This window comes from Streptomyces sp. NPDC002896 (genome assembly GCF_040295225.1).
GTDB lineage: Bacteria > Actinomycetota > Actinomycetes > Streptomycetales > Streptomycetaceae > Streptomyces.
On the sequence record NZ_JBEOVA010000001.1, the window covers coordinates 1 to 115,343 of the forward strand.

Below are 115,343 nucleotides of genomic sequence, written 5' to 3' on the forward strand. Positions count from 1 at the left end.
TTGATAGGCCAGATATGGAAGCCCAGTAATGGGTGGAGTTGACTGGTACTAATAGGCCGAGGGCTTGTCCTCAGTTGCTCGCGTCCACTGTGTTGGTTCTGAAACCACGAACAACCCCATGCCATGGTCACGGCGTGGTGCGGTAGTTACAGTTTCATAGTGTTTCGGTGGTCATAGCGTGAGGGAAACGCCCGGTTACATTCCGAACCCGGAAGCTAAGCCTCACAGCGCCGATGGTACTGCAGGGGGGACCCTGTGGGAGAGTAGGACGCCGCCGAACTATTTTTGAGAAAGCCCCTGTACCGGTTTACCGGTACAGGGGCTTTCTGTATTTCTGGGTGTCTCCGGCATTTCTGGGTGCCTCACGACTTTCCTCAGAGACGGCCGGCGGTCTTGAGGGCGAGATATGCGTCCGCCAGGGCCGGAGCCAGGTCTTCCGGAGTCGCGTCGACGACCGTGACGCCGTGGCGAATGAGCCGTTCGGCTGTGTGACGGCGTTCAGCCTGGGCTTGGGCGGCCGCTGCTGCTTCGTACACGGCCTCGGCGGTTCCTCTCGAGATCGCCATCTTTGTGATGTGCGGGTCGGCCACAGAAGCGACCAGGACTGTGTGGCGTCGGGTGAGGCGCGTGAGCACAGGCAGCAGGCCCTCTTCGATGGGTGCAGCGTCCAGACTGGTGAGCAGGACGATGAGGGATCGGCGCGGTGCGGTGCGCAGGGCCGTGGAAGTGAGACCACGGGCGTCGAGCTCGACCAGCTCTGGTTCCAGCGGGGCCATGGCGTCGACGAGGGCAGGGAGCAGCTCGCCTGCGGCTCGGCCCTGGACCAGGGCACGTACGCGGCGGTCGTATGCAAGGAGATCCACCCGGTCCCCGGCTCGGGAAGCGAGCGCGGCGAGGAGCAGGGCTGCGTCCATCGAGGCGTCCAGGCGCGGGGCGTCGCCGACTCGTCCCGCTGAGGTGCGGCCCGTGTCCAGGACGAGGAGGATGTGGCGGTCGCGCTCCGGGCGCCAGGTGCGGACGGCGACCGTGGACTGGCGGGCCGTGGCGCGCCAGTCGATGGAACGGGTGTCGTCTCCGGGGACGTATTCGCGGAGGCTGTCGAACTCGGTGCCCTCGCCGCGGGTCAGGACGCTGGTGCGGCCGTCGAGTTCGCGTAGTCGGGCCAGTTTCGAAGGGAGGTGCTTCCGGCTGGTGAAGGGCGGCAGGACGCGGACGGCCCAGGGCACCTTGTGGCTGCCCTGGCGGTTGAACAAGCCGAGGGGGCCGTAGGAGCGGATGGTGATCCGGTCGGCGTGGCGGTCGCCGCGGCGGGTGGGGTGGAGGCGGGTCGTGACGCGGCGGCGTTCTCCAGGCGGGACCGTCAGTGCGTGGCGTGAGGATTGTGCCTCTGTTCCGGGCTGCCAGCTGCTGGGGGGCCAGGCGTCGCGGATGCGGGCGCGCAGCGGTCGGTTGGATGGGTTGGTGACGGTGAGCGTGACGTCCGCGGGCTCTCCGAGGCGTACAGAGGTGTCTCCTGATCGCGTCAGGACCAGACGTCGTACGGGCGCGGCGAGGGTGAAGTCGCAGGCACAGGCGAGCGCCAGGGAACCGTTGACGGCCAGGATGCCCGTCCAGCTGGGTTCCCAGATGCCGACGGGGAGTGTGCCCAGCGCCGCCAGGAGGGCGGCGCGTCCGGTGAATGCCATGGGTCCTCGGCTCAGCGGGGTACGGGGACGTGGGCGAGGATCGCGTTGATGACGGAGTCGGCGGTGACGCCCTCCATCTCGGCCTCGGGGCGGAGTTGGACACGATGGCGGAGAGTGGGGAGGGCCAGGGCCTTCACGTCGTCGGGGATGACGTAGTCGCGGCCCGTCAGCCAGGCCCAGGCGCGGGCGGTGGCGAGCAGCGCCGTAGCGCCGCGAGGAGAGACGCCGAGCGTGAGTGACGGGGACTCGCGGGTGGCGCGGCAGATGTCGACCACATAGCCCGTGATCTCGGGGGATACGGACGTTTTGGCGACGGCCGCGCGGGCGGCCTCCAGGTCCGCGGGCCCTGCCACAGGGCGTACGCCGGCGGCGCGCAGGTCGCGCGGATTGAAGCCTTCCGCATGGCGGGTGAGGACGCCGATCTCCTCCTGGCGGGAGGGGAGGGGCACGGTGAGCTTGAGGAGGAAACGGTCCAGCTGGGCCTCGGGGAGCGGGTAGGTGCCCTCGTACTCGATCGGGTTCTGTGTGGCTGCGACCAGGAACGGCTCGGGGAGCGGGCGCGGGATGCCGTCGACCGTGACCTGGCGCTCCTCCATCGCTTCCAGCAGGGACGACTGGGTCTTGGGAGGGGTGCGGTTGATCTCGTCGGCGAGGAGCAGGTTGGTGAAGACCGGGCCCGGCTGGAAGGAGAACTCGGCGGTGCGCGCGTCGTAGACCAGTGAGCCGGTGACGTCGCTGGGCATCAGGTCCGGGGTGAACTGGACGCGCTTGGTGTCGACGTCGAGGGCTGCCGCGAGCGCGCGTACGAGAAGGGTCTTGGCGACGCCGGGTACGCCTTCGAGGAGGACGTGGCCGCGGCAGAGCAGGGCGACGACGAGGCCCGTGACGGCGGGGTCCTGGCCGACCACGGCCTTGGCGATCTCGGTGCGCAGGGCCTCCAGGGACGCTCGGGCGCTGCCCGGATCCCCTGCGTGACCGGCGTTGTCAGTGGTCGGGTCCATCATGAAGTGCGTACCTCTCTTTCGAGGGCGTCGAGTTGGTCGGCGAGGGTGATGAGGGCTGCGTCGTCGCGGGGTGGCGGCCCGAAGAGAAGCGTGTGCAGGTCCTGTCCGCTGCCGTTGAGTTGGGCGGAGAGGGCCGGGAGGAGTGCCTCGGGCGCGTGAGCCTGGGCGAGGGGTACGCCGAGTAGGGGCGCGAGGCGGGTGCGGGTGGCGGCGCGAAGGGCTGTGGCGGCGCGCTCGCGGGCGTTCGCCTTGCGGTAGAGGCGGGCGCGGCCTTCGGCGGTTTCGGAGGCGCGGATGGCCACGGGGAGGCGTTCGGGGACTAGGGGGCCGAGGCGGCGGCCGCGCCACAGGGCTGCGACGACGGCGGCGATGGTGAGCTGCAGGGTGCCCCAGAGCCAGCCGGAGGGGATCAGGTCGAAGAAGCTGCGGTCGCCGGCATCGGTGGCGGTGTCGTCGGAGAGGGAGGGGAGGTACCAGACCAAGTGGGGGCGGGAACCGAGGAGTTGCAGGGCGAGCGAGGCGTTGCCGTGCTCGTCGAGACGGTCGTTGTAGAGGATGTCGGGGGCGCCGATCACGACGGTGTCGCCGGTGCCGTCGGCGGCCGGGAGGCGCAGGAGCGTGGGAAGGCCGTCGTCGGGGTAGCAGCGGTCGGCGCGGGGCGCGGTCGTCGTGTAGCGCACTCCGCCGGTGTCGGCGTTGCCCGCTCGGCGGGCTGCGGGCAGGTCGCAGCCGGGGGCGAGCGTCGAGTCGAGGCTGGGGGCGGGGTCGGCCGTGACCTGCGGGGCGAGTGTGCCGAGCGAGGGATCCCCGGGGGCGACCAGGACGGTGCGTCCGCCGGAGTCGTCGGTGGCGGCGCGGAGTTCGCGCTGCTGGCGGCCGGTGAGCAGATCGGGGACGGCTACGAGGACAGTGGTGTCGGGGCCCGCGGCGGCCCGGGCCTCGTCGGTGGTGGTCACTACACGCGTGGACACGCCCCGGTCGGCGAGGAGTTCGGCGACGGCCCGGCTTCCGTAGGGGTCGGCGGAGCGCGGGTCGAGGCTGCCGTGCCGGTCCCCGGAGCGGAGTACGGCGAGTGCGACCGCGGCCGCGAGGAGCACCACGATCGCGAGCACGACGCCTCGGGCGCGTGTCCACCGCTGGCGGACGGTGGGCGAGACCGAGGTGGGCGGAAGGGTGGCCTCGGTCATTCGGCGGCCCCGTGGTGGGTGGTGCTGTGGGGCGTGCTCTGCGCGCTGTTGGCGCTCCCTGCCGGCGTTGCGTTCCCTGCTGTGGCGGTGAGAACCGGCTTGGTGCGCTCCAGGTCGCGGTCGAGATCGGAGATGCGGTGGTACGCCGGTTCGTCCGCGGTGCGGCCGCCGTATGTGACGTCGTCGAACTCGCGGGCGGCAGCGCGGAGTCGGTCGGTGTGCGAGGGCAGGACGCGCCCAGCTTCCGCGGCGGCCTCGTCGGCGGTGCGGCCGGGGCGGGGATCGAGCAGGGCCCGCTCCTCCAGAGAGCGGACGACGGCACGCATCCGTTCCTGGACGGCCTGGCTCCAGTGGCCTTGGGCCGCATGGGCTTCGGCGGCTGCGCGGTGGTCTGCCGCGTTGCGCGGCCGGTCGTCGAAGAGCGGCGCGGAGGAAGCAGGAACGCGACGCGGCGTGCCGAGGTGCCACCAGAGGGCGGCGATGAGCGCGACGACGGCCAGCGCGATCACGAAGAGGCCGACGCCGCCGCCGGGTGTCGCGGCGGAGGCGGCGCTGAGGAGGCCGTCGATCCAGTCCCAGAAAGCGTTCAGGGCCCGTTGCAGCAGACCGGGGTCGTTCTCGTGGTACATCGGCCGGGACAGCTCACGCTCGGCCGCCTCGCGCGCGGGGTCACGCGGGGTCGTCACCGGCGGTTCGTCGTCGGCGCGTGGCAGCAGAAGAGCCGCCCTGAGAACTCCCCCCGTCACGCTCACTTCATCAGCTCCCTGGTGTGCCCGGTGCGCCGGGAGCGTACCCCTGGACGCCTGCGGCGCGGGCGAGTTCGAGGTCGAGGGCCTCGCGGCGGATGCGCTGGTCGATGTAGAGGAGCACGGTGACCCCGGCGGTGATCGGGAACGTGAGCGTGGATCCGATCACGGAGCCGATGCCGCTGATGATGAGGAACGTCCAGCCCACGTCCCCGGCCGTGGTGTCGAGGAAGCCGGTGATGCCGTTGCCGCTCAGCGCCCCGGCGAGGAAGGCGAACGGGATCACGATGATCGACGCCACGATGTTGGCGATGATCGTCGCAAGCAGCTGGATGCCGAAGACCCGCCACCAGGAGCCACGCACCAGCTTGGCCGAGCGGCTCATCGACTTCACGATGCCCTGCTTCTCCAGCATCAGGGCGGGCGAGGCGAGCGAGAAGCGGACCATCAGCCAGAGGACGACCACCCCGGCAGCCAGTGCGCCCAGCACGACCAGAGCGGAACCGGCTTCGGCGGCTCCCGCGACGGCGACGAGGAGGCCGGGCAGGACACCGATACCGAGGATCGCGAGGGCCATGAGGGGCAGCAGGAAGGTCAGGCCGAACAGCTTCAGCAGCTGTGGCCTGGCGTCCCTCCAGGCTTCCTGGAGGCTGACCGGCTTGCCGAGTACGGCGCGGCTGGTCACGGTCGTGAGCAGGGCGGTGGCGACGATCGTGCCGAGCATGCTGATCAGCACGATGACGCCGGAGTTCAGCAGGGCATCGCCCATCGCCCGCGTGATCTCGTCGAGGGTGGCGCTCGGGTCCTCGAGGGCCGCGGTGCTGCTGTCGTCCAGGACCAGCCCCTGCAGCAGCACGACCACGATCTCGGTTACGACGGCCACGGCCAGGGAGATGCCGAGCACCGTGCGCCAGTACGTGCGCATGGTCGAGACGGCGCCGTCGAGGATCTCACCGACGCCGAGCGGGCGCAGCGGGATGACGCCGGGCTTGGCCGCGGGTGGAGGGCCGCTCCAGTTGCCGCCCCAGCCGCTGCCCGCGGGGCCGCCGCCGTAACCGCCGGGGCCGCGGGGAGGCTGCTGACCGCCCCAGCCGGAGCCGGCGCGCGGTGGTGTCTGGCCGGGGTTCTGCGGACCGGGAGCGGACCACTGGCCGGGCGGGGGCTGCTCCTTGGACCACTTGGAGGGGCGCTTGTCGTCCGCCGGATCCGAATCCGTGGGGCCGTTCTGGCCTGCGGCGGCTTCGGTGGGGCGAGAGGCGTCCGGTTCCTGTCCGTCGGAGGGGGCAGATCCGGGCGAGGCCCAGCCCGGAGTGTCGTTCATCGTCGCTCCTTCACGGTGCCCGTCCGCGGTTGCGGCGGCAGGTTGGCAGCCATCGTGCCACGGTGCGTCCGGCGGTGGACCGGGCGGACCAGGCACCTTCTCGGCTGCACACCTTCAATTGTCCGTCGGTTAAGGGGCAGACTGGTCGAATGGCTGATCAGTACGCGCAACCACATGAGGAACCAGGGCCCCCTCAGACGCCGGCGATCCGCTGGGAAGAACCACCGGAGGGTCCCGTACTGGTCCTGCTCGATCAGACCAGGCTGCCGGCTGAGGAAGTGGAGCTGGTGTGCACCGATGCCCCGGCTCTGGTGCAGGCGATACGGACGCTCGCCGTGCGCGGCGCACCGCTGCTCGGCATCGCCGGGGCGTACGGTGTCGCGCTCGCCGCCGTACGCGGGTTCGACGTGGACGAGGCCGCCGATGCTCTGGCGAGCGCTCGGCCCACCGCGGTGAATCTCGCGTACGGGGTGGGCCGGGCCCGTGCGGCGTACCAGGCCGCACTCGCGGGCGGCGGCAGTCAGGAGCAGGCCGGCGCGGCCGCACTGGCCGCAGCGCGGGCGCTGCACAAGGAGGACGCCGAGGCGAGCGCTCAGATGGCCCGGCATGGTCTGACGCTGCTCGACGAGCTGCTGCCCGGCGGCAACCACCGGATCCTGACGCACTGCAACACGGGTGCGCTGGTGTCGGGCGGTGAGGGTACGGCGTTTGCGGTGGCGCTGGCGGCGCACAGGGCAGGGCGGCTGCGCAGGCTGTGGGTCGACGAGACGCGGCCGCTGCTGCAGGGCGCGCGGCTTACCGCGTACGAGGCGGCGCGCAGCGGTATGGCGTACACGCTGCTCACGGACAACGCGGCGGGATCGCTCTTCGCGGCGGGAGAGGTGGACGCGGTGCTCATCGGCGCGGACCGCATAGCGGCGGACGGTTCGGTGGCGAACAAGGTGGGGAGCTATCCGCTCGCGGTGCTGGCCCGCTACCACCATGTGCCGTTCATCGTGGTCGCGCCCGTGACGACCGTGGATCTGGACACCCCGGACGGCGCCTCCATAGAGGTGGAGCAGCGGGCCGGTCATGAAGTGACGGAGGTCATGGCGCCGCAGGCGCCGATGGCCGGGACGGAAGCAGGAGGCGGTATTGCGGTGGCACCCCTGGGAACTCAGGCGTACAACCCGGCGTTCGACGTGACGCCGCCCGCACTGGTGACGGCGATCGTCACCGAGCAGGGCGCCGTGTCGCCCGTGACAGCCGAGGGTCTGGCCAGCCTGTGTGCCAGGTCACGCCAGGTAACGATTAGCTAATGGGATGATGTCGTTTATGAAGGGACGAGTCCTTGTCGTCGACGACGACACCGCACTGGCCGAGATGCTCGGCATTGTGCTGCGTGGTGAAGGTTTCGAGCCGTCGTTCGTAGCAGACGGCGACAAGGCGCTGGCCGCCTTCCGTGAGACGAAGCCCGATCTGGTGCTCCTCGACCTGATGCTGCCCGGCAGGGACGGCATCGAGGTGTGCCGCCTGATCAGGGCCGAGTCGGGCGTGCCGATCGTGATGCTCACTGCCAAGAGCGACACTGTGGACGTGGTGGTCGGACTGGAGTCCGGTGCCGACGACTACATCGTCAAGCCGTTCAAGCCGAAGGAGCTCGTGGCCCGTATCCGGGCACGGCTGCGCAGGTCGGAGGAGCCGGCGCCGGAGCAGCTCGCCATAGGCGACCTGGTCATCGACGTGGCCGGTCACTCCGTGAAGCGGGACGGTCAGTCGATCGCGCTCACGCCGCTGGAGTTCGATCTGCTGGTGGCGCTCGCCCGCAAGCCCTGGCAGGTGTTCACCCGTGAGGTGCTGCTCGAGCAGGTGTGGGGCTACCGGCACGCGGCGGACACCCGTCTCGTCAACGTGCATGTGCAGCGGCTGCGCTCGAAGGTCGAGAAGGACCCCGAGAAGCCGGAGATCGTGGTGACCGTACGTGGCGTCGGTTACAAGGCCGGACCAAGCTGATATGTCCCGGGACAGTGCCGCTCCGGCGCCCGGGATGCCGGGAGCCCGCTCGGGGCGGCCTGTCGACCGGAAGACACCCGCCTCACGCCTCGCGCGGCTGCTAGAAGGCGGGCTGCTGCTGCAGGGCGGGATGCAGGGCAGCCCCGTGCTGCGCCTCTTCACGCGCTGGGTGCGGCGTCCGCTGCTGCCCGCGTTGCGGCTGTGGCGGCGCAACATCCAGCTCAAGGTGGTCGTCACCACCCTGCTGATGTCGCTGGGCGTGGTCCTGCTGCTCGGCTTCGTCGTCATCGGGCAGGTGCGCAACGGTCTGCTGGACGCCAAGGTGAAGGCGTCGCAGAGCCAGGCCATGGGCGGTTTCAAGGCCGCCGAGAGCGCCGCCTCGCCGACGAGCGGCGACCAGGACGCAGGCACCGCGAACGGCCGTACCGAGCCGAACACCGCGGTCTGGATGAACAGCCTCGTTAAACAGCTGGCCAGTGGTGGTCAGAGTGCCTTCGACGTGGTCACGCTCAGCCCGGCCGCGTCCGGTGACGCCAGCGCGCGGGCCCCTCGCGCCTCGGGCGGGGTGGGCGCGCTGGCGAGCGTGCCGGAAGAACTGCAGGACCGCGTCGAACAGGGCACCGGCGCGTTCCAGAGCTACACGCGCATCGTCTACGAGAGCGGTCAGGAGTCGCAGCCCGGACTGGTCATCGGCAAGCGGCTGAACGACCCGCACGGCGATACGTACCAGCTCTACTACCTCTTCCCGCTCACGCAGGAGGAGAAGTCGCTGAGCCTGGTCAAGGGCACGCTGGCGACCGCCGGGCTGTTCGTCGTGGTGCTCCTTGGCGCCATCGCCTGGCTGGTCGTACGGCAGGTCGTCACCCCCGTACGGATGGCGGCCGGCATCGCCGAGCGGCTGTCCGCAGGGCGCCTCCAGGAGCGTATGAAGGTCACCGGAGAGGACGACATCGCGCGCCTCGGTGAGGCCTTCAACAAGATGGCGCAGAACCTCCAGCTCAAGATCCAGCAGCTCGAGGACCTCTCCCGCATGCAGCGGCGGTTCGTGTCGGACGTTTCGCACGAACTGCGCACGCCCCTGACGACCGTCCGGATGGCCGCCGACGTCATCCATGAGGCGCGCGAGGACTTCGATCCGGTGACGGCGCGCTCCGCCGAGCTGCTCGCCGACCAGCTGGACCGCTTCGAGTCCCTCCTCGCGGACCTGTTGGAGATCAGCCGCTTCGACGCGGGTGCGGCGGCCCTGGAGGCGGAGCCGATAGACCTGCGGGAGGTCGTACGCCGCGTGGTCGGTGGGGCCGAGCCGCTGGCGGAGCGCAAGGGCACTCATATCCGGGTCGTCGGCGACGGTCAGCCGGTGGTGGCGGAGGCCGATGCCCGGCGCGTGGAGCGTGTCCTGCGCAATCTGGTGGTCAACGCCGTCGAGCACGGCGAGGGCAGGGACGTCGTGGTGCGGCTCGCTGCGGCGGGCGGCGCGGTCGCCGTCGCCGTGCGGGACTACGGCGTCGGGCTGAAGCCCGGCGAGGCGACCCGGGTCTTCAGCCGCTTCTGGCGTGCGGACCCGGCACGCGCGCGTACCACCGGCGGAACGGGACTCGGACTGTCCATCGCCCTCGAGGACGCGCGGCTGCACGGCGGCTGGCTGCAGGCGTGGGGCGAGCCGGGCGGCGGCTCGCAGTTCCGGCTGACGCTGCCGCGTACCGCGGACGAGCCGCTGCGGGGTTCCCCGATTCCGCTGGAGCCCGACGACTCGCGGCGCAACCGCGGTCTGAACGACGCGGGGCTGCCCCTCGGGAGCAGCAGCAAGCTCGCCACGGTGCCGGCGCAGCACTCCCCACTGGGCGCCTCCCGGGCCGAAGGCTGGAGGAGCACGCCCTCTGCCACGGCCACGGGCGCGCCGATCTCTCCGCGGCTCGCTGGGGGGCCCGCGTCCGCTCCGGCCGCGGATCCGACAGCGCTTCCAGGGAGCGGCGCGCGGGTCGTGCCGCGGCCGTCCGGGGACGTCGGCGGTATGGCGGCTGCCAGCCGGAAACCGGCTGGTCAGGATGGACAAGGCGAACCGGCCGACGAGGCCGGGAGCGGAGAAGTGGTGCCCGGTGCATGAGGGCCGGATGGATCCCGTCGGCGATGCGACGGGCCCGGTGAGCAAGGGGGGGCCTTCGGTGGGCACCGAGAGCGTCAGGCGTGGGCCTCGGCGGCAGCCGCTGCGTGCCGGGCTTGTCCTGGCCTGCAGTGGCGCCCTGCTGGCGGGCTGCGCGTCCATGCCGGACAGCGGGGATGTGCGCGGAGTCCAGGCCACGCAGGGACCGGACACGCCGGTCCGGGTCTTCCCCATGCCGCCGCGGGACGACGCCGGGCCCCCGGAGATCGTTCAGGGCTTCCTCGAGGCGCTGACCAGCGACGACCCGCAGTTCGAGGTGGCCCGCAAGTATCTGACGGCGGAAGCGTCCAAGAAGTGGCACCCGGACCGTTCGACCGTGGTGCTCGCCGACGGCCCGAACACGAAGACGGACCACGGCGGCAACGACGCCGCAGGCGGCCTCACGTACACGCTGACCGGCCAGAAGGTCGCGGCAGTGGACGCCCAGCACGCCTACGAGCCCGTTGACGGCCCGTACCGCCAGACACTGCACCTCACCAAGGTGGACGGCCCCGAGGGCCAGGAGTGGCGCATCGACATGCCGCCGGACGGTGTGGTGCTCGGTGACTCCGACTTCCAGCGGATCTACCAGCCGGTCGACAAGTACTACTTCGCGTCGGACTCGTCGTCCGACGGTGACGAACGGCGGGAGCTCGTCGCCGATCCGGTCTACGTCCGCGGCCAGATCGACCCGCTGACACAGACGGTCAAGTCGCTCCTTGCAGGGCCCACCCACTGGCTCGAACCGGTGGTCCGGTCGCGCTTCCCCAGCGGTACGCAGCTGAAGAAGGGCACCAAGTCGCTGTCGCCCGACGACCAGGACAAACTGAAGGTCCCGCTGAACCGGGAGGCGGACCGCGTCGGGCAGGCGCAATGCACGGAGATGGCCGCGCAGCTTCTGTTCACCATCGACGATCTGACCCCGTCAGGCGTCGACGAGGTCGAGCTGCAGCGCTCGGACGGATCGCAACTGTGCGTGCTGAACCAGGCCCAGGCGGAGAGCATCGCACCGCAGCGCACCACCGGACACCCCGAGTACCAGTACTTCCTCGACAAGAAGCACCGCCTGGTACGGATGGGCGGCAGCGGCAAGAGCGCGGGATCCAAGCCGGAGCCGGTGCCAGGCCCGCTGGGCAACGGTGATCAGGCGCTGCGGTCGGTGGCGGTCTCTCGGAACGAGGAGCGGGCGGCCGGTGTGTCGCTGGACGGGCGTTCGCTGTTCGTCGGATCGCTCGCCTCGGGCGCATCGCTCGGGGATGCGGTAGTGACGAGCCGGGCCAAGTCGGAGAGCGACCGGCTGACGACGCCGAGCTGGGACGGCCGGGGCGACCTGTGGGTGGCCGACCGCAATCCGAAGGACCCGAGACTGCTTCTGCTGGAGAAGGGCGCAGGAGAGCCGATCGAGGTGCGAACCTTTGGGCTCGACGGCGGGCGCATCGAGGCGGTGCGGGTGGCCGCCGACGGCGTACGGGTCGCGCTGCTCGTGAAGGAGGACGGCAAGACGTCCCTGCGGATCGGGCGGGTCGAGCGCGAGGGCGGGTCCGGAGAGCGGCCCGAGGTGTCGGTCGTCGAACTGCGCGCGGCAGCGCCGCAGATGGAGGTCACGGCCATGTCGTGGGCGGGCGGCAGCCGCCTCGTCGTGGTCGGCCGCGAGTCCGGCGGTGTGCAGCAGATCCGGTACGTCAAGTGCGACGGCCTGACACCTTCGGGCGGAGTGCTCCCCGGCCTAAACGGCGTGAAGGAAATCGCCGCATCGGAGAACGACCAGCTGCCGTTGGTGGCGCACTCGGACGACGGGATCGTACGGCTGCCGGCGGGGGCGGCCTGGCAGACGGTGGTCGAGGACGGGACGGCGCCGGTTTATCCCGGGTAGCAGACTGGTTCGCCCGGGATAGCAGGCTCGTTTGCTCTGGGGAGCAGGCTGGTGTCCGCTGCGGTCCTGACGGTAGTGACTCCGAGTTGTCCACAGGGTGCTGCCCGGGGTTATCCACAGGGGTGGCAGCCCCGTCTCCGCAGGGGCACAGTGGACTGCATGCGGGGGTGGTGGCAGGACCTCACCGACCTGGTGCTGCCGGCCGAGTGCGGAGGCTGCGGACGGCCTCGTACGGCGCTTTGCGTGCAGTGCCGTGAGGCGTTGTGCGGCCGCGCTCCGTGCCGGGTGCGGCCGGTGCCGGAGCCGGCGGGCCTGCCCGTTGTGCATGCGGCCGCTCCGTACGCGGATGCGGTACGGGCGGTGCTGCTCGCACACAAGGAGCGGGGCGCGCTGGGTCTCGCCCGTCCGCTGGGCGAGGCGCTGGCGGGAGCGGTGAGCGCTGGAGTACGGGAAGCGCAGGGGGCTGCGAGGTGTGTGCACAGAGGGGGTGACGAGCATGTGACCTGTGGACGGGCCGGACATGGGTGGACCTGGGCCGGGCCGGTTGGTGCCGAGCAGGACGCGGCCATGGAGGCGCCCGGCCGTGAGTGCGGGCCGTTGCTGCTGGTGCCCGTGCCGTCGGCGCGGCGGGCTGTGCGGGCGCGTGGGCACGATCCGGCGCGGCGGATCGCGCTCGCCGCGGCCGGCGAGCTGCGCCGCGCGGGGATCCCCACCGCGGTGCTCGCCGTACTGCGCCAACGGCGCCTGGTGGCCGATCAGTCGGGGCTGAACTCCCGGCAGCGGCTGGCCAATCTCACGGGCGCCCTCGAGGTGGCCGCCGGAGGCGGACGGCTGCTGCGCGGAGGCGGACGGATCGTCCTGGTGGACGACCTGATGACGACGGGCGCGTCGCTGACGGAGGCCGCGCGGGCCGTTCGCGCCGCCTGTGTGGATGGACAGACATGTGCGGATGGACAGATCAGAGCGGGGAGGACGCGTGGACCGGGCCGGGTGGCGAGAAGGGGCGGTGAAGGAAGAACTGGGCAAGCATCGATGGGAGCTGCCGGGGTAATGCTCCGGAGGAGCGCACCGGTGAACGTGATCAGCGCCGCCGTCGTCGCTGCCACCCCCGATTCCTTCGAATAATCCGGAACCGCCAAACAACGTGCGTCGTTGCAGGAAGTAAGCGGGTTAATTCACCTGAATGGAGGTACGCCGCGGTAGAGGGTGACGACATCCGTCCGGGCGAGATATGTTCGGGTGTGAGGAATGGCGGTCGCGATCCGAATGCCTGGCCGTGGGGCTTTCCTGCAATCACCCCGGCCGGTGGGATGGAGATCTTGCCCATGGGGGAGGAGGAGGTGGAAGTCACCGAGTCCGAGGCTCCCGGGGCGTCCCGGGGCCTGGTGCAAAAGGGAGATGCTCCGCGCCGACGCGGAGCGATCCGGGAACGGAGTTCTGCGTGGACATCGTCGTCAAGGGCCGCAAGACCGAGGTGCCCGAGCGGTTCCGGAAGCACGTGGCCGAAAAGCTGAAGCTGGAGAAGATCCAGAAGCTCGATGGCAAGGTGATCAGCCTCGATGTCGAGGTGTCCAAGGAGCCCAACCCCCGACAGGCCGACCGCAGCGACCGGGTGGAGATCACGCTCCGCACCCGCGGTCCGGTGATCCGAGCGGAGGCCGCTGCCAGTGACCCGTACGCGGCACTGGACATGGCGGCCGACAAGCTGGAGGCGCGGCTGCGCAAGCAGCACGACAAGCGGCACACGCGACGCGGTACGGGCAGGCTGTCGGCAGCCGAGGTGGCGGACCAGGTCCCCGGTGCGGCGACGCTCAACGGGGACGGCACGCTCGTCAGGGAAGAAGAAGAGTCGGACGGCGTGCCGACGAAGAAGATGGGCTCCCTTGAGGTCAAGGGTGAAGGCCCGCTCGTAGTGCGCGAGAAGACCCACGTAGCGGCCCCGATGACGCTTGACCAGGCTCTCTACGAGATGGAGCTGGTCGGGCACGACTTCTATCTGTTCGTCGACTCCGAGACGAAGGAACCGAGCGTCGTCTACCGGAGGCACGCCTACGACTACGGCGTCATTCACCTCTCCACCGACCCCATGGTGGCCCAGCCGCCGTCGGCCGAAGCGGGCGGCGCACTCGGCGGCTGATGTTCCCCGGTGACCGCAGGACCGGTGCCCCTGGTGTGCGCGTGCGCCCCCGGGGGCACCCGTGTGCGACCCCTCCGATACAGCGCTGTCGCCCCGTTGTCGTCCGGGCATGAAATCATGGCGGTCAATCCAACCGGTGGGCATCCGCCACGGGTTGGCACAGGGACCCACCTGGCAGCACACACCGGGCACCTCAGGAACACAGGCCACGGCCTTCAGGGGGAGGAACGATGGCGGACAGCTTCGGACCGATGCATGACGAGGACGCCGACGACGGCGCCGTCGCCATGGGACCGGACGGGGGCTCCCCGCGCAAGGAGCCCATCAGGGTCCTTGTGGTGGACGATCACGCCCTCTTCCGCCGCGGCCTCGAGATCGTGCTCGCCGCCGAGGAGGACATCCAGGTGGTGGGAGAGGCCGGCGACGGTGCGGAGGCCGTCGACAAGGCCGCCGACCTGCTGCCCGACATCGTGCTCATGGACGTCCGGATGCCCAAGCGCGGCGGCATCGAGGCATGCACCTCCATCAAGGAGGTGGCCCCCAGCGCCAAGATCATCATGTTGACGATCAGCGACGAGGAGGCCGACCTCTACGACGCGATCAAGGCGGGCGCCACGGGCTATCTCCTCAAGGAGATCTCCACCGACGAGGTGGCCACCGCGATCCGTGCCGTGGCCGACGGGCAGTCGCAGATCAGCCCGTCGATGGCCTCGAAGCTGCTCACCGAGTTCAAGTCGATGATCCAGCGCACCGACGAGCGGCGGCTCGTGCCCGCCCCGCGGCTGACCGACCGCGAGCTCGAGGTCCTCAAACTCGTGGCGACCGGGATGAACAACCGCGATATCGCCAAGGAGCTGTTCATCAGCGAGAACACCGTAAAGAACCATGTGCGCAACATCCTGGAGAAGCTGCAGCTGCATTCCAGGATGGAGGCGGTGGTGTACGCGATGCGGGAGAAGATCCTGGAGATCCGGTAGCGGATCTCCGCTACCGGTGTCTCGCGCGGAAGAACGCCGTCAGGCGAGCCCGCGGGCCAGCTCGGCCGACAGCGGCTCGCGGAGCTCCTCCGGATCCAGCCGCTCCACGCGTACATCGGTGCAGCCCACCCAGCTCGCGGCCTCGATCAGTGCCTCCGCCACGGCGCGGACGGCCTTGCGGCCCTCCAGCGACACCTGCCTGGCGATCAGCGTGCGGCCCTGGCGCGCCGGGTCCACGCGTCCGACCAGCCGCCCTCCGGCCAGGACCGGCATCGCGAAGTAGCCGTGCACCCGCTTCGGCTTCGGCACATACGCCTCCAGGCGGTGTGTGAAGCCGAATATCCGTTCGGTGCGCGCCCGCTCCCAGATCAGCGAGTCGAACGGGGAGAGCAGCGTCGTACGATGCCGGCCGCGCGGCACCGTCTCCAGTGCCGCGGGGTCGGCCCAGGCGGGCTTGGACCAGCCCTCCACGACCACCGGCACCAGGCCCGAGTCCGTGATCACCGCGTCGACCTGCTCGCCCTTGAGGCGGTGGTAGTCCGCGATGTCCGCGCGCGTGCCGACACCGAGCGACTGGCCGGCGAGGCGCACCAGGCGGCGCAGGCACTCCGTGTCGTCCAGCTCGTCATGGAGCAGATCGTCGGGGATCGCGCGCTCCGCGAGGTCGTACACCCGCTTCCAGCCGCGGCGCTCCGTGCACACCACCTCGCCGTACATCAGCGCGCGCTCCACGGCGACCTTCGCGCCGGACCAGTCCCACCACTCGCCGCCGTTCTTCGCGCCGCCCAGCTCCGTGGCGGTCAGCGGCCCCTCGGCGCGCAACTGCTTGATGACCTGGTCGTACGCACCGTCCGGCAGGTCGTGGTACCAGTGCGGGCGGGCGCGGTAGGCGCGGCGGCGGAAGGCGAAGTGCGGCCACTCCTCGACGGGCAGGATGCACGCCGCGTGCGACCAGTACTCGAAGGCGTGCGGGGCACCGTCGGCGCCGGGTGTCCAGTAGGCGTCCTCCACCGTCTGACGCCCCACGGAACCCAGGCGGGCGTACGGGATGAGCTCGTGCGAGCGGGCCAGCACCGAGATCGTGTCGAGCTGGACCGCGCCGAGGTGCCGCAGCACGCCTCGCACGCCCGCCCTGCGGTCCGGGGCGCCAAGGAATCCCTGTGCGCGCAGGGCGATGCGTCGGGCCTCGTCGGCGGAGAGTTCGGCGGTGGGACGCGGCGGAGTCGTCATGCCCGCACGATAGGGCGTGCCACTGACAACGGGTCCTGGGTCGCGTGGTTCAGGATCGAGGGGCCGCCGCCGGGGCCGGGAGATAGGGCGCCGTCGAAGGCAGGCCCAGATCCGACGGGACCAGCGAGCCGACCCAGCAGTCGCGGCGCACGCCCTTGTTGTTGATCGCCGAGCGGAGGGTGCCCTCGATCGTGAAGCCGGCCCGCAGGGCCACAGCGCGCGAGCCCTCGTTGCCGACCTCCGCCCGCCACTCCACGCGGTCGATCCCCACGCTCGTGAACGCCCACCGCGACACGGCGAGCGCCGCCTCGGTCACATAGCCGTTGCCCCGGTGCTCCTTTGCGGCCCAGAAGCCGATCTCGCCGGTGCCCAGGGAGCGCATGTCGATGCCCACCATTGCGACCAGCTCGCCGCCCCGCGGAGTGCCGTCCCGCAGGAAGACGCCCAGCGTGAACCGCAAGGCGTCCCGCCAGCCGTCGGGCACCAGCTGCCCCACGAACCCGTCCGCGTGCTCCCGCAGGTACGGCGACGGGATGGTAGTCCAGCGCTGGATGTCGGGTTCCTGGCAGGCCGCATACACGGCGTCGGCGTCGTCGGGATCGACGGTGCGCAGCAGCAGGCGGTCGGTGGTGAGCGTGACGGGTTCCATCGGCCGATTCTGCTCGGGCGTCCTCAAGGACGCCACCACATTCTCGGGCGGCCGTGTACGCGGAGATCGGGCAGCCGTGTACGGGCATATCGGAAGGCCCGCGCGGCGGGCTCCCGGAGGGCGGGGTGATCCGATCGTCGCAATCGGCAGCGGGATCGCGGCACCTTCGAAGCGCCCCGCCCGTTGTCCTAATGGCTGTCGTCATGGCAGACCTCCCGGCGCGGCGGGGTCCTCGCATACGATGGCGGTTGCTCAGTAGTCAACCGAAACCGACCGTGCCAGGCCCGACCGGCAAGGAGACCAACCCCCGTGTCCGTCCTCTCAAAGATCATGCGTGCAGGCGAAGGCAAGATCCTGCGCAAGCTGCACCGCATCGCGGACCAGGTCAACTCCATCGAAGAGGACTTCGTGGGCCTCTCCGACGCCGAGCTGCGCGCACTCACCGAGGAGTACAAGGAGCGCTACCAGGAGTGGGTCGACAGCGAAGGCAAGAGCGGGGACAGCCTCGACGACCTGCTCCCCGAAGCCTTCGCCACTGTCCGTGAGGCCGCCAAGCGCGCCCTCGGCCAGCGCCACTACGACGTGCAGATGATGGGCGGCGCCGCGCTCCACCTCGGCTATGTCGCCGAGATGAAGACCGGTGAGGGCAAGACCCTGGTCGGCACCCTGCCCGCGTATCTCAACGCGCTGTCCGGCAAGGGCGTGCACCTGATCACGGTCAACGACTACCTGGCCGAGCGCGACTCCGAGATGATGGGCCGCGTCCACAAGTTCCTGGGCCTGTCGGTGGGCTGCATCCTGGCGAACATGACGCCGGCACAGCGCCGCGAGCAGTACGCGTGCGACATCACGTACGGCACGAACAACGAGTTCGGCTTCGACTACCTGCGCGACAACATGGCGTGGTCGAAGGACGAACTGGTCCAGCGCGGACACAACTTCGCGATCGTCGACGAGGTCGACTCCATCCTCGTCGACGAGGCCCGTACGCCGCTGATCATCTCCGGCCCCGCCGACCAGGCCACCAAGTGGTACGGCGACTTCGCCAAGCTCGTCACCCGCCTCAAGAAGGGCGAGCCGGGCAACCAGCTCAAGGGCATCGAGGAGACCGGGGACTACGAGGTCGACGAGAAGAAGCGCACCGTCGCCATCCACGAGTCCGGCGTCACCAAGGTCGAGGACTGGCTGGGCATCGACAACCTCTACGAGTCGGTGAACACCCCGCTCGTGGGCTACCTGAACAACGCCATCAAGGCCAAGGAGCTCTTCAAGAAGGACAAGGACTACGTCGTCATCGACGGCGAGGTCATGATCGTCGACGAGCACACCGGCCGTATCCTCGCCGGCCGCCGCTACAACGAGGGCATGCACCAGGCGATCGAGGCGAAGGAAGGGGTGGACATCAAGGACGAGAACCAGACGCTCGCCACGATCACCCTGCAGAACTTCTTCCGCCTCTACGACAAGCTCTCCGGCATGACCGGTACGGCGATGACCGAGGCCGCCGAGTTCCACCAGATCTACAAGCTCGGCGTCGTCCCGATCCCCACCAACAAGCCGATGGTCCGCATGGACCAGTCGGACCTGATCTACCGCACCGAGGTCGCGAAGTTCGAGGCGGTCGTCGACGACATCGCCGAGAAGCACGAGAAGGGGCAGCCGATCCTCGTCGGCACCACCTCGGTCGAGAAGTCGGAGTACCTCTCGCAGCAGCTGTCCAAGCGAGGCATCCAGCACGAGGTGCTGAACGCCAAGCAGCACGACCGCGAGGCCGTGATCGTCGCCCAGGCCGGGCGCAAGGGCGCCGTCACGGTCGCCACGAACATGGCCGGCCGTGGTACGGACATCAAGCTCGGCGGCAACCCCGAGGACCTCGCCGAGGCGGAGCTGCGCCAGCGCGGCCTCGACCCGGACGAGCACATCGAGGAGTGGGCCGGGGCCCTCCCCGCCGCCCTGGAGAAGGCCGAGCAGGCCGTCAAGGCGGAGTTCGAGGAGGTCAAGGACCTCGGCGGGCTGTACGTGCTGGGCACCGAGCGCCACGAGTCCCGGCGCATCGACAACCAGCTGCGCGGCCGCTCCGGCCGTCAGGGCGACCCGGGCGAGTCCCGCTTCTACCTGTCGCTGGGCGACGACCTGATGCGCCTGTTCAAGGCCCAGATGGTCGAGCGCGTGATGGCCATGGCGAACGTTCCGGACGACGTGCCCATCGAGAACAAGATGGTCACGCGCGCGATCGCCTCCGCGCAGGGCCAGGTCGAGCAGCAGAACTTCGAGACCCGGAAGAACGTCCTCAAGTACGACGAGGTCCTCAACCGGCAGCGTGAGGTCATCTACGGCGAGCGGCGCCGCGTCCTGGAGGGCGAGGACCTGCAGGAGCAGATCCAGCACTTCATGGACGACACCATCGACGCGTACATCGAGGCGGAGACCGCCGAGGGGTTCGCGGAGGAGTGGGACCTCGACCGGCTGTGGGGCGCCTTCAAGCAGCTCTACCCGTGCCGGATCACGATCGAGGAGCTGGAGGAGGCGGCGGGCGACCGCGCGGGCCTCACCGCGGAGTTCATCTCGGAGTCCATCAAGGACGACATCCTCGAGCAGTACGAGGCGCGGGAGGCGCAGCTCGGCTCCGAGATCATGCGTGAGCTGGAGCGCCGCGTGGTGCTGTCGGTCCTGGACCGCAAGTGGCGTGAGCACCTCTACGAGATGGACTACCTCCAGGAGGGCATCGGCCTGCGCGCCATGGCGCAGAAGGACCCGCTGGTCGAGTACCAGCGCGAGGGCTTCGACATGTTCACCGCCATGATGGACGGCATCAAGGAGGAGTCCGTCGGCTACCTGTTCAACCTGGAGGTCCAGGTCGAGCAGCAGGTCGAGGAGGTCCCGGTGGAGGACGCGGCGCCGGCTCCGTCCCTCCAGAAGAGCGGCGTGCAGGATGCCGTGCCTGCGGGTGCCGCCTCCTCGGGCGGCGGCGCCCGGCCCGAGATCCGTGCCAAGGGGCTCGACACGCCGCAGCGGCCGGACCGGCTGCACTTCTCCGCGCCCACGGTGGATGGGGAAGGCGGGATCGTCGAGGGCGACTTCACGAATGGGGATGCGCCTGCGCCGCGGTCTGAGTCGGATGGGCTTACGCGGGCGGAGCGGCGTAAGCAGCAGAAGGGTGGGCGGCGTCGCAAGAAGTGACGGTGTCTGCGACGCGTTAGCAGTGTGAGGGGCCGGGCGCTTGGGCGCCCGGCCCTTTGCGTGTCCTCGTCCTCGTAGGGCCCGCCTATGGCTGTCTGGGCGCGCCTGAGAGGACGAGTGCCCGCCGTCGTGGGCTGTGCCCACCCTCCCCCAGCTACCGCTGGGAGGTGCCCAAGCTCTGCGGAACGGGTGCCCACAGCGGAGTCCTGCGGAACTCCTGCCCACGGCGGCGCGGACTGCAGACACCCGCGCGGCGCAGGGTGCCCCAGAGGTCCGTAGCGGGCTATGTGTCGGTGGGACGGGGCATGCTCGGGATGCCGAGGTCTACTGCTGTGCAGCGCCAGCGTTGGTCGGGGCCGCGTTCCAGGCGGAAGGCCATGGCGCGGAGCTGTTCGCCGGCGCCGATGCGGGCGAAGGCCTCGATGGCTCCTGGGCGCGGCTCTTCGTAGCCGATGTCGCGGACGACGGGGCGGTACCTGCCGGTGCGCAGCGGGGAGTGCTCGGCCAGCCAGACCAGTTCGTCGTAGGCCCTGCCTGCGGTGCGCCCGAGCATCGAGTGCACCGGGCGCTGACCGCTGAGCACGGCCAGCAGGAGGTCGGCGAAGCGATCCGTGGGCCGGGGCGCCGGTCCCGGTGGGGTCACCCTCGGCGGGGCTCCGCCGGGACGCCGCGTATCGCGACGGCCGGGCGGGCGTGTTGCGGCGCCGGGCTTGTTGCGCGTCGACCTCGTCATCACCTTGTTCACAGTGGGGCGCCCCGTCCGTTCCGGCCCGGTGGATACCGGGCAGTAGCTTCGTGTGGGGATCTTGTACGAGGCGGTGGGAGCCGCCCGCAAGGAGCGGCAGGGGGCGGCGGAGGGCGTCCGGGAATTCACCTATCAGGGTGACGGGCGGGCGATACGGCCGGTAAAGGCCTGGTCGGAGCCGGGTTCGCGGGGTGTCCGGGAAGCCGCCGTGTCGACGCCGAGCGGGTCCCTCACCCCGCCACGAAGGGGGACTCCCGGCACGTATCCTGAAGGTCTCCCCGCGGCCCGGCGGCATGAATTCCGACTACGAAAGCGGCCAGTATGCGCGTCTACGTCCCCCTGACCCTTCACGGTCTCGCCGAGGCGCACAAGACGGGCGAGCTGGGCCCGGGACCGCTGACGGCCTACGCCGTGACGCCCGCGCTGCGTGAGTGGTACCTCTCCGACGACATCGAGGAGCTCGAGTACGCGGCGCTGAACCGCGCGGCACTCGCCTCGCTCCGGCAGATCGCCACCGACCCGGGAGCCACGCGGCGCCGGGTCGTCGTCGCGGCCGACGTGCCGGACGGAGCCGCGGTCGCCGACCCCGACCGCGGCCTCGACCCCGCCGCGCTCGGTGAGGTCCGGATCGCGGCCGCGGTGCCGCTGGCCAAGGCGGCGGCGGTGCACGTGGACGCGGACGACGCCGAGGCGGACGTGTCCGCGGCGGCGGACGCCCTGGGCGCGGCGGACCAGGGGGACGACGACGCGCAGTTCGTCGTGGACGGCGCGGAGGACCACGAGCTGCTGTGGTACGCGACGCAGGAGATCCCGAACCTCATCGGCTGAGCCGCGGTGCCGGGAGCGGGCACGAAGGGTTGTCAGTGGGGGCGGGTACGTTCTTGGGCATGGGGAAGCACGCAGCGCACATCGTGTGGGACTGGAACGGCACGCTGTTCCACGACAACGACGCGGTCATCGGCGCGACGAACGCCGCCTTCGCGGAGATCGGCCTGGAGCCGATCACGCTGGAGCAGTATCGCGAGCTGTACTGCGTGCCGATACCCCGGTTCTACGAGCGGCTGATGGGCCGGCTGCCGACGGAGGCGGAGTGGGAGGTCATGGACGAGGCCTTCCACCGGCACTACACCGAGTGGCGCGCGGCGTGCAGGCTCGCCGACGGTGCGGAGGTGCTGCTCGCCGACTGGCAGTCGGCGGGCCACAGCCAGTCGATCCTCAGCATGTACGGGCATGACGACCTGCTGCCGCTGGTGAGGGGGTTCGGCATCGAGCCGCACTTCATACGGATCGACGGGCGGACCGGGCCCTCCGGGGGCAGCAAGGCGGAACACATGGTGCGCCATGTGGCCGCGCTCGCCGGGGTGGAACCGGCGCGCACGGTGGTCATCGGGGATGCGGCCGACGATGCGACAGCTGCCCTGCGGGTGGGGGCGCGGGCCGTCCTCTACACCGGTGGTTCGCACAGTCGGGGCAGTCTGGAGGCGGTGGGGGTTCCTGTTGTGGACAGCCTTGCGGAGGCTGTGGCGGAGGCCGAGCGGCTGGCCGCCGGGGGTTCCCCGGCGGCCTGAGGGTGCCCGGTGCTTCCGCTGCGCGGGGCTGCCGTACGACGTTTACGCACTGGTTGTGCCCACCCTCCCCGAGCTACCGCTGGGAGGCGCCCGCAGCCCTGCGGAACGCCTGTCCACAACGCCGACGGCAGTCAGCTCACCGGTGCCTTTGCCCTCAGCACCGTCAGGAACTCTCGCATCCAGCCAGGGTGGTCCGGCCAGGCTCGGGAGGAGACCATGGTGCCGTCGACTACGGCCTCGGCGTCCTTGAAGGTGGCGCCTGCCGCCTGCATGTCGGGTTCCAGGGCCGGGTACGCCGTGACGCGGCGGCCGCGCAGCCCGTCCACGGCCGCCGTGAGCAGCGGGCCGTGGCAGATCTGCGCCACCGGCTTGTCGGAGTCGAAGAACGACTTGAGGATCTTGCGGAGCTCGGGGTCGTTGCGGAGGTACTCCGGGGCCCGGCCGCCCGGGATGACGACGGCCACGTACTGACCGGGGTCGACATCGGCGAAGGCGAGGTCTGCGGGCCATGTGTAGCCCGGCTTCTCCGTGTACGTGTCGAAGCCCGGCTCGAAATCGTGGACCACGAACTGCAGCTTCTTGCGGGTCGGGGCCGCGATGTGAACTTCGTACCCCTCCTCGCGCAGGCGCTGGTAGGGGTAGAGGACCTCCAGTGACTCCGCTGCGTCGCCGGTCACGATAAGGATCTTGGCTGCCATTGCGCTGCGCTCCCCTCGCTCGACCTTCCCGGCTGAGCCGGACGTGTCGCTCGGACGTTTCGCCCAACGTGCCTGCGGTGTCCGTATTTGCCAAGGGGCCGTGCGTCGTTTCGGGTACCTCCATCGTGCGCCGTGCGCACCCCGTCCGCACCACCGCCATCCACATTCCGCGCCGCTTCGCTCCTGTGCAGAACGTCAAACTTCCCCCGCTGGTTTTGTACACATACGGCTCATGACGGGGCACCCGTACAGAGCGATAGCCTTGGTGCCGTGATCAGCGCGATATCCCGCGGGGGCGTCGTCGCCCCTGCCCTGCGCCCGGAGCACACGGAGGACATCCGTGCCCGGGCGGTCGCTGGTCCGCACGGAGGGGGTGGGCCGGCGAGGCCGGCGAAGCCATCGGGACCCCTGGAACACCCGGGATCACCGAGGTCATCCGAATGCTCAAGATTGGCTCATAACACCCCTCTCATCTCTCATCGCGGCATAACGTCGACTCCGACCGGAGACCCCGCGTCGTGGCGTTGCGTCGCATCACTTCCTTCTACGTCACGCAACGGCGCGCGACAGGAGCCAGAGGACAATGCAGACCAAGCTGGACGAAGCCAAGGCCGAGCTGCTCGCACGGGCTGCCCGGGTAGCTGAGAACAGTCCGGTCGGGGGGTACCTACCGACTGGGGAAACCGAAAAGGGCACACCCGACCAGGAGACAGTGCTCGCGTTCCTCCAGCGCTACTACCTGCACACCGCACCAGAGGACCTTGCGGGCCGCGACCCGGTCGATGTCTTCGGAGCCGCTTTCTCCCACTACCGACTGGCCGAGAACCGCCCCCAGGGCACGGCGAACGTCAGGGTCCACACGCCGACCGTCGAGGAGAACGGCTGGACCTGCAGCCACTCCGTCGTCGAGGTCGTCACGGACGACATGCCGTTCCTGGTCGACTCGGTCACCAACGAGCTGTCGCGCCAAGGCCGCGGCATCCATGTCGTCATCCATCCGCAGGTGGTCGTCCGCCGCGACATCACGGGCAAGCTCCTCGAGCTCCTGCCCCCGGGTACCCCCGGGCACCCCGGCCTCGCCGTACTGGCCGCGGCCTCCGAGGCCGCCCGTGGAACCGACCGCGACGTCGCCGCGAAGACCCCCGCAGGCACGCCTCAGCCCCTGCCGCACGACGCGGTCACCGAGTCCTGGATCCACGTCGAGTTCGACCGCGAGACCGACCGCGCCGATCTGAAGCAGATCACCTCCGACCTGCTGCGCGTCCTCTCCGACGCCCGCGAGGCCGTCGAGGACTGGGAGAAGATGCGCGACGCCGCGCTGCGCATCGCCGACGAGCTCCCCGTCGAACCCACCGCCGACGACCTGCGCGACCAGGAGGTCGAAGAGGCCCGGGAGCTGCTGCGCTGGCTCGCGGACGACCACTTCACCTTCCTCGGCTTCCGTGAGTACGAGCTCCGGGACGACGACTCGCTCACCGCCGTCGCCGGCACCGGTCTCGGCATACTGCGATCGGACCCGCACCACGCCGTCGAGGACCACCACCCGGTGAGCCCGTCCTTCAGCCGGCTGCCGGCCGACGTCCGGGCGAAGGCGCGCGAGCACAAGCTGCTGGTGCTGACCAAGGCGAACAGCCGGGCGACCGTGCACCGGCCGTCGTACCTCGACTACGTCGGCGTGAAGAAGTTCGACGCGGACGGCAATGTCGTCGGTGAGCGCCGCTTCCTCGGACTGTTCTCCTCGGCCGCGTACACCGAGTCCGTGCGGCGTGTGCCGGTCATCCGGCGCAAGGTCGACGAGGTGCTGCGCGGTGCGGGCTTCTCGCCCAACAGCCACGACGGCCGCGACCTGCTCCAGATCATGGAGACCTATCCGCGCGACGAGCTCTTCCAGACCCCGGTCGACGAGCTGCGCTCCATCGTGACGAGCGTCCTGTACCTGCAGGAGCGCCGCCGGCTGCGGCTGTACCTGCGCAAGGACGAGTACGGGCGCTACTACTCGGCCCTCGTCTACCTGCCCCGCGACCGATACACCACGGGCGTCCGACTGCGGATCATCGACATCCTCAAGGAGGAGCTCAACGGCGCCAGCGTCGACTTCACCGCCTGGAACACCGAGTCGATCCTCTCCCGGCTCCACTTCGTCGTCCGCGTGGCGCCCGGCACCGAGCTGCCGAAGCTGAGCGACGCCGACAAGGAGCGCATCGAGGCACGGCTCGTCGAGGCCGCCCGGTCCTGGGCCGACGGCTTCGCGGAGGCGCTGAACGCCGAGGTCGGCGAGGAGCGCGCCGCCGCGCTGCTGCGCCGGTACGGCAGCGCCTTCGCCGAGGGCTACAAGGCCGATCACTCTCCGCGCTCCGCCGTCGCGGACATCCTCCACCTGGAGGGACTCACGCAGGAGGGCAGGGACTTCGGGCTCTCCCTGTACGAGCCGGTGGGCGCCGCGCCCGGCGAGCGGCGCTTCAAGATCTACCGCCTGGGCGACCAGATCTCCCTCTCCGCGGTGCTGCCCGTGCTCAACCGCCTCGGCGTCGAGGTCACCGACGAGCGCCCGTACGAGCTGCGCTGCTCGGACCGTACGACCGCGTGGATCTACGACTTCGGGCTGCGTATGCCCAAGGCGGCGGGCGCGACCAACGGCGACTACCTCGGCGAGGACGGCCGCGAGCAGTTCCAGCAGGCCTTCGCGGCCGTCTGGACCGGGCAGGCCGAGAACGACGGATTCAACTCCCTCGTCCTGCGCGCCGGAATCACCTGGCGGCAGGCCATGGTGCTGCGCGCCTACGCCAAGTACCTGCGCCAGGCCGGGTCGAAGTTCAGCCAGGACTACATGGAGGACACCCTCTGCAACAACGTCCACACCACCCGGCTGCTGGTCTCCCTCTTCGAGGCCCGGATGTCCCCGGACCGGCAGCGCATGGGCACCGAGCTGACGGACGCGCTCCTCGAGGAGCTGGACGGCGCGCTCGACCAGGTCGCCTCGCTCGACGAGGACCGGATCCTGCGCTCCTTCCTCACCGTCATCAAGGCGACGCTGCGCACGAACTTCTTCCAGGAGGCCGGGGGCGGCACGGCGCACGGGTATGTCTCCATGAAGTTCGACCCGCAGGTCATCCCGGATCTTCCGGCGCCGCGTCCGGCGTACGAGATCTGGGTGTACTCGCCGCGGGTCGAAGGTGTGCACCTGCGGTTCGGCAAGGTCGCGCGAGGCGGCTTGCGCTGGTCCGACCGGCGTGAGGACTTCCGTACGGAGATCCTCGGCCTGGTGAAGGCGCAGATGGTGAAGAACACCGTCATCGTGCCGGTCGGCGCGAAGGGCGGATTCGTCGCCAAGCAGCTGCCGGATCCGTCCGTGGACCGCGACGCGTGGCTGGCCGAGGGGATCGCCTGCTACAAGATCTTCATCTCGGCGCTGCTCGACATCACCGACAACCTGGTGGCGGGCGAGGTCGTGCCGCCGCACGACGTGGTGCGCCACGACGGGGACGACACCTACCTGGTCGTCGCGGCCGACAAGGGCACCGCGACCTTCTCCGACATCGCCAACGGGGTCGCCGAGAACTACAACTTCTGGCTCGGCGACGCCTTCGCCTCCGGCGGCTCGGCGGGCTACGACCACAAGGCCATGGGCATCACGGCCCGCGGCGCCTGGGAGTCCGTCAAGCGGCACTTCCAGGAGCTGGGCGTGAACACCCAGGCCGAGGACTTCACCGTCGTCGGCATCGGCGACATGTCGGGTGATGTGTTCGGCAACGGCATGCTGCTGAGCGAGCACATCCGCCTGGTCGCCGCCTTCGACCATCGGCACATCTTCATCGACCCGACCCCGGACGCGGCCGTCTCGTACGCCGAGCGGCGCCGCCTCTTCGAGCTGCCGCGCAGCTCCTGGGCCGACTACAACAAGCAACTGCTGTCGGCAGGCGGCGGGGTCTTCCCCCGCTCGGCCAAGTCCGTCCAGCTCAACTCGCACATCCGCAAGGCGCTCGGCATCGAGGGCAACGTCGCCCGGATGACCCCGGCCGAGCTGATGCAGCGGATCCTCAAGGCGCCGGTCGACCTGCTGTGGAACGGCGGCATCGGCACGTATGTGAAGGCGTCGACGGAGACGCACGCCGACGTCGGCGACAAGGGGAACGACGCGATCCGTGTCGACGGCGCCGACCTGCGGGTGAAGGTCGTCGGCGAGGGCGGCAACCTGGGCCTGACCCAGCTCGGCCGTATCGAGTTCGCCCGCCAGGGCGGCAAGATCAACACCGACGCGATCGACAACAGCGCGGGCGTGGACACCTCCGACCACGAGGTGAACATCAAGATCCTGCTGAACTCGGTCGTCGCGGACGGCGACCTGACCGTCAAGCAGCGCAACCAGCTGCTCGCGGAGATGACCGACGAGGTCGGCCGGCTCGTGCTGCGCAACAACTACGCGCAGAACGTGGCCCTGGCCAACGCCGTCGCCCAGGCGCCGGACCTGCTCCACGTCCACCAGCGGATCATGCGCCGGCTGGGGCGTGAGGGCCGCCTGGACAGGGCCCTCGAGTTCCTTCCCACCGACCGGCAGATCCGCGAGCTGCTCAACACCGGGCGCGGGCTGACCCAGCCGGAGCTGGCCGTCCTCCTCGCCTACAACAAGATCACCACAGCCGAGGAGCTCATCGGGACGACGCTGCCGGACGACGCCTACCTGCGGCGGCTGCTGTTCGCGTACTTCCCGCAGGCGCTGCGCGAGAAGTTCCCGACCCAGATCGAGGCGCACGCCCTGCACCGGGAGATCGTCACGACGCTCCTGGTCAACGACACGGTCAACACGGGCGGTACGACCTTCCTGCACCGGCTGCGGGAGGAGACGGGCGCGTCCACCGAAGAGATCGTGCGGGCGCACATGTCCGCGCGGGAGATCTTCGGCCTGGCCGAGGTGTGGGACGCGGTCGAGGGCCTCGACAATGTCGTCGCCGCCGACGTGCTGACCCGTATCCGGCTGCACTCCCGTCGCCTGGTCGAGCGGGGCACGCGCTGGCTGCTCAACAACCGGCCACAGCCGCTGCAGCTCGCCGAGACCATCGACTTCTTCAGCGAGGGCGTGGCCCAGGTCTGGTCGGAGCTGCCGAAGCTGCTGCGCGGCGCGGACGCCGAGTGGTACCAACGCATCTTCGACGAGCTGACCGGCGCGGACGTCCCGGAGGAGCTCGCCCAGCGCGTCGCCGGGTTCTCGTCCGTCTTCCCGGCGCTCGACATCGTCGCGGTCGCCGACCGCATGGGCAAGGACCCGATGTCTGTCGCCGAGGTCTACTACGACCTCGCCGACCGGCTCGGCATCACCGAGCTCATGGACCGCATCATCGAGCTGCCGCGGGCCGATCGGTGGCAGTCCATGGCGCGTGTCTCGATCCGCGAGGACCTGTACGCGGCGCACGCGGCGCTCACCGCGGACGTGCTCGCCGCGGGCAACGGGTCCTCCACGCCGGAGCAGCGGTTCAAGGCGTGGGAGGAGAAGAACGCGGCGCTGCTGGCTCGGGCGCGGGCGACGCTGGAGGAGATCCGGAGCTCGGAGAGCTTCGATCTGGCGGTGTTGTCGGTGGCTATGCGGACCATGCGGACGATGTTGCGTACGCATAACTGAGTTCTGACCGGGGTGCCCTGGGCCTTGCGGCCCGGGGCACCCCCATTCGCGGCGTTATCGTCTGGTTCGTGGTCATCCGCAGAAGCGTGCAGGGCGTCGTTCTGCTTGTGCTCGTGCTCATGCTCGCCGTCGTCGTGCGGCTTCCCTGGGTCGGGGATCTCGGGATCCATGCGGCGACGACCGAGCGGCTGCGGCACAGTCTGTTCGATCCGGGCAATCCCCTCGTCGACGAGGACACCCCGAGCCCGTACTACTCGCCGTGGACCCTGCTGCTCGGCTGTCTCGCCAAGGTCACCGGGCTTTCGGTCTTCGTCGTTCTGCGGATCGGCGCGCTGATCAGTCTCGCGCTGCTGGTGACGGGGGTACGGCACTTCGTCCGGACGTTCAGTACGCGCCGCGCGGCCGTGCCGCTCGCCATCCTCTGCCTGCTGTTCCTGTGGGGCACGCAACTGTTCGAGTGGAGCGGCTTCCTCGGGCTGGGCTCCCTCGCCCTGACGATCTCCTATCCCAGTACGTTCGCGCTGGCCCTGGCCTTCCACTTCTGGGCGCTGCTGCGGAAGGCGCTGCCGGGACCGGCGGGCTGGTGGACCTTCGCCGGACTGGGCCTGATGTGGGCGGTCATTCTGCTCAGCCACCAGTTCTCGGGTGTGGTGGCGTCGTTCGGCGCCCTCGCCGTGGTGCTGGGGGCACGGCCCTGGCCCGGCCGGAGTGCGTGGGTCAGGCTCGGTGCGGGGCTTGTGCTGGGCGTCGTGGTCCTCGCGCTCTGGCCGTACTACGACTTCTTCGCGCTCTTCGGCACCCAGGATCTGGACGCCATCCACCGCTCCCTCTACCGCGACGTGCTGCCCCGCTTCTGGCTCGTACTCGTCGGCGTCGCCGCACTGGCACTGCGGTGGCGCCGTGATCGCCGCGATCCGCTGGTGATCTTCTTTCTGCTGGGTGCACTGGTGTTCACTGCCGGCTGGCTGACCGGCCACTACTCATGGGGGCGCGTCCTGCCCGCCGCCCTGATCCCGGCGCAGCTGGCCGCCGCGCTGGAGGTCGCGGAGTGGGGCGGCAGTCGTGCGGGGGCTCCTGCCACGCGACCGACGACGCTCTTCGCGGCCGTCCTCGCCGTCGCGTTCCTCGCCGGCGCCTGGACCCAGGCCGGGACGCTCGGTTACGCGATCCGCCCCGGAATGCTGCCCGCGGCCGTGGCGGACAAGTACCGCAAGCCCTGGGACGGCTACCACTGGATCACCCCGTGGGTGTCGTACGGAGACGTGGTGATGGCCAAGACCTTCCCGGCCCGGCAGATCCCCGCGTACGGCCCCTACACCGTGGCGCCGGGCTACCCGGACTTCTTCCTCCCTGACCAGCAGCAGCGCCTGGACGCGGTGAAGCGCTACTTCGCCGCCGGCACACCGCGCGCCGAGCGCCTCGGCATACTGCACCGCTACGGCGTCCGCTGGGTCGTGCAGCGCCCGGCCGACGGCGGCCTGCCCGCCGGTGACCCGGGCTTGCGGCGGGTGACGTCGGGGCCGGGCGGACAGATCCTGTACGAAGTCCTCGGCTGAGCCGAGGAACCGTAGCCAGGCCCCCCTCAGGCCCCTCAGGCTCCCTCGGGCCCCCTCAGGCCAGCGCGCTCGCGACGGTCCGCGCAGTCCGGCCCACTCGCGTCCGCGCGGCCCGCCGTGCCAGCGGCCGCGCGACGTGTGCGGTGACGCCGAGGGGCGCCCAGCGGATCTGCAGCCGTCCGGCGGCGCGGCCCTCGGGCTCCACCGTCACCAGGTGCGGGGCGGCTCCATGCCGGTAGTCGACGCGGGTGGTGAGCGTAGGGAAGGACAGCGGGGCGAGCAGCAGTCCGGTGTTGCGCTGGCGCTGCTGTTCGAGCTGCAGCACGGGGTGGCGGGCGCCGTCGAAGCCGTGCAGGGGCAGCGTGGCGGCGGCCAGATCCAGACGTACGCCGCCCTCGAAGACGCCGGGCCGCACCGGGTCCAGGCGGAACGGTGTGGTCAGCCGGCGGCGCCCGGGGGTGACGACGAGGGTCGCGATGTGCGGGCCGACCGGAAGCCGCAGCCCCGGATCGTAGGTGCGGATCCGCAAGTCGACGCAGGCCCCAGGACCGCCCTCCACCGGCGTGACGTCCGTGATCTCGTGGCGGAACCGTGCGGTCTGGAAGGACCGCGCCTCAAGACCCTGGTCGGTGAGGTCGAGTTCGCGTCGCGCGGACTCCGTGTCCGGCACCCGCTCGCCCCAGTAGATCCGTCCCGCGTCATCGGCGGTGACCGTGCGCGGCGCCACCGCGTAACCGAGGGCCCGGGCGGCGAGCCGGGCGTCGGCGAGGCGTCCGTCGCGTACGAGCTGGAGCACGATCCGTTCGTCGCGCGGCAGCCGCTCGTACGCCCCCGGCGCGAGCGTTGCCAGATACGGGTTGACGATCTCCGCGAAACCGGCCAGCCACTCCTCGTCGCGGTACGGCAGGTCGCCCGCGTACATGCGGAAGTCGTGCTTGAGGAACTTGTGGTCCTTGTCCACGCGGACCGCGTCGTGCCCGCTCTCGGCGAGGAAGCCGTCGATCAGCGTCTGGACGTGGATCCGGTCCCGGACGTTGCCGAGCATGTGCCGCTGGTTGGAGATCGAGGCGGCTTCGGCGTCGGCGTACGGATCTATGTACCAGCGGTAGACCGGCTCAGGGACGATAGTGAACGACCTGGCCAGGCAGTACGCCTGCGCCGAGAACAGCTGGTCCTCGTAGTGGATGCCCTCGGGGAAGCGCAGCCCGTGCCGGTCCAGGAACTCGCGCGCGTACATCTTGCTGGTCGACAAGTGCTCGAAGAACAGCCGGGGTTCGGCCTCGATGCCGGGCACCGTCCGCCGCTCGGCGACCAGACGGGGCATCCACATCGACTTGGAGCCGGTGTCGACACGGATCCGCTCGACCGCGCCCAACGCGAAGTCGATGTCACGTTCACGATGCGCTGCGAGCAGCAACTCGACGGCATTGTCGGTGAGTTCGTCGTCGCTGTCGAGGAACATCACATACGGGGCGCCGGCGATGTCGAGCGCGCGGTTGCGCGGTGCGCTGCAGCCGCCGCTGTTCTCCGGAAGCCGCAGGCTGATGATGCGGTCGTCCTCGGCGGCGAGCGTCCGTGCCACCTCGGGTGTGTGGTCCGTCGAGTGGTCGTCGCTGATGACGATCTCGATGTTCGCGTGCGTCTGGCGGCGTACCGAGGCGACGGCGCGCGGCAGTCGCTCGGCGTCGTTGTAGACGATGACGACGACCGTCACGTCGGGAGTCGTCGACGGGGTGGCGGGGCTGGGGCTCATCGGCGTGCGGCCTCCTCGGGCGTCGGCGCGGGCGTGCGCTCGTCGACGGGCACGACGGGCGGCAGGGACTCCTCGCTCTCGCCGAGGAAGACCCGGCGTACGACCCGCTCGGCGGCGTGCCCGTCGTCGAACTCGCAGAAGCGGCGGCGGAACGCGGCCCGTGCCTTCGCGGCGGTCTCGTCGCGCCAGGCGCCCGAGGTGAAGATCTCCGCCAGCTCGTCCTGGGTGCGGGCGATCCGGCCCGGCGCCTCCTCCAGCAGGTCGAAGTAGACCCCGCGGGTCCGCGCGTAGATCTCCCAGTCGTCGGCGTACACGACGATCGGGCGGTCCAGGTTCGCGTAGTCGAACATGATCGACGAGTAGTCCGTGACCAGCGCGTCCGCGGCGAGCGCCAGCTCTTCCACCGGGTCGTACGACGACACGTCGATGATCCGGCCGCTTCTGCGCAGCCAGGCGGGCGGGGCTGCGGCGCCGCTGTAGAAGTAGTGGCCGCGCACCAGGAGCACGGTGTTCTCGCCGAGCCGTTCGGCGAGCGAGGTGAGGCCGAGGCGCGGGGTCCAGTTCGCCTCGTAGTCGCGGTGCGTGGGCGCGTACAGGATCGCCTTCCTGCCGGGCGGGATGCCCAGTTGGTCGCGGATGGCGAGGACGTCGTCGGCGCCGGCCCGGTAGTAGACGTCGTTGCGCGGATAGCCGTAGTCGAGGGTTCTGTAGTGCGCGGGATAGGCGTGCTCCCACACCTCCGTGGAGTGGCTGTTCGCGGAGACGCTGTAGTCCCATTTGTCGACACGGGACAGCAGGCCGCGGAAGTTGAAGCCCTTGGCGACCACCGGATACTCCCGCTGGTCCAGGCCCATCCGCTTGAGCGGGGTGCCGTGATGGGTCATCACGTGGACGGACTCGGGGCGTTTCACCACGGCGCCGGGGAAGTTGACGTTGTTGACGAAGTACCGGGCGCGGGCCATGACCTCCCAGTAGCGCCGGGTGCCGGGCACGACATGGTCGGTGCCGGGCGGCAGCAGCGGCGCCCTCGCGGCGGACACCGTCCACACCGGGTGGATGTGCGGGGCGAGCCTGCCGAGCTCGGCGGCGATCGCCGCGGGATTGCAGGCCACGCCGCGGTCCCAGTACGCCGAGAAGACGGCGAGGTGCGGGTCGATGGGTCGGCGAAGGTCCTGGTGGTAGCGGAAGTCGCGGACCTTGGCGCCGACTTTGGCCCTGACCTTCCGCTTCTGTGCCGCGAGCGCGGATCTGGCCTTGCGCTGCCTGTGGTTGGCGGCCTGCAGCAAGCGGTACTTGGCGTAGGCGTCCTGTTCGAGGAGTGAGCGCTGGAGGCCGCCCAGTCCCGCGGGGCGGGCATGGCCCTGCGGGCGCCAGGCGACCGCGCCCTGCGACGCACGGTGGAAGAACTCCCGTACGACCGGCTCCGGCTGCCCGCCGCGTGCGATGATCCGCAGCCACTCGGAGACCATCAGGTCGTAGACGGCGGCGCGCAGCGCGGCGGCTGCTCCGCGGTCGGCCATGAGCCGCTGCACGGCCTCGTACTGGCCGATCTGCGCGTACAACTCCTCGGCGGCGGGCGGCGGCAGACTCCCCGGCCTCAACTGGCGGTGGTCCAGGCATACGCGGTCGAGGCAGGCGACGTTCGTGGCGTGGAGCAGCGTGGCGTAGGCGGCGAAGAGCTCGTCGTCGGCGGAGGCTTCGGCCTCGGGGCCTGTCGCGCGGGGGCCGTTCGGGTGTGGCGGGCGGAACTCGTCCGCGTGCGTGCGCCAGAATTCCGCGCGCAGCGCCCGGTTCCCCAGCAGCGGTGCGACTCGCGACAGGCCCGGGAAGTCCGCGAGGGCGAAGGGTACGGGGCCTGCCTTGGCCAGCACCCGGCTGTCCCGCCCGGCCGCCCCCGGGCTGTTCCAGGTCGAGCGGACGTGGTCGAAGAGCAGGACGTCCACCGAGTCGGGAAGTCCGTCGGTGTGTTCGGCGACGGCACGCTGGGCCCCCGGAGGCAGGGCGTCCTTGCCATGCACGAACTGCAGCCAGCGGCCCGCGGCCTGCCCGGCGCCCGCCGCCCGCGCCGCGGCGTCGGTCGTGTCCTGGGGGAGGGCGACGGGGACGATACGGGGGTCGCGGGCGGCATGGACCTCGGCGACCCGCTGGGCGGACGCGCCGACCGCCGCGACGATCACTTCGACGTCGGCGCCGGGGTCGTCCCGGCAGATCCCGTCCAGGCACTCGTCGAGATGACCCTGGACATTGCGTCCGTACACGATGACGCTCAGGCGTGGCTGCACACGGACTCCTTGCCTCGAGCGGTGCTCCCCGGCTCCCCATAGCGTAATAAGTCATCGCTTGATGCGACAAAAGGTATACATACGGTTGGGGCTGGGAGGCCGTCTCAGGCGGCCTTCTTGCCGCCGGTGCCGCCCGCGCCGCCCGTGAAGGCCTCGTACTCCTCGAGCACCTCGTCCGTCGGCCCGTCCATGCGCAGCTCGCCGCGCTCCAGCCACAGCACGCGGTCGCAGGTGTCGCGGATGGACTTGTTGTTGTGGCTGACGAGGAAGACCGTGCCGGCGTGCTTGCGCAGCTCGCGGATGCGGGCCTCGGAGCGTTTCTGGAACGAGCGGTCGCCGGTGGCCAGCGCCTCGTCGATCAGCAGGACGTCGTGGTCCTTGGCGGCGGCGATGGAGAAGCGGAGCCGGGCCGCCATGCCGGAGGAGTACGTGCGCATCGGAAGGGTGATGAAGTCGCCCTTCTCGTTGATGCCCGAGAAGTCGGCGATCTCCTGGTAGCGCTCGCGGACCTCCTCGCGCGACATGCCCATGGCCAGCCCGCCGAGATACACGTTGCGCTCGCCGGTCAGGTCGTTCATCAGGGCCGCGTTCACGCCGAGGAGCGAGGGCTGGCCCTCCGTGAAGATCCGCCCGTTCTCCACGGGCAGCAGCCCCGCGACGGCCTTGAGCAGGGTGGACTTGCCCGAGCCGTTGGTGCCGATCAGGCCGATGGCCTCGCCCTTGTACGCGGTGAAGGAGACGCCCTTGACCGCGTGCACCTTGCGGACGCCCGCAGCGCCGGCCGCCCGGCCGGGCCGCAGGATCCGGCTCAGCGCGGCCGTGGCGCTGCCGCGGCCGGTGCGCACCCCGTTGACGCGGTAGACGATGTCGACCCGGTCGACGACGACGGTGGGGATCAGAGGCTCGCCAGGGCCCGCGGATCCGTCGGCGCGCGTGTCGGCGGGTGCGGTGTCGAGTGCGGTGTCGGGTGCGGTGTCGAATGTGATGTCGGGTGTCTCAGCCACGGCCGTACTGCTCCTCTGCCTGCCAGAAGTAGATGAACCCGCCGACGCCGGCGAGCAGCGCCCAGCCCAGGGCCCACGCCCACACGTGGTGCGGGAGCTGGCCCGCGTGGAAGCTGTCGATGAGCGCGAACCGCATGAGGTCGATGTAGACGGCCGCCGGATTGGCCTCGAGGAGGATGCGCACGGCATGCGGCAGGTGGGTGTGGTTCAGGACCTTGTCGATGCTCCACATGACACCGGACACGTACATCCAGGTGCGCAGCACGAACGGCATCAGCTGGGCGATGTCCGGGGTCTTGCTGCCCATCCTGGCCATGATCAGCGCAAGGCCGGTGTTGAAGGTGAACTGCAGCAGCAGTACGGGGATCACCAGCACCCAGGACAGGGTGGGCGGCACCCCGAAGACGAGCAGGATCACGACCAGCGCGCACATCGAGAACAGCAACTGCTGGAGCTGCTGCAGGCAGTACGAGATCGGCAGCGCCGCCCGCGGGAAGTGCAGGGCGCGTACGAGACCGAGGCTGCCGGAGATCGCCCGGGTGCCGGACATCACCGAGCTCTGCGTGAAGGTGAACACGAAGACGCCGGTGACCAGGAACGGGATGTAGTCGGGGACGCCGCGCTTGGTGTTCATCAGCACGCCGAAGATGAAGTAGTAGACCGCCGCGTTCAGCAGGGGCGTCATGACCTGCCAGACCTGGCCGAGCTTCGCCTGGCTGTACTGGGCGGTGAGCTTGGCGGTGGCGAACGCGGTGATGAAGTGGCGCCGGTCCCACAGCTGGTGGACGTAGGCGGGCAGCGAGGGGCGCGCGCCGCTGACGGTCAGGCCGTACCGGGCGGCGAGGGCGGCGGGATCTTCGGCCGGCTGCGCAGCGGGAGGCGCGTTCCGGGCCGGCTGGGGTGTGGCATCGAGGACCTGACTCACGTCCGCTGCTTTCACTCGGGTGTCAGGGAGGGTGAGGCGCGTGCGACCGATCGGGACGGTCGCGTCTGGACGGTCACGTCTGGACGGGCGCGCGTCGGGACAGGGCGCATACGTCGGAACGGGACCGTTTCGTCGTGACGCTGAGAGTAGGCGGCCTCGACGTCGGAACGCAACCGTCTCGTCGTAGCGTCCTATGCTGGTGCCCATGACGACGAACGACGCCCAGCCGCGCCGCAGAGCTCCTGCCGGGGCCGCCGTGCTCCGCGAGGACGTGACGGAGGCCATCCGCGCCGCCGTCTTCGAGGAGCTGGCAGCCGTGGGCTTCGCCCGTATGTCCATCGAGGGCATCGCGCGCCGCGCGGGGGTCGGCAAGACCGCCGTCTACCGGCGCTGGCGCTCCAAACTGCACCTCGTACTCGACCTGGTCTCGGCGGTCGCGGTGCAGGGGCTGCCGATGCCGGACACGGGGTCGCTCGAGGGCGACCTGCGGCTGCTGTACGAGGTGACGTCGCGCGCCCTGCGCCACCCCGTGGCCTCGCAGATCATTCCTGACCTCCAGGCGGAGGCAGCCCGCAATCCGGACATCGAGCAGGCCCTGCAGAAGGCGCTCCGCGAGGGCCAGCACGGCGTCGCGAGCGGCATCCTCAGCTCGGCCGTGGCCCGCGGTGAACTGCGCGAAGGCGTCGACGAGGACCTCGCCCTCGACCTGATCTCCGGTCCGCTGTACTGGCGGTCGGTGGTGGTCAGGGGCGACCTGTCCAAGGGGTATCTGGCCGGCTTGACGAAGGCTACGGCGGCGGCGCTGCGCGCGCTGTGACGCGCATGCGGCGGCACCTGGGCAGGAGTGTTCGGGTTGCTGGGCCTCGGCCGAAGGGGCTCAGCCGCGGCGGGCCGCCTCCGGGTGCAGCCGTACCCATCCCTCCCACGCCGACGTGATCATGTCCCGTACGTCGTGCTTCGCCTTCCAGCCCAGTTCCGCCGCGATGCGGTCGGCGGAGGCGACGACCCGGGCCGGGTCGCCGGGGCGGCGGGCCGTCACGGTCGGCGGGGTGCCGTATCCCGTCACCTCGTTGATCCGGTCGATCATCTCGCGTACCGAAACGCCCTCACCGCGTCCGATGTTGAGCGTCAGATCGGCGCCGGGCGTGGCGGCCAAGCGGCGGGCCGTGGCCACGTGGGCCTCGGCCAGGTCCACCACGTGGATGTAGTCCCGTACGCACGTGCCGTCCGGCGTCGCGTAGTCCGCGCCGAAGATGCGCGGCGATGCGCCTTCCGTCAGCTTCTCGAAGACCATCGGGACGAGGTTGAAGACGCCCACGTCGGCGAGTTCGGGTGCCGCGGCGCCCGCCACGTTGAAGTAGCGCAACGACGCCGTCGCCAGTCCGTGGGCGCGGCCCACCGCGCGCACCAGCCACTCGCCCGTCAGCTTGGTCTCGCCGTACGGGCTCATCGGGAGGCACGGCGTCTCCTCGGTCACCAGGTCCACGTCCGGCATCCCGTACACCGCGGCGGACGAGGAGAACACGAACGACGGGACGGACGCCGCCACCACGGCCTCCAGCAGGACCCGCAGGCCCTCCACGTTCTCGCGGTAGTAGCGCAGCGGCTCGTCGACGGACTCGCCCACCTGCTTCTTCGCCGCCAGGTGCACGACGCCGGTGACGCCGTGCTCGGCCAGCGTCCGGTCCAGCAGGTCGCGGTCCAGGGTCGAGCCGGTGACGAGGGGTACGCCATCGGGGACGCGTTCCGCGATTCCGGTGGACAGGTCGTCGTAGACCACGGCTCGCTCACCGGCCTGGGTCATCGCGCGGACGACGTGTGCCCCGATGTATCCGGCGCCGCCGGTGATCAGCCAGGTCATGGTCGATGGTCACCTGTCCCGTCGTGTCGTTCGGCTGTCGTGTCGTACGCCCGCTGTGTCGTTCGTACGTCGTTCGTACGTATCAGTGAACCCGTATCAGTGAACCCGTATCAGTGAACCAGTCTCGCCGCTCTCCGTCGCACGACCTCTGCCACCCCTCGCAGCCCGGGCGCCAGCCGCAGCGCGAGGGACCCCGAATGGGTGGCGTACGGCTGTACGAGCAGGACGCCGTGGCGGCGGCTGGGCAGGACCGATCGGCGTAACAGGCCGGGGCCCGCGGTCGCGTGGGCCGTCGTCTCGCGCTGCGTGCCGTCGTGGAAACGGAGCCGCAGACGCAGGTCCCAGACGCCGGTGCCCAGCGACGCCAGGTCCACCAGCGCTTCGGCGGACCAGGAGTCCTCGTCGTCCGGATCGCGGACGAACGAGGCCGTCCGGCGCAGACTGGCTCTGCCGCACTGCCGGTCCAGGAACTCGACGTCGACCGACTCAGGGCCCGCGTCCGCCACCCGTCCGTACAGCTCGTGCAGACGCAGCCGCAGTCGAGTGGCACGCGCGCGTGGCCGCAGTTCCGCGTCGACGGCCACAGGAAGGACGCGCATCGGCCGGACCAGCAGATGGTCGAGGCTCACCTGGGGCAGGTCCGGTGACCACACCGGGGTGCCGTCCGCGGCACGCGCATAGGGGGGCAGCAGCCGTGCCGGGCGGGAGGCCAGCTCCCTCAGCCGCGGCAGGTCCCGCGGCTCGTCGGATGCGAGGACGACGCGCGCGATGACGCGGCCGGGGGCGGGGGCCGGCTCGAAGTCGGCCGTGTCGAAGGTCTCCAGGTACGCGCGCGTGAGGGCCCACCAGGCGCGCCGGTACCCGGTTCCGTGCAGCTCCAGTTCGCGCGCGTACATCCGCAGCGGGTGGTCGAGGGAGTGGGCGCGGGCGGCCCGCGCCAGCCTCTTCTCGCCGGCGGCCAGCAGGATCTCGACCGCCTGGCCGTGTGCCGCCGTACGCGCGCGCCAGTTGTCGACGCCCGAGCGGTCGAGGGAGATCGACAGCTGTGCGGCCGCCCGGCGGACGTGCCATACGTAGACCGCGTCGGGGACCAGCGCGATGCGGGGGGCGGCCGCGAGCACGCGGGCGCTGAAGACGACGTCCTCGTACGGGAACTGGCCGTCGGGGAAGCGGATCGCGTGCTCGCGCAGGAAGACGGTGCGGTACAGCTTGCCGACGCAGAGCGCGTCGCGGACCAGCGCCGGGCGCCGCTCCGGACGGGCGACGACAGCGGGCCTCACGTGGAGCTCGGGCAGCCAGGGGGTCTCTCGGGAGCGAACCCCACGGCCGGGCGGCAGTTCGCGGCGCACGCACAGGCCCGACGCGACGTCGGCGCTGTGCTCGACGGCGGCGTTCAGCAGGGCTGTCACGGCGCCGGGCGGCAGTACGTCGTCGCTGTCGAGGAACATCACGTACGGGGACGTGCACGCGTCGATGCCGTCGTTGCGGGGAGTGCCGCAGCCGCCGCTGTTGGCGTCGCGGCGGATCACCCTCAGACGCGGGTCCTCGGCCGCAAGCCGCTGCAGGATGTCACCGCTGCCGTCCGTCGAACAGTCGTCGACGGCGATCACCTCGCGGACGGCGGGCCCCTGGTCGAGTGCCGAGCGCACCGCGTCCGTCACGTGGGCCGCGTCGTCGTAGCCGATCACGACGACGCATACCTGTGACGTGTGAGGAGGCGCCAGGTCCATAGGTAGAAATCTTAGGGCTTCGGTGCATTTATCCCGTATCAGGCCCCGGTGGATCGCCACAGCTGCCGGAAGGACAGCACCGCCGCGGCGGCGAGCAGCCCGTTGCGTACGAGCATCACCAGGCAGCCCGTCCAGGTACAGGCCGTGACCTGCGCGTACAGCACGGGATAGGCCAGCGCGCTCACGCCTGCAGCGGCCGTGAGCAGTGCCGCCACAGGGCGCTGTGTCGTGTGCCGCGAAGTGAGGCACACCGCGGCCAGCCCGAGCAGCCACACCATGTACTGCGGGCTGATCACCCGGCTCGTGACGGTGAAGAGCAGGACGGCGCAGAGTGCCGCGTCGTACGGCGTGGCCTCCGTCCAGCGGCGGGCGCGCAGCCGCCACAGCAGGAGCAGGCCGAAGGCCGCCGCGGTGAGCATCAGCGACAGGGCGGCCACCGTGGACACGTACGGGCCGGTGAACTCCATCGCCCCGAACTGGTACCGCACCTCGCCGGGCCACCCGGCCCGCCGCGCGAACGCGAGCGCCGTGCCGCCCAGCGACTCGATCTGCACACCGCGCGCGCCCTGTTGCCGCAGAAAGGAGAAGGGATGCTCGAAGGCGAGGGCCAGGACCAGCAGCAGCGCACCCGCCGAGACGGCCGCCGCCGTCCAGGCCTCCCGTGTGGTACGCCCACGTGGCGTGCCCAGCAGTGTCAGGGCAGGCCACACCTTCACGAGCGCCCCCGCGGCGGCGAACGCACCGCACGCGCGCGTGGAGCGCGAAAGGGCCAGGAGCGCGAACACGCCGAGGGCGGTGACCTGTACGTCGTACCGGGCGAGCGGGATGTGCAGCAGCAGCGGGAGGCCGGCGATCCAGAGGGTGGCCCCGTGGAGGCTGCGTCCTGGCAGTTTCCCGGCGCACGCCAGCGCGATCGCCACCAGCGCGTCGGCCGCCAGCGTGAGCGCGACGAAGGCCCCGAAGTAGGTGAGGGACGGCAGCGGGGGTGACAGCGGTGAGGACGACAACAATGCAGGCGAAAGCAGCACCGGCCCGGCGCCCGGTGGGTACTGCCACATCGGGTCGTCCGCCGGAAAGCCGCCGTGCGTCAGGGTGACGTACCAGCGGAAGTACAGCTCGCGGACCTCACGGGAAACGGCTCCCCGGCCCAGCAGGCTGCTCTCGTCATGCAGGAGCAGCCACAGCATCAGCCCGCGCGTCGCAAGCCAGGTGACGGCCAGACAGGCGACTCGGAGCGGGCGCCCGGGGCGCACCGGGTGCGGCTCGTGTGGGGCGGTGGTACGGGGCTGGAGCATCGGGCGCGTCATCGCGGGAAGAGTAAAGCGTTCACCTGCCTACCGCCCGATAAGCCGTCAATACCGAGAAAAGGTGAGCTAATAGCACAAAATCTGGACTATGTCTGCACAAGCGACCACGTCTCGCAAGGAGCTCCCCGACACGCGGCCCTTCCCGGCCCCGCTTCCCGCGCGGCTGGAACGGCGGTGGGGCCGCCGGCCGTCCGTGCAGCCGGAGCAGCGCCCGGAGCAGCGCCCGGAGCAGCGCCCGGAGCAGCGCCCGGATGAGCGCCCGGATGAGCGCCCGGATGAGCGGCTTCCGGGCGGTCAGCCACCGGTTGTGCGGGCCTCGGGTGGGCAGCCACCGGGTGCGCAGGCCTCCGGCGGGCAGCCACCGGGTTCGCTGCCCTCGGGCGGGCGGTCGCCCGGTGGGCGGTCTCTCGGCCGGTGGTCTCTGGACAAGTCCACGCGTACGGCTGACGGGGATGCGGTGCTCGCGTCGCCCACCGGACGGGTTTCGGCACCGCAAGAACCAGGGCCAGGAGCCACCGAGCCACAAGGGGCCACCCCGCGGGTCGCCGCGCCACAGGCCGCCACCCCGCAGGCCGCCAACCCGCGGGTCGCCGCGCCACAAACCTCGACGCCGCGAGTCACCGGGCCGCAGGCCGCCGCCCCGCGAGTCACCCCGCAACAGGGCGCCGAAGGCACCGGCTCACAGGTGACAGCGGGGCGGGCCACGGCCCCACGGGCCTCTACCGGGAGAGTCGCCGCCCCACAAGTCACCGCAAAGGGCCCCGACACCCGGCGTCGTCCCGCCGCGCGAGTCACCCGCGCGCGGGTCGACGTGACGAACCGCGCCGCCGTGCGGAGCGGCGCCGCGATCCAGCGGCTCGGCCTCGTGCTGCTCCCGGCCCTCGCCATGTTCGGCGTGGGCCTGTGGGGGCTCGAGCGCGGCACGATGTGGCGCGACGAAGCGGTCAGCTTCGAGGTCGCCCAGCGTTCACTGCCGCAGATCTGGCAACTGATGCACACCGCGGACGCGGTGCACGGCCTCTACTACCTGCTCATGCACTTCCTCCTCGGCGGCGATCCCGGCGAGTTCGCGCTGCGGCTCCCCTCCGTCTGTGCGGCCGCCGTCGCGGCCGGTCTCGTCGCCGCCATCGGTGCCCGTCTGGCACGCCCGCGTGTCGGCCTGTGGGCGGGCCTGCTCTACGCGGCGACGCCGATGGCCGGCTACTACGCGCAGGAGGGCCGCTCCTACGCCATGGTCGCCGCCGGAGCCGCCCTGGCGACGCTGATCCTGGTGCACGCGGTACAGGGCGCCGTCCACGCGCGCGTGGGCTGGTGGTGCGCCTACGGCGCCGTCGTCGCGGTCACCGCGCTGCTGCACGAACTCTCGATCCTGCTGCTCCTCGCGCACGCGGTGACGCTGCTCGTCTCCCGGGTGCCGCGACGCGTCTGGTACGGCTGGGCGTGTGCCGCGGCGGCCGCCGTACTGGCCCTGCTGCCGCTCGTGCTGGCCTCACTCGGTCAGTCCGGTCAGGTCGCGTGGCTCACGGCGCCCGACGGGGCCGACGCGGAACACCTGCTGCGCGCCTTCGCGGGCCCCGACCAACTCGTCCTGGCGGTCCACCTCGTGCTCGCCGCAGTCGCCCTGCGCGCGCCGCTGCCCCGGGTCGGCGCAGGACGCACGGCCAGGGACGCGGCACCGACCCGTAGGGGCCGCACGGCCTCCCATGTGCTGCCGATCCACGAGGGCGAGACAGCACCGCCGGTGCCGCCGACCCGCGATGACGTGGCGGCCGCGCGCGTACCGTCGGCTCGCGATGACGTGGCTGTCTCGCGCGTATCGTCGGCTCGCGCAGGCCGCACGGCTGCGCGCACGTCGCCGTCCCGGTTCGGCGGCCTGTCGCTGAACGCGGTGGCCCTCCCGCTCGTCCTGCTCCCGCCCGCCGTCCTGTTCGCCGTCTCCCAGTTCTGGCCGCTGTACGACTCGCGCTACGTCCTGTTCGCGCTGGCGGGCGCACCCCTGCTGGCCGCCGCCGGGGCGGAGCGCGTCGTGTCGTATGCGGGCCTCATGATGAGGACGCGCTCCCGAGCGCACGGCAGGGCCGCCACGCGGGGCGCAGCGACGACCAGGAGCAGCCGGACCACGAGCCGGACCACGCGGAGCAGCGGGGCCTCCAGGAGCAGCCGGACCACCAGGAGCGGCGGGGCCTACAGGAACAGCCGCACGACCACTCGAGGCCCAGCCACCCGAGGCTCAGCGGCCACCCGAGTCAGGTTCCCCGCCTGTGCCGGAGCCCTCGCCGGTGTCCTCGCCATCGTCGCCGGCTTCTGCTGGCAGCTGCCGCTGCACCGGCACGACCGGGCGGCAGGACACCGGCCGGACGACCCGGCGGCCATGGCGGCGGTCGCGGCGCGGGTGCTGAAGCCGGGCGAACCGGTGCTGTTCCTGCCGTCGGCGGGCCGGCGCACCGCCGAGGCGTACCCGCAGGGCTTCCGAGGGGTGTACGACGTCGCCCTGCAGGCGCGCGGACGCGACTCGGGCACCCTCTACGGGGTGGAGGAGGGCCCGGAGGAGCTGTGGCAACGGCTGGCCATGCTGGACCACGTGTGGGTGCTCGCCGAGTCCGCCGCACTACGGCCCCAGTGGTCCCCGAAGAGCCTTACGGAGCGGGCCAAACTCGTCGCTTTGCAGCAGGGGTTCATGCCGCAGGGCGAGCTCGAGAGTCCGGGAGGCGTGCTGATGCTGTACGTCAGGCGACCGGCGGAACCGGCCCCGGCGGGCCCTGTCTACCCGGAGCCGCAGTCACCGCCCATGGGACCGCAGGACCAGGCGCCCCTGCCCTCGTCCGTGCCGTAGAAGCCCGCGGGCCGGCCGGCCGAGAGAGAAGGGGCCGGGCCGGAGCGAACCACCGAAACCGTCACTCCGTCACTCGCGGACCGGGCTGTCACTCGCAGACCGGGACACCCTCCAGCGCCGCCGCGTCCAGGGCCAGCGTGAGGCGGTCCAGGCGGGCGCGGAGGTCGCGCATCTCGCCGAGGTCGAAACCGGTGGCCGAGGCGATCCGGCGCGGCACCATCAGAGCCTGTTCACGCAGGTCGGCGCCTGCCTCGGTGAGGTCGACACGGACGGACCGCTCGTCCTCGGAGCTGCGCTCACGACGTACGAGACCGGCCGCCTCGAGCCGCTTCAGCAGCGGCGACAGGGTCCCCGAGTCGAGTCGCAGATGCTCGCCCAGCCGCTTCACCGGCAGCTCGCCGTGCTCCCACAGCACCAGCATCACCAGGTACTGCGGATAGGTGAGCCCCAGTTCCTTGAGCACCACGCGGTAGACGCTGTTGAAGGCCCGCGAGGCGGCGTTGAGAGAGAAGCAGATCTGCCGGTCCAGGCGGAGGAAGTCCTCGGCGGACACGTCGGACAGGCCTGCCGGGGCCTTGGCCTCGTCGGGCAGGGCCTGCAGAACCCCCTCGGAAGCGGAGATCGGCGTTTTGGTCATGCCCCCAGGATAGTCCAAGGCGAGCCATTCAGTTGTGCACAACTTAATTGTGTGCTCTAGTTGTCCTCGCAAGGCGGCCGCCCGAGGCCGCCGGGACACCGCACCCCGGCCAGACACCGGACAGACAGAGGGATGGTTCTGATGGACGCGCTGTACACCGCCGTCGCCACCGCCAACGGCCGAGAGGGCCGTGCCGTCAGCTCCGACGGCCAGCTCGACCTTCCGCTGGCCATGCCGCCGGCCCTCGGTGGCAACGGCCAGGGCACCAACCCGGAGCAGCTCTTCGCCGCGGGCTACGCCGCCTGTTTCGCCAGCGCCCTCGGCCTCGTCGGCCGCCAGGCGAAGGTCGACACGAGCGACGTGTCGGTGACCGCCGAGGTCGGCATCGGCAAGGACGGAACGAGCTTCGGGCTCGCCGTCACCCTGCGCGTCGAGCTCCCCGACGCCCTCGCCGGCGAGACGGGCGAGCTGCTCGTCAAGCAGGCCCACGAGGTCTGCCCCTACTCCAAGGCGACCCGCGGCAACATCCCCGTCGAGCTCGTCGTCGAGTAAGGCGAGCAGACAGCCCTCCTGAGCCGCCCGCCTGAACGGCCCACCTGAACAACCCACCCCAACGGCCCGCCCGAACAGCCCACTGCGTGCTGCCTCACCGGGCCGTGGGCACCCCCGTCGACCCGTGCCAGGAGCTCCCCGGTCCGCGCGTTCCGCGCCACCACCACCGCTTCCGCCGGCACCCGCTGGCCCTCGGCGAGCAGCAGCCACCGCACGTGGTACCGGCGCACGATCGCGGTGCGCTCCGCGCGGGTCGACGCGGGCGCCAGATAGGCGCGGACGGCGGCCCTGCGCCTGGCTCTCTCCCGTTCGTCGAGGGCGGGATCGGGCCAGGCCGGGGCGACCAGGTTCGGCCCGTAGGCCGGGAGCGAACGCACCGGCCGGTAACCGTTAGTCAGAACGACCTCTCCCGGCCCGATGTGCCGCGCCGCCCACTCGTACGTGGGCCAGGACGGCGGATGGCTGAAGCCCACCGGGTCGAGCGAGCGCGGTACGACCGCCCCGGCCTGGGCCGAGAGAAATCCGACGCACGCACCGACGACCGCCACGGAGGCAAAAGCTCGCCGCCACCGTGGCCACGGCCGCGGCGCGGCCAGCTCCACGGCGAGCGCGAACTGCAGCGGCACCAGCGTCAGTCCGAGGATGCGGCCGTACGTGTAGTGGCCGCTGACCCAGCCGTACGCGACGACTGCGCATTCGAGGGCGAACATCAGGACCAGCGGATCACGGTGGTTCCGGCGCCACCGCAGCCAGAGGGCCGGCAGGCCGATGCCGGCCAGCCAGAACTTCTCCGGCATCCGCGTGTACAGGCGATGGTGGATCGCGTCCACGCTGTGGTCCCCGATCAGCGAGAAGACGCCGAAGTAGGGCCAGATCACCGCGACCGCGGCCGCTGTCGCCGCCGTGACACCCCACGCCATCCGCCTACCGCCGCGCCCCCGGCAAGGCGACGCGAACGCCACCACCCCTATCACCGCCCCGACCGACGTGATCGGGTGGATCAGCAGGATCAGCCCGCACAGGGCGCCCAGTCCCGCGTACCGCCAGAGAGAACCGGCAGTGGGCCGCGCCGCGAGTGAACCCGCCCATGCCCAGGCGAAGAAGGCGAGCCCGATGGCGAACGTGGACGGGTACGCGAGGTTGCCCGTCATCGACAGCAGGCCGAGGTAGCCGCTCCACCAAGCCTGGTGCGTGCCCCACAGCAGAACCATCGCGCCCAGTGCCACAACCGGCGCCCACGGGCGGGGCGTCAGAACGCGGACGAACCGGCCGATGCCGCCGAGCAGGACCAGCAGGTTCACCGGACCCGCCAGCTTCACGACATCCCGGCCTGCGAGGCCGGTCGCCCGCGCGAACACCGCTTGCAGGACGGCGTACGGGGAGTAGTAGGGGCTCCCCGCACCCGGCAGGTCCGCCATGGGGTGCGCGGGATGCAGCAGATTCGCCCTGAGCCGTTCCACGACGGCCGCGTGCTGCCCGAAGTCGCAGCACATGGGGACGCGCCAGTAGGCCAGCGACATGACGAGCCAGAACAGCCCGCCGGCGACGAGGTACGGGCTCGACCGCCGCATGTGACCGCTGCTGCGCGGAGCGGTGGCGCCGCGAGCGGCCCGCCGTTCGGCAGGTGCGGTGCTCACAGCTTCCGCAACTGCCGCCGTACGCACATACGTCGACGCGTCACCGGTCATCGCCGCATCGACGGCCGGACCGCGGACCGCCAAGGACTTGCGACGCCGCACACCGCCTCAGCGCCCCGTCTTGGGTCTGACCAGTGCCCGGGCGACCACCGGCGGCAGCAGCTCGAGCGCGAGGCGGCGCGCGCCACGCGGGCCGGGGAGCGCGCTCATCACGCGGATCACCGGATCGCCGTCGATCTTCTCGTCCGCCGCCACGCGGTCCACCCGGTCCGCGGCCCAACTGCGCACCGCCCGCTGGAACGGCTCGGGGTCTCCCCATGTCGCGTACAGCTTGGCCGCCGACAGGCACACCGGCCTCAGGCCCTTGGTGAACACCGCCTCCCAGGCAGCGGCGGCCACCCCCGGCACGTGCTCGGTGCGGTAGTCGTCGATCGCGACGACACCGTCCTTGCTCAGGACACTCCGGGCGATGTCGATGTCGCCGCTCACGTCCTCGTACGTGCGTGAGGCGTCGATGTGCACGAAGCGGCAGCTGCCCGACGCGATCCGTGATGCGAGCGCGGTGGTCCTGCCGTGCACGATGACCGGCAGGTTCTCGTGGAACGCAAGGTAGTTGGCCTCGAAGGCCTCACGCGTCAGGGTCTGCCGGTAGAAGGCCAGGGTGTCCCGGCGGCTGTACAGCCCGTGCGACTCGACGCCGAACAGGTCGCACACCGTGAACGTTTCTCCTGGGCGCAGATGCTCTCCCAGCAGGATGGCGCTCTTGCCGAGGTAGCACCCCATTTCCACGAGGTCGCCCGCCTCGGTCGCGGTGGCCTCCAGCAGGACGCGGAACAGGTCCTGGTCGATGGCGCGGAACCAGCCCGGCACCTCGTTGAGACTGCGCGCTGTTCCTGGTGCGGTCTGGGTCGTCATGGTGGTCAACTCGCTTCGCTGCTGCGGCCGGACGGCTGGCCCATGGATGGCTCCCCGCCAGTCCGGCGCTCGATCGGGTGAAGCGAACAGACACAGGAAACCGGGGACTCGGGCAGTGAAACGAGGACGAGGCCTCGGGATTACGGGGCCTATGGGCCTTCCGGGTGAATACGGAAAGTGATTTGCCTACCGGGGCACGAGGAATCCGCTGGAGACTGAAGAAACGTATCGCTTAAGTATGTTCATCAGTGCAGCGCAGGGTCGTATCCATCGCCACGTACGGTGCTACGTTCCTCGTCCATGGGCATGAGTTTGCGAGGGGCACCGGATTTTCTCGAGCTGCGGAGGGCGCGATTGGTCGTCGCCGGGGCGGCGGTGACGGGCCTGCTCCTCAGGCTGTTCTTGCTTCTTACAACGCCGGGGACGGCGGACGTCCGAATCTTCCACGGATTCGCAAAGGCTGTTGGTGAATTCGGCCCCGTTCGCATCTATGCGCAGCCGCTGCCCGGACTCCCGCTGTACAACCATCCGCCGCTGACCGGATGGATGTTGCTCGGCATGGACAAGCTCGAAGGGCTGGGCATCCCTTTCTCCGTACTCATTCGCCTGCCGGCGACCCTGGCCGATGCGGTCGCCGCCGTGCTCGTCTTCGAAATCATCCGGCGACGTGCCCGGGTGCGCACCGCGACGGCCTGTGCCTGCGTCGTGGCGCTGAGCCCGCTCCTGATCGCTATTTCCGGCCATCACGGCAACAACGACCCGGTAGCGGTGATGTTCGCGCTCGCCGCGGCCCATCTGCTGGCGGACCGCAAGCGGCCCCTGGCGGCGGGCATCGCTGCAGCGGTCGCAGTGAGCATCAAATTCGTTCCGGTCGTGACCATCCCGGTGCTCCTCGTCGTGGCGGCGCGCGCCGGACGGCCGGTGTTCGTGCGTTTCTGCGCGGGGCTCACCGGGCTTATGGCCCTTGTCTGGGGGCCTTCCGTGCTGACGGTTCCTGAGGCGCTCAAGGAGCACGTCATCGACTACAGCGGCGGCCGCTGGCACCTCTGGGGCCTCGTCAGGTTCGCCGACTGGCTCGACATGCCGGGAGCCATCGCCTTCGCCCGGGGCTCGGGACACCTGCTCCTCGTGCTGCTCTGCGTGGCGGTAGGGGTCTGGCTCGCCTGGTGGCGGCCGGCCGAGGCTCCCGTGGTCGTGGGGTTGACCTTGGCGCTCCTGCTGCTGCTCTCGACCGGTTCCGCCATCCAGTACCTGGCCTGGCCCGCAGCAGGCCTGTGCGCGGTCGGCCTGTGGGAAGGAGCGGCGTACAACGCGGTCCTCGGGGTCGTCGCCTACCTCGTGTACACAGGACGGTTCGCCACGAGGTGGAGCGAGGCGGCCCTGCTGGTCGCCGCGTTCGGCTGGCTCGTCCTCGCGGCGGGCATCGCCAGCGGCATCCACAAGCTCCTCATCCGCCCGCGCCCCACGGCTGCAAACCACCTCCAGGCACTCAAGAAGGTGGGTGCGCCCCGTTCCGAGAGAGCCTCCGAGATCGCTGAATACTCCGCCAAGTGAACGCAGTCCGAGCGAAGATGGTGAATCACCAGTGACGGAAAACCCGACTCCCAGGATCGGAATCCTGGTCGTCGCGTACAACGCCGAGTCGACCCTGGAGAAAACCCTCGACCGCATCCCCGCCGACTTCAGGTCACGCATCGCCGAAATCCTCATTCTCGACGACGCCAGCCAAGACCAGACCTTCACCGCCGGTTGCCGCTGGTCGCAGCTCGAGGGCAGACCCAGGAGTGTCGTCATGCGGCACACCAAGAACCTCGGGTACGGCGGAAACCAGAAGGCCGGTTATGCGCTGGCCATGGAACGGGGCCTGGACATCGTGGTGCTGCTGCACGGCGACGGCCAGTACGCCCCCGAACTGCTGCCGGAGATGGTCGCGCCCATTGAACGCGGCGAGTGCGAGGCCGTGTTCGGGTCGCGGATGATGAACTCCAAAGAGGCCCTCAAGGGCGGTATGCCGATGTACAAGTGGCTCGGCAACCGCATCCTCACCCGCTGCGAGAACCGGCTGCTCGGGTCGGACCTCACGGAATTCCACTCCGGTTACCGCGCCTACAGCGTCGACGCGCTGCGCAGGCTGCCCGTGGACCGGAACACCGACGACTTCGACTTCGACACCCAGATCATCGTCCAGCTGCTCAATGCGGGAATGCGGATCAAGGAGATCCCCATCCCCACCTACTACGGCGACGAGATCTGTTACGTCAACGGGATGCGCTACGCCAAGGACGTCATGAAGGACGTCCTCGAGTACCGGCTCGCGCTGAAAGGTTTCGGCACCTGCCCGTGGATTCCGAAGCCCGCCGAGTACGCCTTCAAGGAGGGCGACGGCTCCTCGCACTCGGTCATCCTCGAGAGGATGCGCAAGCTGCCACCGGGCCGCGTCCTCGACCTGGGCTGCTCCGGCGGGCTGTTCGCGCAGCGCCTCGAAGCGCTCGGGCACAAGGTGACGGGCGTCGACTACATCGAGGTCCCGGGCGTACGCGAACGGTGCTCGCGATTCGTCCTGGCCGATCTGGAAGAGGGACTGCCCGAGGAGGTCGGCGAGGGGTACGACTACGTCGTCGCCGGCGACGTCATCGAGCACCTCTCCCGGCCCGAGCAGCTGCTCTCCCAGATGAGGGAAGTGCTGCGCCCCGGCGGACAGGTGCTGGTGTCCGTGCCGAACTTCGGCCACTGGTACTCCCGGCTGCGCGTCGCGCTCGGAGTCTTCGACTACGACCGCCGCGGCATCCTTGATGAAACGCATCTGCGCTTCTTCACCCGCGGCAGCCTGCGCCGGACGGTCAGGGCGGCGGGATACGACGTCCTCGAAGTCACCGCGACGGGCGCACCCTTCTGGTCCGTTCTCGGCGGAGGGCCCGTCTCGCGGACGCTCGGCGCGGCGTCCAGGCTCCTGACCCGCGTCCGGCCGACCGTCTTCGGCTACCAGTACGTCGCATCGCTCACCCCGCATGCGGCCCAGACGATCATCGCGGGGGAGCACATCGATGTCCAAGACCTCCTCAACCGTCAGTTCACCCCTGCCGACAAGGCCCAGGCAGGCGTCTGACGCTTCGTCCGAGATCCGTCCCGCCCCCGAGGCGGAGTCCCGGTCCGGGCTCCGGAGCGACCGACCCGTCAGGAGAAAGCCCTTGACCCTCCCGAGTCTTGCGCTGCTGCTCTTCGCCGTCTTCTCGTCAGCGGGCGGGCAGATCCTGCTCAAGCACGGCATGCGGGCGGCGGCGGCCGGCGCCGAGCGCCGGGGCGGATCCATCGCCGTGCACGCCGCGACCAGCCCGTGGGTGGTGCTCGGCCTGACCGTCTTCGCCGTGTCGGCGGTGGCCTGGATGTCGACCCTGGCTCGGGTTCCGCTCTCCATCGCCTACCCGTTCAACGCCCTGGGGTACCTGCTGATCGTGCTGGTGAGCGCGACGGTGCTGCACGAGCGGACGTCGCTGTGGACCTGGGCGGGGTCCGTCATGGTCGTGCTCGGGCTCATGGCGGTCATGGCGGGCCAGCAGAGCTGACGGCGTCACATTCCAGATACGGCCCACCTATGTGAGCGCTCTGCGCAGAAGGAGAACCGCACGATGTCGATGCAGTCGGCCGTGACGAAGACAATCAGGCCAGTCATTGGCGAGAGGAACTGGCAGGCGCTGCGCCGCTTCAGGCGGAGGTTGTCCGGTGCTGCGAGTGATGTCCCGACCGCCGCGCCAGCCGGTGCGCAATCCGGTCTCGCCGCCATCTCCGACGACCTGTGCAAGCTTGCACAGCACTTCAAGACGGACAAGTGGGGCGACCATCGATACGCCCAGCACTACCAGCGGCATTTACAGCACCTGAAGAACGACGCGATGAACCTTCTCGAGATCGGTGTCGGCGGCTACAGCCGGGCCGGCCAGGGCGGAGCCTCTCTGCGCATGTGGAAGCATTTCTTCCCTGATGCGCAGATCTTCGGGATGGATATCCAGGACAAGTCGTTTGTCGACGAGGATCGGATCACGACGTTCATCGGGGACCAGTCCGACCCTGATTCGCTGATCGCCGTCGCCGACAAGATCGGCACGCTCGATGTCATCATCGACGACGGCAGCCACCGCAGCCCGCACGTACTCACGACGTTCGAGACGCTCTTTCCCCTGCTCCGTGACGGCGGCATCTACGCAGTCGAGGACACGCAGACGTCGTACTGGCCGGAATGGCTGGGCAGCGAGGACCGGGACGACCCGAACACGAGCATGTCGATGCTGAAGCGACTGGCTGACGGCCTCAATTACGAGGAGTTCGTGGACGTCGACTACCAGCCGACGTATACGGATCTCAACGTCGTCGGCGTGCACTTCTACCACAGTCTCGTGATCATCGAGAAGGGTAGGAACGCCGAAGGGACGAACAAAAAGCGGGTGTTGAAGGAGCGCTACAGCCAGGGCTGAGCTCCTTTCCCGGCCCACCGCCCCATTCTGGCCCGCAACTTCTCGCACCATTCGCCAGTTGTAAGAACGAATCAATATGCCCAAATGAGAGGTCTGCTCGGATGCGTCCACTGACGATCGAGGGTGCGTGGGCGTGGGAGCCCCGGGTGTTCCCGGACGAACGCGGCGCCTTCCACGAGTGGTTCAAGGAAGGCCCGTTCCATGAGGGGGCAGGACGGTCCCTGGCCCTCGCCCAGGCCAACTGCTCGGTCTCGCGCAGGGGCGTGCTGCGCGGCATCCACTACGCCGACGTCCCGCCCGGCCAGGCGAAGTACGTCAAGTGCGTGCGCGGGGCAGTCCTTGACGTGATCGTCGACATCCGCATCGGCTCACCCACGTTCGGACGGTGGGAGGCCGTGCGCCTCGACGACGTGGACCACCGCAGCGTGTTCATCGCCGAAGGGCTCGGCCACGCGTTCATGGCGCTGAGTGACGAGGCGACGGTGGTGTATGTCTGCTCGACCCCGTACACGCCGAGCCGTGAGCACGGTATCCACCCGCTCGACGAGCAGCTCGGCATCGCCTGGCCGGAGGAGTTCGAACCCCTCCTCTCCGACAAGGACACCGAGGCGCCCACCCTCGCGCAGGCGGAGTGCGACGGGCTGCTGCCGCGCTACGAGGACTGCCTGGCGCTGTACGCGAGCCACAGCCCCGCACTGCTCGGAGGGTGAGGCATGACGGTCAAGGTCAGCGTCGTCGTCCCGGTCTACAACCCCGGCCCCTACATCGAGGACTGCGTCGCCTCGCTGCTGCGCCAGAGTCTCCCGGACGACGAGTACGAAGCGATCTTCGTGGACGACGGCTCGACGGACGAGACACCGGCCCGGCTCGACGAACTCGCCGCCCAGCACCCGCACATGCGCGTCATCCACCAGGAGAACTCCGGATGGTCGGGCAAGCCGCGCAACGTGGGGATCGAGGCGGCGCACGGCGAGTTCGTCATGTTCGTCGACAACGACGACTGGCTGGGCGACGAGGCGCTCGAGCGGATGTACGCGTACGGGGTCGAGCACCAAGCTGACGTCGTCATCGGGAAGATGGCCGGCAAGGGCCGACCCGTACCGCTGGAGCTGTTCCGCGTGAACCGGCCCCGGGCCGACGTCATGAACGCCCCGCTGATCGACAGCCTCACCCCGCACAAGATGTTCCGCCGGTCGTTCCTGGACGAGCGCGGGCTGCGTTTCCCGGAGGGGCGGCGGCGGCTCGAGGACCACGTCTTCGTCACCGAGGCGTATCTCACCGCAAGCAGTGTCGCCGTCCTCAGCGACTACGTCTGCTACTACCACGTCAAGCGTGAGGACGCCTCCAACGCCGGTTTCCAGCGCATCGACCCGGTGGGCTACTTCCGTAACTTGCGGGAAGCGCTCGACGTCGTCGAGAAGTACACCGAGCCCGGACCGCTGCGGGACAAGCTGTACCGCCGCTGGTTCCGCAACGAGATGATCGAGCGGATGCGCGGCGGACGGCTCCTTGCCTGGCCCGAGGACTACCGCCACGAGATGTTCCGCGAGATCCACAAGGTGGCCGTGGAGCGCTTCGGCCCGGGCGTCATGACGGGGATGCTGCCCACACAGCAGGTCGTCGGCGCGTTGATCAAGGCGGACCGCTACCGCGACATCGAGGCACTCGCCCGGTGGGAGAAGGACATCAGGCCGCATGCCGAGCTGACCGGCCTCGAGTGGGAGGGCGGCACGCTGCGCCTCGCCTTGATCGGCGAGATGCACGTCGGCAGGCAGCCGATGACCTTCCTCGGCAAGGGGGAGGAGGGGCTGCTCGACATCCCGATCGAGACGGCGGGCAGGGACGTCGTGGCGCTGCAGGACGCCGACATGTCGGCCCGTACGGGCAAGGCGAAGATCGATCTGGTGGTACGGGAACGCTCCACGGCCGCCGAGTTCTACCAGCCCGTCGAGTTCACCAGGCAGCGCCTGGACGTCCCGGAGACGGACCGGTTCCGGCTGGTGCTGCGCGCGACCTCCACGATCGACCCGCAGTCCGCGGCAGGCGGCGCGCCCCTGGCGCGCGGCATCTGGGACGTCTTCGTACGGGCCCACGTCTGCGGCTGGACCAAGGAGACCCGCCTGGGCGCCGTGCGCAATGAGGCCGCCAGGGCCGGCCGCCGCGCCGCCTTCCTCGGCGAGCCCGCGCGGCTCGTCCTGCCGTACTGGACCGAGCCCCACGGCAATCTGTCGCTGGACGTCGGCCAGGTGACCTCGCGATTCGGGTACGACCTCGCGGACCTCGGCGTCCGGGAGGTGCGCTTGGACGGCGCGGATCTGGTGGCGCAACTGCCGGTGCAGGTCACCGATGAGATCGAGGCACTGCTCCACCTGTCCGAGAACACGGGCGCAGAGCGCACGGTGAGCACCCGCGCGGTGGTGACCGCCGCCGAAGGACGCTCCGGGTCGGTCGTGCGCGCCGGGCTCTCGGACCCGCAACTCACGGACGGGAACTGGCGCCTGGAGCTGAGCCTGTGTGACGAGCCGGGGCGCCGCACCAGGCTCCCGCTCGTCCTGACCGTCGACCCCGGAGGCGCGCTCTCCCTGCGCCGCCCCCACGAAGGCGCCGCCCAGCAGCCCGTACCGCCTCCCCGGAGGCCTCGGCCCGGTCTGCTCCGGCGGGCGATGCGCAAGGCCCAGCGGCTCACCGCCCGCTGAATGCCGAATTTCGCAGGGCTGTTCCACCACACCATCCAGCACGAGGTTTCCCATGCTCAAAGTCAGCGTCGTTGTACCCGTCTACAACGCCGGCCCTTATATCGAGAAGTGTGCGGAAACGCTTCTTCGGCAGAGCATCGGGCAGGACGATTACGAGGTCGTCTACGTCGACGACGGCTCCACCGACGACTCGGCGGAACGCCTCGACCGGCTCGCGGCCCGCCACGCCCATGTGCGCGTCCACCACCAGGAGAACTCCGGCTGGCCGGGCAAGCCGAGGAACGTCGGCGTGCGGATGAGCCGCGGCGAGTACGTGCAGTTCGTCGACCAGGACGACGAACTGGGCCTCGAGGCGCTGGAACGGCTCTACGCGCTCGGCAAGCGGAACGGATCCGACATCGTCCTCGGCAAGACGGCGGGCACCATGGCGGGGCCCAGCAACGTCTTCGCCCGCACGGTCGACAGGTGCACCGTCGAGGACCACGCGCTGTTCGAGAGCCTGACCCCCCACAAGATGTTCCGGCGCGCGTTCCTCCTCGAGAACGAGATCAGGTTCCCCGAGGGGCGGTGCCGGCTCGAGGACCAGCTCTTCATGGCCCACGCCTATTCCGTGGCGAAGTGCGTCTCGGTCGTGGGCGACTACCCCTGCTACTACTGGATGCGCCGCGAGGACGGCAAGAACACGAGCAGCAGAGGGCTCGTCGTCGACGAGTACTTCGGTTACCTGCGGAAGGTCGTCCAGACCGTCAAGGCCCACACGTCACCAGGCCCGGTGCAGGACAAGATGCTCCGCCGTACGTACCGGGTGGAGATCCTCCGCCAGGTGAGCGAGCCGTATGTGCTCAGCGGCCACCGGCAGATCGAGGAGCGCTACGAGGCCGTACGGAAGCTCGTCCTCGAGGAGTTCCCCCCGTCCGTCCGTGACGGGCTTCCCGCCGTGGCGCGGCTCAGGGCGCACCTGCTGGAGCAGGGACGTCTCGACGCGCTGTGCCTTCTGGCCGGCCGCACCAAGCAGGTGGCGCCGCGCGCCGAGCTCGGCAGGCCCCGCTGGCACGACGGCGCGCTCACCGCGCCCGTGCGGCTGGAGCTCGTCCATGCCGACGGCGAACCGCTGACGCTCGTGGAGCGCCAAGGGGGGCTGCTGCTCGATCCGGTGCTGACCGAGGGGATCCCCGGTGCTCAGGAGTGGGAGGTCGGCGACCTCCTGAACGCCGCGTACGGGGAGATCCGGCTCTCTCACCGCGGGCAGCACATCGGCTGGTATCCCGAGTCGGACTTCGAGGTCCGGCTCGAGAACGCGGGGCGCGGCCGGAAGAAGGCCGTGGTGTCCGGGACGATGCGGATCGATCCGCTCACCGCGGCGGGCGGCGGCCCCCTGGACCGGGGCGTGCACGACGTCTCCGCGTTCTTCCAGGTCCTGGGGCTCGGCCGCAGTGCGGCGCTCCGCGGGGACTGGAAGAGCCAGCCGCTCGCCGGGCAGGCGGTGCAGCTGGGTACGCCGTCCCGCGCGGTCATCCCGTACTGGACGGCCGGACGCCAACTCGCCCTCGACATCGGCGAGTTCTACCACCGGCTGAACGCTGTTCCGGGACGGGTCACGCTGAGGCAGCGCATCCGCATTCCGGGACCCGTTCGGCGGCCGCTGGGGAAGGCGCTGCGTTACGTACGGCGGTGACAACGGAAGCGCCCGGTCCCTGCCCACCTCCGAGAGGCGGGCTGGAACCGGGCGCGGCTGCCGGCCGCCGCCCGCTCGCTCATGGCCCCGACAGACCGCGATCGAGGAGACGGGTCTCAGGCCGAGGCGCTGGCACCGGGGTACGCGGCGGTCAGAGCCGCCCGCCAGTCGCGCAGCGGCTCGAGTACCGCCTCCGCCCAGCGCCCGTGGCCGAGCACGCTGTAGGCCGGGCGCGGGGCGGGGCGGACGTAAGCGGTGCTGTCCGTGGGGCGCACGCGTGACGGGTCGGCGCCGGCGAGGCGGAAGACCTCACGCGCGAGGTCGTACCAGGTGGCCTGTCCTGAATTGGTGCCGTGGAAGACGCCGATCGCGTCGGGGCGCGTGCCCAGCGAGACGAGCCGCTCGGCGACATCGCGCGCCCATGTGGGCTGCCCGACCTGGTCGGCGACGACGTCGACCGTGTCGCGCTCGCGCTCCAGGCGGAGCATCGTGCGGACGAAGCTCGGTCCGTGGGCGCCGTAGAGCCAGGCCGTGCGGACCACGGCCGCGCGGTCGGGCAGCAGGCTCAGCACGGCCTCCTCGCCCGCCAGCTTGGTACGGCCGTAGGCCGTGCGCGGGCCCGTGGGGGCGTTTTCCGCGTACGGGGTGGTGGCGTCTCCGGGGAAGACGTAGTCCGTCGACACATGGAGGAGGCGTGCGCCGTGCTCGCGGCAGGTCTCGGCGAGCAGTTGCGGGCCGTCGGCGTTGACGCGACGGGCCTCCGCCTCCAGGGACTCGGCGTCGTCGACCGCTGTCCAGGCCGCGCAGTTGACGACGACGTCCGGTGCCAAGGCCTTGATCGCGAGGCGGACCTGCGCGGGGTCGGTGATGTCCAGCTCGCGGCGGGTGCGGGCGGCCAGCAGCGCGCCCTCCGCGGCCAGCAGCTCGGCGACCTCGCGGCCCAGCATGCCGCCGGCGCCCGTGACCAGCCACTTCATCGCTGAGCCCCGACATATGCGCGCGCCTTGAGGGGCTCCCACCAGGCACGGTTGCCGCGGTACCAGGCCACGGTCTCGGCCAGGCCCTCCGTGAAGGCCTTCCGAGGCCGGTACCCGAGCTCCGTACGGATCTTGGTGCAGTCGACCGAGTAGCGGCGGTCGTGGCCCTTGCGGTCCTCCACGTACTCGACCATGTCCCAGCCGGCGCCGCACGCGGCGAGCAGGTGCTCGGTCAGCTCCCGGTTGGAGAGTTCGGTGCCGCCGCCGATGTTGTAGACCTCGCCGGGGCGGCCACCGGTGCGGACGAGTTCGATGCCCTGGACGTGGTCGTCGATGTGCAGCCAGTCGCGGACGTTGAGCCCGTCCCCGTAGAGCGGGACCTTCCGCCCGTCGAGGAGGTTCGTGATGAAGAGAGGGATGACCTTCTCGGGGAACTGGTGGTGCCCGTAGTTGTTCGAGCAGCGGGTGACGCGGACGTCGAGGCCGTGCGTGCGGTGGTAGGCCAGGGCCAGCAGGTCGCTGGACGCCTTGGAGGCGGAGTACGGGGAGTTGGGCGCGAGCGGCTCCTCCTCCGTCCAGGAGCCGCGTTCCAGGGACCCGTACACCTCGTCCGTGGAGACGTGCACGAAGCGCCGGGGGGCGTTGTGCAGGGCAGCGTCCAGGAGAGTCTGGGTGCCGAGGACGTTCGTACGGACGAATTCGCCGCCGCTGAGGATCGAGCGGTCGACATGGGATTCGGCGGCGAAGTGCACGATCTCGTCGTGTTCGCCCACGAGTTTGTGCACGAGGTCGGTGTCGCAGATGTCGCCGTGCACGAAGGCGAAGCCGGGGTGGCCGCGGACCGGGTCGAGATTGGCCGGGTTCCCCGCGTAGGTGAGGGCGTCCAGGACCGTGATCGTCACGTCTGCGGGGCCGCCGGGGCCGAGAAGCGCCCGGACGTAGTGCGAGCCGATGAAGCCGGCACCGCCTGTCACCAGGATCTTCGTGGTCGTCGAGGTCGTCATGAGCAGATCTGAACCTTGCTGTGGTCGCCGAGTACGAGTCGGTGGGCGGCGGGCACGCGCGGGGAGGGGGTCACGTCGACCTGACGGCCGATGAGCGAGGCCTCGATGCGGCGGACACCGCGCACGGAGGCTCCGGTGAGGACGATCGAGTACTCGATCTCGCTGTCGTCGACGGAGCATTCGGCGGCGATGGAGGTGAAAGGGCCGACGTACGAGTCCGTGACGGTGGCGCCCGCGCCGATGACCGCGGGACCGACAATACGGGAGCGCCGCACCTGGGCCCCCTTCTCGATACGCACCCGGCCGATGATTTCACTTGCGGAGTCGACGTCCCCGGCCTGTTCCGGCTGGAGGACTTCCAGTACCGAGCGGTTCACCTCGAGCATGTCGGTGACATTGCCGGTGTCTTTCCAGTAACCCGTGATGGTGGTCGAGCGGACGTTTTTCCCGTTCTCGATGAGCCACTGAATGGCATGGGTGATCTCCAGCTCGTCACGGGCCGACGGCTGGATGGAGCGTACGGCCTCGTGGACCAGCGGCGTGAAAAGGTACACGCCGACGAGTGCCAGGTCGCTCTTGGGCTGGAGGGGCTTCTCCTCCAGGGCGACGACATTGCCGGAGAGATCGAGCTCGGCGACACCGAAGGCCGACGGGTTGCTGACGGGCGTCAGCATGATCTGGGCGTCGGGCCGCTCTTCGCGGAACTCGTCGACGATATCCGTGATCCCGCCCACGATGAAGTTGTCGCCGAGATACATGACGAAGTCGTCGTCGCCGAGGAAGTCCCGGGCGATCAGCACGGCGTGGGCCAGGCCGAGCGGACGTACCTGGTGGATGTAGGTCACCCGGATGCCGAACCGCGAGCCGTCACCGACCGCCTCGCGAATCTCGCCGGACGTCTCACCGACGACGATGCCGACATCGCGGATACCGGCTTCGGCGAGGGATTCGAGCCCATAGAAGAGCACGGGCTTGTTCGCGACCGGCACCAGCTGTTTGGCGGAGGTGTGGGTGATCGGACGAAGCCGGGTGCCCGAACCTCCGGCCAGGACAAGTGCTTTCATGGGGCGCATGGCCATTCAACGACTCCCTGATTTCTGAGTTGTGCTGGACGTGGCTCGCTCCGATTCCTCGACGGGCGGTTGTTGCGGAACGACCGCAATCGCCTGCGCATGAACGGATTCCGCGGCGCGGGCGAGACGCTGTACCGCCCTGTTGAAACGCGTCATCGAATCCGGCTCGTCGGGGCCGAGCAGATAGTTCTTCAGCTCCGCACGGGTTTCCCGCATGGCATCGGGCTCCTTTCCGGCCGCGATCAGCAGCACGTCATGCATGCCCGCCGCATCCGGAGTGAGAACGAACGCGCCCCGGGCGGCCGTATAACGGCGGCAGAATTCCTCCTCGCCCAGCCCGGCGCCGTCCACGATGGCGTACGGCTTACCGCTCGCCACGAAATCGGACACGACGCTGGAGATGTCGGAGACAAGGAGGTCGCACTGGTTGAAGCAGGAATACAGATGCGGTCCTTCCGCGTCGATCACGACGTGCCGGCCCGGGGCGTGAGCGGCCCAGAACAGCGCGTCCCGGCGATCCGCGAGTCTTTCCAGGACGCCGGCTTCCTCCGGGGTCAGCAGGGAGTCACGCGCGCGCTCGGCCTCGTCCGCCCGCGCCCGGCCCGGTGCCTGGGCCGAGCGCCACTGCGCCTCGACGCGAGTGCGCTCGGCGATGAGCAGGGGCTCCGCGGGGGCGGGAAGACGGGTGGAGTTGGCCTCCTGCAGCAGGGCCATGATGCGCTCGTGGGCCCGCTGGGCCTTCGGGTCCCGCACGCCGGTGTAGGGGTGCGGCTTGTACAGGACGCGCACATCCACGGGGGCGGAGAGCAGCGCCTTGATGATCAGCTCGCCCGAATCGGTGATCGAGGTGACGCCCGGCTCCGGCTCCCAGCTCTCCCAGGTCGGCGCGTACAGAACCGTCAGCAGCGAGGGGCGCGGTCCCTCCTCGGCCCGCTGGACCGGGGCCAGCTGCGGCCTGCCGACCTCGACGATCTCGTCGTCCCGTACGCCCACGGCCGCCGCCGCCCAGCGGTCGCGCCCGGCCCGGCCCGCCGTCCACACCTCGTCGTAGACCTTGGCGTACGGGTTGACCGACGCCTGCTTGTCGCTGTCGCCGTGGCCGAGGAAGACGTGCTTGGCGGTCGGGATGCGGAGCATGTGGATGTTCGGCCCGACATTGGCCGCGTAGAACACCACGCGCGCGGAGCCGAAGTCGAGGCTCATCACGTCGTTCGCGTTGGGCAGGCACATCACCGGCAGCGTGGTGGGGGCCAGGTCGGCGAGGATGTGGCGCTCGCGCAGGACCACCATCGCGCGGGCGTCCAGCGCCTCCAGCGTCTTCAGCCACATGTCGACCTGGTAGGCGGAGGACTTCATGCCGGAGAAGTACATGACCACCGTGGGCCGGTACTCCTTCAGCCAGCGGTCCGCGTGTGCGAGGACCCGTTTGCCGGCCGGCGTGGTCCGGGCCTCCAGAAAGGCCGGCAGCAGAGCCGCGGCATAGGCGATGACCAGGGTGACCGTGGCGGCACACCCCACCGTCGCCGCCGCCCTGCTGCCCGTCGCGACCCACACGAGGAGCCCCCCGACAGCGGGCACGTCGGCATGCATGACCTTCTCGAACGCCCGGAGCGTGAGCAGCGGCGACGGGGTGTCCGGGATGCGCAGCTGCCCCATGTCGATGTTCCGGGTCACCACGGGGAGCTTGCGGGCCCGCCTGATGAGCGTCAGGAGCAGGCTCTGCGGCGCCTGGAAGACGTAGAAGAGGACGAGGGTGGTGGCCGCGAGCAGGACGGGGGCGTCCACGCGCGCGAGTAGCGCCACGAGGAGCAGTTGGCGGACGGTGAAGCGCAGGGTCAGGCCGAGGCGGGCCGTGCGCACCGCCGTGAAGAGCCAGGTGCCGGCCGCATTGAGGCGCCAGTCGGCGGCGTAACTCACGGCCGCGGCGCATCCGAAGAGCCAGGGGTCGCCCAGCGCGGCCGCCACGGCCAGCGCCGGATAGGCGAGCAGGAAGGCGACCGAGGAGACGGGGCGGTCCGAGAGGAGTTTCGCGATCACCGGGCAGCGCTCCCCGCGGGCGACTCGAGGCGGACGTCGACGACCTGGCCGGTACGGCTCGACAACAGCACGTCGATCGACGTCCGCGCGACCGCATCCGACGTCAGCAGCGAGTCGGCGGGCTCCTCGCCGAAGGCCCGTACCCGCATCGGTGTGCGGGTCCGCTCCGGGTTCACGCAGTTGACGCGGACGCCGTCGGCCGCCCACTCGTCGGCCAGCGCCTGCGTGAGGTTGACCATGGCCGCCTTCGAGGACGAGTACAGGCTGTACTCGGAGCGCCCGCGCGTATAGCTGCTGGAGGTGTACAGCAGCAGGTGGCCGCGGCTGGCGGCGAGGTACCTGTGTGCCGCCTTGGCGATCTGCACAGGCGCCAGGTAGTTGACCTCGAGGGCCTCGCGAATGCTCGCGTCGGAGCACTCGTTGAGGCGGCCGGTGCGCAGGACGGCGGCGGTGTTGACGACGTAGTCGATCCGGCCGGCCACCGCATACGCCTCGGCGAGCGCCTTCTCGACCTGTTCGGCGTTCTCGACGTGCACACCGGTGGTACTGCGCCCGTGCGCGAAGACCGTGGCGCCGTAACCCTCCGCCAGGGCCGCGATGTCGGCGCCGATGCCGTACGAGCCTCCGAAGACGACCAGCGCCTTGCCCGCGAGCAGCCGGCGGTAGGCATCCTCTCCGCTCTGCGGCGGCACGGTGTGCGAGGAGAGCTGGAAGAGCTTGTCGGCGATGTGGATGTCGACCGGCTCGGTCACCTTCATGTTGTGCGCGTCGCCCCGGACCACGTGGATCGGCACGTCCGGCAGGTAGTTGAGGACGACGGAGCAGTCGTCGGTCGCACGGAAGGACGGGTCCGCGGCCGCGATCCGGTAGGCCCTGCGGATCGTCGACAGACGGAAGGCCTGCGGCGTCTGGCCGCGGCGCAGCCGGCTGCGGTCCGGGATATCGGTGATGTACTCGCCGTCCGCGCCGTGCGTGCGTGTGACGATGATCGTGTCCGCGGTGGGGATGGCCACGTCGACGGCGTCGTGGGTGTCGAGGGCGGCGATGCAGTCGGCGACGATGCGCTGCGAGAGCAGAGGGCGCACGGCGTCATGGAAGAGGACCTTCTGGTCCGCCCCTTCGGGAAGGCGGGCCGTCAGGAAGGCGATGGCGCGCTCGGTGGTGTCGTTGCGCGTGGCCCCGCCCTCCAGCACGCACACGACCTTGGTGAGGCGTTTCTTCACGACGATCTCCTCGGCCCGTGTCACATATCCGGGCGCCATCATCAGCAGGACGTCGTCCACGCCCGACGCCTCCTCGAAGATGCCGAGAGTGTGCTCCAGGACGCTCCTCCCCGCGATCTTGACGAACTGTTTGGGGAGGGCGAGGCCCACGCGCTGGCCGGTGCCTCCGGCGAGGACGACGGCAGTGGTACGCATCGGTGCCATGGGGAGGTACGTGATCCTTCCGTGCTGAGCGGCCGGCTCGGACCGACGGCTCACGGCTCGAGGAGCGGCGAGCGACGGGTGGCGGCCTGGGATTCGGTGGGCAGTTCGGAGACGGAGGTCCCGGCGGCGGGGGCGGGCCGGCGGTCCTGGAGGGGCACGAAGGGCGGGAGGCCGTCGGTCTCGCCGAGGAAGACGTGTCGTACGACGCGCTCGGCGGCGTGCCCGTCGTCGTAGGGGCAGAAGCGCCGGCGGAAGGCGGCGCGGTGCTGGGTGGAGCGGGGGCTGCGCCAGGTGCCGGTGGCGAAGACGTCGATGAGTTCGTCCTCGGTCTGCGCGATGGGGCCGGGCGGGAAGGCTCGGAGGTCGAAGTAGGTCCCGCGGGCTGCTTCGTAGGCCTGCCAGTCGTCGGCGTAGACGACGATGGGGCGGTCCAGGTTGGCGTAGTCGAACATCAGCGACGAGTAGTCGGTGACCAGCACATCGCTCGCCAGACACAGGGATTCGAGGCGCGGGTGGTCCGAGACGTCGATCAGCTGTGACGTTTCTGCACTGACGTCGACAAGGTGTGACGTTTCTTCACCTGCGACAGATGTGTCGTAGAAGTAGTGGGCGCGGGTCAGCACCGTGAAGCCGGGGCCGAGGGCGCGCAGTACCCGCTCCAGGTCGAGCGAGCGGCGTTGGGTGCGGCGGTAGTCGCGGTGGGTGGGGGCGTAGAGGATGGCGACGGAGTCGCTGGGGATGCCGAGGGTCCGGCGGAGTCGGGCGACGTCCTGGGCGGTGGTGTGCTGGTAGATGTCGTTGCGGGCGTAGCCGTACTCGAGCGTGGTGTAGCGGGCTGGAAAAACGTTTCTCCAAACGAACGTCGAATGAGGGTTGGAGGAGAGCAGGTAATCCCACTTGTCGGCGTTGGCCATGAGCTGTGCGAAGTCCATGCCCCGTGCGGCGGCGGGCCGGTCCATCAGGTCGAGGCCCATGTGCTTGAGGGGGGTGCCGTGCTGGGTCTGGAGAAAGACCTGGCCCCGGCGCTTGACCAGTCTGCGGTCGAAGTTGACATTGTTGACGAGGTACTTGGAGCGGGCGAGCGCGCTCCAGTACGCAGCTGTGCCGGGCGTGAGGCATCTCGTGGCCGGAGGCACGGACTTGTGGTGCCCGGGACGGGCGATCCAGGCGGTGCGGATACCGGGCACCAGTTCGCGGGCCTTCTCCTCGATGGCCGCGGGGTTGCAGCGGTAGCCGCGGTTCCAGTAGGCGGAGAACACGGCGTGGTTCTCGCGCAGGGGCAGGCGCAGCTGGATGCGGTAGTGGATCCGGAGCGCGACGGCCCTGAGCGCGCGGCGCAGGGCTCCGGCGAGGCGGCGGGCGCGGAGCCGGAGGGCGGTGAGGGCCGTCAGTGCGCGGTAGGTGCGGTGCGCGCCCAGGCGTACCAGTGTGTGCCGGACCCTGGAGCGCCACCTGGCAGGAGCCGCGCCGGGAGTGTGGTGGCGGCGGCAGTGGGTGCGGGCCTGGCGCAGGAACGCGGCGCGGCGGCCGCGGGGGAGCCGGCCGCGGGCCAGGAACACCGTGCTGAAGTGGTCAAGCATGCGTGCGAAGACGACAGGACGCAGGCCCGCGTGCTCGGGGTGTGCGTCGAAGTGGGCGAAGACCCGGTCGTACTGCTCGAAGATCTCGAAGTGCCGTGGGCTCGGGGTGCGGGTGATGGCTCCGTGCCTGCGCTGCCGGTAGTGCACGCAGATCCGGTCGAGTGCGGCGATCGTCTCGGCGGTCAGCAGGACGGGGTAGGTCCACGAGACGTCCTCGTAGTAGCCGGGCGCGAAGGCGAAGCCCCCGCGCTGGAGGAACTCGCGGCGGTACGCCTTGTTCCAGACCACATGGAGCAGCTTGACCAGGCCCGGCCTGTCCGCGAGCCGGAAGACGGCGGGGCCTTCCTCCGCGAGTACGGCCGCGAACCGGTCGCGGGCCGTCCTGCCGGTCCAGTACGTCCGCACATAGTCGTAGACCAGGACATCGGGCTGGTCCGTGTCCTTGATCCGGTCCGAGATCGCCTGCAATGCGTGAGGGGTGAGTGTGTCGTCGCTGTCCAGGAAGATCACGTACTCGCCGGTTGCGCGCTCGAGACCGGCGTTGCGGGCCGGACCCAGGCCGAGGTTCTCCGGCAGATGGACCGCGGTGACGCGCGGGTCGCGGGCCGCGAACTCGTCGACGATGGCACCGCTGCCGTCGGGTGAGCAGTCGTCGACGGCGATCAGCTCGAAGTCCGTGAAGGACTGGCTCAGTACGGACTCGAGGCATGCGTGCAGGTAGGCCTGCACGTCATACACGGGGACGATCACACTGAACCGAGGCAAGGTACGTCCATAGGTCGTAAACGGCATATAGCGCTGAAACGACCGATAGAGTGAGTGAGTTACGCCGGATTGCGGCATACGGGGGAATCGGAGGGGGAGACGCGCGCCGGCCCGTGTCACTCGCAGGCGGTAGCCCGGCCGGTCTTCCGCGTTGGAGCCGTCCGAGAATTCGCGCCGGCTGCGCCGCCGTGAGCTTCGTGGGCGCGCCCGGCCCGTCGGACGACGGTTCGTCGGGCCCCGTGCCGAGGCAGGGCTCCCGGGAGCGGGGGGCTCGGTGCCGCCGCCCGGGCTTGCGGATCGCGGGCCGTCGCTCAAGCACTCATTGCCGGGCCAGTCGGTCAGAAAAGTCATAGCCGCCCGAACAGTGCTTACGGTGCGTAACGGGGAATCGTTTCTGCCTAACCCACCGGAGTGGATAGCGCTCAAACACCGGAAACTCCCGTCAGGGAACGGCGGTTGAAGGCAGGCCGACGCTCTCGTTCCCGAACGGAGACTGTCCATGAGCGGGTCCAACCTGTCGATCCCGGCCGCCCGGCCCGTGATCGGCAATGCCGAAATCGAAGCCGCCGTACGGGTGCTGCGCAGCGGCCGTGTCGTCCAGGGGCCCGAAGTGGCCGCCTTCGAGGAGGAGTTCTCCGACCTGGTCGACGGCCGCGCCTGCATCGCCGTCAACTCCGGCACGTCCGCACTCCAGCTGAGCCTGATGGCGCTCGGCATCGGACCGGGCGACGAGGTCGTGGTGCCGTCCTTCTCCTTCGCCGCCACGGCCAATGCCGTACGCCTGGTGGGCGCCGAGCCCGTCTTCGCGGACATCGACCCCCACACCTTCTGCCTCGATCCGGTCGCCGCGGCCTCAGTGATCGGACCGCGCACCGCGGCGCTGATGCCTGTGCACCTGTACGGACACCCGGCGGCCATGGACCGGCTGATGCGGCTGGCCGAGCGCCACGGGCTCGCCGTGGTGGAGGACGCCTGCCAGGCGCACGGTGCCGCCTTGCACGGCCAGCCTGTCGGAACGTTTGGGCAGGCTGGCTGCTTCAGCTTCTATCCGACGAAGAACATGCACTCCCTCGAGGGCGGCATGATCACGACCGGCGACCCCCAGATCGCCCGGGTGCTGCGGCTGCTGCGCAACCAGGGCATGGAGCAGCGGTACGCGAACGAGATCGTCGGTGCCAACATGCGGATGACCGATGTCGCGGCGGCCATCGGCCGTGAGCAGTTGAAGCAGCTTCCTGCCTGGACCGAGCGGCGGCGGGCCAACGCCAAGGTGCTCGACTCCCTCATCCACGGGTTGCCCGTGCCGCAGGTGGCGGACGGCGCCCGGCACGTCTACCACCAGTACACGGTGCGCATTCCCGACGGCCGCCGGGAAGCGGTGCAGCAGGAGCTGGAGCGGAAGGGCATCGGCAGCGCGGTGTACTACCCGACGCCGATCCACCGGCTCACGCCCTATCTGGACCCGGGCCGGCCGCCCCTGCCCGAGACCGACCGCGCGGCCGCCGCGGTGCTCTCGCTGCCGATCCACCCCACCCTCGGGCAGGCGGAGCTCGAGCGGATCGCCCGGGACGTGAGTATCGCCGGAGGTGCCCGGTGAGTACGCACACCCTGCGGGCGGGGCTCATCGGCCTCGGGGCGATGGGACGCCACCACGCCCGGGCGCTGTCCTCCCTCGACGGCATCGAACTCGTCGGCGTCATGGACCCGGCGGGAGACCCCACGGGCGCGAGCCGGGGCGCTCCCGTCGTCGCCACCCTGCCCGAGCTGGTCGCCCTCGGCCTCGACTACGCCGTGGTCGCCTGCCCCACGGCACTGCACGAGGAGATCGGTCTCGGCCTGGCAGCGCACGGCGTGTCCGCGCTGATCGAGAAGCCGCTCGCGCACTCCGCCGCGGCGGCCCGCCGGCTCGTCGATGCCTTCGACCAGGCCGGACTCGTCGCGGGAGTCGGGCACATCGAGCGCTTCAACCCGGCGCTGCAGAGCCTGCGGTCACGTCTGGAGGCGGGCGAACTCGGCGAGGTGTTCCAGGCGGTCACCCGTCGGCAGGGACCCTTTCCGCACCGCATCGCCGACGTGGGCGTGGTGAAGGACCTGGCGACCCACGACATCGACCTCACCGGGTGGCTGACCGGCTCCGAGTACGCCTCGGTGACGGCCCGCACCGTCTCCAAGAGCGGCCACCCGCACGAGGACATGGTCGCGGTCGTCGGTGACCTCGCCGACGGCACCATGGTCAGCCATCTCGTCAACTGGCTGAGCCCGCTCAAGGAGCGGTTCACCGCCATCACCGGCGAGCGCGGCTGCTTCATCGCGGACACCCTCACCGCCGACCTCACCTTTCACGCCAATGGCGCCGTGCCCATGGAGTGGGAGGCCCTGAGCGCCTTCCGCGGCGTTTCCGAGGGCGACATGGTCCGGTACGCCATCCCCAAGCGCGAACCGCTGCTCGTCGAGCATGAACGGTTCCGCGATGCCGTCGACGGCAAGACCACGGACATCGTCACTCTCAGCCAGGGGCTCAGGACCGTCGAGGTCGCGGAAACGGTCCTCGACTCGGCACGACGGCGGGTCTCCCTGCCGTTGCGGAGCCCGCACCCCGCCCTGGCCGTGGTCACACAGCGCTCGTGACAGCCGCGCACCCGACGCCCGGTGTCCCTCCCCGGCCCGCGCAGGCCCACCACCGAAAAGAAGTGTGAGGTTTTTCTTCGTGTATCAGGATCTGAAAGTCGCGGTCGTGGTGCCGGCGTACAACGAGGAGAAGTTGATCGCCCGGACGATCAACACCACGCCCGACTTCGTGGATCACATCGTGGTGATCGACGACGCCAGCAGCGATGCGACGGCCGCCGAGGCGATCGGCACGGGTGACGCGCGTCTGGTGCTCATCCGGCACGAGGACAACACGGGAGTCGGCGGAGCAGTCTGCGACGGGCACAAGGAGGCACTGCGGCTGGGCTGTGACGTGTCGGTCGTGATGGCCGGCGACGGACAAATGGACCCGGCCTATCTTCCCGTCCTGCTCGACCCGATCTGCGACGGGACCGCTCTCTTCACGAAGGCGAACCGCTTCTACTCTCGCGACTCCTATCGCGGGATGCCGAAATACCGGATTCTCGGCAACGTCATCCTGTCCTTCATGACCAAGCTGGCGTCCGGGTACTGGCACCTGTTCGACCCGCAGAACGGCTACACCGCGATCCACCGGGCAGCCCTGAAACGGTTGAACCTCGACCGTGTGGCGAAGGACTACTCGTTCGAGAACGACCTTCTGATCAACCTGAACATTCTTCGGATCCCTGCCTGCGACGTACCGGTTCCCGCGGTCTACGGGGACGAGGTGTCAACCATGCGTATGCACAGAGTCATTCCCGCGCTGATCGCCCAACTGACCCGCGGCACCTGGCGACGCATCCTTCTGAAGTACGTCGTCTTCTCCTTCTCACCGATCGCTCTTCTGCTCATGGCGGGACTTTTTCTGCTCGTCTTCGGCAGTGCGGCGAGCACCTGGGTGCTGATCCACACCCTCGGGCCCGGCAGCGCCAGCGCCGGAAGCGTTCTGCTCGCGTCCCTGCCGATCCTCACCGGAATTCACTTTCTCATCGGCGCTCTCATGCTCGACATCCAGGAGAGCCCGGACCGTCTGGCCGCCACTGCCGGGGGCCTGGACTGGAGGAATCGATCCAGCTCTCGGGGCGGCACTCTCGTGACCCCGACGGCGAGCGGCAGCACCTCGCCTTCGATCCCGCCGTCTCGCCGCTGACTTACGCCCGCGGCCACGAGGCGCCCCGGGAGCCGGGCACCGGCCGGCTCCCGGGGCGCGTGTGTGTGGTGGCCGCGGTGCGGCGGTTCATCTGCCCTGGCCCGTAGGCCGGGGCAGAGACGATCCTGCTCGGTTCGCCAACGGCTCGGAGACCTCCGTGAGGACGCCGTCCTTCTCCGCGTGCAGGACGCCGGTGCGCGGGCACTCCCAGATCCCGGCCGGGCCCGGGAGTTCACGCAGCCGCTCGCCCGCGCGCCCGACCCAGCCGATACGGCGGGCCGGGACGCCGGCGACGAGGGCGAAGTCCGGTACGTCGCGGGTGACGACGGCACCGGCGGCGACCATCGCCCAGCGGCCCACGCGGACGGGGGCCACGCACACCGAGCGCGCGCCGAGCGACGCGCCCTCGGCGACGGTGACCCCCACGGGCTCCCAGTCGCCGCCTCGCTTGGGCCGCCCTTGGGGGTCGACCGAGCGCGGGTTGTGGTCGTTGGTCAGCACGACCGCAGGGCCGACGAAGACGCCGTCGCCGAGCTCCGCCGGCTCGTAGACGAGGGCGTGGTTCTGAATCTTGACCCCGGCGCCGATCCGGACGCCGGGGCCGACATAGGCGCCCCGGCCCACCACGCAGTTCTCGCCGAGCACGGCCTGCTCACGGATCTGGGCGAGTTCCCATACGGCGGTGCCGGGGCCCAATGCGGCCGACTTGTCGATCTGCGCACCGGCTGCGGCCCGGACCGGCACGACCTGCGCTTCACTGTTGTGCTTCATGTGCTGTGGAACGACCCAACGGGCGTCCGGGTGCGGGGAATCGGCGTTCGCCGCCCATCGCGCTCACGTGGCTCGGCAGCCGGTCACGTCGGCCACGATCTCGGTGTCGTTCCAGCCCGTACCCAGCGCGGTTCCCGCCCCGCCGTTCGCCCAGGTGGTGGTTCCCCCCAGCGGATCCAGATGGCGGTACCAGAAAATCGTGCCCGTGCTGTTGCGGGCCAGCAGGATGCCGGCACCGAAGGAGGCGAGTTTGGTGAACCCGCCCCAACCGGTTCCGACCGTGACTCCCGTGCCGTTGTTGGCCCAGCTGGCACTTCCCTCGGTCGGGTCCAGGTGGCGGTACCAGCGCAGTTGCCCGTTTGCCGCCGCGCCGTACAGGACGCCGTTTCCACTGGCGGCGATGCGCTGGAAGCTGTTCCATCCGGTGCCGATCTGGCGGCCCATGGCATTGTTGGCCCAGCTGACCTGGCCGGCTGCGCCCGTGTACCGGTACCAGTAGAGCTTTCCGTCCGAGGCCATCGCGTAGATCACGCCGTCCCCGCCGCCGAGGACGGTGGTGAACGACGACCACCCCGTGCCGATCACCGACCCGCTGTTGGGGTGCCAGTCGGCCGGGTTGGGGCCGTCGTAGTTGTTGTCCTTGTGCCACAGCAGAGCGCCGGAAGGCGTGATGGTGAAGATGACCCCATCGCCCCCGGAGAAGGTTTTCGTGGCACTCCACGTCGGACTGATCACCGTCTGGTTCCACGTGGCGTTGCCCGTCATAGGGCTGCCGTGGGTCCAGCGTCGCAGTTTGCCGTTGTCGTCCACGTGGTAATTGCTGACCGCCGGGTCCGTGCAGGTCGTAGCAGCGTGGGCAGGCGTGCCTGGCGCGCTGAGCGTGAATACTGCGGCCACGAGCGCACTGCACGCGGCCCTGCGAATGCGTCGTGTTCTGTCGCTTTGGAACATCCGATTCTCCACGAGTGCTGGGATCGCCGACTGTCAGGGGCAGACCGGTGCCACTTCGAGGCTGGTTCCGGCTGCGCTGGTCAGGACCACTCGGAAGCAGTGCCCTAGATCGCCGAATAGGGTGCCGAACCCATGCTGCTGGTATTGCAGCGGGCCGACGTTCTGCGGGAGTGAGGTGAAGCCGTTGTTCAGATCCACGTAATGGATCTGGTAGCTTCCCAGGCCGTCCTGCTGGGTCACGTCGTAATTGATGCCCGTGACATCCTGGACTTCCTGTGCGGTGGCGCACAGCCGGGCCACCCCGTCCTGTGCGCAGACCGTGTCGCCGGCGTATGCGGGGGCGACAGGCAGGGCAACTCCGATAAGGACAAACGCGAGCACTGGGATTTTTCGCATGCCCGTCCATTTCCGTCTTTAGGACCGTGGTCGAGTTCTGTTACCAGTCGGATGGGTATTGGGCGCATACGGGGCCGAGAACGAGGCAGTCGGCTTCCCCGGCCCCTTCAGGGCACACATGGAGAGTGAAACAGTGTCCGAGGTCGCCGTAGAAATAGCCGACGGCCGCCTTCCCTGGATCCACCGGAACCGTGTGGTGACCTGATTCAGGTCCCCCGTTCACGTCCACGTACCACACGGTGTAGGTCTCCGGCTCGGCACCGCTGTTGGTGATGTCGTACTGGATACCGGAGACATCCTGGACCTGTCGTGCGGTGACGCAGGCCTGCAGGCTGCCCAGCTCTCCGCAGTCGCTGGTCGCCAGCGCCTGCTCTTTCTCCTTCCCACCCTCTTTTTCCTTCCCACCCTCTTTCTCTTTCCCGTCCTCTTTCGCGGGCTTCGCGCAAGCGGCCGAGGCGGGAAGGCTCAGCCCAATCGTCGCGGCCGCGGTGCCGATCAAAACGGCGCGGCGCGAGATCTCGTCCATTTCCTCTCCTCTCCCTCTCTCCTCTCCGTCAGCGAACGGACGCCAGCCTGCGAGCTGCCGCGGGGGACGCGGCCGCTGGGGCGAGCGGAGGGTTGGTGGCCACCGCCCATGTGAAAACGTTCCGCAGGATCTGCTGAATCGCGGCATCGTTCGGGATAGCGCCGTTGAAGGAAAGGGAACTGGCTGTGAACACCCAGCCGTTGTTGGGCTTGGGCAGGTAGATCATTTCGGCGCCGCCGCCGGAGTTCAGACCTTCGGCGATGAGTACCGATCCGGGCACCGAACCGGGCCGGCGGTCGACTTCCCAACCGCTGGCCGCGCTGTTGTAGGCGACGCTGCCGAAGTTGCTTCCCACGCTGAGGCCGGTGCCGGCCAGGAAGGGATGGTTGTTGCGCACCTGGTACGGCGAGAACGTCATGAACGACGGGGAGTAGAAGTTCACGCCCAGGATCTGCGATTCAGGCAGAGGCGGAGGCGGTACGCCCTGCCTATAAATATCCCGCGTGCCATCGGGTCGACGAAAGATGACCGCAAGACCGTTCGCCGTGTACTGCATCCGCTCGTAGATTCCGTTGCCGCCCAGATAGATGATGCGGCCGCCGGCGTTCTGGAAGTTTACGACGTTGTCCCGCGCGGTCTGGGTGAAATACTCGGGATGGGTGGTCAGCACCAGCGCCTTGTAATTCGCGACGGACAACCAGCTGGCGCCCGTCGTATGCAGGTCACGGTCGGTGTAGCAGTCGAAACCGATGTCCTGCGGAGGTGCGGACATCCACTGAAGGAGCAGCAGGTCGCTGTACAGCAGGTGGTCGATGATGCCGGTCGCGCTGATGAAGGAGTTGTCCCAGGAGGTTCCCATGTTGGGGCGCTGAAACGAGACGGTCCGCTGTACACCGGATTGACCAGCCGTGTATTGGTTGTGCCCGCCCCAGTAGTTGTAGGCGTTATATGTGTTCGTGGGCACCAAGACGGCGACCTTCGGCGGCGATAGCGGCGGTGGCGGCGATGACGGCCGCACCACGAACATCACGTTGTGTTCCTTGCCCTGGGGTGATTTCAGCTGTGATGCATACACACCCGAAGGCCAGACGCCCGGGTCCGTCCCCACGCTCACCGAGAATGATGGATTCCACCCGCACCCAGCGCTGTGGTATCCGCTCTGCAGCAGCTGGAACTGCCCGGTCCGCGTTGTGGGCGAGGTGACGACCCCGGGGTCGGGAGCAAGGCGAAGAGTGGAGGACGTGTACGAGGAGAACGTCGTGGAAACGTGAATGCTGAGACTCGAGCCCTGCGGAGTGGACAGCGTGGTGGGATAACCCTGCAGCGCCGCAGAATTCTCGCGGGTGAAACCGCTCCCGACCACGGCGCCGGACCCGCTGGCAAACTGGACACCGCTGGTGTTCACGGTCTCGGAGTTGAGGAGTCGGTACCACTGGAGTTGCGTGTCGGGACCGGGCGGGTTGGTGGTGCTCGTCGCGACCTTGTAAATGGCGCCCGAACCGTTGGAGAAGATTGCCCTCTCGAACGGACCAAGAATGCCGAGGTCAATGGGGGCCCCGCCGTTCGCCCAGTTGAACCCTCCTGAGCCGAGATATCGAAACCAGCGGAGCGCGCTGCCGTGCCGTGTTCCGTAAATGACCCCGTTCGGGTCGGCGAACAGCTGGGTGTAGGTCTGCCACTTCGTGCCGATCGTGGACCCGGAAGCCGCCGCCCAGCTGAAGGAGCCGTTCGTGCCGGTGTATCTGTACCAGCGCAGGTTTCCGTTGCCGTCCTCCGCGAAGAAGACGTTGTTCCATCCGCCGATGACGCGAGGGAAGTTCCACTGGGTTCCGATGCGCGTGCCGCTTGCCGAGTGCCAGGTCCCCGCACCGGTGTTGATGTTGCTCAGGATGTATCGGTACCAGAGCATGTCCCCGTTCGGCAGGATCGCGAAGATCTGTCCGTCGGCGGCGGCCAGCACCAAACGGAATTTCTGCCATGCCGTGCCGATGAGCCGGCCGGTTCCTGAATTCGCCCAGGAGGCAGGGGTGCCGGTCGTCCAGTTGATGTGACGATACCAATAAAGGTTTCCGTCGGACTGAATGGCGTAAATGATTCCGTTGCCGCCGGGCACAAAACTCAGGAACCGCTGCTGAGGGTCGTAAGCCACGTCGCCTGATGCCCCCTTCAGGAAACCTTGATTACGTTTCAGGTAAACCGTCCTGGGCATGTTTGTGCGTCGTTGATCCCGGCGCAAGAATCGACACGATCCCGTCGGGTTGGGGCTGGTCCGAATGGCATAAATGGAGAAACGATTCGCCGCACCATGTCCGCTCTGCCATATCCAGCTCATTGGATATATCCGCCGCCCCCATTCGGCCGCAAAAGCGCCCTGACACGACTGCGGCCCTGGCCACCGTCCTCGGACGGAGCCAGGGCCGCAGTACCGTACGTCAGCCTTGTGTTGCGTCAGTCTGTGTTGTGTCAGCCGTGCGAGCGGCGTGCCTGGCGAATCATCCGGGTCACGACCGGGGGCAGCAGATCGACCGCGATCCGGCGCGGCAGAGAGCGGCCCTTCCGCCTCTCGGGGGGTGCGGGGATGCGGGAGACGACCACGTCGGGTGCCGTGATCCTCCCGCGTGCGGCACGCACAACGCTGTGGCCCGCCAGATGCTGGATCTCCGGGCGGCACTCGGGGATGGTCCGCAGCTCCTCCAGAAGCGCCTCCCTGAGTGGTGCAGGGTCGCCCCAGGTGCCGTAGAGCTTGTTGGACGACAGCATGACGGGACGCAGGCCGTGACAGAGCACCGCTTCCCAGGTCGCGGCCGCGACACCCGGGGTGTGGTCGGTGCGGTAGTCGTCGAGGACGACGATGCCGTCCTCGCGCAGCGCCTTCTTCGCCGTCACGATGTCGCCTCTCACGTCCTCGTACATGTGCGAGGCGTCGATGTGGACGAACCGGCACGAGTCCTCGGCGACCATGGAGGCCAGGACATCGGTGCGTGCCTCGACCAGCTCCGGCAGGGTGTCGTGGAAGGCCAGGTAGTTGGCCTCGAAGGCGCGACGGTTCAGTGTCTTCTGGTAGAAGGCCTTGGCCGCCTTCTTGGTGTAGCCGTCATCGGAGCCGAAGAGATCGCAGACGGTCATCTTCTCGCCGGGGCGCAGGAACGCACCCATGACGATGGTGCTCTTGCCGAGGTAGCAGCCCATCTCAAGGAGGTCCCCGGGGGGATTGTGCGGGGTCTCGCGCCCCAGGAACCAGGCGAAGAGGCGCTGGTCGAGCGGCCAGAACCAGCCCGGTACCTCCTCCAGGGAGCTGGGCAGGGGCGGGGTGGCCTCCTGGCCGGTGGTCGCTTCGCTGCTGGTCATCGTCATCGTGGTGTTCTCCGACAGGATGAAGGTGATTAAGGGGCGGGGATCGTCGGGGGTGGATGGGCCGGCGGGCTCAACGGCCGACCGGCGGGGCTGCGGTGGCCGTCACGCGCCGTCCCGGAGGGCGGAGAGTGGGGCCTCGCGGGGCTGTCGCAGGTCCTGCTGGGGAATGGCCGACAGGGGGTACTCCCGGCCGAGCATGACCAGGGACACCACGCGCGCGGCCGCGTGCCCGTCGTCGTATGTGCAGAACCGCTCGCGGAAGTCGCTGCGCAGGGCCCCGGAGCGCTCGTCGCGCCATGCTCCCGAGGCGAACAGCTGCGCCAACTCGGCAGTGCTGGTGGTGACATGGCCCGGCGGTGCGGCGAGCAGATCGAAGTAGGTGCCGCCAGCCGCCTGGTACGCCTCCCAGTCGTCGGCGTGGACGATGATCGGGCGGTCCAGATTGGCGTAGTCGAACATCAGGGACGAGTAGTCGGTCACGAGGGCGTCGGAGGCGAGCATCAGGTCCTCGACCGAGGGCTCGTCGGTGACGTCGAGCAGGAGTCCGCGCTGCTGGAGGTCACGCAGCTGCAGACCGCGGATGCGAGCCTTCGCGTACCGGGGGTGGAGCCGGACGAGCAGGGTGACCATGGGGCCGAGCTCCCGCACCAGGCGGTCGAAGTCCAGTCGCGGCACGTACCACTGGCGGTGGTCGCGGCGTGTCGGGGCGTAGAGCACCACGATGTTGCCGTCCGGGATGCCCAGCCGTCTGCGTACGGCGGAGGCGGCCCGCTGCTTGTCGCCCCTCACGAGCGCGTCGTTGCGCGGCGCGCCGGTCGGCAGCGAGGTGAAGCGGCAGGGGTAGGCGCGGTCCCAGATCTGCTCCGCGTACGGATTGGAGACCAGGCTGTAGTCCCAGCGGTCGGCACCGGAGAGCATCGTCCGCACGTTGACGCGGTGCGTCGCGGCCGGGTGGCCCACCAGGTCGACGCCCTGGTGGCCCAGCGGCGTCCCCACGTGGGTGTGGACATGGATCTGACCGGGGCGCTTCACCAGTCCCTGCGACCAGTTGACGTTGTTGACGAAGTACGTTGCGCGGCTCATCACCCGGTGGTAGCCCGGTGTGTCCGGGGTGACGTAGTCGACGCCCTTCGGCAGCCCCGCCACGGCGCCCGGCCGCACCACCCACACCGAGCGGATGTGCGGGGCCAGCGTCCGGGCCGCCTGGTGGATGGCCGCCGGATCGCCGAGTACACCGCGGTGCCAGAAAGCCGAGTACACGGCGAGGTTCGGGTCGAGCGGGTGCAGGCGCTGGGTCCGCGCGATGGTGCGCTTGAGCTGTCCTACGGTGGCCTTGCGCAGCTCGCGCTTCTTACGTTGGGACGCATTCCGCAACCCCTTGGCCAGTACGCACATCTGGTAGACCGAATAGGGGCTGCCGGCGAGCAGCCGCCACTGGACGCGGTAGGCGTCGTCGGGAGGGGTGAAGCCCTCCGGCTTGTAACGCCGGTAGAACTCCGCCGTCCTGCGGTAGAAGTCCGGCTGGTCCTCGGGCAGTACCCGCTCGGTGAGCCGCATCGTCGCCAGGAAGTGGTTGATCATCCGCTCGAAGAGCAGCGGCCTCGTCTCGTCCAGCTCGGGGTGTTCGTCGAGGAACGCGAACAGTCCGGCGTACTGCTCGAAGATGTCGAAGTGCCTGCGCCCGGGGGTGCGGGTGATCGCGCCCTGCCTGCGCTGCCGGTACTCGACGCAGACCCGGTCGAGACACGCGATGCGGCGGGCGCACACCAGCGTCTGGTAGGTGACCGGTGCGTCCTCGTAGAGGCCCGGCTGGTACGTGAAGCCGTGGCCCGTGAAGAAGTCCCGCCGGTACGCCTTGTTCCAGGCGACGAGGAACAGGTGCAGGTACTGCGGGCTGCCCAGGATGTCGAACGTGTCCGTCCCCGCCGACGCCAGCAGGTCCGCGGTCGCGCTCCGGCCGCCCCAGCCCCACCACTGGCTGCGCACATGGTCGAAGACGAGCACATCGGGGTCGCCGGTGACCGTGAGCCGTTCGTCGATCGCGCGCAGGGCGTCCGGCGTGTAGCAGTCGTCGCTGTCGAGGAAGAGCAGATAGTCGCCGGTGGCGTGGCCGACGCCGGCGTTGCGCGCCCGGCCGAGACCGACGTTCTCCGGCAGGTGGACCGCGGTGACGCGGGGGTCGCGGGCCGCGTACTCGTCGATGATCGCGCCGCAGTTGTCGGGTGAGCAGTCGTCGACCGCGATGACCTCGATGTCGGTGAACGACTGCGTCAGGATCGAGTCGAGGCACGCGCGCAGGAAACCCTGCACCTTGTGGACGGGGACGATGATGCTGAAACGGGGCACGGGCTCTTCCACGGGTCGTGACGGACGGGTCGGGCAGCTCGGCGGAACTCAGTGCTGCCGTGCGGGCGGTGGCCGGGGCGAGCCCCCGGCGCGGACGAATGCGGTCACGGGACCTGTTCCACATGCTTCGGTGAGGTGGTGGACGGCAGTGCTCTGGACGCCCGGGGCGGGACGACGCCGCCCACCGTGGCCCGCACGGCGGGGATCAGCGACAGACAGAGCACACCGATGAACATGGGTGCGGTCATATAGCGGAAGCACGGCGCCGGGTTGGCGGCGAGCACGGTGAGCTGCACGCCGAGGGTGACGCCCGCCAGGGCGAGCAGCGGACGGCAGCGGCGGGCCCGGGTGAGCAGGGCGACAACGATGTAGGTGGCGTAGGACCAGGTGGCGCCGCGCCAGAAGAGCCACTCCAGCTGCGGGACGCCGAACGCGGCGCGGCCGAAGGTGGCGGCGTGGTTGAGGGCCTCGGACGGTGGCCGGGCCTTGAGCACCGGCAGGTACGGGCTGTCCTTGGGGAGCCCCCAGTTCCAGACGGCGAATCCCCACAGGTCGGCGCGGATCGCGGTGTCGTAGGTCCACGTCCTGGCGCCCTGGTCCGGCGGCCCGGGGAAGACGGCCCAGGCGATGTGGGACCGGCACAGCCGTGCGCCGATGATCTGCTCGGGGGCCTTGCGCAGGGTGCGCCACCACAACTGCACCAGCGGCTCGGTGAGTCGCTTTGCCGCGGCCTGGTTCAGGGCGGGGTTGTAGTAGAACAGGTCGGAGACGTAGCAGTTGGACCCGGGGCCGCGCCAGTGCGAGAGCGGCGCCACCTGGGCCATCAGCCGCAGGTCCTCGGGGGTGAACAGGCCGGGTTTCCGCGAGTAGGCCACCGCGAGGTCGGCGTAGTGCAGGTTGTAGACGAACGTCTTGCCCGCCGGCTCGACGCCGGCCGCCGGATAGATCACGAGCATGAGCGCCATCGTCAGGGCCGTGGTGGCGGCGGCCAGTGCGGCGATCAGGCGCCGGGCCCCGGGCAGCGCCAGGAGCAGGGCCAGCGCCGCGACCACGGACACCGGGAATCCGTTGTTGCGGAAGAGGCCGACGCCCAGGAGCCCGGTGCACAGCAGCAGAAGCTCCGAGCGGCGCAGACGGCCGTTCCATGTGCCGTGCATGCGCCTGCCCAACAGCCGTACCGCCACCGCGAAGACCAGCACCGCACAGATCGTGAACGGCACGTCCTTCCACACGAAGACGATGAACGACCCGAGCGGCGGGGTCACGGCGCAGGCCACCGCGGCCGGTGCGCTCCACCGCCCTCGTACACCGAGGGTTCGCAGGCCTGCGCAGGTATAGGCGAGCACCGCGGACATCGCGATCGTCTGCAGAAGCGTCAGCGCCCAGAGATCCCCCGTGGTGTTGAGGGTCAGCCAGACCAGTGAGCTGTAGAGCACGGAGTGGTCGGAGCGCCAGTGGTCGGTGGTGACCTGCCAGACGTAGACCACCGAGTCCTTGGTGATCAGGCCCGGGAAGAAGGCCGCCCACCACAGCAGGTAACAGGCCTGGCAGGCGAGGAAGACCACGAGCGGCAACCGCAGCGCCGGAGGTACGCGGGACCAGAGGGCCCGGGCCTTCGCGACCGCCGCCACGGGGCCCCCACCGGAACGAAATCGCTGTACCTGAAATGCTTGCCGACTGCCTGACGCGGCCAACCACCCCATCGGGCCCAGCCGTTCGCGACCGACGGGCCGCGAGGTGCCGGTGGCCGCGGTTGAGGCAGCGGACGAGGTGTCTGACATGGCGGAGTTCTCCTGGGCGTCGGACCGGAGCAGCGAGCGGAAAGTGAGCAGAAGGACGAGGGCGGCGGTCCAGGCCGCGGCCGTGAATGCGAGCTCCGCGCCCCGCAGCGCGTCGCCGGTGAGCGCCGGGAGGGCGAGAAGCAGACACGAAGCGCATGACCAGGCCAGCACTTGGGCCCCGCGGCGGCCGGCTGCGACCGCGGCGTTGCCGAGCAGCAGGGCCAGCAGGAACCCGGTGGAGCCGAAAGCCAGCAGCACGAAGTCGGCGGTGTGCAGCAGCGGTTCGGCGGCGAACAACATGACGTTCGCCATCGGGCCCAGCAGTGCGCACAGCAGCATCCAGCCCGACGCGACACCGGTGACCAGAGCCGCGCTGGTCAGCAGGGCGCGGCGGAAGCCGGCCGGGTCGTGCCGGGTGTGGGCATGGGTCAGCCGCACCAGCAGTGATGCCTGCAACGAGGCGACCAGGAACTGCGGGATACGCACCAGCACGAGCCCGTACAGCAGCGCCGAGGCGAGCGCGGCCCGGTCCGGAGCGAGCAACCTCACGGTGATCACCGGGGCGTTGGCAACGCCCTGGCTGAGCAGTGTGGAGATGATCAGTGCCCCGGCACCCGCCCCGAGTTCCCCAGGCAGAGGACTGGGTCCTGGCGCGGCGCGGCGCAGCACCGCCGGCAGCACTGCCAGCGAGGCCAGTACGGGAGCGGCGGTGAGGACCAGCGCGTACGCCAGGGCGGAGCTGTTCCCGGTGGCCGCGAGCACAGCGGTCAGTGCCAGCCGCAGCATCGCGTCGAGGGCCAACTGGGCGCCGTACCCGGAGAACACCCCCAGACCGGCCAGCACACCGCGCGTCCCGTGCGCGCAGGCGAGCCCGAGCAGGGCCCCGCCGAGCGCGGTCACCAGAGTGCGGTCCCCGGCGAACAGCGCGTCGGCGAGCGGAGAAGACGCGAGCATGAGCAGGACGAGGGCCGCGCAGGCCAGTCCGAGCGTGCCCGCCGCCCCCCGCCGCACCAACGGGCCCGTACCGACAGCCCGTGCGTGCCGGTCCGCGATCGCCCGGGTCAGCTCCTGCTCCAGCGGAAAGAACAGGCCGATGCCCACGGAGAAGACGATCGCCCAGAAGCCGGAGAACGAGTCTCCGGCTTCCTGGCCCAATGCCCGCCCAGTGAGCGCCAGTTGTCCGTACGAGGCCGCGGCATTGATGAGTGTCCCGGCCCCGACCACCGCAGTGCTGCTGAAGGAGGTGAGTGCACGGGGGTGCACGACGCCGCTCGTCTCTCTGCCCTCGCTGCTGTGTGTTCCGGCGACCTTGGCTGGCTCTCGTGTCGCCGGGAATTCCGCACTGTATCTACAGCAAGAGGGGAAAAAGGTGAGAGTGGTAGTGAACCATTCGAATGGCTCTGAAAAAGGGTGACTTGAGTGCCCGGCGGCTCGTTGACGCGTAGGGCCGGGGTTCATCGTGAGCCCGCTTTCCACAGCAGGAGTTCGCTGCCGCGTGCGGCGACCCGCTCGTATCCGGGGCCGAACGGTGTCCGCTCCGATGCGCGGTCGACGAGGATCCAGTCGACGTCGTAGTGGCGCAGGATCGCGTCGCGCCGGGCCGCCGTCGTGCCGGTGGCGAAGAAGGCGCGGGTGGCCGTCCAGCGGCGCTTGCGTTCGGCGGCCGGCACCGCCGGGTCCGGAAAGACCGGGGCGACGGTGTACACGCCGTATCCGGGGAGCATGCGGACCGGATGGTGGGCCATGACCATCACCACGTCCCCCGGGCGCATGTGCCGTACCGCCCACTCGTAGCCCGGCCAGGCGTCGCGTTGCTCCACCCGCGATGTGAGCGCCGTCGGCAGGGCGCGCTCGGGCACGACGAACAGCAGCACCCCGGCCTGCGCCCAGGCGCCGACGAGCAGGCCGGCCGCGGTGAGCACGGCGAGCACCGCACACCGGGCGCGGGCGCGGACCGTCACCAGGTCGACGGCGAGGGCGATCTGGAGGGGCACGAGCGCGGTGGACAGCAGCCTGCCGCACGTGTAGTGGCCGCTGAACCAGCCGTAGGCCACGCCGGCCGCGCTGAGGAGGAACAGCAGCCACAGGGGGTCCAGCCGGTCACGCCGGGCCCGCAGCAGGAGCGAGGGGAGACCCAGGAGGGCCAGCCCGTACCAACCGGCCATGTGCTGGTAGACGGTGAAGTGGAAGGAGTCGAGCAGGCCACCCGTGCCGGCAAGCCGCAGGACGTTGTAGTAGGGCCACAGCAGGACGGCGGTCAGTGCTGTCGTCCCGCACACCGCCAGGCGCCCGAGCATGTGCCGGTCCAGGGCCCGCAGTCGGCCGGCGGCGAGCGCGACGATCCCGAGTACGGCTCCGACCGCCGTGATCGGATGCGAGAGCACCGTGAGGGCGAGCAGCAGCCCCAGACCCGCGTGCCCCCACAGGCCAAGGGGCGGACGCGTGGTCGCGGACCGGCCCAGGGCGCGCGCGGTCAGTGCCCAGACGTGGAAGGTCAGCCCCGCGGTGAAGATGGACGGGAAACTGATGTCCATGGCCAGGTTGAGCAACGACAGGTTCCCGGACCACAGGTAGAGCCCGGGCCCCCACAGGAGCAGCAGAGCGGGCAGAGCCAGTGCCGGCGCCCACGGTGAGGTGCTCAGCGTCCGTACGAAGGCTCGGACTCCGGTGAGCAGCAGCGCGGTGTTGACCAGGGCGCACAGCGGCAGGATTCCCGTCGCCCTGACGTCGGCCGCGCGTGCCGCCAGGGCCGCGGCCACCGTGTACGGCGAGTAGTAGGGGCTCGAGATCGGCAGGTCGATCAGGACACCGCCCGGGTGGAGCAGATTCACCCGCAGCCGTTCGATCGTCGCGGCGTGCTGGCCGAGGTCGTTGCCCCAGGGCACCTTGAAGCAGACGGGCAGGAGGATCGCGAGTACGACGGCCGACACGACCCCGTACGGTGCGACGCGCCGCCGGGTGCGGCCGGGGTGCGGCTGAGAGCCGCGGATCAGGGACCGGATGCCGCGCTGGCGGGGCGGGCTGGTGCGAGTGGGTTCGGTCTGGGTCATCGACGCTGGCGCTCGTCCTTTTCAGGTGTTCCGGCACAGGGCGGCTTCGGCGGCGTACGGGTCCGACGGAAAGCGGAACGACGTGCGCTGCCACGAGCCGGTCAGGTTGCGCCAGAAGCGCTCCGGCGACATGGGCTGCCGGACGGAGTCCTGCAGTTCGGCGAGCGGGCCGCAGCTCAGGGCGTGCCGGGCGGCCGCGACCGCGCCCCGGTCAACGCCGGGCGGCAGGGGGGTGCCGGGATCCGTGTAGTCGGCGATGATCCAGGCGTCGGGCAGACGCTTGTCGTGCCCGGCCTTGCCGATATGGGTCCGCTCCAGGTGGGCGGCCAGGGGGTACGCGAGCCCCTGCGGGTCGATCGAGAGACCGTCCAGCGGGACGACGAGACCGCTGTGGCCGAGCATCACGCGGGTGGCTGCCACCCGGGCGTGGAAGCGCTCGGAAAGCGGCAGCTCCAGATAGGTGCGGTTGAACGAGGTCTCGAGGACGAGAGTGGGCTCCGGACGGGCGGCGGCTCGCTCGACACGCGCCGTGAACGGTGTGCGGATCGCCCGGTGGTCGCGCTGCTCCGTGGGGTGCCGCACTCCCGTGAGGTGCTGGTATCCGGTGTGCTGATCGAAGATCTTGAAGTGGGACGACTGCCCGGGTGGGCGCCACAGCAGCAGACAGCACACCGCCCAGATCCCCAGGGCTCCGGCGACCCTCGTGGTCCGCCGGCCCGGTGGCAGTGCCCACAGCGGCAGCATCATCAGCAGAAGCCCGGGCAGCAGCATCCGGCCGTGCATGAAGTCACCGCCGACCCGCACGACGTACACCACACTGAGCGCGCCGGACACCGCGGGTGCGGACACCAGGAGCAGCAGGCGCCGCGACAGGACGCGCCGGGCGGGCAGGACCAGCACGGACAGCAGCAGTGCGGGGATCCACAGCTGGTACGGGAGGACGAAGTTGGCGGCGTAGACGAGGCCGCGCAGCCAGACGGCCTCGGAGGCCTCCTTGGCGAGCCCGGGCAGCGGTACGAGCACGCCGTAGTAGCCCGCGCGGAAGACCTCGTACGCCAGCGGGAGCGCCAAGGCCGCGGCCGCCTGGGCCAGCGCGCTGCGCACGCCCGGGCGCAGCAGCGCGTACCAGACGACCAGGAAGACACCGGTCACCAGGGCCAGATCGGGGCGCACCAGCGGACCGAGCCCGAACGCCGCGGCGGTGAGGGCCCGTCGGCGCCCCGAGGCCGCCCTGGACGCGCCGGTGACCATGAGCCACCAGCACCCGGCCGGCCAGAAGGTGATGAGGCCGGTCTCCAGACCCGATGTCGCGTAGTCCCATACGGCCGCCACGGGCAGGAGCACCAGCACACCGACCGGGACCAGGCGGGCCCCGCCGTGCAGCCTGCGGGCCGCATCGCCCGCCAGCAGCCAGCCCGCCACCGTGGTGACGAGGCCCAGAACGACCGCGAGCAGAGCGGGGTCGGTCCCGGTGACCAGTCCGCCGAGTGCCAGCAGCCACTGCCACAGCGTTCCGGTGGAGGTCTCCGCGCGTTCCCCGATGTTGTGGACGGGACCGTTTCCGGCCAGGATCTGCCGGACGGCGCGCGTGTAGATCAGGGCGTCGTCGCCCACCCAGCGGTGGCTGTATCCCAGAGCGAGCACGGCCGCCGCCGGGACCGTGATCACCAGGGTGTTCCACCAGCGCAGCCTTCGGGCGGCGGCGGGCGCGACCTCGGCCGGCGAGGACGTTCGCTGGGCGATCACGGATGCGGATCGTGTCCCGGCCGCGGCCGACGACTCGGCTACGGCCGACGACTTGGTCAGATCGGGCATGTCAGGGTTCCCGGGCAGGCACGACACGACTCAGTGCCGCACCGGTCCGGTGGGCGGCCGGGGCGGGAATGCGCTCGTGCAGCGGAACGACGGGCGGCAGGGCCTCGGCCGGCTCACCGAGCAGGACCCGGCGGACCACGCGCTCCGCGGCCCGCCCGTCGTCGAACTCGCAGAACCGCTCACGGAACGCGGCGCGCAGCCGCCCCGTCCGCTCGTCCTCCCACTCGCCGCTGAGGAAGACCCGCGTCAGCTCGTCCTGGGTGCGTGCCACGGCGCCCGGCGGCTCGGCGAGCAGATCGAAGTACACGCCGCGCGTCTCCCGGTAGACGTCCCAGTCGTCGGCGTACACCACGATCGGGCGGTCCAGGTTGGCGTAGTCGAACATGATCGACGAGTAGTCCGTGATCAGCGCGTCCGCGGCCAGGCACACCTCCTCGGGCGAGCGGTGCGCCGTGACGTCGATCAACGCGCCGGAGTGCTTGGCCTCTTCGAGGCCCGCGGTGCCCTCGTAGAAGTGGTGGGCGCGCAGGAGCACGACGAACTCGTCGCCGAGCGCGGCGCAGAACGCGGCGAGGTCCAGCTGCGCGGCGAAGTCCTTGCGGTAGTCGCGGTGGGTCGGCGCGTACAGCACGGCGATCCGGTCGTCGGGGACACCGAGGCGCCGCCGGATCGCGGCCACGTCCTCGGCCGTCGAGCTGTAGAACGCGTCGTTGCGCGGATAACCGACGTCGAGGCTCTCGTACGCACCCGGGTAGGCCCGCTCCCACACCTCGGTTGAGTGGCGGTTCGACGAGATGTTGAAGTCCCAGCGGTCCACGCGGTGCAGCAGCTTGCGGAAACTGCCGGAGGCCGCGGCCGCCGCCGGGAACTCCACCTGGTCCACGCCCATCCGCTTGAGCGGGGTGCCGTGCTGCGTCTGCACATGGACGGTGCCGGGCCGCTTGCGGACCGCCATCTCGAAGTTGACGTTGTTGAAGGTGTACTTGGCCGTGGCCATCACCTCCCAGTAGCGCGGACTGCCGATCACGACGCTCTCCACGCCCTCCGGCATCTGTGCCGCGTTGTCCTCTGCGACCAGGAAGACCGTCCGGATGTGCGGGGCCAGGCGGCGGGCCGCGGTGGCGATGGCGGCCGGGTTGCAGGTGTAGCCGCGGCCCCAGTACGAGGAGAAGACGGCGAGGTTCTCGTCGACCGGCCGCGTGAGGAACGCCTGATACGGATCGTCGTACCGCCGCCGGAGCCGCCGGATGCGGTCCCGGGCGGGCTGCACCGTGCTGTCCAGCCCCCGCTTCGTGCCGCGCAGTGCGCGGAACGCCACGTGCGAGCCGGACGCCAGCAGCGCGTGCTCCAGTCCGAGGTGCCCGCGGGGCCGCTCGTGGCCGACAGGGCGGTGCTGCCGGTAGAGCCGGCTCGCCCGCTTGAAGTACCGGCGCCTCAGGGCGGCGTCCGGCAGTCGCCACGGGGACGCCGCGGTACTCAGCACCTCCTGCGCCATCCCGTCGAAGAGCCTGCCGAGCAGCGGCGCGTACGGCTTGAGCTCCACGGCCTGCCGCATCACGGCGTCGAACCGGTCGAGCAGGTCCAGGTGGTGGGCGCCGGGCGCGCGGTTCCTGCTGCCCTGGCGGCGCAGCAGATGGCGTACGCAGACCCGGTCGAGCAGGGCGATCCGCTCGGCGTGCAGCGCGGCCGCCACGATCCACTCCATGTCGGTGAACATGCCGGGCGGGAAGACCAGTTCGTGCCCGGTCACGAAGGTGCGCCGGCAGGCGGCGCTCCAGGCGGGCACCAGCACATCGGGCAGGGCGGAGTGCTGCTCCACCGGCACGGCTCCGGCCGGCGCGCCCTTCCACAGCCGCTCGAGGGCCGGCCCCTTGCCGCCCGCGTACCAGTGCACCCGCTCGTGGTCGAAGAGCAGCAGATCGGGGTCGCCGGTCTCCTTCAGCCGGGCGTCGATGGCCGCCAGGGCGTCGGGTACGAGTGTGTCGTCGCCGTCGAGGAAGAGCAGGAACTCGCCCTCCGCGGCGGCGATTCCGGCGTTGCGGGCGCCCGCCAGGCCGTCGGCGGGCGGCGACTGGACCACCTTGATCCGCGGATCGGCGTCCGCGCGTGCGGCCACGATGGATCCGCACAGTCCTTCCGGGTCGCTGACGACGGCGATCAGCTCGATGTCGGCGAAGGCCTGGCCGAGCACCGAGTCGAGACAGCCGGGCAGGCGGCCCCCGGTCTCATGGGTGGGAACGACAACGCTGAAGCGGGACAAGTCACCCTCACTCGATCGGGATTCACGCAAATCGGGATTCACGCGGGGCCGGCGGTCAGAAGCACGGATGCCGACGGCTCCTGCCGCGGTCCGAAAGCCGTGGGGACCGCCGCCGGCTGCCGCCTCTCCAGGGGCACGACGGACGGCAGGCCCGCCGTCTCGCCGAGGAACACGTGCCGTACGACCCGCTCGGCGGCGCCCCCGTCGTCGTACGGGCAGAAGCGCTCGCGGAACGCGGCCCGCCGCTGGGCGGCATGCGGGCTGCGCCATTCGCCGGTCGCGAAGATGTCGATCAGCTCCTCCTCGCTGAACGCGATCGCGCCGGGGGAGAACCTCCGCAGGTCGAAGTAGGTGCCGCGGGCCGCCTCGTAGGCCTCCCAGTCGTCGGCGTACACCACGATCGGGCGGTCCAGGTTGGCGTAGTCGAACATCAGCGACGAATAGTCCGTCACGAGGACGTCGCTCGCCAAGCAGAGGGACTCGACGCTGGGGTGGTCCGAGACGTCGATCAGCCGGGACGAGCCCTCGGCCGCGAGCGGCGTGCCGTGGAGGTGGTGGGCGCGGGCGAGCACCGTGAAGCTGGGGCCGAGCGCATGCAGCATCCGGTCCAGATCGATCCGGGCGTGCTGGATGCGGCGGTAGTCCCGGTGGGTGGGGGCGTACAGGACCGCGACCGAGTCCCGGGGGATGCCGAGGGTCTCCCGCAGCCGGGCCACGTCTCTGCCCGTCGCCCGCTGGTAGACGTCGTTGCGCGGATAGCCGTACTCGAGCGTGGTGTACGCGGCGGGGTGGACGCGTTCCCAGACGAGCGTCGAGTGGCGGTTCGCGGACAGCACGTAGTCCCACTTGTCGCAGTTGGCGAGCATCCGCCGGACGTCCGTGTCGCCGACGGCCGCGGGCCGGTCAAGCAGGTCGAGGCCCATGTGCTTGAGCGGGGTGCCGTGCTGGGTCTGCAGGAAGACCTGGCCCCGGCGCTTGACCAGCCTGCGGTCGAAGTTGACGTTGTTCACCAGGTACTTGGAGCGGGCGAGCGCCGTCCAGTACGCGGCCGTGCCGGGCGTGAGGCGGCGCGCGGCCGTCGGAACCGTGTGGTGGTGCGCGGGGTCGGCGATCCAGGCGGTGCGGAGGCCGGGCACCAGTTCGCGGGCCTTCTCCTCGATCGCCGCCGGGTTGCAGCCGTAGCCGCGGCGGCCCCAGTAGGCGGAGAACACCGCGTCGTTCTCGCGCAGCGGAAGGCGCCGCTGGATGCCGTAGTGGACCTGGAGCGCGGCCCCCCTGACGGCCTGGTCTGCGGCCGAGGCGATGCGGCGGACGCGGCGCTGGAAGGCCCGTGCGGAGCAGACGGCCCGGTAGGTGCGGTGCGCCCCCATGCGGACCAGGGCGTGCCGGATCCTGGTGCGGGCGGGCGGAGTCGCACCCGGAACGCGGTAGCGGCGGCAGTACGTACGGGCCTGGCGCAGAAACGCGGCGCGGCTGCCGCGCGGCACCCGGCCCCGCGCCGTGAACACCGAGCTGAAGTGGTCGGTCATCCGGCGGAACACATGGGGCCGCCACTCGGCCAGTTCGGGATGCGCGTCCAGGTAGGCGAAGACCCGGTCGTACTGCTCGAAGATCTCGAAGTGCCTGCTCCCCGGGGTGCTGGTGATCGCGCCCTGCCTGCGCTGCCGGTAGTGCACGCACACCCGGTCGAGCACCGCGATCGACTCGGCGGTCAGCAGCACCGGGTAGGTCCAGGAGACGTCCTCGTAGTAGCCGGGCGCGAAGGCGAAGGCCCCGCGCTCCAGGAACTCACGGCGGTAGGCCTTGTTCCAGGCCACGTGCAGGACCCGCAGCAGTCCCGGCCGGTCCGCCAGGGTGCACACCGGGGGGCCCGCCTCGGTGAGCTGGGCCCTGGCGCTGTTGGGAACCGTCGTGCCGGTCCAGTACGTCCGCACGTAGTCGTAGACCAGGACGTCGGGACTGTCCGTGTCCTTGAGCCGGTCCGAGATCGCCTGCAGCGCGTCCTGCGCGAGCGAGTCGTCGCTGTCCAGGAAGACCACGTACTCGCCGGTGGCACGCTCGAGACCGGCGTTGCGGGCCGGACCCAGGCCGACGTTCTCCGGCAGATGGACCACGGTGACGCGCGGGTCGCGGACCGCGAACTCGTCGACGATGGCACCGCTCCCGTCGGGTGAGCAGTCGTCGACGGCGATCAGCTCGAAGTCCGTGAAGGACTGGCCCAGTACGGACTCGAGGCAGGCGTGCAGGTAGGCCTGCACCTTGTACACGGGGACGATCACACTGAACCGAGGCAAAGCGCATCCATGGGTCGTCAGCGGCATATTGCCCGGAAACGAGTGCTGGGATGAGCGGTTACGAGGATGTGGCGTATGGAGGAGTCCGAATTGAGTACGGAGGGGCGCGCCTCACCGCGCGCCCCTCGCAACCATCCGCACCGTCAGCTACTTGACAACTCCCGCCTACGGGGCGTACTCCACGCGCTTCGGTGAGGCGGCCGAAGGCGCCGTCCGGGACGCCTGGGGCGGGACGACGGGCCCCGCAGCACGGCGCAGCGCGGGGATGAGCGACAGGCAGAGCACGCCGACGACCATGGGTGGCGCCATATAGCGGAAGGTCGGCGAGGGGATTGCCGCGAGTACGGTGAGCTGCACGCCGAGGGTGACGCCTGCCAGGGCGAGCAGGGGACGGCAGTTGCGGGCCCGGGCGAGGCGGGCGACGAGCACATAGGTGGCGTAGCACCAGATCGCGCCGCGCAGGAGGATCCACTCCAGCTGGGGGATGCGCGAGGCGGCATACCCGAAGTCGGCAGCGTGCTTGAGGGTGTAGGACAGGGGCTTGGGCTGTGCAGCCTGCCGGTACGGGCTCTTCTTCAGCTCCGGGTACCACCTGTAGAACGTCGGGTTCACCCAGTTGATGGTGTTCCACGTCCTGCCGCTCTGATCCTTCGGCCCGGGGAAGACGGCCCAGGCGAGGTGCCCGCGGCACAGTCGTGCGCCCAGCACCGTCTGGGGGGCCTTGCGCAGGGTGCGCCACCACAACTGCATGAGCGGGTCGGTGAGCCGGTCGGCGACGTCCCTGTGCAGTTTCTGGTACAGCGGGTCGGAGGCATAGCAAATCGTTCCCGCCTTGCGCCAGTTCGACAGTGATGTCACCTGGGCCATCAGTCGCAGATCATCCCGGGTGAACAGGCCCGGTGCCTGCGCATAGGTCACCGCCACGTCGGCGTAGTGCGTGTTGTAGACGAGCGTCTTGGGTGCCGGCTGGATGCCGACCGCCGGATAGACCGCGAGCATCAGCGTCAGTGTGAGGGCCGTGGTGGCGGTGACCAGTGCGGTGATCAGGCGCCGGGCCCCGGGCAACGCCAGAAACAGGCTGAGCGCGGCGATCACGGAAATGGGGAAGCCGTTGTTGCGGAAGAGGCCGATTCCAAGGAACGCGACGCACAGCAGGATGAGTTCGGAGCGTTGCAGACGGCCGTTCCAGCTCCCCTGCAACCGCCTGCCCACCAGTCGTGCCGTCACGGCGAAGGTCAGCACCACACAGATCGTGAACGGCACATCCTTCCCCACGTAGACGATGAACGGCCCGAGCGGCGGAATCAGGGTGCAGGCCACCGCGGCCGGTGCGCTCCACCGCCCGCGTACGCCGATCGCGCGCAGGCTCGCGCACGTATAGCCGAGCGCCGCGGACATCGCGATCGTCTGCAGCAGCGTCAGCGCCGCAAAGCCCCCCGTTGTGTTGAGGGTCAGCCAGACCAGGCAGTTGTAGAGGATCGAGTGATTGGCGATCCAGTGGTCGGTGGCGACCTGCCAGGCGAAGACGAGGGAGTCATAGTTGATCATGCCTGGGTAGAAGGCAGCCCACCACAGCAGGTAGCAGGCCTGGCAGGCAGCGAAGACGGCGAGCGGCAAACGCAGCGCCGGGGGTACACGCGACCACAGGGCCTGGGCCTTCGCGACCGCCGCCACCCGGGCGGCGGGCGAGGGGCGGGGCGGGGTGTCTGACATGGCGGAGATCTCCTGGCATGGGACTGGAGAAGCGAGCGGAGGCGGAATGTATCCGCAGCAATAACCGAAAAAGGGGAATATTGGTGGCGGACCATTCGAATGGCCTTATAGGAGGGTGACTTGGCTGCGTGCACGGCTGAGGGGCGCGCCTCACAGCGCGCCCCTCGCAACCATCCGGCCCTTGTGCTACTTGACTGCGCCCGCCATGACCCCCGACACGAACTGCTTCTGGAACGCGAAGAACACCGCCAGCGGGATCACCATCGAGATGAAGGCGCCGGGCGCCAGTACGTCGATGTTGTTACCGAACTGCCGTACCTGTGTCTGCAGAGCGACCGTGATCGGCTGACTGCCCGAGTCGGCGAAGATCAGCGCGACCAGCATGTCGTTCCACACCCACAGGAACTGGAAGATGCCGAGCGAGGCGATCGCGGGGCCGCCGAGCGGCATCACGACGCGTACGAACAGCCGGAGCTCACCCGCGCCGTCCAGACGCGCGGCCTCCAGCAGCTCCCTTGGGATCTCCGCGAAGAAGTTCCGCAGCAGGAACACGGCGAACGGCAGCCCGAACCCCACATGGAAGAGGATCACGCCGATGATCGAGCCGAAGATACCGATGCCGCCGAAGAGCTTGGCGATCGGCAGCAGCGCGACCTGGACCGGCACCACCAGCAGGCCCACGACAAGCAGGAACCACCAGTCCCTGCCCGGGAACTCCATCCAGGCGAAGGCATAGCCCGCGAGCGAGCCGATCACCACGACCAGCAGGGTCGCCGGGACGGTGATCCAGATGGTGTTGAGCAGCGAGCCCGTGATCGTGTCGTTCTCCAGCAGCCGCTGGTAGCTGTCGAAGGTGATCTGGGACGGCTGCGAGAGCACCTTCCACCAGCCGCTGCTGCTCATGTCCGCCGGGGTGCGCAGCGAGGACAGCAGCAGCCCGATGGTCGGTACGAGCCAGAAGAGACCGACCACGATCAGGAACACACGGACGAAGCCACCGCTCAGGACTTCCGCGATCCGCGAACCGAACGACCGCCGCGCCTTCACGGCGTCTGCCGAGCTCATCGCCGCACCTCCCGTCGCAGCCGCCGAATGTTGAACAACATCACTGGTACGACGAGCAGCAGCAGGAACACCGCGATGGCGCTCGCGATGCCGGGCTGGTCGTCGCTGAACGCCGAGCGGTACAGCTGCAGCGCAAGCACGTTCGCCTCGTCCTGCGACGAGCCCGGCGGAATGATGAAGACCAGGTCGAAGATCTTCAGGACGTTGATCATCAGTGTGACGAGGACGACCGCGAGTACGGGAGCGAGCAGCGGCACCGTGATCCGGCGGAACACCTGCCATTCGGTGGCGCCGTCGACCCGCGCCGCCTCGAGGAGTTCGCGCGGAACTCCGGCCAGGCCCGCCGCGATCAGGACCATCGCGAACCCGGCCCACATCCAGATGTACGAGCTGATGACCGCCGGTGTGATCAGGCTCGGACCTAGCCAGTCGACCCCGTTGTACGGCTCCCGGAAATTCGAGGCCGGGAGGCGGAGTTGCGCCCCGTCGGACTTCGACGACAGCGTGAACGTGCCGTCGGCCGCGGCCCGCGTCGAGTCCACCACCTTCCCGTCCTTGACCGCCTCGATCCTCATACCGGGATAGCCCAGCTCCGAGGCGTCGACGCCGTTGCGCTCACCGACGCCCTTGCCGCGCGTGAAGTCCTGCCAGGTGGTGCCGGTGACCTTGCCCGGTTCGGCGGGCGCGGCCTTCGCCGGCTTGGCGCCGTCGGGCATCTGGTCGGGCGCCACACCGACCATCGGCAGCACCACCGGCTCACCGGCCCGTACCGGCTCCTTCGTGATGAACGCCCCGCCGCCCGCGGCCTTCAGGGGCGAATCCTGGCCGGGATGCGCCTTGGGGAACGCGGACGACTCGGCGAAGGTGTCGTGCACCCCCACCCACACGGCGTTGGCGAAGCCGCGGTCCGGATCCTGCTCGTACACCAGCCGGAAGATGATCCCGGCCGCGAGCATCGAGATCGCCATCGGCATGAAGACGACCAGCTTGAACGCCGTGCCCCAGCGCACGCGTTCGGTGAGCACCGCGAAGATCAGACCGAGCGCCGTCGCGACGGCCGGGGCCACCACCACCCAGATCGCGTTGTTCTTGATGGCGGTGAGGATGCTGTCGTCGGTGAACAGCTCCTTGTAGTTGTCGAAGCCGACGAAACCGCTGCCGGACTGGTCGAAGAAGCTGCGGACCAGCGAGTACCCGATCGGGTAGACCACGAGCGCACCGAGCAGCAGCAGCGCGGGCAGCAGAAAGAGTGCCGCCACCGTCCTGCGCGTGCCCGTCACGCTCTTACGACTCCGGGGTGCGGGAGGCGGCGGCGACTTGGCCGCGCCTCCCGCCGTCGACGACGTCATCGCCGGGTCAGTCCCCGTACGCCTTGGCCGCGTCCGCCTCCAGCGTGGCCTGCGTGCCCGCCACGTCCTTCGGGTTCTTCAGGAAGTCCTGCAGCGCCTTCCACTCGCCCGCGCCGGGCGTGCCGCCGAACGCCTGCGGGGCCTGGTCCGACATGTCGAAGCGGAAGTCGTCACCCGCGTCGATCAGCGCCTTGGCCATGTCCCGCTGCACGTCGTTCGGGTACGAGGCCAGGTCGACGCTCTTGTTCGGCGAGAGGTAACCGCCCTCCTTCGCCCAGATCGTCGCCGCGTCGGGCGAGGCGAGGAAGGTCAGCAGCGCCTGTCCGGCCTTGGAGTCCTTCAGCAGTACGGCCGCGTCGCCACCGCTGACGACGGGCGCCTGGTCGCCGACGGCCGGGAACGGGAACACCTTGGCGTCCTTCCCGATCTCCGCCTTCGCCTGCGTGATGTTGATGCCGGCGAAGTCGCCCTCGAAGACCATCCCGGCCTTCGGCTGGTCGCCGCCGGTGAACGTCTGCTGGACGGAGGTCGGGAAGTCGGTCTGCAGCGCGCCGTCCGCGCCTCCCGCGATGTAGTCCTTCTTGCCGAAGAGCTGCCCGAGCGTGGTCAGCGCGTCCTTCACGGACGGGTCCGTCCACTTGATCTTGTGCTGGGCCAGCTGGTCGTACTTCTCCGGCCCGGCCTGCGAGAGGTAGATGTTCTCGAACCAGTCGGTGAGCGTCCATCCGTCGGCGCCGCCGACCGAGACGGGCGTGACCCCGGAGTCGTAGATCGTCTGCGCGGTGTCCAGGAACTCCTTCCAGGTCTTCGGCTCCGTCGCGCCCGCGTTGTCGAAGACCGTGGTGTTGTACCAGATCAGGGACTTGTTGGCGGCCTTGAAGTACACGCCGTACTGCGTGCCGTCGACCTTGCCGAGGTCCTGCCAGCCCTTTGAGTAGTTCTTCGCCAGCTGCTCCTGGGCGTCCTTGCCCACCGGCTTCGCCCACTTCTTGTCGACGGCCTGCTTGATGGCGCCGACCTGCGGAAGCATCGCCACGTCCGGCGGCTCGCCGCCCGCGATCTTCGAACCGAGGAAGTTGATGATCGGGTCCTGCGCGGGCACGAACGTCACCTTCGCGCCCGTGCGCTTCTCGAACTCGGCGAGAACCTTCTTGAAGTTGGCCTGTTCCGGCCCGGTCCATACGGCGGAGACCTCGAGGCTCTCGCCGTTCAGCTTGGGGAGCGTGACGGTGCTGCCGGTCTCCTTGGTGCCGCTACCCGTGCCCTTCTTGTCCTTGCCGCCATCGCCGCCGCACGCGGTGAGGGTGAGCGCGAGCGCGCCCGCGAGGACGGCTGCGGCGGTCTTTGCGGCCCTGTTTGTCGTATGTGTACGGTGCGTCTTTCGCTGACGAAGAGTGCTGTGCATCACTGCCCCGTTCTCTTCCCTCGCGCCATCGCGAGTGCTTGCGAGACCTGTCCCGTGCGCTCTGTCTACGCCCGGCCGCTCAGGCCCGGCAAGAGCGCCTGCGCTGTCCAGCGGGTGATCGTGACGGGGTCGTGATCTCGACGCGAGACGTGACGGGGGAGGCGCCCTTAGAGCAGTGAGGGCACCTCGACGGCTTCCACGGAGCGCGCGGCGCGCTCGAGGGCACTGGCCAGCAACGCCAGGTCCGTCGGCCCGTTCCCCAGCTCCCGCACCGGCCGCCGGGCCGGCGGATCCCCCATCCGCTCCCAGTCCAGCGCCACGACCGTGGGCCGCAGCGTCCCCGTCCGGGGAATGCGCCCGGTGACCCGCCCCGCCTGGAACGGTGTCGCCCGCCCCTCGGCGGTCCGCAGGGCCCCGCGCCCCGGCGCCGGATCCTCGGCTCCGCCCGACGGCGCGTCCAGCACGATCCGCAGCGTCGCCGACCGCCCGAGCTCGGTCTCCGCCGGGCGCCCCGTGCTCCCGGTGGCCGCCACGAGATGGACGCCGAGCCGCTCGCCGTCCCGTGCGACGGCCTCCAGTGCGCGTACGACCGAGCCGGCCGCGGGACGTCCCGGCGACCCGAGGGCCGGGGACAGCAGCGCGTCGACGTCGTCCACGATGACGACGAGCCGGGGCAGCGGCGGCCCGGGATCCGGACGCTCCCGTCGCCCTGCCGGGCGCAGCCGCAGCGTCGAGCTCGGCGGAGTGTCCAGATCGCCGGACGCCTGCGAGGCCGCTTGCGGACCAGGCGTCTGCGCACCGGGTGTCTGCGTACAGGAGGCTTGGTCGCCGTGCGTCTCCGTGCCGGGCACCTGCGCACCGAGTGGCACGGACGAGGGCTGCGCGGACGTCCCGGAGGGTGCCGACGTCCCGGAGAACGCGGATGACGCCTGCGGCGCGAACGGCGCTCCCGCCGTCGCCCGCGGCGCGGCAGAGGCCTCCGACCGCCCGGGAGCCCGGGCCCCCGCGGCCGACCGCTGCGCGACCATCCGGCCGGACACCTCGCGCTGCGTGTGCCAGTCGGTGAAGCCGAGCCGTCCCAGCAGCTCGGCGCGCCGCTTCAGCTCGGCGGTCAGCGACTGGGCGAACTCCCGCATCCGGACGGGATCGTTGGCCGTCAGATAGGTCGTGACGTGCGGCAGGTCCGTACAGACCCGCAGCCCGTCGCCGCGCCCGGCGGCCCCCGTACCGCTGCCGCCCGACGTGGCGGGCCCGCCACGGCCCGCACCGGCGTCGCGGCCGTCGATCAGGACGAGGCCGAGCCGGTCGGGTCGATCCGCGGCGGCCAGCGATGCGGCCACCGAGCGCAGCAGCTCCGTCCTGCCGCTGCTCGGCGGGCCGTCGATCAGCATGTGCGGGCCCTCGGCCGCGAGGTCCACGCACACCGGGCCGCGCGGCCCGGCGCCCAGCACCGCCCAGGCACGGCCGCCGAGGGCCTCCGGGCTGTCGCCCGCGGCCGCCCAACGCGCCATGAGCGAGGCCGGGGTGGCCCGCGCGAGCCCCAACTCGTCCAGCAGGCGGGCCGCTTGGGGCAGAGGGGCGGACACGCGCGCGTGCCGCTCGCCGGGTGCGCCGTCCATCCGCAACGGCGCCAACGCGCGTGCGAACCGCTCGATCCAGGCCGCCGACACCGCGTCGACCGCGGCCACCGTGCCGTGCCCGGCGATCTCTCCCCGGACCGTGCGCAGCAGCCGCAGAGCCGTGGCCACGTCGCCGCTCAGCAGGGCGGCGGCCCCGCACGCGCGGAAGGCCGGGGATTCGGCACAGGCAGCTTCGTACGTCTCGGCCAGCGGCGAGGCGGGCGAGGCGGCCGGGGTCTCGGCGAGGCACACGACGTGGATCCCCGCGGCGGCGCCCTGTTCGGCGAGCCGGGTCACGGCCTCCCGCAGGCCCGCGGAACCCGGGTCCCCGTCGACCACGACCACCGTGTACGGCCCGGGACGTGCACCGTCACCGGCCCAAGCAGGGCCGTCTGCCGCGGCGCCCCGGCCCGCGTCCGCTCGCCCGGCGCCGTCGCCCGGCCCGCCCACGGACACGCCCTCGACCCCGCGGTGGCTTTGTCCGTCCGCGCGGTCGCTCTGTCCGCGCCCGTCGGTGCGTGGAGTTCGCCCGTCCGAGTGGGCGGCGTGCCCGTACCCCCGGTGGGCCTGCTCGTCGGTGTCGTGCCCGTATGCCCGCCGTCCGCGTCCGTCGCGGTCACCGTGCCCGTCGTGGGCGTCGTATCCGTGATCACGCATGGCCCGCCGGCCGTCCGTCTCGGTGCCGGGTGCGCCCGATGGGACCTGGCCCGGGCGTTCACCCTCGCCGGCGCGGGACTCACTACCGCCTGGCCAGCCGGGATTCTCCCTCCCGGTGGCCCAAGACGGCGTGCCCTGGCGCGCACGGTGGCCCGCACCGAGCGGATGCGCCGGCCTCTGTTCGCGCAGGTGATCGTCCAGGCGCCGGATGAGTTCGTCCGTACGGGCGGCGGCCTGTTCGCGGTCATAGGCGAGGAGCAGACGGCAGTCCTGGCCGTGGCCGGGACGCAAGTGGGGGAGCCAGCCCAGCCAGGACCACTCGGCGGTGCGCTCCTGCACGGGGCGCGCCCGGTCCGTGCTGATCAGCACGATCTCGAGCACCTCGGGCGAATGCAACGCGGCGAGCTGCGCGATCACGGAACGGGCGAGCCCGGCCAGCCGCTCACGCGGGCCCGCCAGGCCGAGCGCGCCGGACTCCCGCAACCCGACGGTCACGGGCACCACGGGCAGCAGGCCGGGACCACCCGGAGTGGGCCGGTCTGCGGTGCCGAGCCGCACCACCAGCGCCTCCGGGTGGTCCGTCTCGCGCTCCCAGAGCCGCGGCCCGGGGCCGAGGGCCGTGAGCAGCAGCGCCGCCGGGTCGGGCCAGGGCTCGGGTGCCGTGGAGCCCACGGGTGTCCGCTCCTGCCGCGACGTCTCGCCCGCGCGGCCCGAGGCGGCCCTGCCGTGGTCGTCCCGGCCGCGCCCCAGCCGCCGGGCCCAGGCCGTGAAGCCTCCGCGCCGGCGCAAGCTCCGCGGCACCGTCGTACCGCGGGTGGGGGTGCCCATACGTGTGCGGTCGTCGGGCAGCCGGCCCTGCTCGGGCACGACGGGCAGCACCTCAGCGCCATCCGTATCCGTGCCCCCGCCGATGCTTCCTTCCGGGCCGAGGACGCCACCTCGCCCGGCCCCCGCGTCCTTACGGTCGCTCATGGCCGCGCTCGGCGGGTATGCGTTCGCCCCGCGGTCGCCAAATGCCGCGTCTGCCTGGTGAGCGCCGAACCCGGAGCCCGCGCCCGACGAGTCCGACCTGCCTTCGCTGGGCTCGCTCACCCCCGGATCTCGCGTATACGCGTCGTGCCCGCCTGCGCTCGGCCAGCCTGAACTGCGGTGGCCCCTCTCCGATCCGTCCGGCGCCCCCCGTTCGTACGCGCCACTCCAGGCTCCGGCCGATCCCTCTCCGTACGTGGCCTGCCCGCCGTCCCTCGCCCCCGTATCCCGGTACCGCGTCCCCGCTCCGTACGCATGGTGCGTCTCGCCCGACGGGTCCGGCTCGACCCGGCCCGCGGCAGGAGCCTGTGCCGGATGACCGTCGGCCACGCGCGCGTGGGCCGCGTCGGGATCGCCGCCCCCCGGCGCCGTCCCGGCGGCGGGCCGCACGCGCAGATGGCCCTCGCCGTCCGGCGTCGTCGGCAGCGCGGCTGTCGCATCCCCCATCGGTGCCAGGCGTAGGGCGGATTCGCCCAGGCGCAGCAGCGCACCGGGCTGGAGGCGGACAGGGCGGTCGCCTATCGGCGTGCCGTTCACCGTCGTGCCGTTCGTGGAACCCAGATCCGTGACGGACACCCCGCCGTCCGCGGCGACCGTCACGGCGCAGTGCAGCCGCGACACGTCCGGGTCGTCCAGCGGGACGTCGGCGTCCGCGGAGCGGCCGATGCCGATCCGCCCGCCGTGCAGCAGATGGACGCCGCCCGCGTCGGGCCCGGCGACGACGTGCAACTGGGCCGTGGCGCCCTCGAACTCGGGGCCGGGATCGGCGGGAGCGCCCAGCGCGAGCACGGCACCGTCGACCAGCGGCGGCTCGCCCAGCGTGCAGCGCTGCGCGTCGAGCCGCTCCGCGCCCGCGTACAGCACCGCGGGACCGTCGCCGCCCGCGACCGCCGCCGCCAGGCCCGAGGCCACCGCGGCGAGCGCGGTCCCGGCCGGTGCGGTGACCAGCACGTCGCACGCGGCCGCGCGGGCCGTCGGATCGGGTCGCGGCCCCAGGACGGTCAGCCGGATCTGCATCGCCGTCAGCAGTCCCTTCTGCGGGCACCCGGCACGGGGTTGCGCTGTGATTCCCCCCACCGCACACGGGCACGTCGGCCAGTACTGGAGGCATCCTCGCACCTGCCACCGACAACACGCCCGGCGACCACCCGTAAGTGATCTTGATTGGTCGGCTCTGCCCGCAAAAGTACCCGCCCTGTGCGCGACCGCTGTTCGCTTGGGATCGTCCGCCGACGCGATACCGACGTGATATCGACGTGAAACCGGCAACCGACACCCCCAGCGGCGCGTCTTTCCCGACCACGAACGGAAGCGTTTCAGGGCGTTTCAGGGAGGATCACACAGGAAGTCGACAGGCCGGAGATCCGCCCGCTCCCACTACAGTGGGTCGGAACGTCAGGACCGCCACGGCAGCCGGGACCACCGGGTCACGGGGTCCACGTGGTACGGCGGCTCCGCATGGAACTGCCGGGAACCGCTGACGGGCGCTGACAACCGCCGAGCCCCGGGAAGCCGTCAGGGCGGCCGGACAGGCAGGCACAGACCAGCAGAGTAAGCGGAAGAAGCACAACCCAGCACAAGCAGTCAGCAGCAAGCACACCAGTGCGAGCAACAGACCAGCCAGGGCAAGAAGCAAGCAGGGAGCGCATGACGTGCGGCCGGTAGGCAGCAAGTACCTGCTCGAGGAGCCGCTCGGACGCGGCGCCACGGGCACCGTCTGGCGAGCCCGCCAGCGGGAGACCGCGGGCGCAGAAGCGGCCGTGCCGGGCCAGCCCGGCGAGACTGTGGCGATCAAGGTCCTCAAGGAGGAGCTCGCCAACGACGCGGACGTCGTGATGCGCTTCCTGCGTGAGCGCTCCGTACTCCTGCGGCTCACGCACCCCAACATCGTGCGGGTGCGCGACCTCGTCGTCGAGGGCGATCTGCTCGCGCTGGTCATGGACCTGGTCGACGGCCCTGACCTGCACCGCTATCTGCGCGAGAACGGGCCGTTCAGCCCCGTCGCCGCCGCCCTGCTGACCGCGCAGGTCGCCGACGCGCTGGCCGCGAGCCACGCCGACGGCGTCGTGCACCGCGACCTCAAGCCCGCCAACGTCCTGCTGAAGCAGGAGGCCGGGCAGATGCACCCGATGCTGACCGACTTCGGCATCGCGCGCCTCGCGGACTCGCCGGGCCTGACCCGCACGCACGAGTTCGTCGGCACGCCCGCGTACGTCGCGCCGGAGTCCGCCGAGGGCCGCCCGCAGACCTCCGCCGTCGACGTCTACGGCGCGGGGATCATGCTGTACGAGCTGGTCACCGGCCGTCCGCCGTTCGCCGGCAGTTCGGCCCTCGAGGTGCTCCACCAGCACCTCAGCGCGGAGCCGCGCCGCCCGTCCACGGTGCCCGACCCCCTGTGGACGGTCATAGAGCGCTGCCTGCGCAAGAACCCGGACGAACGCCCCAGCGCCGAGAACCTCGCGCGCGGACTGCGCGTCGTCGCCGAGGGTGTGGGCGTGCACGCGAACGCCGCGCAGATCGCGGCCGCGGAGGGTGTCGGCGCCCTGCTCGTGCCGGACCCGTCCCCCGCCACGGTCCCCGGCATCCCCGGCGCCGCCGACCCCACGCAGGTGCTGCCCAACAACGCGGCGGCGAACGCGGGTGCGTACGACCCGAACGCCGCGACCAGTGTCATGCCGCACACCGCCGGTTCCGGTGCCGCCGACCCGACCGCGGTCATGCCGCCGATGCCGCAGAACCGGCCCGGCGCGCAGCACCCGTCCGGCGGAGCGCCCGAGGAACCGCACCCCTGGCAGAGCCAGCTGCGCGCGGCCCGCGACCGCAACGAACAGACGCAGATCCAGTACCTGGACCCGAACCAGGACCCCCTGCGGCGCCGGCCCCAGCGCCAGGTCGCCCGCCCGCAGCCGAGCCCCCAGCAGCAGCGGCCGCAACAGCGTCCGCAGCCCCAGCCCTACGCGCCCCAGCAACAGCAGCCGCAGCGGTACGCCCCCGCGCCCGCACCCCAGCCGCAGCCGCAGCGCTACGCCGAGCCGCCGCGGCAGGCGCCCCCACAGCGCGAGCCCCGGCAACCGAGGCAGCGCAGCGCCAACCCGATGAGGATCCCGGGCCTCGGCTGCCTCAAGGGGTGCCTCTTCACGATCATCATCCTGTTCGTGGCGGGCTGGCTCATCTGGGAGCTGAGCCCCCTCCAGGAGTGGATCGGCACGACCAAGGGCTACTGGCAGCAGCTTACGGACTGGTTCAACACGGTCACGGACTGGTTCGGGGAACTCGGCGGCGGATCGGGATCCGGCACCGGCTCCGGGCTGGGGCAGTAGCGCCCGCAGACGCCGTTCGGGCGCGTGGCTCTGGGGATTTGTCGACATCTGCAGGGTGATTTCCTCCTCGGAAGTGAAGGTTGGCTCCGCGGCCGCGTAGTTTTATCGGCTGAGGCCGGGCCAGGGGGCCGCGGTGGCAGCCGCTGATGCGCCCGGCCCGGGAGAGCACAGTGTCGCCAACACGCGTCCGTAGGAGCAGTCTTGGCACGGAAGATCGGCAGCCGGTACACCGCACACCAGGTCCTGGGGCGCGGCAGCGCCGGCACGGTGTGGCTGGGCGAGGGCCCCGAGGGGCCCGTCGCCATCAAGCTGCTGCGTGAGGACCTCGCGTCCGACCAGGAGCTCGTCGGACGCTTCGTCCAGGAGCGCACCGCGCTGCTCGGCCTGGACCACCCGCGCGTGGTCGGCGTGCGCGACCTGGTCGTCGACGGCAACGACCTCGCGCTGGTCATGGATCTCGTACGCGGTACGGATCTGCGGACCCGGCTCGAGCGCGAGCGCCGACTCGCCCCCGAGGCCGCGGTCGCCATCGTCGCCGACGTGGCGGACGGACTCGCGGCCGCCCATGCCGCCGGCGTCGTGCACCGCGACGTGAAGCCGGAGAACGTCCTCCTGGACATGCAGGGGCCGCTCGGTCCCGGCGGCGCGCATCCCGCGCTGCTCACCGACTTCGGTGTGGCCAAGCTCATCGACACGCCCCGGCGCACCCGTGCCACGAAGATCATCGGCACCCCCGACTACCTCGCGCCGGAGATCATCGAGGGCCTGCCGCCGACCGCCTCCGTGGACATCTACGCGCTGGCCACCGTCCTGTACGAGCTGCTGGCGGGGTTCACGCCCTTCGGAGGCGGACATCCGGGGGCGGTGCTGCGGCGGCACGTCACCGAGTCGGTCGTCCCGCTGCCGGGCATCCCGGACGAGCTGTGGCAGCTGCTCGTGCAGTGCCTGGCCAAGGCCCCCGCCTCGCGGCTGCGGGCCTCCGAGCTCGGGGCGCGGCTCCGGCAGCAGCTGCCGCTGCTCGCGGGGATGCCGCCGCTGGACGTGGATGAGCCGGACGAGGAGCCGGGGGACGACGCCGGCGCCGGCGCGTCGGCGGGGTCGGCCGGGCCTGCGTACGACGATCCGGCGCCGCCCCCGGCCCGTGGGGGCGCCCGGCGGGGCGCCGTGCCGCTGGTGCGGGGGGCTGCGCCCGACTCGAACCGGGACACGCATACGAGCATGCGGGTTCCGGCACCCGACGAGCTCGCCGGAGGGGCGCGGGGGACGGCGCGGGCTCCGCGGGCGGCGGGGGTACCGCGGCCCGGGTCCGCCCGGCACCGGGCCGCTGCGCGGCGGCGGCGGATCACCCTCGGGGTTGCCGGGGTGGTGCTGGCGGCCGTTGTGGGGGTCGGGACGTGGCTGGCCACGTCGGGGGGCGACGCGGACGCGACGCCCCAGGACACGAAGCACTCGGCGCCTGCCAGCCCGTGACGGGCCCGTCAGGGCCCTGACGGTGACGGGCCCTGACGCCCCCGTGCGGGCGCCTCCCGGCCGGTGGGTGCTTGCGCCACCTGCCGGTGGGTGGGTCGGGGCGTACGCGGCTACCGGCCGGTGGCCGGTTCCCGCTTGTGGCGGGCACGGGGGCGCGCGGTTCCGCCGCCACCGTTGTGGGCAGGCGTTCCGCAGGGCTGAGGGCACCTCCCACGCCTTAAGGCAGTGGGGAGGGTGGACGCAACCCACGACGGCGGGTAACCCTGCGTATGTGGTGCACCACGCAGTGGGTGGGCGCACACGGACGGCGGCTACCGGGCGTACGACGTGCACCACGCAATGGTTACGCGCACCCCCCAGAGGGGGGAAGCGAAGGTTGCGCCAGCCGTTAGGCTGGAGAGCGTGGCAGTCGTCGATGTATCCGAAGAGCTCAAGTCCCTCTCCTCGACCATGGAGTCGATCGAGGCCGTCCTGGACCTCGACAAGCTGAGGGCAGACATCGCCGTGCTCGAGGAGCAGGCGGCCGCGCCGTCCCTGTGGGACAACCCCGACGAGGCGCAGAAGATCACCAGCCGGCTCTCCCACCTGCAGGCCGAGGTCCGCAAGGCGGAGGCCCTGCGCGGGCGGATCGACGACCTCGGTGTGCTCTTCGAGCTCGCCGAGGCGGAGGACGATCCCGAGACCCGCGCGGAGGCAGAGCAGGAGCTCGCCGACGTCCGGAGGGCACTGGACGAGATGGAGGTCCGGACGCTCCTCTCGGGTGAGTACGACGCGCGTGAGGCGCTCGTGAACATCCGCGCGGAGGCCGGTGGCGTCGACGCCGCCGACTTCGCCGAGAAGCTGCAGCGCATGTATCTGCGCTGGGCCGAGCAGAAGGGCTACAAGACCGAGGTCTACGAGACGTCGTACGCGGAAGAGGCCGGCATCAAGTCGACCACCTTCGCCGTCCAGGTGCCCTACGCCTACGGAACGCTCTCCGTGGAGCAGGGCACCCACCGCCTCGTGCGCATCTCGCCCTTCGACAACCAGGGCCGCCGCCAGACGTCCTTCGCCGGTGTCGAGGTGCTGCCCGTCGTCGAGCAGACCGACCACATCGAGATCGACGAGTCCGAGCTGCGCGTCGACGTCTACCGTTCCTCGGGCCCCGGCGGTCAGGGCGTGAACACGACGGACTCCGCAGTCCGCCTCACCCACATCCCCACCGGCATCGTCGTCTCCTGCCAGAACGAGCGCTCGCAGATCCAGAACAAGGCCACGGCCATGAACGTCCTGCAGGCGAAGCTGCTCGAGCGGCGCCGCCAGGAGGAGCAGGCCAAGATGGACGCCCTCAAGGGCGACGGCGGCAATTCCTGGGGCAACCAGATGCGTTCGTACGTCCTCCACCCGTACCAGATGGTCAAGGACCTGCGGACGGACTACGAGGTCGGAAATCCCGAGGCCGTCTTCAACGGCGAAATCGAGGGCTTCCTCGAGGCCGGAATTCGCTGGCGCAAGCAGCAGGAGAAATAACCTGCCGGTTTGTCGACAAGGCAACTGCCGCTCAGTGAGCGGCAGTTGCCTTTTGCGTACCGCAATGTCTGCCTTTTACATCACACTCACATGTCCTTACGGCGGTCAAGTACCCCCATTTCCGGCATCGCGTGCGCAACGACCTTGACGTTGCTGTGAAAACTGGGAAGGCTAACGCGCGGCATGCGTATCTCTGGGGCGCGTGTGAACGGGGGGCCTGCTCAAAGGAGTTGCCCCGCCGCTGCCCTGGGCGCTGCTCCATTGACGATGAGCTACTGGGGGTAGCAGGCAGATGACCAAGAAGACGCGGATCCGCGTGGCGCGGATAGCAGCCGGTGCGGTGATCGCCGCCGGTGCTTCGCTGACCGCCGCCGGTGCCGCTTCGGCCCTCGACGTCGGTGTCGACCTGGGTGTCGTGGGCGTGGACGCCAAGGCCGACGAGAGCGGCGTCGGTGTCGACGTGAACGTGCCGGCCGCCGACGGGCCGGAGGACCCGGCGCCGTCCGACACCGGCATCCCGGGCGAGGAGCCCACGGCGGACCCGACCCCGACCGAGGAGCCGGAGCCCACGACGGAGCCGACCGAGCCCACCGAGGAGCCGGAGCCCACGACGGAGCCGACCGAGCCCACCGAGGAGCCCGACCCGACCGCCGACCCGACCCACGGCAACGGCAACGGTGGCGGCAACGGTGGCGGCGGCAACGACAACACCGACCCGGACGGTGGCTCCCAGCCCGTCGAGCAGAACGAGGGCAAGGAAGCGCTGACCGACACCGGCTCGGAGGCCAAGGACGAGGGCGAGCTCGCCGAGACGGGTGCCGCCGAGACCACCTTCCTGCTGATCGGTGCCGCCACCATGATCGCCGGTGGCATCGGCTTCCGCCTGCTGCCGCGCCTCGCGGGCGGCCGCGCCGCCGTCTGATCAACGGCGACGTCGTATGCCTACGACGCCTGGTACGGGTGAGGGCCCGGAGCGCTTCTGGCTCCGGGCCCTTCTCGTTGGCATGCCGTGCTGCGGTGACGCTTCGTGCGCGGTCACGTCCTGTACGCGGTCGGCGGCAGTCCCGGCAAGGTGCCTCTCGGAGTGGTTACGCGCAGTGACCCTTGATCACGCGGTCTGGTGTGCCAGCAGAGCCACGGCCGCGATCAGCACCGCGAGCAGTGCTATCAGCGCCATCGGATTGAGGCCCCCGAACGGGCCCTCCTGCTGCATCCGCTCCCGGTTCGCCCGGCACACGGGGCAGCGGCCTTCGCTCACGGGCGCAGCGCAGTTCGCACACACCAGTCGGTCGTAGGTCATGCGCTTGCCCTCCTTGCGTCTGAACCGGCGCCGCTCCCGCGGAGCTGGTCGTCTGCCGCCGGGGTTCTGCTCAGTCGATGGTTGCGATGTCTTTACCTGAACAACGGTCCACAGTGGACTGCGGTTCCCCCTACCACTGTGCCAGCTTCCGCGGAATTCGGCGCGACTCCTCGGATCCTGCCCTGTGCCGCCGGAATCAGCCCCTTCCGTTTCATGACAAAACGCGCAACCAGCGAGTAAGTGACGACGCCGACTGCGCCCCGCCGCCAGGTTCGCGTATGGTCACGGTCACCTACCCCCGGCGACCCGTGGTGCATCCGTGATCCGATTCGACAACGTCTCCAAGGTCTACCCCAAGCAGACCCGCCCCGCTCTGAGGGATGTGTCCCTCGAGGTAGAGCGCGGCGAATTCGTGTTCCTGGTCGGGTCCTCCGGCTCCGGAAAGTCCACCTTCCTGCGGCTGGTCCTGCGCGAGGAGCGCACCAGCCACGGGCAGGTGCATGTCCTGGGCAAGGACCTCGCGCGGCTGTCCAACTGGAAGGTGCCCCAGATGCGCCGCCAGCTGGGGACCGTCTTCCAGGACTTCCGGCTGCTGCCGAACAAGACGGTCGCTGAGAACGTCGCGTTCGCGCAGGAGGTCATCGGCAAGTCACGCGGCGAGATCCGCAAGTCCGTGCCGCAGGTGCTCGACCTCGTCGGGCTCGGCGGCAAGGAGGACCGGATGCCCGGTGAGCTCTCCGGCGGTGAGCAGCAGCGCGTCGCGATCGCGCGGGCTTTCGTCAACCGGCCCAAGCTGCTGATCGCCGACGAGCCCACGGGCAACCTCGACCCGCAGACCTCCGTCGGGATCATGAAGCTCCTCGACCGCATCAACCGGACCGGCACCACCGTCGTGATGGCGACCCACGACCAGAACATCGTGGACCAGATGCGCAAGCGCGTCATCGAGCTGGAGCAGGGCCGCCTCGTCCGCGACCAGGCACGCGGCGTCTACGGCTACCAGCACTGACCGCCCGAGCTCCAAGCACCTGTCCACGGAAAGGCCTGAGTAGACGCCATGCGCGCCCAGTTCGTCCTGTCGGAGATCGGCGTCGGTCTCCGCCGCAATCTCACGATGACCTTCGCGGTCGTCGTCTCCGTCGCCCTCTCGCTGGCCCTCTTCGGCGGTTCGCTGCTGCTGCGCGACCAGGTCAGCACGATGAAGGGCTACTGGTACGACAAGGTCAACGTCTCGATCTTCCTCTGCAACAAGAGCGACGCCGAGTCGGACCCCAACTGCGCCAAGGGCGCCGTCACGACCGAGCAGAAGAAGCAGATCGAGAGCGATCTGAAGAAGATGCCGGTCGTCGAGAACGTCACGTACGAGTCGAGCGACGAGGCGTACAAGCACTACAAGGAGCAGTTCGGCGACTCTCCGCTGGCCAGCTCGCTCACCCCGGACCAGATGCAGGAGTCGTACCGCATCAAGCTGAAGGACCCGGAGAAGTACCAGGTCATCGCGACCGCCTTCGACGGGCGTGACGGCGTCCAGTCCGTGCAGGACCAGAAGGGCATCCTGGACAATCTCTTCGGGCTGCTCAACGGCATGAACTGGGCGGCGCTCGCGGTGATGGCGCTCATGCTGATCGTCGCGCTGATGCTGATCGTCAACACGGTGCGGGTGTCGGCGTTCAGCCGGCGGCGCGAGACCGGGATCATGCGGCTCGTCGGCGCCTCCAGTTTCTACATCCAGATGCCGTTCATCATGGAGGCCGCGGTCGCCGGTGCCATCGGCGGCCTGGTCGCCTGCGTGATGCTGCTCGTGGGCCGGTACTTCATCATCGACCACGGCCTCGCGCTCTCCGAGAAGCTCAATCTGATCAACTTCATCGGCTGGGACGCCGTGCTCGCCAAGCTGCCGCTCGTCCTCGCGATCGGCCTGCTGATGCCGGCAATGGCGGCGTTCTTCGCGTTGCGCAAGTACCTGAAGGTGTGACGCATGACCAGAGCGCCGCGCGGTCCAACGCACCGTGCGGCGCTCTGCGTTGTCCTAGACTCACCGTCATGTCAGGTCTTGACCTGTTCTCCAAGCCCCGCCGCGTGCGCCGCGGGGCGGCCCTGACATTGGTCTTCGCGGGCGTGCTGGCCACCGGTGTGGCCACCGGCTCCTGGCAGCCGGAGCCCGGTCAGTCCCGTAAGTCCTCTTCCGGCTCCCTCGGTTCGGTCTCCGCCGCGCACGAGCAGGACGTGACCGAGGCGGCCGAAGAAGCGATGGCCGACGGCAAGTCCGTTACGGAGGCGGCCGAACGGGCCGTGAGCCGCAGCGGGGACCGCTGGGGCGCCGTCTACTCGCCCGACGAGTACGAGAAGTTCGAGCAGGCCCTCGAAGGCGAGTACACCGGTGTCGGGCTGTGGGCCAGGCGTGCCGACGACGGGCGGATCCAGGTGGCCCGCGTCCAGTCCGGCGGGCCCGCCGAGCGGGCCGGCATCCGCGCGGGAGACTGGCTGCACACCGTCGACGGCGAGCGCATAGCGGGCCGGCCCACCACCGAGGTCGTGGCCCTGCTGCGCGGCGACGAGAAGAGCGCGGCCGCCGGCAGCCCCGTGACCCTCGGTATGCGGCGGGGCACGCGCGCGTGGAGCGTGACCCTGCACCGGGCCCTGCTGTCCACGGACTCCGTCACTGTCCGGCAGCTCCCGGGTAACGCCGTGCTGATCAGGATCGCGGCCTTCACGAAGGGCTCCGGCGACCGCGTACGGTCAGCCGTGCGCGACGCTCCCGCCGGCGCTGGTGTCCTCCTCGACCTGCGCGGCAACTCCGGCGGCCTGGTCAGCGAGGCCGCGACGGCGGCCTCCGCGTTCCTGAACGGCGGCCTTGTGGCGACGTACGACGTGCGGGGCGAGGAGCGTGCGCTGCACGCGGACCCCGGCGGCGACACGGAGAGACCGGTCGTCGCGCTCGTCGACGGCGGCACGATGAGCGCGGCAGAGCTCCTCGCGGGCGCCCTGCAGGATCGGGGCCGTGCGGTCGTCGTGGGCTCCAGGACCTTCGGCAAGGGCTCAGTGCAGATGCCGAGCAGGCTGCCGGACGGCTCCGTCGCCGAGCTCACCGTCGGCCACTACCGCACCCCGTCCGGGCGCACCGTCGACGGCCGGGGCATCACACCCGACCTCGAGGCGGGCAAAGGCGCGCAGAAGCAGGCCGAGACGGTATTGAGTGGCCTCGGATCCCCCTCGTAGTGCGAAAATGGCCGCACTATGGCAAAGGAAAAAGGGCGCAAGCTGATCGCGCAGAACAAGAAGGCGCGGCACGACTACCTCATCATCGACACCTACGAGGCCGGTCTGGTCCTCACCGGTACCGAGGTGAAGTCGCTGCGTCAGGGGCGAGCCTCGCTGGTGGACGGCTTCGTGCAGCTCGACGGCGGCGAGGCGTGGCTGCACAACGTGCACGTGCCGGAGTACAGCCAGGGCACCTGGACCAACCACAGCGCCCGCCGCAAGCGGAAGCTGCTGCTGCACCGCGCGGAGATCGAGAAGCTGTGGTCCAAGTCCCAGGACACGGGTCACACGATCGTGCCCCTTGCGATGTACTTCAAGGACGGCCGCGCCAAGATCGAGATCGCGCTGGCGAAGGGCAAGAAGGAGTACGACAAGCGGCAGACACTGCGCGAGAAGCAGGACCGCCGGGAGGCGGAGCGGACGATGTCGGCGGTTCGGCGGAGTCAGCGGGCCTGAGGCGGAGGCAGCGGGCCTGAGCCTGCTGCGGCTCGCCGGGCCTGCGTATCCTCCGGGTGCCCTGGTGGGAATACGCTGGCACCGTCGTCCGTTGGTCAAGTACGATGGCACCTGCCCCTCGCAGAGGGGGCGCGGTTTGAAAAATCAACATGGGGATGATCGGTTTCGACAGCGGCTGTCGAAGCAGGGGAAGCGTGTCGAGGAAGCGGCCATGATCTCGTAAACCACAGGCCGAAAAAAATAATCGCCGAAACCAAGCGCGATTCCTTCGCCCTCGCTGCCTAAGTAGCGACTTGCGAAGTGTCAGCCCGGGGCTGTTCCCGACCCGGATCCTGGCATCAGCTAGGGGACTAAACCTTGATCCCGGTCACGGGGTGAAGAGGGAAATCAAACAGTGACTGAGCCCGTCGGAGACTTGTCCGCGTGATCTCCGGGGCCGAGAAAAGCGAAGCGGACTGCACACGGAGAAGCCCTGATTCCGCACCGTTGGACGCGGGTTCGATTCCCGCCATCTCCACGAAGGCGATAGGCGAGGTGTGTCTGCGGAAAGCGCAGACCGCCTCGCCTTCGTCGTTTTTGCGCGGCTTCGCCGCGCGTTGCGGGGGCTTTGCCACCCGCACCCCCATGACGTGGGCGCCCGACTTTGTCGGCGCCCCGACCCTTTCGCACCGATCGAACTGAAGTCGGCCGACCACCCCCGGGGCACCGCTCCCCAGAGGTGGTCGGCCGTTCTTGTTGCGGTCAGCGCAAGGAGAAGGTGGCCAGCCGCAGGCCGTCGCTGAGCACCAGGTACACGTCCTGGCGGCCCTTCGCGGCGGCCGAGAGGTCGGCGGTCACCGTCTCGTATGTGTACGCCGAGCCGGTGCCGGCCGTCTTCGCCGTCCCCACGAGCGTGCCGGTCGGGGAGCCCAGGCGGACCTCGACCGTCCCGGGGCCTGTCCCCGCCACACGCGCGGTGAACTCATCCGCGCCCGCACTGAGCTGCGCATCGGCGAACTTCAGCCACGCGCCGGAACCCGTGGCACCCACCGCGGTGCCCCGCTCCTTCGACTCGTCGACGAGACGGATGCTCTCGTAGTCGTCGAAGTTCTCCGCACGCGTCGTCTTCGTCAGGTCCCGGGCGGGGATCGTCTCGCCCTTGACCTTCACCGACGTACGGGTGCGGATGTCGTCGGCCGAGGCTCCGACCAGCACGTCGTACGTGCCCGTCTCCACGACCCACTTGGAGCGGGTCACGTCCCAGTGCGCGAGGTCCTTCGTCGCGACCTTCAGCTTCACCGTCTTCGTCTCGCCCGGCTTCAGCGGAACGCGCTGGAACGCCTTCAGCTGCTTCAGCGGCTGCTTGTCGCGCGAGACCCGCTGGTGGGTGTAGAGCTGCACGACCTCGTCGCCCGCCCGCTTCCCGGTGTTCGTGACGGCCACCTCGTAGCCGCCGCTGACCGGCTTCACCTGGCCGTACTCGAAGGTCGTGTACGACAGCCCGTACCCGAAGGCGTACAGCGGATCGCCCTTGAAGTACTGGTAGGTGCGGTCGTACTTGATGTTGTCGTACTCGAGGATCGACGGGAGGTCCGACTCGGACCTGTACCAGGTCTGGGTGAGGCGGCCGGCCGGGTTGACGTCGCCGAACAGGACGTCGGCGAGGGCGTTGCCCGTCTCCTGGCCCGCGTGGGTGGTCCACAGAAGGGCCGGGATCTCCTTCTGGAGGTTGCCGAGCGTCGTCGGGTAGCTGTTCTCGACGACCACGACCGTGTTCGGGTTGGCTGCCTTCACCGCCTTGACCAGCGTTTCCTGCGAGGACGCCAGCCCCATGTCGGTCCGGTCGTTGGTCTCGCGGCCGTTGATCGCGGGCATCGAGCCGACGACCACGACCGCCGTGTCCTTGCCCTTGACCGCTGCCACGGCCTCGTCGACGCCGCTGCGGACCACGTCCTTCGTGTAGTGCGCGGCGTTCTCCTTGGAGACCAGGCCGAGCGTGCCGTCCTCCCCGGTCGGGCCGAGGTAGACCGGGTTCGACCACCAGGATTCTCTGGTCTCGTAGCCCGCGTAGCGCAGCAGATACGTCCCGTCGTCCTGCTTCTCCAGCTTGAACTGCTGCTGCACGAACCAGCCACCGGGCTGCGCCTGATCGTTGACGAAGTTCGACCAGTTGTAGCCGACGTACTTGCCGTTGGCGGCCGAGCGCAGCGTCAGCACGCCCGCGCCCCAGTCGAAGGCGTCGAACTGGGCGTCCGTCCCGGCCGTCGTGGAGCTCTCCTTCAGCGCCGCGCCGCCGGTGTCCGTGCCCGCGGTCACGTACTTGCCGGTTTCCGTGTTCTTCAGGGCGATCCGGTCGACGGCCTCGCTGCTCGTGACGTCACCGGCGGAGCCGAGCTTGTTCGCGATGCCCTCCTTGGGCGTCACCTCGTACGGCAGCGTGCCCGAGTACCAGTCGGTGTAGAGGGTGTCGGCGAGCGGGCCGACGACCGCGACCTTCTTCGTGTCCGACGCCTTCAGCGGCAGGGCCTTGTCCTGGTTCTTCAGCAGCACCATCGCGTCGGCCGCGGCCTCGCGCGTGAGCTTCTGGTGGGCCGGGCTGTTGATGACGGACTTGTCGATCTTGCCGTAGGGGCCGCCGTCCGGGTCGAACTCGCCCAGCCGGACCCGGATGTTCAGGATGTGCCCGGCGGCCTCGTCGACGTCCGACTCCTTGAGCAGCCCGCTCGACAGGGCGTTCTTGACCGCGGTGGTCGTGGGCGCGGAGTTGGCGTCGTCCCCGGTGAAGCTGTCGATGCCGGCCTTCAGCGCGGCCGCGTCGGCCTCGGCCTGCGTGTCGTAGTACTTCTGGCTGTTCACCAGGTTGCCAGGTGCGTAGGCGTCCGTGACGTTGAGCAGTTCCTGGTCCGTCCAGCCGCGGACGGTGTCGTCCATCATCGGGTTCACCGTCGCCGGGCGGCCGTTGACCAGGTTGTACGACGACATCACGCCTGTCACCGCGTCGGCCTCGATCGCCGGCTTGAACGCCTGTTCCTCATACTCCTTGAGGACCCGCGGGCGCAGGTCGGACGAGGTCTGGTCGCGCAGGATCTCGTTGTTGTTGCCGAGGAAGTGCTTGATGGTGGGTGCCGTCTTGAGGTGGTCGGGGTCGCCGCCGGTGAGGCCCGTGCCGTATGCCGTGGCCATGCTGCCCGTGAGATACGGGTCCTCGGAGTAGCCCTCCTCGTTGCGGCCCCAGCGCGGATCGCGCAGCGGATTGGCCACCGGCGCCCACACGTTCAGGCCCCAGCCGGCCGGCCGCTCCTGCTGGAAGCCGCGGGTCTCGTCGCCGACCGCCGAGCCGACCTTCTTGATCAGCGCGGGGTCCCAGGTGGAGGCGAGCCCGACGGCCTGCGGGAAGACGGTCGTCTTGCCGAGCCACGCCACGCCGTGCAGGGCCTCGGTGCCGGTGCGGAACGACTGGATGCCGAGGCGGGGGATCGCTGCCTGGTACTGGTGGAGAAGGGAGATCTTCTCGTCGAGGGTGAGGCGGGAGAGCAGGTCGTCGACCCGCTGGTCGACGGAGAGCCTGGGGTCGCGGAAGGGGTAGGCAGGGTCGTCGGCAGCGGCGGGGGCGGTGGTGGCGCCGAGTCCGGCCAGCAGCGCCAGGGCCAGGACCGGTATGGCTGTGCGTCTTGCTTTTGCTCTTGCTCTGCGCGGTCTGGTGCCTCTCACGTTTACGGCTCCTTCGGTGTGCGTCGTTGCAGCTGGCGAAGTGATGCGACTACGTGGGGGGGGGAGTACGGCGGCCGTACGGCGGCCGCCGCAATGCAATGGGCCCGTCAGTGGGCCGGCCGTGGCGCCGAGCTCGCGCGCGCCGTCAGCCGCGGCGCGAGCAGCGTGGCCTCCGGGACGGGGATGCGGTCGAGCTTCTTCATCAGCAGCTCCACGGCCCGCGCACCGATCTCGGCCGACGGGATGGCGATCGAAGTGACGGGGATACGGACCTGCTCGGCGAGCTCGTCGGGGCAGATCGCGGTGACGGACAGATCGCGGGGCACACGCAGCCCCAGCTGCTCGAAAGCCTCGATCAGGGGCTCCACGACCGGCTCGTTGTGCACGACGACCCCGGTGAGCGCGGGCTGTTCGCGCAGTAAACGCTCCGCGACCTGCCGGGCAGCCGCCGGGGTCGCCTCACACGGGAGGAAGGCCGAGGTCAGACCATGCCGCTCGGCGGTCGCGGTGAAGCCCTGGACGACACGCTGGGCGAAGCCCGTCTCGCGCGCGTACACCTCGGGAGGCGACCCCACGAGCCCCACGCAGCGGTGCCCGAGCAGCGCCAGATGCTCCACACAGGCCCGGCCCGCCGCCTCGAAGTCCAGGTCGATGCAGGTCAGCCCGTCGGGCTCGGCCGGGAAGCCGATGAGCACCGAGGGCCGGTCGAGCGTGCGCAGCAACGGCAGCCGGGGATCGCGCAGTTGGACGTCCATGACGATGAGCGCGTCCACGAGCGCCGAATCCGCGACCCGCCGCAGCCCGTCCTCGCCCTCCTCCTGCGTGAGCAGCAGCACGTCGTGGTCGTGCTGCCGTGCGCTCGTCACCACGGAGACCGCGAACTGCATGACGACCGGCACATGGATGCCCGTACGCAGCGGCACCACCAGCGCCAGCACATTGGACCGGCTGCTGGCCAGCGCCCGCGCACCGGCGTGCGGCCGGTAGCCCAGCTCGCGGATGGAGGCCTCGATACGTCGGCGGGTCTCCTCCGATATGGGGCGCTTGCCGCTCAGTGCGTAGCTGACCGTGCTGGGGGAGACCCCGGCGTGCCGCGCCACATCTGTGATCTTGACCAAGACTTCCCCCTCGGCGGTCGAGTACCTGTCAGTTGGCGCCGGACGTAGCAGGGTTGCCGCGGGTACCGGATGTGCCGTATGTACCGGATGTGCCGGAGGAGCCGTGGTCCAGCTCCAGCGTGAGGAATCCGGTGCCGGCCTCCGCCCGCACCGTCCGCCCCTCGGCCGACAGCTGCCAGGGCGTCACCGGGTCGCTCGCCGAGGCGCGCAGCGTGTCCCCCTCGCGTACGACGGTGAAGGTCGCGTCGCCGACGGGCACCGTCACCTGGGCGCCGGGCTCCAGGCCGTACGCCTGCAGCGTCACGCCGTCCGCGTACGCGTAGTCGGGCCGGTCCTCCACCGCGCCCACCGGGATCACCGCACCCGGCCGCACCAGCACGGGCGCGCTCAGGAAGCCGTGCCGCTCGCGCACCCAGCGCGGCCCGGTGACCGTCTCGCCGGTGAGGAAGTGCGTCCAGGTGCCCTCGGGCACGTAGTACGACACATCGCCCTCGTCGGAGAAGACGGGCGCGACCAGCAGGTCCGGGCCGAGCATGTACTGCCGCTCCAGATGTGCGCACCCCGGATCGTCGGGGAACTCCAGCACCATCGCGCGCATCATCGGGATGCCCTCGGCGTGCGCGGTGCGCGCGGCCTCGTACAGATACGGCATGAGCCGCAGCTTGAGCTTGGTGAACAGCCGCAGGACGTCCACGGCCTCCTCGTCGAAGAGCCACGGCACGCGGTACGACGACGAGCCGTGCAGCCTGCTGTGCGAGGAGAGAAGACCGAAGGCGATCCACCGCTTGAACAGGGCGGCTGACGGGGTGCCTTCGAAGCCGCCGATGTCGTGGCTCCAGTAGCCGAAGCCCGACAGTCCGAGCGAGAGCCCGCCGCGCAGCGACTCGGCCATCGACTCGTACGTCGCTTCGCAGTCGCCGCCCCAGTGCACCGGGAACTGCTGGCTGCCCGCGGTCGCCGAGCGGGCGAAGACGACGGCCTCGCCCTCGCCCTTGTGCTTGCGGAGGACATCGAAGACGGTGCGGTTGTAGAGGTAGGTGTAGTAGTTGTGCATCCGCTCGGGGTCCGAGCCGTCCGCGTAGGCGACGTCGACGGGGATGCGCTCGCCGAAGTCGGTCTTGAAGCAGTCGACGCCCTGTGCGAGCAGCGCCTCCAGCTTCGACGCGTACCAGTCACGGGCCGCCGGGCTCGTGAAGTCGACCAGCGCCATGCCCGGCTGCCACAGGTCCCACTGCCACACGCTGCCGTCGGGTTTCTTCAGCAGATGGCCGAGCGCCTTGCCCTCCGCGAACAGCGGCGACCGCTGCGCGATGTACGGGTTGATCCAGACGCAGATGTGCAGGCCCCGTTCCTTCAGGCGGGCCAGCATGCCCTCCGGGTCCGGGAAGACGCGCGGGTCCCACTCGAAGTCGCACCAGTTGAACTCGCGCATCCAGAAGCAGTCGAAGTGGAACACCGACAGCGGCAGGTCGCGCTCTCGCATGCCGTCGATGAAGGACGACACGGTCTGCTCGTCGTAGGAGGTGGTGAACGAGGTGGACAGCCACAGTCCGAACGACCAGGCGGGCGGCAGCGCGGGCCGGCCGGTGAGCGCCGTGTACTTGCGCAGGATCTCCTTCGGCGTCGGCCCGTAGATC

The 115,343-nt window shown here is 70.1% G+C and carries 79 protein-coding genes, 1 rRNA gene and 1 other RNA gene (1 of these 81 running past the window's edge); 35 read left to right on the top strand and 46 right to left on the bottom strand.

The features are described 5' to 3' along the window. The first annotated feature begins 163 nt into the window (after positions 1–163). Positions 164–280, top strand: a 5S ribosomal RNA gene (gene rrf / locus ABT009_RS00005). 94 nt (positions 281–374) lie between these two features. Here the strand turns inward: rrf and ABT009_RS00010 are convergent. From ABT009_RS00010 to ABT009_RS00030, 5 genes are read right to left on the bottom strand one after another with little or no spacing between them, the layout of a single operon-like run. Next, the gene (locus ABT009_RS00010) at positions 375–1,685 is read right to left on the bottom strand and encodes a DUF58 domain-containing protein (protein ID WP_351287536.1); all 1,311 of its coding nucleotides are present in this window, start codon (positions 1,683–1,685) and stop codon (positions 375–377) included. 11 nt (positions 1,686–1,696) lie between these two features. Further along, entirely contained in the window at positions 1,697–2,686 is a 990-nt protein-coding gene (locus ABT009_RS00015) for an AAA family ATPase (RefSeq protein ID WP_351288545.1), read from the bottom strand. Continuing rightward, a complete protein-coding gene (locus ABT009_RS00020) occupies positions 2,686–3,876 on the bottom strand; it encodes a DUF4350 domain-containing protein (RefSeq protein ID WP_351287538.1) in 1,191 nt (396 codons plus the stop codon). Before ABT009_RS00020 ends, ABT009_RS00015 begins: the two co-directional genes overlap by 1 nt. Further along, positions 3,873–4,628: a DUF4129 domain-containing protein gene (locus ABT009_RS00025; protein WP_351287541.1), complete on the bottom strand. Its 756-nt coding sequence runs from the start codon at positions 4,626–4,628 to the stop codon at positions 3,873–3,875. The genes ABT009_RS00020 and ABT009_RS00025 overlap by 4 nt, the downstream gene beginning before the upstream one ends. Before the next feature lie 4 nt (positions 4,629–4,632). Then, entirely contained in the window at positions 4,633–5,943 is a 1,311-nt protein-coding gene (locus ABT009_RS00030; protein WP_351287544.1) for a DUF7847 domain-containing protein, read from the bottom strand. A 149-nt stretch (positions 5,944–6,092) separates the two neighbouring features. Here ABT009_RS00030 and mtnA point away from each other — a divergent pair, with 149 nt between their 5' ends. The 7 genes from mtnA (at position 6,093) to ABT009_RS00065 (ending at position 15,062) form a co-directional block, all read left to right on the top strand. Further along, positions 6,093–7,241: an S-methyl-5-thioribose-1-phosphate isomerase gene (gene mtnA / locus ABT009_RS00035; RefSeq protein WP_351287546.1), complete on the top strand. Its 1,149-nt coding sequence runs from the start codon at positions 6,093–6,095 to the stop codon at positions 7,239–7,241. A gap of 4 nt (positions 7,242–7,245) precedes the next feature. Next, a complete protein-coding gene (mtrA, locus tag ABT009_RS00040) occupies positions 7,246–7,935 on the top strand; it encodes a two-component system response regulator MtrA (protein WP_003975799.1) in 690 nt (229 codons plus the stop codon). Between the two features lies 1 nt (position 7,936). Then, positions 7,937–10,039, top strand: a complete 2,103-nt coding sequence (gene mtrB / locus ABT009_RS00045; RefSeq protein WP_351287549.1) for an MtrAB system histidine kinase MtrB — start codon at positions 7,937–7,939, stop codon at positions 10,037–10,039. Between the two features lie 58 nt (positions 10,040–10,097). After that, a complete protein-coding gene (locus ABT009_RS00050; protein ID WP_502989777.1) occupies positions 10,098–11,948 on the top strand; it encodes an LpqB family beta-propeller domain-containing protein in 1,851 nt (616 codons plus the stop codon). A gap of 159 nt (positions 11,949–12,107) precedes the next feature. Continuing rightward, a complete protein-coding gene (locus tag ABT009_RS00055) occupies positions 12,108–13,073 on the top strand; it encodes a ComF family protein (RefSeq protein WP_351287551.1) in 966 nt (321 codons plus the stop codon). 316 nt (positions 13,074–13,389) lie between these two features. After that, positions 13,390–14,085 carry a ribosome hibernation-promoting factor, HPF/YfiA family gene (hpf, locus tag ABT009_RS00060; protein ID WP_351287554.1) on the top strand — a complete coding sequence of 232 codons (696 nt, stop codon included), beginning with the start codon at positions 13,390–13,392 and terminating at the stop codon, positions 14,083–14,085. 230 nt (positions 14,086–14,315) lie between these two features. Beyond that, positions 14,316–15,062 (top strand): response regulator, encoded by a 747-nt coding sequence (locus ABT009_RS00065; protein ID WP_181660482.1) that lies wholly within the window; start codon positions 14,316–14,318, stop codon positions 15,060–15,062. 39 nt (positions 15,063–15,101) lie between these two features. Here ABT009_RS00065 and ABT009_RS00070 read toward each other — a convergent pair whose 3' ends face one another. After that, entirely contained in the window at positions 15,102–16,292 is a 1,191-nt protein-coding gene (locus ABT009_RS00070) for a winged helix-turn-helix domain-containing protein (protein ID WP_351287558.1), read from the bottom strand. Between the two features lie 49 nt (positions 16,293–16,341). After that, positions 16,342–16,941 carry a GNAT family N-acetyltransferase gene (locus tag ABT009_RS00075; protein WP_351287561.1) on the bottom strand — a complete coding sequence of 200 codons (600 nt, stop codon included), beginning with the start codon at positions 16,939–16,941 and terminating at the stop codon, positions 16,342–16,344. Positions 16,942–17,250: 309 nt separating this feature from the next. On the opposite strand from ABT009_RS00075, the gene secA reads away from it, so the two are divergent. Beyond that, the gene (secA, locus tag ABT009_RS00080) at positions 17,251–20,121 is read left to right on the top strand and encodes a preprotein translocase subunit SecA (RefSeq protein ID WP_351287564.1); all 2,871 of its coding nucleotides are present in this window, start codon (positions 17,251–17,253) and stop codon (positions 20,119–20,121) included. A 283-nt stretch (positions 20,122–20,404) separates the two neighbouring features. Here the strand turns inward: secA and ABT009_RS00085 are convergent, their stop codons facing one another. Then, positions 20,405–20,764: an Rv3235 family protein gene (locus ABT009_RS00085; RefSeq protein ID WP_351287567.1), complete on the bottom strand. Its 360-nt coding sequence runs from the start codon at positions 20,762–20,764 to the stop codon at positions 20,405–20,407. A gap of 423 nt (positions 20,765–21,187) precedes the next feature. Between ABT009_RS00085 and ABT009_RS00090 the strand changes: the two genes are divergently transcribed. Together ABT009_RS00090 and ABT009_RS00095 are read left to right on the top strand one after the other, a co-directional pair. After that, complete coding sequence (locus ABT009_RS00090; RefSeq protein ID WP_351287569.1) at positions 21,188–21,694, top strand: DUF6912 family protein; 507 nt, start codon at positions 21,188–21,190, stop codon at positions 21,692–21,694. 59 nt (positions 21,695–21,753) lie between these two features. After that, positions 21,754–22,434, top strand: coding sequence for an HAD family hydrolase (locus tag ABT009_RS00095; protein ID WP_351287572.1), 681 nt, complete (start codon positions 21,754–21,756; stop codon positions 22,432–22,434). A 131-nt stretch (positions 22,435–22,565) separates the two neighbouring features. Here ABT009_RS00095 and ABT009_RS00100 read toward each other — a convergent pair whose 3' ends face one another. Then, positions 22,566–23,132, bottom strand: coding sequence for a DJ-1/PfpI family protein (locus ABT009_RS00100; RefSeq protein WP_351287575.1), 567 nt, complete (start codon positions 23,130–23,132; stop codon positions 22,566–22,568). Positions 23,133–23,715: 583 nt separating this feature from the next. Here ABT009_RS00100 and ABT009_RS00105 point away from each other — a divergent pair. Together ABT009_RS00105 and ABT009_RS00110 are read left to right on the top strand one after the other, a co-directional pair. Then, positions 23,716–28,746 carry an NAD-glutamate dehydrogenase gene (locus ABT009_RS00105; RefSeq protein ID WP_351287578.1) on the top strand — a complete coding sequence of 1,677 codons (5,031 nt, stop codon included), beginning with the start codon at positions 23,716–23,718 and terminating at the stop codon, positions 28,744–28,746. A gap of 119 nt (positions 28,747–28,865) precedes the next feature. Continuing rightward, complete coding sequence (locus ABT009_RS00110; protein WP_351288549.1) at positions 28,866–30,302, top strand: putative glycosyltransferase family protein; 1,437 nt, start codon at positions 28,866–28,868, stop codon at positions 30,300–30,302. Between the two features lie 55 nt (positions 30,303–30,357). Here ABT009_RS00110 and ABT009_RS00115 read toward each other — a convergent pair whose 3' ends face one another. From ABT009_RS00115 to ABT009_RS00130, 4 genes are all read right to left on the bottom strand, one after another. Further along, a complete protein-coding gene (locus ABT009_RS00115; protein ID WP_351287580.1) occupies positions 30,358–32,055 on the bottom strand; it encodes a glycosyltransferase family 2 protein in 1,698 nt (565 codons plus the stop codon). Further along, positions 32,052–34,337, bottom strand: coding sequence for a CDP-glycerol glycerophosphotransferase family protein (locus ABT009_RS00120; protein WP_351287583.1), 2,286 nt, complete (start codon positions 34,335–34,337; stop codon positions 32,052–32,054). The genes ABT009_RS00115 and ABT009_RS00120 overlap by 4 nt, the downstream gene beginning before the upstream one ends. A 104-nt stretch (positions 34,338–34,441) precedes the next feature. Beyond that, positions 34,442–35,236 (bottom strand): ABC transporter ATP-binding protein, encoded by a 795-nt coding sequence (locus ABT009_RS00125; RefSeq protein WP_351288551.1) that lies wholly within the window; start codon positions 35,234–35,236, stop codon positions 34,442–34,444. Between the two features lie 97 nt (positions 35,237–35,333). Beyond that, complete coding sequence (locus ABT009_RS00130) at positions 35,334–36,266, bottom strand: ABC transporter permease (protein WP_351287586.1); 933 nt, start codon at positions 36,264–36,266, stop codon at positions 35,334–35,336. Positions 36,267–36,471: 205 nt separating this feature from the next. Between ABT009_RS00130 and ABT009_RS00135 the strand changes: the two genes are divergently transcribed. Beyond that, positions 36,472–37,083, top strand: coding sequence for a TetR/AcrR family transcriptional regulator (locus ABT009_RS00135; protein WP_502989778.1), 612 nt, complete (start codon positions 36,472–36,474; stop codon positions 37,081–37,083). 60 nt (positions 37,084–37,143) lie between these two features. On the opposite strand, the gene galE is transcribed toward ABT009_RS00135, so the two are convergent. From galE to ABT009_RS00150, 3 genes are all read right to left on the bottom strand, one after another. Further along, positions 37,144–38,127: a UDP-glucose 4-epimerase GalE gene (galE, locus tag ABT009_RS00140; RefSeq protein WP_351287591.1), complete on the bottom strand. Its 984-nt coding sequence runs from the start codon at positions 38,125–38,127 to the stop codon at positions 37,144–37,146. A gap of 110 nt (positions 38,128–38,237) precedes the next feature. After that, positions 38,238–39,857, bottom strand: coding sequence for a glycosyltransferase family 2 protein (locus tag ABT009_RS00145; protein WP_351287594.1), 1,620 nt, complete (start codon positions 39,855–39,857; stop codon positions 38,238–38,240). Positions 39,858–39,895: 38 nt separating this feature from the next. Next, on the bottom strand, positions 39,896–41,164 hold the full coding sequence (locus tag ABT009_RS00150; RefSeq protein WP_502989779.1) for a glycosyltransferase 87 family protein: 1,269 nt from the start codon (positions 41,162–41,164) through the stop codon (positions 39,896–39,898). An 886-nt stretch (positions 41,165–42,050) separates the two neighbouring features. On the opposite strand from ABT009_RS00150, the gene ABT009_RS00155 reads away from it, so the two are divergent. Then, positions 42,051–43,997 carry a glycosyltransferase family 39 protein gene (locus ABT009_RS00155; RefSeq protein WP_351288555.1) on the top strand — a complete coding sequence of 649 codons (1,947 nt, stop codon included), beginning with the start codon at positions 42,051–42,053 and terminating at the stop codon, positions 43,995–43,997. Positions 43,998–44,085: 88 nt separating this feature from the next. Here the strand turns inward: ABT009_RS00155 and ABT009_RS00160 are convergent, their stop codons facing one another. Further along, positions 44,086–44,634: a MarR family winged helix-turn-helix transcriptional regulator gene (locus ABT009_RS00160; protein ID WP_351287597.1), complete on the bottom strand. Its 549-nt coding sequence runs from the start codon at positions 44,632–44,634 to the stop codon at positions 44,086–44,088. Positions 44,635–44,775: 141 nt separating this feature from the next. On the opposite strand from ABT009_RS00160, the gene ABT009_RS00165 reads away from it, so the two are divergent. After that, positions 44,776–45,186, top strand: coding sequence for an organic hydroperoxide resistance protein (locus ABT009_RS00165; RefSeq protein WP_351287599.1), 411 nt, complete (start codon positions 44,776–44,778; stop codon positions 45,184–45,186). Here ABT009_RS00165 and ABT009_RS00170 read toward each other — a convergent pair. Together ABT009_RS00170 and ABT009_RS00175 are read right to left on the bottom strand one after the other, a co-directional pair. Next, complete coding sequence (locus ABT009_RS00170; protein ID WP_502989780.1) at positions 45,135–46,823, bottom strand: hypothetical protein; 1,689 nt, start codon at positions 46,821–46,823, stop codon at positions 45,135–45,137. The genes ABT009_RS00165 and ABT009_RS00170 overlap by 52 nt on opposite strands. A 108-nt stretch (positions 46,824–46,931) precedes the next feature. Then, positions 46,932–47,738: a class I SAM-dependent methyltransferase gene (locus ABT009_RS00175; RefSeq protein WP_351287601.1), complete on the bottom strand. Its 807-nt coding sequence runs from the start codon at positions 47,736–47,738 to the stop codon at positions 46,932–46,934. Between the two features lie 558 nt (positions 47,739–48,296). Here ABT009_RS00175 and ABT009_RS00180 point away from each other — a divergent pair. The 7 genes from ABT009_RS00180 (at position 48,297) to ABT009_RS00210 (ending at position 56,578) form a co-directional block, all read left to right on the top strand. Further along, positions 48,297–49,292: a glycosyltransferase 87 family protein gene (locus ABT009_RS00180; RefSeq protein ID WP_502989781.1), complete on the top strand. Its 996-nt coding sequence runs from the start codon at positions 48,297–48,299 to the stop codon at positions 49,290–49,292. 31 nt (positions 49,293–49,323) lie between these two features. Beyond that, positions 49,324–50,844, top strand: coding sequence for a methyltransferase domain-containing protein (locus tag ABT009_RS00185; RefSeq protein ID WP_351287604.1), 1,521 nt, complete (start codon positions 49,324–49,326; stop codon positions 50,842–50,844). 82 nt (positions 50,845–50,926) lie between these two features. Further along, a complete protein-coding gene (locus tag ABT009_RS00190) occupies positions 50,927–51,301 on the top strand; it encodes a DMT family transporter (protein WP_351287607.1) in 375 nt (124 codons plus the stop codon). A 63-nt stretch (positions 51,302–51,364) separates the two neighbouring features. Next, entirely contained in the window at positions 51,365–52,207 is an 843-nt protein-coding gene (locus ABT009_RS00195; protein ID WP_351287610.1) for a class I SAM-dependent methyltransferase, read from the top strand. A gap of 101 nt (positions 52,208–52,308) precedes the next feature. Further along, positions 52,309–52,917, top strand: coding sequence for a dTDP-4-dehydrorhamnose 3,5-epimerase (gene rfbC, locus ABT009_RS00200; protein ID WP_351287613.1), 609 nt, complete (start codon positions 52,309–52,311; stop codon positions 52,915–52,917). 3 nt (positions 52,918–52,920) lie between these two features. Further along, entirely contained in the window at positions 52,921–54,903 is a 1,983-nt protein-coding gene (locus ABT009_RS00205) for a glycosyltransferase family 2 protein (RefSeq protein ID WP_351287616.1), read from the top strand. A 52-nt stretch (positions 54,904–54,955) separates the two neighbouring features. Next, positions 54,956–56,578, top strand: a complete 1,623-nt coding sequence (locus ABT009_RS00210) for a glycosyltransferase family 2 protein (protein ID WP_351287619.1) — start codon at positions 54,956–54,958, stop codon at positions 56,576–56,578. A gap of 116 nt (positions 56,579–56,694) precedes the next feature. On the opposite strand, the gene rfbD is transcribed toward ABT009_RS00210, so the two are convergent. From rfbD to ABT009_RS00240, 6 genes are read right to left on the bottom strand one after another with little or no spacing between them, the layout of a single operon-like run. Continuing rightward, positions 56,695–57,555, bottom strand: coding sequence for a dTDP-4-dehydrorhamnose reductase (rfbD, locus tag ABT009_RS00215; RefSeq protein ID WP_351287622.1), 861 nt, complete (start codon positions 57,553–57,555; stop codon positions 56,695–56,697). After that, a complete protein-coding gene (gene rfbB, locus ABT009_RS00220) occupies positions 57,552–58,559 on the bottom strand; it encodes a dTDP-glucose 4,6-dehydratase (protein WP_351287624.1) in 1,008 nt (335 codons plus the stop codon). Before rfbB ends, rfbD begins: the two co-directional genes overlap by 4 nt. After that, positions 58,556–59,623, bottom strand: a complete 1,068-nt coding sequence (locus ABT009_RS00225) for a glucose-1-phosphate thymidylyltransferase (protein WP_351287627.1) — start codon at positions 59,621–59,623, stop codon at positions 58,556–58,558. The genes rfbB and ABT009_RS00225 overlap by 4 nt, the downstream gene beginning before the upstream one ends. Positions 59,624–59,638: 15 nt before the next feature. Continuing rightward, positions 59,639–61,669: a CDP-glycerol glycerophosphotransferase family protein gene (locus ABT009_RS00230; RefSeq protein ID WP_351287630.1), complete on the bottom strand. Its 2,031-nt coding sequence runs from the start codon at positions 61,667–61,669 to the stop codon at positions 59,639–59,641. After that, on the bottom strand, positions 61,666–63,096 hold the full coding sequence (locus tag ABT009_RS00235) for an SDR family NAD(P)-dependent oxidoreductase (RefSeq protein ID WP_351287633.1): 1,431 nt from the start codon (positions 63,094–63,096) through the stop codon (positions 61,666–61,668). The genes ABT009_RS00230 and ABT009_RS00235 overlap by 4 nt, the downstream gene beginning before the upstream one ends. Positions 63,097–63,146: 50 nt before the next feature. Next, positions 63,147–65,441 carry a bifunctional glycosyltransferase/CDP-glycerol:glycerophosphate glycerophosphotransferase gene (locus tag ABT009_RS00240; protein WP_351287636.1) on the bottom strand — a complete coding sequence of 765 codons (2,295 nt, stop codon included), beginning with the start codon at positions 65,439–65,441 and terminating at the stop codon, positions 63,147–63,149. Positions 65,442–65,940: 499 nt separating this feature from the next. Between ABT009_RS00240 and ABT009_RS00245 the strand changes: the two genes are divergently transcribed. From ABT009_RS00245 to ABT009_RS00255, 3 genes are all read left to right on the top strand, one after another. Continuing rightward, positions 65,941–67,038: a DegT/DnrJ/EryC1/StrS family aminotransferase gene (locus tag ABT009_RS00245; protein WP_351287638.1), complete on the top strand. Its 1,098-nt coding sequence runs from the start codon at positions 65,941–65,943 to the stop codon at positions 67,036–67,038. Continuing rightward, positions 67,035–68,069 carry a Gfo/Idh/MocA family oxidoreductase gene (locus ABT009_RS00250; protein WP_351287640.1) on the top strand — a complete coding sequence of 345 codons (1,035 nt, stop codon included), beginning with the start codon at positions 67,035–67,037 and terminating at the stop codon, positions 68,067–68,069. Before ABT009_RS00245 ends, ABT009_RS00250 begins: the two co-directional genes overlap by 4 nt. A 79-nt stretch (positions 68,070–68,148) precedes the next feature. After that, positions 68,149–69,201 (top strand): glycosyltransferase family 2 protein, encoded by a 1,053-nt coding sequence (locus ABT009_RS00255; RefSeq protein WP_351287643.1) that lies wholly within the window; start codon positions 68,149–68,151, stop codon positions 69,199–69,201. Between the two features lie 87 nt (positions 69,202–69,288). Here the strand turns inward: ABT009_RS00255 and ABT009_RS00260 are convergent, their stop codons facing one another. From ABT009_RS00260 to ABT009_RS00340, 17 genes are all read right to left on the bottom strand, one after another. Beyond that, complete coding sequence (locus ABT009_RS00260; protein ID WP_351287645.1) at positions 69,289–69,972, bottom strand: acyltransferase; 684 nt, start codon at positions 69,970–69,972, stop codon at positions 69,289–69,291. A gap of 63 nt (positions 69,973–70,035) precedes the next feature. Then, entirely contained in the window at positions 70,036–70,869 is an 834-nt protein-coding gene (locus ABT009_RS00265) for a tachylectin-related carbohydrate-binding protein (RefSeq protein ID WP_351287648.1), read from the bottom strand. Between the two features lie 87 nt (positions 70,870–70,956). Beyond that, complete coding sequence (locus ABT009_RS00270) at positions 70,957–71,319, bottom strand: hypothetical protein (RefSeq protein ID WP_351287651.1); 363 nt, start codon at positions 71,317–71,319, stop codon at positions 70,957–70,959. A 40-nt stretch (positions 71,320–71,359) separates the two neighbouring features. After that, complete coding sequence (locus ABT009_RS00275; RefSeq protein ID WP_351287654.1) at positions 71,360–71,845, bottom strand: hypothetical protein; 486 nt, start codon at positions 71,843–71,845, stop codon at positions 71,360–71,362. Positions 71,846–71,873: 28 nt separating this feature from the next. Next, positions 71,874–74,054, bottom strand: a complete 2,181-nt coding sequence (locus tag ABT009_RS00280; protein WP_351287657.1) for a N,N-dimethylformamidase beta subunit family domain-containing protein — start codon at positions 74,052–74,054, stop codon at positions 71,874–71,876. 254 nt (positions 74,055–74,308) lie between these two features. After that, positions 74,309–75,193 carry a class I SAM-dependent methyltransferase gene (locus ABT009_RS00285; protein ID WP_351287659.1) on the bottom strand — a complete coding sequence of 295 codons (885 nt, stop codon included), beginning with the start codon at positions 75,191–75,193 and terminating at the stop codon, positions 74,309–74,311. Positions 75,194–75,301: 108 nt separating this feature from the next. Next, on the bottom strand, positions 75,302–77,545 hold the full coding sequence (locus ABT009_RS00290) for a bifunctional glycosyltransferase/CDP-glycerol:glycerophosphate glycerophosphotransferase (RefSeq protein ID WP_351287662.1): 2,244 nt from the start codon (positions 77,543–77,545) through the stop codon (positions 75,302–75,304). A gap of 104 nt (positions 77,546–77,649) precedes the next feature. Next, positions 77,650–80,589, bottom strand: coding sequence for a hypothetical protein (locus ABT009_RS00295; protein ID WP_351287664.1), 2,940 nt, complete (start codon positions 80,587–80,589; stop codon positions 77,650–77,652). 191 nt (positions 80,590–80,780) lie between these two features. Then, on the bottom strand, positions 80,781–82,376 hold the full coding sequence (locus ABT009_RS00300) for a hypothetical protein (protein WP_351287667.1): 1,596 nt from the start codon (positions 82,374–82,376) through the stop codon (positions 80,781–80,783). Positions 82,377–82,397: 21 nt separating this feature from the next. Then, on the bottom strand, positions 82,398–84,191 hold the full coding sequence (locus tag ABT009_RS00305) for an arabinofuranosyltransferase AftB family protein (protein ID WP_351287668.1): 1,794 nt from the start codon (positions 84,189–84,191) through the stop codon (positions 82,398–82,400). A 1-nt stretch (position 84,192) separates the two neighbouring features. Further along, positions 84,193–86,451: a bifunctional glycosyltransferase/CDP-glycerol:glycerophosphate glycerophosphotransferase gene (locus ABT009_RS00310; protein ID WP_351287671.1), complete on the bottom strand. Its 2,259-nt coding sequence runs from the start codon at positions 86,449–86,451 to the stop codon at positions 84,193–84,195. A gap of 38 nt (positions 86,452–86,489) precedes the next feature. Beyond that, positions 86,490–88,745, bottom strand: coding sequence for a bifunctional glycosyltransferase/CDP-glycerol:glycerophosphate glycerophosphotransferase (locus tag ABT009_RS00315; RefSeq protein WP_351287674.1), 2,256 nt, complete (start codon positions 88,743–88,745; stop codon positions 86,490–86,492). Positions 88,746–88,910: 165 nt separating this feature from the next. Then, entirely contained in the window at positions 88,911–90,458 is a 1,548-nt protein-coding gene (locus tag ABT009_RS00320) for a hypothetical protein (protein WP_351287676.1), read from the bottom strand. A gap of 186 nt (positions 90,459–90,644) precedes the next feature. Next, positions 90,645–91,523 carry a carbohydrate ABC transporter permease gene (locus tag ABT009_RS00325; RefSeq protein ID WP_351287679.1) on the bottom strand — a complete coding sequence of 293 codons (879 nt, stop codon included), beginning with the start codon at positions 91,521–91,523 and terminating at the stop codon, positions 90,645–90,647. Then, complete coding sequence (locus ABT009_RS00330) at positions 91,520–92,872, bottom strand: carbohydrate ABC transporter permease (RefSeq protein WP_351287681.1); 1,353 nt, start codon at positions 92,870–92,872, stop codon at positions 91,520–91,522. Before ABT009_RS00330 ends, ABT009_RS00325 begins: the two co-directional genes overlap by 4 nt. A gap of 7 nt (positions 92,873–92,879) precedes the next feature. Then, on the bottom strand, positions 92,880–94,277 hold the full coding sequence (locus ABT009_RS00335; RefSeq protein WP_351287684.1) for an ABC transporter substrate-binding protein: 1,398 nt from the start codon (positions 94,275–94,277) through the stop codon (positions 92,880–92,882). 167 nt (positions 94,278–94,444) lie between these two features. Next, the gene (locus tag ABT009_RS00340; protein ID WP_351287686.1) at positions 94,445–98,599 is read right to left on the bottom strand and encodes an FHA domain-containing protein; all 4,155 of its coding nucleotides are present in this window, start codon (positions 98,597–98,599) and stop codon (positions 94,445–94,447) included. A 635-nt stretch (positions 98,600–99,234) separates the two neighbouring features. Between ABT009_RS00340 and ABT009_RS00345 the strand changes: the two genes are divergently transcribed. The 4 genes from ABT009_RS00345 (at position 99,235) to ABT009_RS00360 (ending at position 104,803) form a co-directional block, all read left to right on the top strand. After that, positions 99,235–100,902 (top strand): serine/threonine-protein kinase, encoded by a 1,668-nt coding sequence (locus tag ABT009_RS00345; RefSeq protein ID WP_351287689.1) that lies wholly within the window; start codon positions 99,235–99,237, stop codon positions 100,900–100,902. A gap of 201 nt (positions 100,903–101,103) precedes the next feature. Then, entirely contained in the window at positions 101,104–102,372 is a 1,269-nt protein-coding gene (locus ABT009_RS00350; RefSeq protein WP_351287691.1) for a serine/threonine-protein kinase, read from the top strand. A 402-nt stretch (positions 102,373–102,774) separates the two neighbouring features. After that, positions 102,775–103,881 carry a peptide chain release factor 2 gene (gene prfB, locus ABT009_RS00355; RefSeq protein ID WP_351287693.1) on the top strand — a complete coding sequence of 369 codons (1,107 nt, stop codon included), beginning with the start codon at positions 102,775–102,777 and terminating at the stop codon, positions 103,879–103,881. Positions 103,882–104,173: 292 nt separating this feature from the next. Continuing rightward, positions 104,174–104,803, top strand: a complete 630-nt coding sequence (locus tag ABT009_RS00360; protein WP_351287696.1) for an LPXTG cell wall anchor domain-containing protein — start codon at positions 104,174–104,176, stop codon at positions 104,801–104,803. A 186-nt stretch (positions 104,804–104,989) separates the two neighbouring features. On the opposite strand, the gene ABT009_RS00365 is transcribed toward ABT009_RS00360, so the two are convergent. Then, positions 104,990–105,181, bottom strand: a complete 192-nt coding sequence (locus tag ABT009_RS00365) for a hypothetical protein (protein WP_351287699.1) — start codon at positions 105,179–105,181, stop codon at positions 104,990–104,992. Between the two features lie 319 nt (positions 105,182–105,500). Between ABT009_RS00365 and ftsE the strand changes: the two genes are divergently transcribed. From ftsE to ssrA, 5 genes are all read left to right on the top strand, one after another. Then, on the top strand, positions 105,501–106,190 hold the full coding sequence (ftsE, locus tag ABT009_RS00370) for a cell division ATP-binding protein FtsE (RefSeq protein ID WP_351287701.1): 690 nt from the start codon (positions 105,501–105,503) through the stop codon (positions 106,188–106,190). Positions 106,191–106,238: 48 nt separating this feature from the next. Beyond that, entirely contained in the window at positions 106,239–107,156 is a 918-nt protein-coding gene (gene ftsX, locus ABT009_RS00375) for a permease-like cell division protein FtsX (RefSeq protein ID WP_351287704.1), read from the top strand. Between the two features lie 68 nt (positions 107,157–107,224). Continuing rightward, complete coding sequence (locus tag ABT009_RS00380; protein ID WP_351287707.1) at positions 107,225–108,400, top strand: S41 family peptidase; 1,176 nt, start codon at positions 107,225–107,227, stop codon at positions 108,398–108,400. An 18-nt stretch (positions 108,401–108,418) separates the two neighbouring features. Then, a complete protein-coding gene (smpB, locus tag ABT009_RS00385) occupies positions 108,419–108,898 on the top strand; it encodes an SsrA-binding protein SmpB (RefSeq protein ID WP_351287710.1) in 480 nt (159 codons plus the stop codon). Between the two features lie 151 nt (positions 108,899–109,049). After that, positions 109,050–109,418: a transfer-messenger RNA gene (gene ssrA, locus ABT009_RS00390) on the top strand. Positions 109,419–109,639: 221 nt separating this feature from the next. Here ssrA and ABT009_RS00395 read toward each other — a convergent pair. The 3 genes from ABT009_RS00395 to yicI all read right to left on the bottom strand — a co-directional run. After that, positions 109,640–112,588, bottom strand: a complete 2,949-nt coding sequence (locus tag ABT009_RS00395) for a glycoside hydrolase family 3 protein (RefSeq protein WP_351287712.1) — start codon at positions 112,586–112,588, stop codon at positions 109,640–109,642. Positions 112,589–112,695: 107 nt separating this feature from the next. After that, positions 112,696–113,706: a LacI family DNA-binding transcriptional regulator gene (locus ABT009_RS00400; protein WP_351287715.1), complete on the bottom strand. Its 1,011-nt coding sequence runs from the start codon at positions 113,704–113,706 to the stop codon at positions 112,696–112,698. Between the two features lie 28 nt (positions 113,707–113,734). Further along, positions 113,735–115,343 carry the 3' portion of an alpha-xylosidase gene (gene yicI, locus ABT009_RS00405; RefSeq protein ID WP_351287718.1) on the bottom strand. Its footprint extends 728 nt past the window's final position, so the window shows 1,609 of its 2,337 coding nt (coding positions 729–2,337); its start codon lies off the right edge, out of view; its stop codon occupies positions 113,735–113,737.

What these genes read in the sequence shown, in the direction of transcription:
- ABT009_RS00330 (WP_351287681.1), bottom strand. Translation starts at nt 92,872, where the DNA reads ATGACGTCGTCGACGGCGGGAGGCGCGGCCAAGTCGCCGCCGCCTCCC.
- ABT009_RS00340 (WP_351287686.1), bottom strand. Translation starts at nt 98,599, where the DNA reads ATGCAGATCCGGCTGACCGTCCTGGGGCCGCGACCCGATCCGACGGCC.
- ABT009_RS00015 (WP_351288545.1), bottom strand. Translation starts at nt 2,686, where the DNA reads ATGGACCCGACCACTGACAACGCCGGTCACGCAGGGGATCCGGGCAGC.
- smpB (WP_351287710.1), top strand. Translation starts at nt 108,419, where the DNA reads ATGGCAAAGGAAAAAGGGCGCAAGCTGATCGCGCAGAACAAGAAGGCG.
- ABT009_RS00225 (WP_351287627.1), bottom strand. Translation starts at nt 59,623, where the DNA reads ATGAAAGCACTTGTCCTGGCCGGAGGTTCGGGCACCCGGCTTCGTCCG.
- ABT009_RS00270 (WP_351287651.1), bottom strand. Translation starts at nt 71,319, where the DNA reads ATGCGAAAAATCCCAGTGCTCGCGTTTGTCCTTATCGGAGTTGCCCTG.
- mtnA (WP_351287546.1), top strand. Translation starts at nt 6,093, where the DNA reads ATGGCTGATCAGTACGCGCAACCACATGAGGAACCAGGGCCCCCTCAG.
- ABT009_RS00210 (WP_351287619.1), top strand. Translation starts at nt 54,956, where the DNA reads ATGCTCAAAGTCAGCGTCGTTGTACCCGTCTACAACGCCGGCCCTTAT.
- ABT009_RS00235 (WP_351287633.1), bottom strand. Translation starts at nt 63,096, where the DNA reads ATGGCACCGATGCGTACCACTGCCGTCGTCCTCGCCGGAGGCACCGGC.
- ABT009_RS00280 (WP_351287657.1), bottom strand. Translation starts at nt 74,054, where the DNA reads ATGCCCAGGACGGTTTACCTGAAACGTAATCAAGGTTTCCTGAAGGGG.
- ABT009_RS00160 (WP_351287597.1), bottom strand. Translation starts at nt 44,634, where the DNA reads ATGACCAAAACGCCGATCTCCGCTTCCGAGGGGGTTCTGCAGGCCCTG.
- ABT009_RS00245 (WP_351287638.1), top strand. Translation starts at nt 65,941, where the DNA reads ATGAGCGGGTCCAACCTGTCGATCCCGGCCGCCCGGCCCGTGATCGGC.
- ABT009_RS00150 (WP_502989779.1), bottom strand. Translation starts at nt 41,164, where the DNA reads ATGACGCGCCCGATGCTCCAGCCCCGTACCACCGCCCCACACGAGCCG.
- ABT009_RS00300 (WP_351287667.1), bottom strand. Translation starts at nt 82,376, where the DNA reads ATGACCCAGACCGAACCCACTCGCACCAGCCCGCCCCGCCAGCGCGGC.
- ABT009_RS00095 (WP_351287572.1), top strand. Translation starts at nt 21,754, where the DNA reads ATGGGGAAGCACGCAGCGCACATCGTGTGGGACTGGAACGGCACGCTG.
- ABT009_RS00360 (WP_351287696.1), top strand. Translation starts at nt 104,174, where the DNA reads ATGACCAAGAAGACGCGGATCCGCGTGGCGCGGATAGCAGCCGGTGCG.
- ABT009_RS00110 (WP_351288549.1), top strand. Translation starts at nt 28,866, where the DNA reads ATGCTCGCCGTCGTCGTGCGGCTTCCCTGGGTCGGGGATCTCGGGATC.
- ABT009_RS00380 (WP_351287707.1), top strand. Translation starts at nt 107,225, where the DNA reads ATGTCAGGTCTTGACCTGTTCTCCAAGCCCCGCCGCGTGCGCCGCGGG.
- ABT009_RS00260 (WP_351287645.1), bottom strand. Translation starts at nt 69,972, where the DNA reads ATGAAGCACAACAGTGAAGCGCAGGTCGTGCCGGTCCGGGCCGCAGCC.
- ABT009_RS00165 (WP_351287599.1), top strand. Translation starts at nt 44,776, where the DNA reads ATGGACGCGCTGTACACCGCCGTCGCCACCGCCAACGGCCGAGAGGGC.
- ABT009_RS00135 (WP_502989778.1), top strand. Translation starts at nt 36,472, where the DNA reads ATGACGACGAACGACGCCCAGCCGCGCCGCAGAGCTCCTGCCGGGGCC.
- ABT009_RS00055 (WP_351287551.1), top strand. Translation starts at nt 12,108, where the DNA reads ATGCGGGGGTGGTGGCAGGACCTCACCGACCTGGTGCTGCCGGCCGAG.
- ABT009_RS00365 (WP_351287699.1), bottom strand. Translation starts at nt 105,181, where the DNA reads ATGACCTACGACCGACTGGTGTGTGCGAACTGCGCTGCGCCCGTGAGC.
- ABT009_RS00030 (WP_351287544.1), bottom strand. Translation starts at nt 5,943, where the DNA reads ATGAACGACACTCCGGGCTGGGCCTCGCCCGGATCTGCCCCCTCCGAC.
- rfbD (WP_351287622.1), bottom strand. Translation starts at nt 57,555, where the DNA reads ATGAAGTGGCTGGTCACGGGCGCCGGCGGCATGCTGGGCCGCGAGGTC.
- ABT009_RS00325 (WP_351287679.1), bottom strand. Translation starts at nt 91,523, where the DNA reads ATGAGCTCGGCAGACGCCGTGAAGGCGCGGCGGTCGTTCGGTTCGCGG.
- ABT009_RS00180 (WP_502989781.1), top strand. Translation starts at nt 48,297, where the DNA reads ATGGACAAGCTCGAAGGGCTGGGCATCCCTTTCTCCGTACTCATTCGC.
- rfbC (WP_351287613.1), top strand. Translation starts at nt 52,309, where the DNA reads ATGCGTCCACTGACGATCGAGGGTGCGTGGGCGTGGGAGCCCCGGGTG.
- ABT009_RS00175 (WP_351287601.1), bottom strand. Translation starts at nt 47,738, where the DNA reads ATGACGACCCAGACCGCACCAGGAACAGCGCGCAGTCTCAACGAGGTG.
- ABT009_RS00335 (WP_351287684.1), bottom strand. Translation starts at nt 94,277, where the DNA reads ATGCACAGCACTCTTCGTCAGCGAAAGACGCACCGTACACATACGACA.
- ABT009_RS00275 (WP_351287654.1), bottom strand. Translation starts at nt 71,845, where the DNA reads ATGGACGAGATCTCGCGCCGCGCCGTTTTGATCGGCACCGCGGCCGCG.
- ABT009_RS00305 (WP_351287668.1), bottom strand. Translation starts at nt 84,191, where the DNA reads ATGCCCGATCTGACCAAGTCGTCGGCCGTAGCCGAGTCGTCGGCCGCG.
- mtrA (WP_003975799.1), top strand. Translation starts at nt 7,246, where the DNA reads ATGATGTCGTTTATGAAGGGACGAGTCCTTGTCGTCGACGACGACACC.
- ABT009_RS00020 (WP_351287538.1), bottom strand. Translation starts at nt 3,876, where the DNA reads ATGACCGAGGCCACCCTTCCGCCCACCTCGGTCTCGCCCACCGTCCGC.
- ABT009_RS00285 (WP_351287659.1), bottom strand. Translation starts at nt 75,193, where the DNA reads ATGACCAGCAGCGAAGCGACCACCGGCCAGGAGGCCACCCCGCCCCTG.
- mtrB (WP_351287549.1), top strand. Translation starts at nt 7,937, where the DNA reads ATGTCCCGGGACAGTGCCGCTCCGGCGCCCGGGATGCCGGGAGCCCGC.
- ABT009_RS00010 (WP_351287536.1), bottom strand. Translation starts at nt 1,685, where the DNA reads ATGGCATTCACCGGACGCGCCGCCCTCCTGGCGGCGCTGGGCACACTC.
- ABT009_RS00090 (WP_351287569.1), top strand. Translation starts at nt 21,188, where the DNA reads ATGCGCGTCTACGTCCCCCTGACCCTTCACGGTCTCGCCGAGGCGCAC.
- ABT009_RS00195 (WP_351287610.1), top strand. Translation starts at nt 51,365, where the DNA reads ATGTCGATGCAGTCGGCCGTGACGAAGACAATCAGGCCAGTCATTGGC.
- ABT009_RS00075 (WP_351287561.1), bottom strand. Translation starts at nt 16,941, where the DNA reads ATGGAACCCGTCACGCTCACCACCGACCGCCTGCTGCTGCGCACCGTC.
- ABT009_RS00105 (WP_351287578.1), top strand. Translation starts at nt 23,716, where the DNA reads ATGCAGACCAAGCTGGACGAAGCCAAGGCCGAGCTGCTCGCACGGGCT.
- ftsX (WP_351287704.1), top strand. Translation starts at nt 106,239, where the DNA reads ATGCGCGCCCAGTTCGTCCTGTCGGAGATCGGCGTCGGTCTCCGCCGC.
- ABT009_RS00065 (WP_181660482.1), top strand. Translation starts at nt 14,316, where the DNA reads ATGGCGGACAGCTTCGGACCGATGCATGACGAGGACGCCGACGACGGC.
- ABT009_RS00100 (WP_351287575.1), bottom strand. Translation starts at nt 23,132, where the DNA reads ATGGCAGCCAAGATCCTTATCGTGACCGGCGACGCAGCGGAGTCACTG.
- galE (WP_351287591.1), bottom strand. Translation starts at nt 38,127, where the DNA reads ATGACCTGGCTGATCACCGGCGGCGCCGGATACATCGGGGCACACGTC.
- rfbB (WP_351287624.1), bottom strand. Translation starts at nt 58,559, where the DNA reads ATGACGACCTCGACGACCACGAAGATCCTGGTGACAGGCGGTGCCGGC.
- ABT009_RS00205 (WP_351287616.1), top strand. Translation starts at nt 52,921, where the DNA reads ATGACGGTCAAGGTCAGCGTCGTCGTCCCGGTCTACAACCCCGGCCCC.
- ABT009_RS00320 (WP_351287676.1), bottom strand. Translation starts at nt 90,458, where the DNA reads ATGTCAGACACCCCGCCCCGCCCCTCGCCCGCCGCCCGGGTGGCGGCG.
- ABT009_RS00070 (WP_351287558.1), bottom strand. Translation starts at nt 16,292, where the DNA reads ATGACGACTCCGCCGCGTCCCACCGCCGAACTCTCCGCCGACGAGGCC.
- ABT009_RS00155 (WP_351288555.1), top strand. Translation starts at nt 42,051, where the DNA reads ATGTTCGGCGTGGGCCTGTGGGGGCTCGAGCGCGGCACGATGTGGCGC.
- ABT009_RS00145 (WP_351287594.1), bottom strand. Translation starts at nt 39,857, where the DNA reads ATGGACCTGGCGCCTCCTCACACGTCACAGGTATGCGTCGTCGTGATC.
- ABT009_RS00115 (WP_351287580.1), bottom strand. Translation starts at nt 32,055, where the DNA reads ATGAGCCCCAGCCCCGCCACCCCGTCGACGACTCCCGACGTGACGGTC.